This is a genomic window from Actinosynnema sp. NPDC049800 (genome assembly GCF_040656635.1).
Taxonomy (GTDB): Bacteria; Actinomycetota; Actinomycetes; order Mycobacteriales; family Pseudonocardiaceae; genus Actinosynnema.
Genome location: NZ_JBFAMT010000036.1, coordinates 1 through 95,131, shown reverse-complemented (window position 1 = coordinate 95,131; position 95,131 = coordinate 1). Strand labels below are relative to the sequence as shown.

The window sequence follows — 95,131 nt, the reverse complement described above, 5'->3', positions numbered from 1 at the left end:
CGCCGCCTGCACGAGCAGGCGGCGGGCGCCACGGACGGCCAGGTGGCGCTGATCGAGCGGGAACTGGGCCTGGCGGACGGCTCCCGCGTCCTCGACGTCCCGGGCGGCACGCCGTGTCCATCGCGGCACGCGGACACCACGTCACGTGCGTCGACCTGAGCGAGGACTACCTGGACGCCGCCCGACGGCGCGCGGCCGAGCACGGCGTGACGGTGGACGCGGTGCGGCCGGCCCGAGCGGCGCCGCGGCGGTTCCCGCGACCACCGGTGCGCTTGGACCTGCTCAGGCCGAGCAGCACCCAGAGCGCTTGGGGCGCCCGGCGGACACTGCCGAGCGCCGCCGTGCGGGAGGCGTGGGCAGCCGTCCGCGACCAGGTGCTCGACGCCGGTCTGGTGCTCGCCACCCACCTGCGGACGCCGCGGCGGCGTGCGTCCGGATGACGGTCCCGGTGGTCCGCGCCGCCGACGCGCCGGGGAACGGCTGTCCCGTCAGACGACCGCACGCCGTGCCGCACGCGCCGCCGCGGCGGCCCCGAACCCGGTGAACAGCGCCACCGACACGAGGTCCGTCGCCGCGTACCACTCCGGATGCCACTGCACGGCGAGGCAGAACGCCGACCCCTCGGCCGACGCCGCCTCGACCACGCCGTCCGGCGCCACCGCCTCGACCCGGAGGCCGGGCGCGAGCCGGTCGATCGCCTGGCGGTGCAAGGAGTTCACCTCGACGCCCGGCTCGCCGAGCAACCGGTGCAGCACACCGCCCTCGGTCAGGCGCACCGGGTGCGCGGGCAGGTACTGCTCGTCCCGGGGCAGCGAGAGGTCCTCGGTGTGCCCGGGCACGTCGCGCAGCGTGCCGCCCAGCGCCACGTTGAGCTCCTGCAAGCCCCGGCAGATGCCGAGCACCGGGACGTCCGCGCGCAGCGCGGCGGGGATGACGCTCAGCGCCAGCTCGTCCCGGTCGGGGTCGGCCCGCCCCGAGCCAGGCTCGCCGCCGTACCACCGCGCCAGCACGTTGCTCTCGTGCCCGCCGAACACCACGCCGTCGAACCGGTCCACCACCTGCGCCAGGCCCGGGGCCGGCCCGCCAATCACCACGACGTCGCAGCCGGAGACCTGCTCCAACGCGCGCACGTACACCTCGCGCACCGCCACGTGCGCCACGCCGTCCACCTGCTCGACGGCCGCCGCGAGGGCGACCAGCGGCTTGCCCGTCACCCGGCCACCGCCAGCGCGCCCGCCAGGTCGGCGATGAGGTCGTCCACGTGCTCCAGGCCGATCGCGAGCCGGATCGAGCCGGGCGAGACACCCGCCGCGAGCCGGTCCGCCTCGGGCAGCTGGGCGTGCGTGGTGGACGCGGGGTGGGTGGCCATCGAGCGCACGTCGCCGATGTTCGTCACGTGCGAGATCATCCTTAGCGCCTCGATGAACCGCGTGCCCGCGCCCAGCCCGCCCGCCAGCTCGAACTGCACCAGCGGACCGCCGTTGCCGCCGGTGTACCGCCGCAGCCGCTCGACCTCCTCGGCGTCGCCGAGGCCGGGGTGGCGGACCGAGACCACCGACGGCTGGTCGGCGAGGTACCGCGCCACCGCCTCCGCGTTCTCGCCGTGCGCCCGCATCCGCAGCGGGAGCGTCTCGATGCCCTGGAGCAGCAGGAACGCGTTGAACGGGCTGAGGCACGGCCCGAGGTCGCGCATCAGCGTCTCGCGGGCCTTGAGCAGGAACGGGCTGCGCCCGAGCGAGCTGTCCAGGTTCGCGCCCGCCTCGGTCCAGACCACGTTGCCGTGCGCCGGGTCCGGCTCGGTGAGCAGCGGGTGCCGTTCGGCGTGGCGCGTCCAGTCGAACCGGTTGGAGTCGACGATCAGGCCGCCCAGCGCGCTGCCGTGGCCGCCGATGTACTTCGTCGCCGAGTAGACCAGGATGTGCGCGCCGAACTCCAGCGGCCGGCACACCAGCGGCAGCATGGTGTTGTCCAGCACCAGCGGCACGCCGAGCTCCTCGCCGATCGCGGCGACCTCCTCGATCGGGAACAGCCGCAGCTTCGGGTTGGGCAGCGTCTCGCCGAAGTAGCACCGGGTCCGCGAGTCGGTGGCGTCGGCGAAGTTCTCCGGCTTCTCCGGGCTGACGAACCGGGTCTCGATGCCGAACCGGGCGAACGTGTTGGCCAGCAGGTTCCACGTGCCGCCGTACAGCTCGTTGGAGCTGACCACGTTGTCGCCCGCCTGGCACAGGTTGAGCAGCGCCAGCGTGATCGCCGCCTGGCCGGAGGAGACGGCCAGGGCCGCCGGGGCGTCGTCCACCGCGGCGATCCTGGCCTCCAGCACGTCGCACGTGGGGTTGTTCAACCGCGTGTAGGCGTGACCGTCCACGCGCAGGTCGAAGATGTCGGCGGCGGTGGCCGCGTCGGGCAGTTCGTACGCCGCGGTCTGGAAGATCGGCGTCACGACCGGATCGGTGATGCCCAACCGCAGCTCGGCGCCGCCGTGCACGACGCCCGACTCCACCCGCCGGTAGGTCTTGCCGGCCGACCTCGGCCGCTCAGGCGGCGACATGCGGCTGCTCCGGCTTGTAGGTCATCGACTCCACGATGGCGCTGATCGCGCTTTGCTGCCCCTCGGGCCCCTTGGTGAACAGACCGCCCAGCTGACGGTCCACCGCCGCGTAGTTCGGGTCGGCCAGCCGCACCCGCCGCGCCTTGCCGAGGTTCCAGAACGGCGTGCGCGGGTCCAGGTGGTGCTCCAGGTGGTAGTTGTCGTTGTGGATGCCGGTGAGGAACTTCTCCCACGTGCGGCTCTTGCGGTTGCGCGTCATGTAGAGGTCCACGTTGGAGTCCCGCACCAGGGGGGTGTGCTCGGACAGCTCGATGTACCAGCCCAGGATCTGGAAGCTGGTCAGGTAGGGCACCACCCAGAACAGCAGCAGCTCCAGCGTCCAGCCCTGCGACGCGCACACCGCGACGACGGTCGTCCAGAACGCCCAGAAGCCGACCCGGTCGAGCACCCGCTTGCGCTTGCCGATCGGGGTCTGCGGCGTGTCCGCCGACCGCACGCGGCCCTGCTTGAGCAACCGGTAGCGGTTGCGCACCAAGTACTTCAGGTACGCCCACGTCTGCGTGCCGAACAACGGCATGATGACCGTGCGGAGCACGTACGCGCGAGGCGAGGACATCTCGTAGGCCCGCTGTTCGATGAAGAACTTCAGGTCCGGGTCGCCCTCGGGGTTGCCCAGCTTCGGGTGGTGCGTGAAGACGTGCGAGATCTTGTACGCGTAGTGCTGCTGGAAGATCGGGTAGGCGGTGAGCACGGTGCCGACGAACATCTGCACCTTGCGGTTCGACGCGCCGATGCCGTGCGCGCAGTCGTGCAGGATGGTCGACAGCCCCCGCTGGCGGGCGCCGATCACGAGCACCGCCAACGGGTAGAACCAGTAGGAGACGCCCAGGCACAGCCAGGCGCAGAAGGCCATCCAGACGACGTCCTCCAGCCAGGCCAGCGCGGCGTGCCAGTTGTCGCTGCGGTTGAGCTCCTTGATGCCGTTCTCGACTTCCTTCGGGAAGCGGTACATCCGGTAGCGCTTCCCGTCGAACGCCCAGGTGTACTCGTCGGACATCAGCGGCTCCTCTCCCACGAAGGTTCCGTTGTGGCGCACCGGTCTCAGTGGTCGGTCGCGCCGAAGCAGTGGCTGGGCAACGGCGGGAAGCCGTTGAACCCGACGGACGCGTACGGCGTCGTGTAGGCGCCGGTCGCGAGGATGTCGACGTGATCGCCCGGTCGCAGGTCGACCGGCAGCGACACCGGTGTGCGCTCGTAGAGGACGTCGGTGCTGTCGCACGTCGGTCCCGCGAGCACGGCCGGGGCCGCTTCGTCGGCGAACCGGCCGTTTTCGCGCACGGCGACGACGGGGAACGAGATGGCCTCGTCCTCGGTCTCGACCAGGCCGTTGTACCGGCCGACGTCGAGGTAGACCCAGCGCAGGCCGTGCTCCCGCTCGGTCACCAGCACGACCTCGGACCGGAGCATCCCGGCGTCACCGGGCAGGTACCGGCCCGGCTCGACGATCAGCGTCGGCCGGGTCGGGAAGGACTCCGCGACGGCCCGGTCGATCGCCGTGAAGTAGGTTTCCAGCGCGGGCACGGTCGCCTCGTAGCGGACCGGCAGGCCGCCGCCGAGGTTGAGCAGGTCGAGCTCGATGCCCTCGGCGGCCAGCTTGGCCGCGACCCGCGCGGCGGTGGCGACACCGCTCGCCCAGCTGTCCGGCTCGCGCTGCTGGGACCCGACGTGGAACGTCGTGCCGCGCGGCGTGAGCCCGAGCGCCACCGCGTCGCGCAGCAACGCGACCGCGTCCTCCTCGGTGCAGCCGAACTTCCGGTTGATCGGCCACTGCGCGCCGGTCGTGTGGACGATGAAGCGGCAGCAGACCTCCGCGCCGGGCGCGGCCCGCGCGACCTTCGCCAGCTCCGCCGCCGAGTCGATCGAGTAGAGCCGGATGCCGCGCTCGTGCGCGTAGCGGATCGCCGACTCCTTCTTCACCGTGTTGCCGAACGAGATCGACGCCGGGTCCGCGCCCGCGGCCAGGCAGGCGTCGAGCTCCCCGACGCTGGCGACGTCGAAGCCGCAGCCCAGTTCCACCAAGTGCCGCAACAGGTCCGGGTCGGCGTTGGCCTTCACGGCGTAGTAGACGGCGGCATCGGGCAGGGCCGCGCGCAGTTCCCGGTGCCGGGCGGTGACGACGTCGAGGTCGAGCAGCAGGCACGGCGTCTCGGGCCGCGTGGCGTCGAAGAAGTCGCGGTGCGCCGCGTAGAGCGCAGGGTCCACCGGTCGGTCGTCGGTCAATGTGAAGCCTTCCACCCCAGGCGGCGGCGACGTGTGGTCCGGCCTCGGGAAGTGGGCTGCAAGACACCGCCGTCGTGACTGGCGGTCATCATGCCGACGGCCCGGACGCGGTGTCAACGAATGCCCGCGCCATGACTTCGGAATACCTGTCGGCGTGGAATTCTCCGGCCTGGCAACGATGTCCGGCCCCAAGGCCGTGGGCGTGCCGGAACTCCGGAAACCTCGACCCGAGGTCAGTCCTCGGGCAGCACACCGCGCACGAAGGCGGCCTGACCGACGTGCTGGAGGTCGTCCTCGATCACGCTGAGCAGCCGCACGGCCAGCGTCACGGGTGGGTCCCACGACTCGTCGACGACCCGCGTCAGGTCGTGACCGCTCAAGCCGCGCAGGTACGCCGCGGTGCGCTCGTGCACCGCCCGGTGGTAGTCGCGCAGCAGGGCGGCGGGCGCGTCCACGGCGGCGACCCGCTCGCCGCCGTGGCCGTAGCCGGTGTCGTCGGCGGGCAGCGGCAGGCCGAAGCGCTCGACCCAGCCGTCGGCGGTCCAGACCTGCTCGTCGCCCGCGACCTCCGCCACGTGGTCGTCCTGCACCCGGGTCAGGTGCCAGACCAGCCACGCGATCGAGTTGGCCGAGCCACCCACCCGGTACGTCAGCCGCGGTCCGGCGAGGCCGTCCAGCACGCGTTCCACGGACTCCCGAACCCGCCCGAACCCGTCCAGCAGCACGTCCACCGCGGTGACCTCGGCCATGAGCCGCCCTCCGTCCTTCGATGCCCGGCACCGGCACGCTACCGCCCGTCCGCGAACTCCGCGGGACGGGCGGCAGCGCGGTGAGGGGACCGGTGATCGTCGAACGGCTACTCGAAGAACTTGAGGCCCCACCCGGTGTCCGCCGTCGCGCCCGGCACGTTGGCGCGGCGGTAGGTCGTGTTGCCCCACCACACGAACGTGCCGGTGTACCAGTAGCGGTTGTCCCAGTGGTAGGGCGTGCCCTTCGGCACCGCGTGGTACACCATCGGGAACTTCGGGCCGGCCGGCGGACTGGTGGCGATGTCGCCGTCGAGCAGCACGAACGTGTGGTGGCCGGGCCCGTTGACGTGCAGGGTCGGGTCCCAGCCGGTCATCATGGTGGCCCGGTTGGAGCCGAACAGGCAGCCGTTGGACTTGTACCAGTCCCACACGTGGGTGGGGTCGCCGCCGGCGCGCAGTCGCAGGTCCGCCAGGCAGTACTGCTCGCTCCAACTGCCGTTGGCCGAGTACACCACGTGCAGTTGGCCGTTGGGGTCCTTGATGACCTCAGGCGCCTCGTTGATGAACGGGTTGCCGACCACGCGTTCCCACGGCTCGCGCGGCTGGGAGATGACGTAGCGGTTGCCGACCGCCGTGAGCGGGTCGGACATGCGGGCGATGTAGAGGTTCTGCTCGACGTTGGTGGTGCACTCCCACCCCGACCAGATGAAGTAGCGCTGGCCGTTGAACGTCACCGGCACCCCGTCGATCGCCCACCGGCCACCCGGCAGGGCGAGGGAGACCTCACCGGTGTAGCCGGAGTCCGGCGAGGCGGAGCTGATCGCGTACATGCGGTGCGCCGCGTCGTGGCCGGCCGTGAAGTAGATGTAGTACCGACCGCCGTCGCGGACGATCTCGGGCGCCCACACCGAGCCGAGGTTGCGCGCGTCGCGCCACACGAGGCGCGCGGTCGCGGCGGCCAGCCCGTCCGGGGACGACGCCTGGCGGACCTGGATGCCGCCACCGCCGACCTGCGCCGAGACGTAGGTGCCGCCGACGCGGATCACGCTCGGGTCGGCGGCGCGCAGACCGGTCTGGCCCAGTGCGGACACCTGGCAGTCGGCGGACGTGGTCGGTTCGGTCGCGGAAGCCGTCGGCGCGGCGAGGGCGAGGGCGAGGGTGGCGATGACGGCGGTCGCGGCCGCCGTGAGCCGCCTGGTCCTTGTCGTGGACGTTCCTGCGGGTGTTCCTTCGGCGCTGGAGGAGAAGCGCATGGGGTCTCCTTTGCGGTGCCTCGAAGGCGTGGTGGGAACTCACCGTGAGAGCGCTCTCACACCTCGAGGCTAGTACGGAGACCACCTGCCGGGAAGGGGCGCACCGCAGGATCGAACCCGGCGCCGGAACCGGGGTGACAGGCCAGGCGTGCATCGGCAACGCGACGGGGGGACGGCGCCGCAACGCCGTCCCCCCGTCGTCGAACCCGCTACGCCCGCCGGGACTCCAGGGCCTGGATGATCCGGGGCCGGAGCTCGACGGCCGGGATCACGGCGTCGACCGAGCCGACCTCGACCGCGCGGCCGATGCTGTGGATCCGGTCGAACTCGCGCGCGATCTCGCTCTGCTTCTCGGCGCGGACCGCGGAGCGCACCTCGTCCAGCTCGGCCGTCAGCGCGGCCCGGTCGGCGCCGGTCGCCGCCGCGCTCCTGGCCTCCAGGTCGCGGACCCGGGAGTCGGCCGCGGTGCGGGCCGCGACCTCCCGCGTGAAGACCACCGCGGCCGCGGGCGCGCCACCGAGCACGGAGGCGAACGAGCCCTCCACGGCGAGCACGGTCATGTTCGGGTTCAGCGCCTTGGAGAACACCACGAACGCGCCACCGTGGTACCGGGAGATCACGCAGAACACGATCGGACCCCGGAAGTTCACCACGGCCCGGCCGATCTCCGCCCCGTACTCCAGCTGGAGCGCGCGCATCGACTCGGGCGAGCCGTCGAACCCGGACAGGTTCGCCAGCACCACGACCGGCCGGTTGCCGCTGGCCGCGTTGATCGCCCGCGCCACCTTCTTCGACGACTTCGGGAACAACGTGCCCGCGGTGTAGGTGTCCGGCCCGTCGGTGGGCGGGAAGCCGCGCCGCTCCACCGGACGTGACTCGATGCCCACCAGGGAGACCGGGATGCCGCCCAGGTGCACGTCCTGCACGACCGCCGTCCCGGCGTCGGCCATGCCCGCCCAGCGCTCCAGCACCGGGCGGTCCTGGTCGGCCAGCGCGCGCATCACGACCCGGATGTCGAACGGCTTCTTGCGGTCCGGGTTGTCCTGCGCGGAGAAGATCTGCCCGACCGCGGTGAAGTCGCTGCCCGCCGCCTGGTGCGGGTAGCCGGTGACGTCGCGGTCGTGCGGGTCGGTCGTCGCCACCCGGCGCGGCCCGTCCTCACCGGGTGCGACGTAGGTGTGCTCGTAGTACGCCATCAGCAGGTCCCGGGCCGACGGCAGGTCCGGCGCCCAGTACTGCGCCTGCCCGTTGGGGCCCATGACCCGGTCGTAGCCGCCGATGCCGAAGTTGTCCTCGGCGGACACGCCGCCGGAGTAGTCCAGCGACTGCTTGCCGGTGAGCACCATGGCCGAGTCGGGCGTCATGATCAGGACGCCCTTGGTGTGCATGAGCATCGTGGCCTCGGCGTTCCAGTACGGCTGGGCGCCGACGTTGATGCCCGCGACCACCACGTTGATCTCGCCGCCGCCCTGGGTGAACTCGACGATCCGCTTGAGCGCGGCGGCCACCCAGTCCATGTTCTCGGTGCCGGACTCCATGGAGATCCGGGCGCCGGCGGACAGCGCGTACCACTCGACCGGCAGCTGGAGCCGTTCGGCCAGGTCGAGCGCGGCGATCACGCGGCGGCACTCCGGTTCGGACAGCGCGCCGAGGGAGTCGGTCGGGTCGCCGAGCAGCACGACGCGCTTGACGCCCTCCGGGTGCCGCGCGGTCGGCGTGCTGACCACGCCCGCGACCATGGCCGCGGTGTTGCGGCCCTTCGGGCGGTCCACGGGCACCAGCGCCTGGGTCTCGTCCAGGTCGTACTCGGTGAACTCGCCGATCATGCCGGTGATCTCGTACGGGTACGCCGTGTTGCGGCTGCTCGCCCGCAGCACCTTCTGCCGGTAGCCGTCCAGCGGCAGGATCGGCGCGTCGGACGGCTCGCCGAAGGAGAGCGTCGGGGTTCCGGTGGTGTCGAAGGAGATCCGCAGCGCGACCCGCACCAGCTCACCGGACTCGTGCCGCTGCCGGAGGATGAACTCGATCTCCTCCAGGCCCGCGCCCGCCGTGGTGGGCAGGATCCGCTTCGCCAGCATCTCCAGCTCCTCGCGGGTGATGTCGCTGGCGGGCCAGACGTAGACCACGATGCGGTTGGTGTTGAACCGCGCCGACGACGACCGCAGCGACTGGGCGCGCCGGATCGAGTCCAGGCAGGTGGCCAGCGTGTTCTCCGCGGTCGGCAGCGCCGCGAGGCGGCCGTCGTGGTCGCGCAGGGCCACCAGGTCCCGGATCTGGCTGAAGGCCACGATCCGCTCGTCGGCGCGGTTGTCCCGGGCGACGCAGTGGAACAGGTAGACGTCCTCGTCGGAGGACGGCTGCCGGGTGAGGTCGAACTCGCGCAGCCGCTCCAGCTGCATCCGCTGGGCGATGTAGGGGTGCAGCCCCCGGATCAGCCGGTCCTCCGCCATCCCGGGACCGGCCGGGCGGAACGTCACGTGCTGGTGCCCGACCGAGCCGCCGCGGCCCGCGACGGTGAGCGTGAGCCTGCGGACCTGCTCGGGCAGCGGGTGCGCGCCGACCACGGCCGCCAGCGCGGCGGCCAGTTCGGCGGCGTCCTCCGGCTGGTCGCGCCACGCGAGGTAGACGTCGGCCTCCAGCGTGCCCGTGCCGGCCGCCAGGGTGCCGAGGCTGCGCAGCGCCTCGCCGAGGTCGTCGTGGCTGGTCGCGGTGGACACCACGGTGAAGTCGGTGCGCTCGGCGGTCACGAAGGTGCGCTCGCCGATCGTGCTGGTGCGGATGTCGACCAGGCGGTTGTTGCCGTAGTACCGCCGGGTCAGCACTTCCAGCATCAGCGCGTTGTCGAGGGGGCTGCGCTCCAGGTACTGGCTGAACAGCCGCACGAGCGGTTCGGTGGTCCGCACCATGCGGGCGACCCGCTCGTCGCGGTCGGGCGCGTCCGGTTGCTCGGTCAGGTACCGCACGTGCTTGCGGACTTCGGCGTAGGTGCGGGCCCGGTTGCGGCGCAGCAGCGGCTGGCCGAGCCAGGCGAACACGACGCCGCGCGCGAGGTCGGAGACCGCGGGGAACCGCACCTGGGTGGCCGAGACCAGGTGCTCCAGGGCGAGCCCGACCGTGTCGCGCAGCGCGTCGTCCGGCGGCGCCTCGTTCAGCCAGGACCGCAGGATCGCCGCGACGACCCCCGCGTCGGCGGTGGCCCGTTGCAGGGCGAGGAAGATCCGGAAGACGGCGGCTTCCAGCTCCGGGGTGCGGTCCAGGCTGGTCACGCCGTAGTGGGCGAGCGCCGTGGCGAGCTTGCGCTGGAAGCGCTCCGGCAGGCCCGAGCGGTCCACGTCCAGGCTCTGCAGGTAGGTGTGGAAGAACTCGCGGGCGCTGTGCACGTGGCCACCGCCGCCGGTGTCCTCGCCCGCGGGGCGGTTGCGGCTCAGCTCGGCCAGGTCGGCGAACGCCGTGAGCAGGGCGACCTCCCCGGCCAGCGGACGCCGGCCCGCCGCGGTGGCCTCCTGCCGCGCGTCGAGGTAGTCCCGCAGCACCCTGGCGTCGTCGTGCGGGTCCACGTCGAAGCCGAGCAGCTGCCCGCGCAGCTCCTGCAGGCCGCGCTCGACGCGGTCGGCGGGGGAGGCGTCCGGAAGCGGGGCGAGGTCGAGCTCGACCGGCTGGTCGGCGGCGGTGTCGGCGACGTCGTTCTCGGCGAGGGGTTCCAGCCGCAGCAGCGGCGCGCCGCTGGCCACCTGGCTGTTGACCGCCACCGCGCACTCCTTGACGCGTGCGGCGAACGGCGCGCGCAGCACCGTCTCCATCTTCATGCTCTCCAGCACGAGCACCGGCGCCCCGGCCTCCACCTCGTCGCCGACCCCGACCGGGGTGGCCACGACGAGCGCGGGCGCGGGGGAGCGCAGCACGCCGCCCTCGTCCCGGCTGACCCGGTGGGCGACGCCGTCCACCTCGACCAGGACCACCGGGCCCGTGGTGCCGATGAGCAGGCGGTGGCGGGTCCCGTTGACCCGGATCTGCCCGGAGTGCGGGTCGAACCGGTCCAGCTCGACGTCGGCGGCGCCGACCTGGCCGCCGGCCTCGATGCCGACCCGGAACCGCTGCGCGCCGACCCGGGTCACCCGGACCCGGTAGGTGACACCGCGCAGCTTGAAGTCGAGGCTGCGGCCGTGCTCGTGCCGCACCTGCGGCCGGCCGCCGAACGCGGTGGACAGCAGTCGCTGCTGCTCGGCGCCTTCTTCTTCCTCGTAGGCCTGGATCGCGGCGGTGGCGACGGCCACGGCGGCGTGGCGGTGCGCGACGAGCCTGCCCTCGCCGCGGACCCGGTCGATCCAGCCGGTGTCCGCGCTGCCGTCCAGGACCTCGGGCTGATCCAGCAGGTCCAGGACGAAGCTCTTGTTGGTCGCGCCGCCGTCGATGACCACGGTGGTGTTGCCCATGGCGCGGCGCAGCCTGCCCAGCGCCTCGGTGCGGTCGCGCCCGTGGGCGATGATCTTGGCGATCATGGAGTCGAAGTCCGCCGGGATGGTGTCGCCCTCGCGGACCCCGGTGTCCACCCGGATGCCGGGGCCCGAGGGCAGGGAGAGCCGGGCGATGCGCCCCGGTGACGGCGCGAAGTCCCGGTCGGGGTCCTCGGCGTTGAGCCGGGCCTCGACGGCGTGTCCGCGCTCGACCGGCGCCGCGCCCTCCAGCCGGTTGCCCGCGGCCACCCACAGCTGGGCCTTGACCAGGTCGAACCCGGTGGTGGACTCGGTGATGGGGTGCTCGACCTGCAGGCGGGTGTTGACCTCCAGGAAGGCGAACGTCCGCTCGCCGGGGTGGTAGAGGAACTCCACGGTGGCCGCGCCCCGGTAGCCGACCGCGTTGGCCAGCCGCTCGGCGGAGGCCTTGAGGTCGGCGGCCTGGTCGGCGCCGAGCACCGGGGACGCCGACTCCTCGATGATCTTCTGGTTGCGCCGCTGGACGGAGCAGTCGCGCACGCCCAGCGCCCACGCCGTGCCCTGACCGTCCGCGATGACCTGAACCTCGACGTGGCGGGCGCCGGTGACCAGGCGTTCGAGGAACACGACGCCGCTGCCGAACGCCCGCGCGGCCTCCTGGCTGGTGCGCTCGTAGGCGTCAGTCAGGTCGGCCTCGTTGGTGACGACGCGGATGCCGCGACCGCCGCCGCCCGCGGTGGCCTTCAGCATCAGCGGGTAGCCGATCCGGGCCGCGGCGGCCAGGGCCGCGTCCAGCGACTCCACCGGACCCCGGCTCCACGGCGCGACCGGCACGCCGACTTCCTCGGCGAGCAGCTTGGCGCCGATCTTGTCGCCGAGCCTGCGCATGGCCTCGGCGCTCGGGCCGACGAACGCGACCCCGATCTCGTCGCACAGGGAGGCGAACGCCGGGTCCTCGGCGACGAAGCCCCAGCCCGGCCAGGCCGCGTCGGCGCCGGTCTCCACCAGCGCCTTCTTGAGCACCTTCAGGTCGAGGTAGGGACGGGTGGACGCCGGCCCGAGGTCGTAGGCGACGTCCGCCTCGTGGACGAACGCGGCGCCGCGGTCCACGTCGGTGTGCAGGGCGATCGTCTCGATCGCGGCACCTGTCTCCTCGGCCAACTCCCGGGCCGCGTGGATGAGCCGCATCGCGGCTTCTCCTCGGTTGACGATCGCGATACGGCGGAACATCCGACCGGTCATTCCCTTCTGTACGTGCCCTCGAGCCTGTGGTGCCGATCCGGGCCGCGTCCGTGCTCTTCCCCGGGCCGACCCGCGCTGTGCCGCGGCCAGCCTGGGAAGACTACGGCCACCAGGCCGCTCGTACCCCCACGGGAAGGGCACTCTCGTCGCCACGAACGCCCTCACCTGCACTTTTGTCACGACCGAGGTGCGGCTTCGCGCCCCGTGCCACCGCGAGAACCACACCCGACGAACATTCGCGTTTCGTGATCCCCGTTCGGTGAGCGGTGTTCACCTGATCGAGGACGGCGGGCTGTCCGGGGCCGAATCGGAGTTGGCCGCCTCGACGGACGATGTGTGCGATATCGCTCGGGCTCGTCGAATGGAATTCGGCGGGCCGGTGACGATCAGCGCTCGAAGTCGACCCGCATGACGACCCGGCGCAGCGTCGGGTGGCTGACCTGCGTGAACCCGGCCTCTTCGAATACCTGGCGCGCGCCGACGCGCATCTCGCCCCAGATCACGTCCCGGCCGGGCTCGGTGATCATCGCGTAGGCCTCCAGGGCACGGGCGCCGCGACCGCGGGCGAAGTCGACCGCCGCGCGGGCCAGCAGGTAGGTCAGACCGCGGCCCCGGAAGCCCTTGCGGACCACGAAGCAGGTCACCGCCCACGTCGTGCCGTCGTCCTTGTCCTCTTCACGTCCCTTCCACGGGATGCGGGACGTGCGCAGCTTCGGGTACGCCGTGCGCGGCTCCACCGCGACCCAACCCGCCGCCACCCCGTCGACGTAGGCCACCAGACCGCTCGTGACCTGCGCGTCCGGGGTGTCGCACGCGGTCTGCTCGCGCAACATCGCGGTGCGCTCCTCCTGGGTGGTGTCGCGCCAGAACCAGCCGACGACCTTCAACCGCTGGCACCGGCACTGCCCCGGCTCGGAGGTCCCGAACACGTCCCGCAGGTCGTCCCACGACGCCTCGTTGGCGGGCACGACGTGGACCTGCCCCTCGGTGATCGGGCCCGTCGTCCCGGCCCCCGGCACGCGCAGCGAGGTGTCGTCGGTCATGCGGGCAGGCTAACCACGGTTCCGGACGTTCTGCTTCCGCAACCGGCGAACCTGGGACCGGTAGGGCGCCTGGTCCGCCGCACGCTGTGATCACCACGTCAGCGGCTCGGAAGGCAGGACACCGTGTTCAAGAAGCTTCGGGACAAGATCGACAACGCCACGCGGCAGGCGACGGCGCGCGGCGAGCAGGACTTCCAGCGGCACGCGGCGCAGTTCCAGCGGGAGGCCGCCGCGGAGGGGCACGACATCCGCCCGCAGCTGCCGACGCTCGGCATGGTGTCGCACGCGTTCGGCACGATGACCGACGACCCGGCGATGGCCGCGTTCCTCGCGCTGCCCGGCGAGGAGCAGTTGCGCCAGCAGCGCGAGGTCAACGAGTACGGCCGCAACCTGCGCAGGCTCCACGAGTCCGGCGAACCGGCCACCGCCGTGGTCCGCACGCTCGAACCGACCGGGAGGGCGGTCGCCGGCCAGCTCCAGTACACCTCCGCGCTCGACGTGACCCGCGCGGACGGCACGACCTACCGGACCACGATCACGCACCTGGTGCCGACCATGGCGTTCTCGCAGTACACCCCGGGCACCAGGCACGAGGCGCGGATCGACCCCGCCGACCCGGCCAACGTCGGGGTGTTCGGGCTCGTCGACTGAACCGCCCGCGGGGACACGGACGAGGAGGTCTCATGTTCCCCTACGGGAGGTTCTGGTGGGCCGGTCTGGGCCTGCCGGAGGACCCGAGGCGGGACCGCGAGGCACGACGCAAGGTGTGGCTGCTCAGCGCGCCGACCTCGCTGAGCTGGGCGGTGGTCGGGTGGTCCGGCGCGCTCGGCCTCCTCGACGGCTTCCGGCTGATGGCCCTCGACCGGGTCGACGCCTGGGGGCGGGGCCCGTCGACGATCTCGCTGATCGTGGTCTTCGGCGTCTTCGTCACGATCGCGTCCACGCTCGGGTTCGCCATGAGCTGGGCCGACTGGGGCGCCTCCTGGTGGTCCGGCACGGGGTCCGGCGTCGGCCGGTTCGCCACGTTCCTCGGCCTGGCGATCGGCACGGCCCTCGCGGCGTCGTCCTGGACGGTCCCCGAGGCGGTCGGCGGCCGTCCGGCGGCCGACGGACGGCCGGGGGAAGCGTGGATGCTCGTGGACTGGGTCGTCTACTACGCGCCGTACCTCCTGCCCGGCGTGTTCGCCGAGCTCACGGTGGTGACCGGCGCACTGCTCGTGCACGCGGCGCGGAAGACGGCGAGGCAGGACGCCTCACCCGACCTAGAACACACGGGGTGGCGGGTCACGGGGCGGATCGACCACGTCGAGTTCACCCACGACTGGGGGATGGGGAGCCCGCGGTTCGCGGTCCGCGTCACCTACCAGGGCACGTCCGGCCCGCGCACCGCCGTGGCCACCATGATCACCTCGGTGTTCGCCGCGCCGGTGGTCGGCGCCGCGGTCGACGTGTTCTACGACCCGGCCGACGACGAGTCGATCGTCGTCCGAGCACGGCACGACCAGTCGGCGCGGTTCCCGTACTGAACGCGCCGTGATCACGGGCCCGCGAAGGCTCGATAGGGTCACCGGGTGCCCACGGTGAACCTGCGCCACTCGGTTCGCGCGGTCGTCCTGGACGAGGACGACCGCGTCCTGCTCTGCCGCCACGCCGTGCCCGGCCCGGCCGGCACGACGGTGGTGTGGGCCGCTCCCGGCGGTGGCGTCGAACCCGGCGAGACCCGGCTCGCTGCCCTGCGCCGCGAACTGCGCGAGGAGGTCGGGCTCACCGCCTTCGACGCCGAACCGCTGCCGGCGTGGCGTCAGGAAGCCGTCGGGCCGGACTACGCGCCGGGCCACGACGGCGTGGTGAACGACTACTTCCTCGTCCGCACCCGGTCGTTCACGCCGCGCGGCGCGCTGTCCGACGGCGAGCTGGCGGCCGAGCACCTCACCGGCCTGCGCTGGTGGTCGTTGCCGGAGGTCGTCGGCTACCGCGGTCCCGACCTGTTCTCCCCGCGCGACCTCGCCACACCGCTGGCGGCGCTGATCGCGGACACGCCCGCGGCGTCCGGGCCCTGAGCCCCGGCACTCCACGTGCGTGGCCGGAGGCATGCGCCAAGATGTCCGGATGAGCGCACTCACCTTCGGTCACGACGACGACACGTTGATCATCGTCGACGGTCAGGTCCTGGAGGTCTTCCAGCGTCGCACCGAAGGCTCCCTCCGGGTTCCGCTCGCGTGGCTCGGCGTCTGGCTCGAAGCCGACAAGCCCGGCCGGACGCGGATCGTGATCGGCGCCCGGACCACTCCCGGAGGGCCGGTCTACTCCGAGCAACCGCAGGAGCTGTACCCGTTCCGGAGGCTGCCGGTGAGCGCGGAGGACGTGACGCGGTACCGGGCGTTCTTCGTCGACGTCGCCGCTCTCGCGGGCCGGCCCTCCGCGTGACGCGCCGGACGACGGGCTGATCGGATCGGTTCGCCGCGGTCGGGCGCGGTCGGGGTGGCCGAGGGCAGGGTTGACGTCGAAGGGAGGCCATCGTGATCTCGGCACTCAACCGGCTCGTCGACCTGGTCGAGGAGCACCTCGGCGAGGAGCTCGACGTCGACGGGTTGGCCAGGCGGCTCGGCACGACCGGGTACCACCTGCGCCGGATGTTCTCGTCGTTGGCGGGCATGCCGCTCTCGGAGTACGTGCGGCGGCGGCGCATGACCGTCGCCGCCGCCGACGTCGTCCGCGGCGAGGGCGACCTGCTCGACATCGCCGTCCGGCACGGCTACGGGTCGAGCGAGGCGTTCGGCCGCGCGTTCCGGGCGGTCCACGGAGCCAACCCCGGCGACGTCCGCCGCGGCGGAGGCCCCCTTCGCGCACAACCGCAGCTCAGGTTCCGCCTGACCGTCGAAGGGAGCACCCCCATGGACACCCGCATCGTCGACCGCCCCGCGTTCCGGCTCGTCGGGCACGCGACCCGCGTCCCGCTCATCCACCACGGCGTCAACCCGCACATCCAGGAGCACATCACCGCGCTGCCGGCGGAGGAGCACGTGCGGCTCAAAGCCCTCGGCGACACCGAGCCCCAGGGCCTGCTCCAGGTCTGCGACGACGTCGACCCCGACGGCGCCGAGGGCAGCGAGCTGACCTACCTGCACGGGGTCGCCGTCACCCGGGACACCCCGGCGCCCGACGACCTCGACGGCATCGACGTGCCGGCGGGCAGGTGGGCGGTCTTCCGGACGGCCGGGGCCTACCCCCAGGCCTTGCAGACGACGTGGGCCGCGACCGCGACGGAGTGGTTCCCCTCCAACCCGTGGCGCCTGCGGCCTGGACCCTCGATCGTCACCGTCCTGGACCGCGCGGACGACTTCAGCACCGCCACCTGCGAGCTGTGGCTGCCCGTCGAACCGGGCTGAACGGCACCTACCGTCCACAGTGGAGGGCCGGTCGGCGAGCGGGCGTTCGCCGACCGGCCCTCCGGCGCGGGGTCGATTGCGACCGTCGTCACGATGGGTGGATCATGTGGGCGTGGGAGCAGGCGGGCGGGCGTCCAGGGGTGGCGGGCGGCGGATCAGCATCGTGGACGTGGCCGCGGCGGCGGGCGTGTCCCGGCAGACCGTGTCGAACGTCCTCAACGGGCACGACTCGTACTACTCGCAGGTCACGTTCGAGCGCGTGACCGAGGCGATGCGGTCGCTCGGCTACCAGCCCAACCGGGCCGCGCAGACGTTGCGGTCGCGGCGGACGATGCAGCTCGGCTACCACATCTTCGGCGAGCAGCTGGAGACCATGCAGGGCTTCACCCTGCACTTCCTGCAAGCGCTGGTGAAGGCCGCCGCCGACGTCGACCACCAGGTGCTGGTGTTCACCCACCGCCGGGACGACCCGCTCGGCGTGTTCAAGGACCTGGTCGCCCGGCGCGCGGTCGACGCGATGATCCTGTCGGAGTCCCGGGTCGACGACGAGCGGGCCAGGTTCCTGGCGGACAGCGGCATGCCGTTCGCCTGCTTCGGCCGCCTCGCGCCCGACCTGCCGCAGCGGTGGGTCGACGTGGACAACGTCGCCGGCGTGCGGCCGATCGTGGACCTCCTGGTGGCCGAGGGGCACGAGCGGCTGGCCTACCTGGGGCTCGCCGGCGACGAGTACTGGAAGGCCGAACGGCTGGAGGGCTTCACCGCCGGGGTGGCCGGGCACGGCCTGCGCGTGCCGAAGGCGTCGGTCTACCTGGGCACGGACGCGGGGATCCGCGCCCGGGCCCGCAGGTTGTTGACCGGGAAGAACCCGCCGAGCGCCATCGTGACCGGCAGCGACTCCGTCGGCGCGGTGGTGGTGAACGTGGCGCACTCGCTCGGGTTGCGGGTCGGCTCGGACGTCGCGGTCACCGGGTTCGACGGCGGCGCGGTCGGCTTGGCGACCGAACCGACCCTGACCAGCGCCCGCATCCCGGTCGAGCGGATCTCGCGCGAGCTGGTCGCCCGCTGCCTGCGCCAGGTCGAGGGAGGTCCGGACGACGACGCGGGCCTCCTCGTGCCGACCGAGGTCGTGCGCGGCGGCAGCGCCTGAGGAGCACGCCCGCGTCACGGCCTTGGCCCTCGGTCCGCAACGTCCACTCCGGACTGCGCCTCGACGGCCAACGTCGCCGTGCTGATCCTATGGACCTGCCACGGTGGCGCGAACCGGCGTAGGACGACGGCCTGACCACCAGCCTGGCCGCCCCGCTGCCGCAGCCGGGTCGTCGCTGCGGCAGCGGGTCCCGCGTCAGGCGCGGCGGCGGGCGAAGCGCTGGTTGGGACCCCCGCTGTAGGCGTATTGGGAGATGCGGGCGCCGTCGGCGGTGGAGTGTTCCCAGACGTCCATGGCCAGCCCGGACCGCCGGTTGACGAGGCTGATCACGTCACCGCCGTGGTCGACGACCCGCCAGTGCTGGTCGGTGGCGCCGGTGTCGGGCTGCTGGGTGACGTCGGAGCCGCTGCCGGCGGCCTGGAGGTACAGGCCGCTGTGGCGGGCCCTGATCCGGACGTGGCCGTCGGCGAGGTCGACGAACTCGAACTGCTGGTTGGGGCGGCCGTTGGTGGTCCACTGGACGAGCCGCGCGCCGGCGGCGGTGGAGGCCTCGTTGACGTCGGCGGCCTTGCCGCTGTGCTGGGCGGTGAGGGTGTAGGCGACCGGGCCGCCGGGCGTGTCGCCGAGTTGGGCTTCCCAGCGGGTGTCGGATCCGGAGGCATCGGCCGGGAGGCGGTCGCGGGCGGCGGTGTCGCCGTACATGGTCCAGCGGGCCCAGTCGACGACGGTCCTGGGGAAGCGCTGGTCGCTCCAGAAGCTGGTGTGGCTGCCGCCGACGAAGGTGAGGAACGCCTTGGGCCAGGTCAGCTCCGCGTACGCCTGCCGGGCCGAGGAGTACTGCGTGGTCGAGTCGCGGTCGCCGTGGACGAACAGGACCTTGGCGTTGACGGAGCCGGCGGGGTTGCCCATGTCCACGCAGGACTGCGGGTTGGCGGAGACGATGCGGCTGTCGGGCCAGGAGGTGAGCAGGCCGTGGGTGGTCATGCCGCCCAGCGAGTGGCCGGAGACCCCGACGCCGATGCCGGTGTCGATGTGCCCGGCGAGTGGTCCGCTGGTGTTGAGGGCGAGGGTGTTGGTGAGGATCTGCGAGACGTCCTTGGAGGTGTTGCCGTTGTTGACGTCGGCGAAGTTGTGGTTGAAGTGCGGGGCGGGGACGATGAACCCCGCCGAGGCCAGGGCCCGGATGATGAACAGGGAGTTCTGCGGGCTGCTGCTGTAGCCGTGGGTGAAGTTGTAGACCGGGAACACGCCGTTGGCGACGGGGGCGTCGGTGACCGGGGCGCCGCCGACGGTGCCGGTGGCGGCGGGGTAGTAGACGTAGGTGGTGCACGGGCGGCTGCCGCGGGTCCAGTTGTACCGGCGCACGCCCAGGGGATACGTGGTGGAGGGCGCGGGATCCGCGAACGCCTGCCCGACGCCGAGCAGGGACAGGCCGACGCCGACCGCTCCGGCCGCGCTCGCGCCGAGGAACGTCCGTCGTTGCATGGTCATGGCTGACTCCTTGGTGCAGATGGCACCTGACACGAGGACCGATGGGAGGTGCTGCGAGGGGAAGGCGGCAGGCGGCTGTGAACGTGCACAGTAGCGAGCCGTGTCACATATGTAAACACGTCAAGTGTGTTGGTATTGCTGGACATCAGCCTCCGAAAGTACTGTGCACGTTCCCAGTCGATCCGCCGTCCGGTGGAGCGCCACCGAGGCGAACGGCGGCTTCTCGTCGAACGTTCGACGAGAACTGCGACACGGGAGTGCCCGATCGGGCGTGGACCGATCAACGTCGGTCGGTCCGTCCTCCGTCCACAATGTCCCGGGTGGCGCAACCCGGGGCGGCGCAGGCGGTTCGTGACGTCTCGCGGTCGAGGTGGTCGCCGTTGCTGGACCGTTCGGGCGATGCCCGGACCGCGAGCGAAACTTTTTCGCCCGGGCTGTTGACACCGGGGTGGCGGCATTCGTAGCGTCGCGGTCGGACCGGTGTGCGACCACGACCTGGATAGCGCTTTCCACGGCGCGGCGTCCGGGTTGTCGGGCTATCTGTGCATACCGGTTCGTCGAGTGCTGACCTGTTTGTCCACTAGTGCGGATGGCGGACGTGCCGGAAAAGGCAATACGCCACTCCGTCGAATATTCGACGGTCCGCTCCCATACGAGATGCGGCCATTGACGGCGGTGGGAAATCGGCGCGACTATCGCACCGGAAATGTCCTCTCATCCCGGCGGCTCCGCCGCTGTGCCAACTCCAGGTGAAAGGCACGTACATGACATTGTCGTCATGCGGTGCGGTCGTGCGGTCCGTGCTGGTGGCCGCGGTCGCGGCGGTCGCGCTCGCACCGGTCGCGCCGTCGGCCCAGGCCGCCACCGTCGACACCGCGGCCACGTACGTGGTCGTCGCCCGCCACAGCGGCAAGGCGATGCAGGTCCAGTCCACGACGGACGGTGGCGCCGTGGTGCAGGCGACCAGGACCGACTCGTCCGCGCAGCAGTTCCAGTTCGTCGACTCCGGCGGCGGGTACTACCGGCTCAAGTCGCGCCACAGCGGCAAGGTGGTGGACATCGCCTCCGCGTCGACGGCCAACGGCGCCGAGGTGGTGCAGTGGACCGACCGCGACGCCGCCAACCAGCAGTTCGGCCTCGTGGACACCGACGGCGGCCACGTCCGGTTCGTCAACCGCAACAGCGGCAAGGCGCTGGACGTGTGGGAGCGCTCGACCGCCGACGGCGCGCGCGTCTCGCAGTACGACATCAACTCCGGCGCCAACCAGCAGTGGCAGCTCGTCCGCCTGGGCGGCGGCACGCCGGGTGGCACGGGCGCGCCGACCGACCCGAACGTCAAGTACTTCGGCCGGTGGAACACCGCCGACCCCACCGCGTACGTCTCGGAGTGGGCGGGCGCCTACGTGACCGTCGGGTTCACCGGGCGGACGGTGCAGCTCAAGCAGCGCAACGCGATCGACTTCTACGTCAGCATCGACGGCGGTCCGGACGTCTCCTACGTCAACCGCAGCGGCACGGTGAACCTCACGCCCACGCCGCTGGCGGCGGGCAACCACACGCTGCGGGTGTCCTACCGGCCGATCGCCGGCTCCTACCGGGGTGACGCGGTCTACCGGGGCATCCAGCTGGACGCGGGCGCGACGACGTTCGCCCCGCCCGTCCCCGCGAAGCTGATCGAGTTCGTCGGCGACTCCATCACCGTGGGCCAGCAGTCGTCCAAGCAGGCGCTGACCGCCTACGGCTGGCTGGTCGGCGAGCGCCTCGGCGCGGGCCACACCCAGATCGCGGTGGGCGGTGCGTGCCTGGTGTCGGCGGCCGACGGGTGCATCGGCATGAGCGACCGGTTCCTGCGCACCGGGCTGCAGGCCGACGCGTCGAACTGGGACTTCTCCCGGTACCGCGCCGACGCCGTGGTGATCAACCTGGGCACCAACGACGTCGGCCACAACGTCACCAAGGAGCAGTTCCAGAGCGCCTACGTGACCCTGATCCAGCGGGCGCGGCAGAAGTACCCGAACGCCACGGTCCTGGCGCTGCAGACCTTCCGGAAGCGCTTCATCCCCGAGACGCAGGCCGCCGTCGGCATCGTCAACGACCCGAAGGTGCGGTTCGTGGACACCACGGGCTGGATCGTGGAGGCCACCGACACCACGGACAACGTGCACCCGAACGACCAGGGCCACCGCAAGATCGCCGACCGGCTCGCGCCGATCCTGTCCTCCGCCCTCTCGACCGGCTGAGCCGCGCCCCGGTCACCCCTGCCCGCTCCACGTCCGGGACCGCCTCCTGTCCCGGACGTGGAGCGGCCTCCGGCGCGCCCGCGCCCCACCCGCTCACCCGCGGTCGAACCGCAGCAAGGAGCACACCCATGCCCACCTTCACGACCGTCCTCCGCGCGGCGCTGGCCGTGACGCTCGCGTCGGGCGCGCTCACCGCCCTCGGCGCCGCGCCCGCGGGCGCCGCGCCGGCCAACTGCACCGGCACCGGACCGATCACCTGCCGCTACGACGTCGCGCCAGGGCACTACGACGTGACCGTGCGGCTGGGCAGTTCCTCCCGTGCGGCGAACACCGGCATCACCGCCGAGGCCCGCCGGCGGGTGCTCGCCGCCGTCGACACCGGCGTGGGCCAGTTCACCGACCGGGTCCTCACCGTCAACGTGCGCAATCCCGAAGGGCAGCCGACCGGTCAGGGTGGCACCGGCACGCCGGGGTTGACCCTGGTGTTCGACGGTCGCGCCCCCGCGGTCGAGGCCATCGCGGTCAAGCAGGTGAGGCCGCCGGCGTTGTTCCTGGTCGGCGACTCGACCGTGTGCGACCAGCCCGTCGCCCCCTACGCCGGCTGGGGCCAGGCGCTGCCCGCGCGCCTGCGCGAAGGCCTGTCGGTGGCGAACTACGCCGACTCCGGTGAGAGTTCGGGTTCGGTGCTGTCCAACCCGGCGCTGTTCCCCGCGGTGCGGTCGCAGACCCGGGCGGGCGACACGGTCGTGATCCAGGTCGGCCACAACGACAAGCAGACCTCGGCCACCGCGTTCCGCGACAACCTCACCCGCATGGTCCGCGACGTGCGCGCGGCGGGCGGCGCGCCCGTGCTGGTGACGCCGCCGGTCCGCAGGCTGTTCGACTCGTCCGGTCGGCTCACCGGCACCGCGCGCCACGTCAACGGGGTCGGCGTGAACCTGCCCAATGAGATGAAGACGGTCGCCCGCGCGCAAGGAGCGCCGCTGATCGACCTCACCTCGCTCTCCGCCACCCTGGTCGAACAACTCGGCGTCACCGCGTCCCAGAACCTCTTCCTGACCCGGGAAAAGGGCGACAACACCCATTTCTCGGAATTCGGCGCGGCCACCATGTCGAACCTGGTGCTGAACGAGGCCGTCCGGCTCGGCGTGATCCGCTCGACGCAGGTCCGCTGACGTCCCGAATTCCGTCGCAACGACATGGAGGATCAATGAGGATCTCGATGAGGAACAGGTGTCTCGCGGTCACGGCGGCGGTGTGCGCGGCGATGGCGGTCGTGGTCGCGCCGGCCCAGGCCGCGCCCGCTCCCGCCCCCTGCGCCGCGCCACAAGCCGCCGGCCCCGGGACCGCCGCCGCGCCGTTCAAGGTGTGGCTGGCCGGCGACTCGACCATGGCCAACGGCAGCAGCACGTGCCCGGTCGGCTGGGGCCGCGAGTTCGACCGGCTGTTCAACGACGACGTCACCGTCGTCAACAACGCCGTCGGCGGCCGGAGCATCCAGACCTGGCTGTACGAGTCGAACGTCAAGAGCACCATGGACTCCGCCGGCGAGTGCGTGGTCAGCCCGCGCACCTACGCCTCGCGCTGGGCCAACATGCTCTCGACCACCGGCATGCAGGCCGGCGACTGGCTGATCATCCAGTTCGGCATCAACGACGGCGACCGCAACTGCCCGCGCCACGTGGGCACCACCCGTTACCGCGAGCTGATGGCCACCATGGGTCGCGAAGCCAAGGCGCGCGGCGTGAAACCGATCTACGTCACGCCCGTCTCGGCGATCCGCTGCTCCGGTTCGACCGCCGTGGCCACCCGCGGGTTCGTGAACGAGACCATCGCCCAGGGCCAGGCCGACCAGGTGCCGGTCATCGACCTGCACAAGCGCAGCATCGCGCTGTACAACACGCTGGGCCTGTGCCCCAACAACGGCGACTACAGCCAGGGCGCGGTCGGAGCCTTCTTCTGCAACGACCACACCCACTTCGAGGCCGCCGGAGCCGCCCGCATCGCGGAGACGGTCGCCAGGGCACTGCGCGAACAGGGCATCGGCCTCGCGTCCTCCCTGCGCTAGCCGGGAGCGCCTCCAGCTGCGACACCTGCCTGACCTCGTGAAAACGTTTACTCAACGTGACCCCGAGGTCAGGCAGGTCTGTATGGCGGCAACTTCGGTCACCAGCGGCACTTCCGTCCTGAGGCGTTGTTGACAGCGGCGGGCGATCCTCTAAGCTGAGGCCAAAGGTGTAAACGTTTTCACGCTCGGTCGGCATCGACTGTGCACGTTCACAGTCCCCTCTGGCTCGTGACAGGGATCCGAGAGCTTCCTCGGCGCGTGACGCCACAAGGCATCCACGGAGGCACCCAAGATGACCCGAACACCACGCACTTCCTTGAAGCGGCGGGCGATGCTCGTCGCGGCACTGCTGTCCGTCTCCGCAGTGCTGCCGCAGGCGGTGGCGGCGGCGCAGGCCGCGCCCGTCGTCGACACCGCGGCGGCCGACCCCCACGGTCTCAAGACGACGGTCACCGACTACCGGACCCGTGTCCCGGCCAAGTACACCACCGACTCCTGGAAGCCCTTCGCCAAGGCGCTGACCACGGCGGAGGAGGTCGCGAAGAACCCCTCGGCGAGCGGGACGGAAGCCGCCTCGGCGAAGACGGCCCTGGTCGCCGCCGCGGGCGGCCTGGAGGCCGCGGACGAGGGCACGTTCCAGACCATCACGAACAACACGTTCTGGAACGACACGAGCGGCAACCCCATCTACTCGCAGGGCGGCGGGGTCTTCAAGTTCGGCGACACCTACTACTGGTACGGCGTGCACTACCTCGGCGCCGAGAGCTACCGGGCCAACCCGACGCGCAAGTACGACAACGAGGTCTCGTTCGTGTCGATCCCGGTGTACTCGTCCAGGGACCTCGTGAACTGGAAGTTCGAGAACCGGGTCGCCACGCGCTCCACCCCGATCAACAACGGCGCCACGCTCGGCCAGGCCGGGTGGGTCGGAAGGCTCGGCGTCTCCTATAACGAGAACACCGGCAAATACGTGCTCGCCACCCAGGTGTACGTCGGCGGCGGGCACGGGGTGCTGCTCCTGCAAGGCGACACCCCTACCGGCAACTTCACCTACGGCTACTTCCAGACCCAGATCGTCAACTCGCCGACCACCGGCACCGGTGACCAGACCGTGTTCACCGACGACGACGGCAAGGACTACCTGATCTTCTCCAACCGCGAAGGACGTTCCCGCGGCTTCGTGGCCAAGTTCCGGGAGTCCGACTCGCTGCGGATCGAGCCGGCCGTGGAGATCCGCCGCGGCGACGGCCGCGAGGGCAACGCCATGTTCAAGCTCGACGGCAAGTACTACCACGCCGCCTCGGCCCTGCACGGCTGGAACACCTCGGTCAACTACGTCAACGAGTCGACCAGCGGCACTGTCCAGGGTTCCTACTCGAGTGAGTTCGTCCTCCCCGGTACCGAGCTGGACTACAGCCACGTGACCCAGACCGGGTTCTTCGTCACCGTGAAGGGCAGCAAGCAGAACACGGTGATCTACGCGGGCGACCGCTGGGCCGACTTCGCCTGGAACGGCATCGGCTACAACCAGTGGGTGCCGATCACCAAGCCCGGCGCACGGCCCCAGTTCCACTCGGTGAGCCAGTGGCAGTTCAACGTCACGACGGGGGAGTGGCGAGTGGGACCGGACAACAACTTCGTCCTCAACCCCGACTTCCAGGCCGACCGCGTCACCGTCTCCACGCTGACCGGCTGGACCAACTTCCGCGAATCCGGACCGACCTCGTTCGTGACCAACGTGGCGGGCGCGAACGGGTCCCGCTTCGCGCTGCAGATCGGCGCGGGGCAGTCGTACGCCGGTGGTGTGCGGCAGCGGATCACCGTGCCGGCCGGCAACTACGAGATGTCCTTGTACGCCAAGACCTCCGGCTCGCTCAGCGCAGCGCAGCTGACCGTCACCGACGCCGCCGGCGCCTCGCGCACGCTCAACATCCCGGCCTCCAGCGGCTTCACCCGCCGTGAACTCGCGAACATCCCGCTGTCCGCGGGCGCCGCCACCGTCACCATCCGGGCCGCCAGTGGCAACGGCTACCTCGCCGTCGACCAGCTGGCGCTCGTCAGGGCTGATGGGACGACACCGGTAGGCCGGCGCTACGAGGCGGAGACCGCGCCGGCCGTGTGCCAGGGCACGATCGACTCGAACCAGGCCGGCTTTTCGGGCACCGGGTTCTGCAACGGCTACGCCGCGGTGGGTGCCTACGTCCAGTTCACCGTCGACGCCGTGCAGGCAGGTCCGGCGGCGCTGGCGATCCGGTTCGCCAACGGTCACAGCACCGGCGCGCCCCGCCCGGCGAACCTGGTGGTGAACGGGTCCACGATCGGCACGGTGTCGTTCGAGTCCACCGGTTCCTGGACGACCTGGTCCACCAAGTCCCTCACCGCCTCGCTGAACGCGGGCAGCAACACCATCCGGCTGGAGCCGACCACCGCGGACGGCCTGGCCGACATCGACCGCCTCGACGTGGGAGTCCCGACCGCATGAGCAAGGATCCGAGAACCAAGCGCCCGGCCCGCGTCCTCGCCGGTCTGACGACCCTGTCCACCCTGGTGGCCGCGGGGCTGGTCGCGGGTGCCGCGCCGGCCGGTGCGATCTTCGGAACCGCGGACATCAAGCCGATCGAGAGCGACATCGCCGCCAAGCCGTGGTCCTCTGCGACGGCGGGCAGCGGCTCGTCGACCGCCGGACTGGCCATCGACGGCGACCCGACGACGGCCTGGCGCCCCGACCGCGGCGGCGCCCGGCAGTGGCTCACCGTCGACCTCGGTGGCGCCTACGACAACCTGCGCAAGGTCAAGGTGGTGTTCCCCGGGCGCGGCGCGGCCCACCGGTACGTCGTCGAGGCCTCATCGGACGGTCGCCGGTGGCAGGCGATCGCCGACCGGTCCCGAAACCGGGCCGTGTCGCGCGGCGAGGTGCACCTGTTCACCCGGCCGGGGACGCGGTTCGTCCGGCTCACGTTCACCGGTGCGCCCGGCCGCGCCGACGCCGGTGTCAGCGAGCTCCAGGTCCTCAACTACCTGCGTGACGACCTCGTCCTCGGCGCGGACCTGTCCTGGGTGGACGACCACCAGTCCCGGGAGTACTGGGTCGACCCCCTGGCCGCTGACCGGGGCGCCGGGCCGCACCAGTTGGACGTCGTCAAGGACCGCGGCATGCGGCACGCCCGGCTGCGGGTGTGGAACGAGCCGCGCAGCGAGAGCACCGGGCAGCCGACCGCGGTGCCGCGCCAGGGCCCGGAGCGCACGCTGACCTCGGCGCGGTGGATCAAGCAGCGCGGCCTGGGCCTCGGCATCGACTACCACTACGCGGACTCGTGGGCCGACCCGGCCAAGCAGCCGAAACCACGCGCCTGGGCCGGGTTGGAGTTCGCAGACCTCAACCGGGCGGTGTACGACTTCACCGCCGATCACCTGCGCCGGCTGATCCGGCAGGGCACCACACCGGACAAGGTCGCGGTCGGCAACGAGGTCATCAACGGGTTCATGTACGGCAGCGAGGCGGCGCTCATCGGCACGACGGATCCGAAGTACTTCGTCGACCAGGCCGACCTCTACCAGTCCCAGCCCGGCGGCGGCCTGCTCTGGCGGTACTGGGGCTCGACCGACCCGGCCGAGCAGAAGCTCTACGACGAGGCGTGGGACCGGTTCACGACCCTGGCGGCCTCCGGGATCAAGGCGGTCCGCGACGCGTCGCCGAAGTCCGAGGTCGAGATCCACGTGATCGTCGGCAAGGACCGCCTCGCCAAGACCATGGAGTTCTGGCACCAGTTCCTCACCCGGGTGAAGGCCAAGGGCCAAGACCCCGATGTGCTGGCCATCTCGTACTACTCGGAGTGGCACGGCACGCCCGAGGCGCTGGACGTCAACCTGCACACCATGGCCACGACGCACCCCGGCTACAAGATCGACATCGCCGAGACCGCGTACCCCGCCTCGGGCGGTGACGGCTCGCCGATGCCCAACTCGCCGTTCCCCCGCACGATCCAGGGGCAGGCTGACGCCATCCAACGGGTGTTCCAGGCTGCCAACGACGTGGTCGACAACAAGGGCGCCGGGGTGCTGGTGTGGGAGCCGGCCGGCTTCCAGGCGATGTTCCGGGCCGTGCCCGGACTGCCGAACACGTGGGAGCCGCACGCGTCCATCGACGTCTTCAACGCCAGTCGCGCCGAGCACGTCCTCCAGGACACCGTCCACACCGCCACGACCGTCGGCGCCGCACCGAAGCTGCCCGCCTCCGTCCGCGTGCTCACCACCGCCACCGACAAGATCACCAGCACCCCCGTCCGCTGGCAACCGTTGCCGCCGGGCGCCACCGACGAACCGGGGGAGGTGACCGTCACCGGCACGACCGCCCACGGACCGGTCACGGCGGTCGTCGACGTCCTGCCACGACGCGGCGACCACGTGCCGGGCTCCTAACCGGCGGCCCCGTGGAAGCTCCCGGCTCCCAGCACGTCCAGCAGGGCCAACGCCTCCGCGTCACGCGATCCCGCCGGCGCGCTGTAGAGCACGAGGTGCTGGTCGCGGTCGGCGAGGGTGAGCGAGTCGCAGTCGACGGTGATCTCACCGACGACCGGGTGGCGGAAGGTCTTGGTGAGCACCGGCGCCGCCTGCACGTCGTGCCGCTCCCAGAGCCGGGCGAACTCCGGGGCGGCGTCGCGGAGCTCGGCGACGAGACCGGTCACGGCGGGGTCGGCCGGGTACCGGGCGAGGGTGGCCCGCAGCTCCATGACGACGTGCTGCCGGAACTCCGCGACGTCGGAGATCCCGTACAGCGTCGACCCGCCGTGGGCCGGGGCCGGGAACGCCCGGCGCGCCAGGTTGCGGTCCTGCGGCGCGAGGCGGGCGAAGTCCTCCATGAGGGCGGCCGCGAGGTCGTTCCACGCGAGCACTTCGAACGTCGCGGACACCACGAAGGCGGCGGTCCGCGGCAGCCGTTCCAGGAGCGCGAGGATGCTCGGGCGGACGTCGCGCCGGTGCCGCCCGGTCCGGCTCGGCGCGGTGCCTGCGAGGACGTGGAGGTGGTCGGACTCGGCGTCGGTGAGCCGCAGCGCGCCCGCGATCCCGGCGAGGACCTCGCCCGACGGGCGCGGCGCACGGCCCTGCTCCAGCCGGACGTAGTACTCGGTGGAGATGTGCGCGAGGACGGCGACCTCCTCGCGGCGCAGCCCCGGTGTCCGGCGGCGCGGGCCCGAGGGGAGGCCGACGTCGTGCGGCTGGAGCCGCTCGCGACGGCTGCGGAGGAACGCCCCGAGTTCCTGCTTGTCCATACCCCGAGTCTGCCCGCGGCGCGGCGACGGATCCTGGTACAACCCGTCCCTGCCTCCGGTCGGGTAGCCGGCCGCACGCTGGTGTCATGACCAACGACAGCGCACCCGTCGGCCTGCTCACCGGCAAGGTCGTGCTCATCACCGGCGCCAGCCGCGGCATCGGGGAGGCCGCGGCCCGCCTCTTCGCCCACGAGGGCGCCTCCGTCGTGCTGGCCGCGCGCGGCGTCGACGCCCTCGAGCGAATCGCCACCGAGATCCGCGCGGACGGCGGCGTCGCCGAGGCCGTGGCGATGGACCTCGCCGATCGCGCGAGCATCCGCGCGGCCGTCGACCGCGTCGAGGAGCTGCACGGACGGCTCGACGGCGCGTTCAACAACGGCGCGACGATCCAGCGGCCCGGTCCGCTCGACACGACCAGCGACGAGGACGTCGAGGAGCAGTTCGCGGTGAACTTCCGGGCGCACTGGACCGCGATGACGGCCGAGGCCGCGCTGATGCGCCGCGGCGACGGCGGAGCGATCGTCAACACGTCGAGCATCGGCAGTCGACGCGCGAACCCGGAGCTGCCCGCGTACGGCGCCATGAAGCGCGCGCTGAACAGCATCACCGAGTCGGCGGCGGTGACCTGGGGCCGTCAGGGCATCCGGGTCAACGGCATCACACCGGGCGGCACCGCGACGGAGATGATCGCCCAGTGGGAGGCGGCGACACCCGGCCTGGTCGAGCGCATCACCCCGACGATCCCGCTCGGGCGGATGGCGCAGCCCCGCGAGGTCGCCGAGGTGGCGGCGTGGCTGCTCAGCGACCGGGCGTCCATGGTGACCGGCGCGATCGTGCCGGTCGACGGCGGCGCGGGCGCCTGACCGGGTCGTCAGGTCCGGTCGTAGACGGTGACCGGGATGTCGTGGCTGGTCAGTTCGCTGACGACGAGTGGTTCGACGCGGTCCCAGCGGCCGCCGGCCAGGCCGGTGCCGATGCGGGGCAGGTGGACGCCGGCGGTGAGGCGGGCGGCGTGCGCGGCGAGCCCGCGCAGGCACTGGCGGACCGCGTCGTACCGGATGGGAGGCCCGGAGCTGCGGCTGGTCTTGAGGCCGTGCTGGCCGACCATGTTGGCCACCCAGAGGTCGGGCGCGACCTGGACGAGCTGGGTCGCGCCGAGCGCGAAGTCGTTGTGCGCCCGCTCGCGGTGCCAGCGGCGGTAGGCGGCTTCCGGCTCCGGCCAGCGCTTGGAGATCGCCAGGACGAAGCCCTTGCCCCACCCGCCCCGGTTGTTGCAGAGGTGGGCGATGATCTTGGGACCCTTGGCCTGAGGGCTGGTCGCGTCGCCGGTCAGGTAGCGGATGCCCGTCATGGTCGGGACGATATCCGGGCGCACCGACAACGCCCCGACGGTTTTTCCCGCCGGCGTCGGGCGCATCCGCCGTCCAGGCGGCCCTCCGGCCGCTCTCAGGCGTGTCCGCCGGTCGCTCCCGGTGGCCGTGACATGCTGGGAACGGCAACGCATCCCGGGGTGGGGCATGGCGTCGAAGCGCAGGGGCGGTGTCGCGCCGTACGTGGCGCTGCTGGTGGCCGTGATCATCTTCGTGCCCGCGGTCCGCGAGGTCGTCGCCGACCTGCTGGGGCCGTTGGTCGACCTGCTCAGGGACGCCAACCCGTTCGGCGGGTGACCGTCGCGGCGTCGGTGGCGCTGGGCCGTGGTGCCGGGCACGCGTTCGCCATGATCCGTTCCCAGTTGACCGAAATAGTTGTGGCCAATGGAGACGAACTATTTCACGCGTGATGTGACGCCCGTTACTTGACCTGCCCGATGTGCAGCGGTTTAACTGCGGGTCGCGATTCGCCTACCGGCCGGTAGGCGATCTTCGCGCTACCGATACGAGGCGGGCGCGCCCCATTCCCCGTTGTGTCCGACATTGTTGTCGTGATCGACATCGGGGTGCCGCCTGCCGCAATCCGGGGAGTCCGGCATGTCCCTGCCCCATCGCCATGAACGCGTCCGACACCGGCTTGCGCGCCGCGGCCGAGCCCGCATACTGCTACCGATCGTGGCCTGCGTCGCGACGGCGGCGCTGGTCGTGCCGTCCGGTCCGACCAGCGCCGCCGAGCAGCCGGTCGCGGGCGGAGGTGGCACCGTGCAGTCCTTCTGGCTGCACATGAACTCCACGCCCGTCTCCGACGAGGTGCTGGCCACCGAGGCGCGCCGACGCGCCTACATCGTGCTGAACGCCTGGGAAGGCGCGCTGATCCCCAAGCTGAAGGCGGCGAACCCGGCCGTCCAGGTGTTCGTCTACAAGGACTTGTCGTCGACGCGCTCGTACGCGTGCCGTGACGGGGTGGACGACGCGCAGTTGCCGACGGGCGTCGGGTATTGCCAGGCGGAAAAGGACCACCCCGAGTGGTTCCTGCTCGACCCGGGCGGTCGCCGGTTCGAGTACAGCGGCTATTCCGGCCACTGGCAGATGGATGTCGGCAACACCGCCTATCAAGACGCGTGGGCGACGAATGTGATCAATAGCAGCACCGCGTCCGGATTCGACGGCGTGTTCATGGACAACGCGTTGTTCCCCTGCGACGCCTACCACGACGGCGTGTGCCCGGCGAAGTACCCGACCGACGCGGCGTTGCAGGACGCGTACAAGTCGATGTTGGCGAACACCCGTGACGACTTCGTCGCCGCCGGGTTGAAGACGGTCGCGAACCTGTCCAACGCCCGGCTGCACGCGGGCGCCTGGGACGCCTACACCGAGCACCTCGACGGCGGTTTCGACGAGTGGTGGCTGGCGTTCGGCGACACCAACCTGCTCTCGGAGTACCCCGAGGGGTGGAGCAGGCAGGTCGCCGAGATCGCCTCGAACGAGGCCCGCGGCAAGATCACCTGGGTGCAGCCGCACCACACCGAGGGCGCGGACCGGGCGTACCGGTTCGCCCTGGCCAGCTACCTCATGGCGGCCGGCGACCTGGCCGCGATCGCGAGCATCGACCAGACCGACGGCTACGGCGACGCCTCGCCGTGGCGCGTCGAGTACGACTGGGACCTCGGCACGCCGTCCGGGGCCTACCGGTCCGTCGGCACGAACGTCTTCGTCCGCGACTTCACGTGCGGCACGGTCGTGGTCAACGCCAACAGCACAGACAGCCGCTCCGTCACGGTGCCCCTGGACGGCGGGCACGTCACCGAACGCGGCACGTCGGTCACCGAGGTCTCGCTGGCCGGCACGTCCGGCGCCGTCCTGCGCAAGGCCTGCTGACCGGATCGGCGGGGTGATCCGTCAGCGGGCGGGTCGAGCGGCGGGCGCCACCCCGGCGCACCGGGTCACCCCGACCGTTCGGGTCACCGGGCGAGAAGGTCATGGCGGACCCGTGCGCGCGGGCGTGGCGATCGGCGCCGCACTTCGGCGCAACCGACGATCGCCACGCCCGCCAGCAGCGGGAGGACCATGGCCCCCTCGACCGCCAGCGCGCACGTGAGCGCGATCCACAGCAACAGTCTCATGAGGGAGAGGTTAGGGAGACGCCGGTCACACTCGCATCTGATTTGGGCAAGACTTGAGGTAAAGCCGCCCGTTCGTGCAGCCACCGCTCCCGGTCACGACGAGGCGACGAACCGACCGAACTGATCGTTTTGTCGGACCCCCTCGCTAACCTCCGCGCCACACCGTCGTGAACGACTCGCAGGAGGAACCGTGGGCTGGCTCGATGCCCAATCCGAAGAAGGGCACGCGTCCGGGTACCAGGTGCGGCTGGGGGAGAACGGACGCGTCCAGTGCCGCAACGGCAAGGGCAAGCTGCTGTCCTCGGTGCCCGCCTCGCTCAAGGACGACCCGAGGGTCGTCCAGCTGCGCCAGCTCGCCGAGTGGCTGTCCCGGCACCGCGCCGAGTGCCTGTCCACCGTGGACGGGTGGATGGTGCGCTCGCTGCCGGTGCCGGCGGCGCTGATCGCCGAGGTCTGGGCCGACGCCGCGTGGGCCGAGGCGTTGCGCGACCTCGTGGTCACGGCCGACGACGGCAGCGGCACGGAGACCGGGTTCCTGCGCGACGCCGACCCCGAGCGCGGGCTCGGCGTGGTCACCCTCGACGGCGACACGCGACGGCTGAAGCCCGAGGTGGTGGGCATACCGCACCCGGTGCTGCTGGAGGACTTGGAGGAGCTGCGCGAGTTCGGCGCGGAACTCGGCGTCGAGCAGCAGGTGCAGCAGCTGTTCCGGCAGACGCACGCCCGACCGGCCGGGTTGGCGGGCAAGACGTCGGTCGACGACTTCTCCGGCGGCCGGTTCGAGCAGCTCAACCACGCGCTGGGCCGGTGCCGCACGCTCGGCTACCCGGTGCGCGGCGGCGACGCGGTCTACTCCGCGTTCGAGGACGGCCGGGTCGTGGAGGCCCGCTACTGGCTCGGCTCGGACTACCCCGAGGGCGAGACGTGGACCGGCGAGCTGCACTGGGCGCTGGAGGACGGAACCACCCTGCCGCTCGCCGACGTCGGACCGGTCGCGTGGTCCGAGGGGATGCGCATGGCGGCGGCGATCCACGCCGGTCGCGTCGTGGAGGAAGCGGTGGTGGCCCAGTGAGCGCCCTGAGCCCGAAGGCCCTGATCTCGGCCGGCGCGGTGCTGCCCGGCACCGACGACGTCGGCGAGGACCGCGACACCATCACCGCCCGCCACTACGCCCACGAAGGCCTCGACGGCCGCGTCGTGGTGCGGCTGGTGCCCGCCGTCCTCGGCCGCGCCGAAGACCTGACCTGCGAGTACCTCGGGTTCGACGCGCCCGCCCGGGTCGCCGACGTCGGCACCGGCAAGCGCGTCGCGCTCGGCTTCCCCGCCTGGGCCCTGGTGCACGACCCGGCCAACGGCCACCACGCGCTCAACCTGGTCAAGGACGTCGAACGGCTGGCCCGCACGGCCAAGTCGCGCGCCGGCGCGGCGAAGGACGGGTTCACCGCGCTGGGCGCCATGCTCGGCCGGTCGGCGCCGCACTTCCTGCCCACGTTCTACGAGCAGGCCGGGCGGATCTTCCTCCAGCACGGCAACACCAGCTACGCGGCGAGCATGTTCGGCAAGGCCCGCGAGGCGGAGGAGGTGCACGACCTGGCGGTCGACCCCGAGCGCACGCGCGAGGTGTTCCTGGAGTTCGCGTTCGCCGGCGCGTTGACCGCCAAGGCGTTGTCCGCGCACGCCAAGGGCCTGGCCCGCAAGCACGACCCGGACGCGGCCTACGAGCTGTTCTTCACGCTGTGCGTGGAGCGCACGCGGGGCGGCCTGCCGCCGTACACGGGGATGCCGGAGGACCTGCGGCGGCTGGCCAAGGCCGCCAAGCGCGACCTCGTCGCCGAGGACCAGCGGCTGCTGCGCGCGATCCTGGACGGTTCCGCGATCAGCCGCGCGGGCGGCGCGTTCTGGAAGTCCTACCGGGCCTCGCTGGTGGCGTTGGCCACGGACGACGCGGAGGTGCGCGGCCGGCTGCTGTCGTTCGTGCCCGACTCCGCGACCGTGCTCGACCTGTGGCTGGACATCCTGACCTCCTGCGGCGCGACCCGCGCGCTGATCGGACCGGACGAGGTCGAGGCGAATCCGGCCGAGTGGCTGTCGTCGGTCCTGGCGGTCCGCTCGTCGGGGTGGCGCGCCACCGGGCGGTCGGTGAAGCTGCTGGAGCTCCTCGAGGCGATGGCGGGCCGGCTCGTGGCCGACGGCGTGCCGGTCCGCGCGCTGCGGTACTACCGCCAGGGCGACCTCGACGTGCTGGACCTGCTGGTGTCGCACGACGTCCCGATCGCACCCGGCAGCCAGACCGACGTGCAGTTGGACGTCACCGGGTGGCTGGCCGACGACGAGCCCGGCCGCCGCGACCTCGCCGCGCTGGCCGCGTCCGAGCGGTTCGGCGGCGCGCTCGGCCACGGGCTCGTCGCACACGCCCGATCGCACGTCCGCTCGGACGTCGTCGCCCTGGACGTGCTCACGGCCGCGATGGCGGTGCCTGGTCTGCGCAGCGCGCTGGCCGCGTGGATCAGCGGGCGGGTCGAGCGCGTCGCCGTCACCGGCCTGCCCGACCTCCGCGCCCACCTCGACACGCTGGCCGTCGTGCGGCTGCCCGAGGCGTACGTGGACGTGCCCGAGGCGGCCGAGTCGCTCGCCGGCACCGACGTGGCCGCCGCCCTGCACCGGACGTTGCGCGGGGGCGTGGTGGACGAGCTGGGGTGGCCCGCCCTGGAGGAGGCCGTCGCGCGCCTGGCCGCGGCCGGGATGCCCAAGGACAACGGCGTGGTGGTGTGCGGCGAGGGGTGGCCCGCGCTCGTGCTGCGCCGCGGCGAGACCTTCGTCGTGGTCGGCCCGGAGGGCGTGCTCGCCGAGCACGTCTCCCGCATCCCGGCCGACGCCCGGCACCGCTGGGGGTTCGCGCCGGCCGCGTCGTGGTTCGACGGCGTGCTGCTCGTGCGCTGGCAGGGCCCGGACGGCGAGCTGGCGTACTGGAGCGACGCGCCGGACCACGTCTTCGCGATGGGCGAGGGCCGGAGCTACCACCGCAACGACCCGGCCAGGGCGTCCATCGCGCTGCCCGGCGGCGGCCGGTTCGCCGGTGGGCGGGTCGCGCACCCCGGCGACACGGTCGTGTCGACGCTGTCGGAGGCGCACGGCGACGGCACCACCCTGTGGACCGGCTCCTACTACGACCGCGGGTGGCGCTGGTTCGAGGTCGACCCGGCCACCGGCCAGCGCGGTCGGGCGAGCATGCCCCGGTTCATCGAGGACTTCGCCGCCGACGGCACGTCGCTCGAACTCGCCGAGTGCGACTTGAGGCCCGCCGTCCCCGCGACGGAGGGCAGCCCGCTCGGCGCGGCCGACGGCCTGCACGGGTGGCGCGTGCGCCGCGAGGCGGACGGTTCGTACGTCGGCGAGGGCGTGGACGGCCGCCGCGTCCGGGTGGTCGGCGGCGCCCGCCCGAAGGGCGTGCTGCGGTTGCCCGGCGGCGCGGAGCTCACGTTGGCGACGGGCAACCAGGCCATGGCGGTGCTCGACGCCGAGGGCGTCAGGCTGGCGACGGTGTCGGAAGCCGCGCAGCACCCGGTGTACGCGACCGGCACGCCGTTCGTGCCGCCGTTGGACTGGTGGCACCTGCTGCGGCCGCGCGACGAGGCCGGTTCCGCCGCGCTGCGCGGCGTGAGCAGGGAAGCCGTGGACCGGATGCTCGCCGCCGCGCGCGAGGAAGGGCCGGACAGGCGCACGGTCCGCGAGCGGCTGACGGCACTGGTCGAGGGCGAACGCGGCGGGCTCGCCGGTGTCGTCGCCGCCGAGCTGCCCGGCCTCACGCACCCCGCGCTGATCTCCGGCGTGGTCGACCTGGTCCGCGGCGCGGCCGAGGTGGAGCGCTCCTACCGGCGCTACGGCGAGATCGCCGAGGCGGCCCGCGCGGTCGACCCGGTCCTCGCGCCCACCGGGCCCGTCGTGTCCGAGGACGAGGTCAACGCCGCGCTCCACTGGTTCGGCGGCTACCGCTCCTACAACTCGCGCGGCCTGGTGCGGACCGGGCTGCCCGCGTTGACCGCCGCGCTCGCCGAGGCGGTCGCGCGGCCCGAGGCACGCGCCCTGCCGGTGTCGAACGCGGCCCGCTGGTTCGACGCCCTGCCGCACCTGGCCGCGCTGGCGCACCGCGCCGCGTCACCGCTCACCCCGGACGACCAGCGGGCCGCGCTGGCGCTCGTGCTGCGGTGCGTCGCGGACGCCGGACTGGCCGACGGCGCCGGGCACTGGCGGACCCTCGGCGTGGTCGTGGACAAGGGCCAGGCCGCGGTGAAGGACCGGGTCGTGCCGGTGCGCGACGGGTTCATCGCCCTGTTCGAGACCCAGTGGCGCAACGGTCCGGGCAGCCGGTTCGACGGCCTGCAGTTCAGCCGCACGCCCGGTGCGTTCGACCTGCCGAAGGACTGGCACGTCGAGTCGGCCGCGGAGGTGCACACGTCGTTCGGGCCCGAGCGGGTGGCCCGGTTCCTCGACGTGCTCGCCGAGCGCGGTCCCGCGCCGTGGTTCCCCGAGGCGGTGCCCGCGCTGATGGAGCTCACCGGCCTGGGCACGGCGGAGGCGACGTACCTGCTGGCCGGGCTGCCCGGCGTCGGCCGGTGGGACGCGAACTTCCTGTCCACCGCCGAGCGACGCCTGCTCAACCTGTCCACGGGCGCCGCGAAGGTGGCCAAGGACCGGTTCCACCGGCTGCACGACGGCCTGCGGCTCGAACTGGTCGCCGCCGCCGTGCCCGCCGACCCGGCCGACCTGTGGACGAGCGGCCCGGACGTGGCCGCGGTCGCCGAGGTGTGGACCGCCGCGCACGGGCGGCGGACGCCGGTGCCCGACGACGTGCTCGTCGACGCGGCGAAGCTGCTGAACCTGCGGGACGTCGGCGAGTACGTGGCCGGCGTGGTCAACCCGGACCTCACGACGTGGCTCACCGTGGACGCCGAGCTGACGTTCACCGGTGACGGGCTGGAGGCCCGCCGGCCGGAGGGGTTCGACCGCGCGGCGCTGTGGTCGGTGCCGCAGGTGCTGGCGTGGCTGGCGCACCGGCTCCCGGCCGGCTCGGCGCTGCGCGCCCGGCTGCCGGAGGCGTTGGCGCTGGCCCGGCAGCGGGTCGCGCACCAGGGCTTCGCCATCGACCTCGGCCGGTGGGTCTCGCTGGACCGGCTGTGCGCGTTGCTCGGCGTCGACGTGCCCACCGAGGCGGGCCTCTACCAGTACCAGGGCTGGCTGGAGCTGGTACCCGCGGGCGAGGAGTACTGCCGGCTGGCGGCCAGGCCCGGTCTCGTCGGACCGGCCGAGCGGGACCTGTTCGTCGCGGTCGCGGAACTGGCCGGCGGGCAGGACGCGCTGCGGGTGCTGGACCGGCTGGCCGACGACCGGCTCACCGCCCTGTGCGCGGTCCCGACGCCCGAGGGCGTCGACCCGGCCGCCTACCACCAGGACCCGATGGGGTCCGTGCCCGCGCTGGTGGCGGAGGTCGCCACGCGGTTCGGGCTGACCGAGGACGCGGCGGCGCTGTACCTGCAACTGCTCGCCCTGCCCGACCCGACCGACGCGAACGTGGCCCGGTGGACCGGCTGGAAACCCGCCCGGCTGCGCAAGGCGCGCGCCGCGCTCGCCGAGACCGACCTGGTGCTCACCGCGAAGCGGGCCAGGGCCGGGCGTTCGCTGTTCCTGCCCGGCGGGTGGCTGGCCCTGGCCGCGCCGCACCTGCCGCTGGAGCGGTGGAAGACCCCGATGTTCGAGTACGCCCAGGGTCAACCCGGCGTCATCGTGCCGCTGGAACCCGTCGCCGACCTGTTCGCCCGCGCCTGGCAACGGGTGCTCGACGGCGACGCACCCGCCTACGAAGAGCTCAAGACCGGAGGACGCAGGTGACCGCACCCAGGCAGGTCGAACCCGCCGAGGACGCCTTCCGCGAGGAGTTGGCGTTCCTCGCGGCCTACGACAGCGGACCCCGTCCGCCGGGGTGGCGGCTCACCCCGCGCGCCGTCGTGACGTTCGTGATGGGCAGCGGCGACCCACTGGCGCTGCCCAAGGGCGTGTCGGTGGACGGCGTGCCGAACCGGCTGGTCATCGGCACCAAGTTCGTCGGCGAACGGGCGCTGGTCGAACGGGCCGTGGTGACGCTGGCGGGCGAGCGCGGCCTGCTGCTGGTCGGCGAACCCGGCACGGCCAAGTCGATGCTGTCCGAACTGCTGGCCGCCGCCGTGTCCGGCAGCAGCCAGCTCGTCGTGCAGGGCACCGCGGGCACCACCGAGGACCAGTTGCGCTACGGCTGGAACTACGCGCTGCTGCTCGCCGAAGGGCCGAGCCCTCGCGCGCTGGTGCCGTCACCGGTGCTCGCCGCGATGCGCGGTGGTGGCGTGGTGCGCGTCGAAGAAGTCACCCGGTGCCTGCCGGAGGTGCAGGACGCGCTGGTGTCGATCCTGTCCGACCGGCGCATCGCGGTGCCCGAGCTGTCCGGCACGGACGGCGCGACCGTGCACGCCGCGCCCGGCTTCACGGTGATCGCCACGGCGAACCTCCGCGACCGCGGCGTGTCGGAGATGTCGGCGGCGTTGAAGCGGCGGTTCAACTTCGAGAACGTCGGGCCCATCGGCGACCTCTCGGCCGAGACGGCGCTGGTGCGCCGTCAGGCCACGGCCGCGCTGGAACGGGTGAGCGCGCCGTTCGCCGTGGACGACGTGGTGCTGGAGGTGCTGGTCACCGCGTTCCGCGACCTGCGCAACGGCGTGTCGGAGGAGGGTTGGGCGGTCGAGCGGCCGTCCACGGTGATGAGCACGGCGGAGGCGGTGTCGGTCGCCACGTCGTTGGGGCTGGCCGGCGCGTACTTCCCCGGCGACCGCGATCCGCTGTCGTTGCTGCCCGGCCACCTGCTCGGTGTGGTCCGCAAGGACGACCCGAGCGACGCGGCCCGGCTGCTCGGCTACTGGGACGGCGCGGTGCGGCGGCGGGCCGAGTCCGGCGCGCGCACGTGGCGACGGCTGTGGGAGCTCCGTGACGTCCTCGATGCGTGAGCTGGCCGACCACCGGCACCCTTACCTGATCGGGGTGCGGCACCACTCGCCCGCGTTGGCGGCGGTGGTGCCCGCCCTGCTGGAGGCGTTCGCGCCCGAGGTGCTGCTGGTCGAACTGCCGGAGGAGCTGGGGGAGTGGCTGCCGCACCTGGCCGATCCCGACCTCGTCGCGCCGGTCGCGCTGTCCGGCGCCTCGCCGGACGGCGGCCTGGCGTTCTACCCGTTCGCGGACTTCTCCCCGGAGCTGGCCGCGATCCGCTGGGCGCACCGCAACGGCGTGGAGGTCCGGCCGTGCGACCTGCCGCTCGCCCTGCGCGGTGACGGGCACCGGCCGCAGGAGCGTGGCGCGTCACCGCTGACCGATGCGTTGCGCGGTGCGACGACCGGCCGTGACGGCGACGACCTGTGGGACCGGCTGGTGGAGGCCGCCGCGCCCGGCCAGACGCCGGAGGCGGTGCGGCGGGCGGCGTTGCTGGTCGGCTGGGCGTTGCGCGAGGACGCGGCGGCCACCGGCGTGGACCCGTACGACCTGCGCCGGGAGGCGTGGATGCGGCGGGCCGTGCAAGGCGTGGACGGACGGCGGTGCGCGGCGGTGATCGGGTCGTTCCACGCGGCGGCGTTGCTGGACGGGCCGGTGGACACCTCGGTCCCGGTCGCCGGCGACGTGGTCACGTCGTTGGTGCCGTACGGGTTCGCGTTGCTGGACGAGCGTTCGGGCTACCCTGCGGGCATTCGCGATCCCGAGTGGCAGCAGGCCGTGCTGGAGGCGGCGGGTGATCCGGAGGCGGTGGAGGCCGCCGCCGCGTCGCTGATCGTGCGGATCTGCGCGCGGGTGCGGGAGCTCGGCCACCCGGCCGGTCCCGCCGAGGCGCGCGAGGCGTTGCGGCTGGCGGTCGACCTGGCCCGGCTGCGCGGCCTGCCCGCGCCCGGTCGCGGTGAGCTGGTGGAGGCGGTGCAGACCGTGCTGACCCACGCCGAGCCGCTGGGGCGGGGACGGGTCGTGGCCCGGGCCGCCGGTGACGTGCTGGTGGGGCACCGGACCGGGGTGCTCGCGCCCGGCACGCCCCGGTCGGGTCTGGCGCCGGCCGTGGAGGCGCTGGTCGCGTCGCTGCGGCTGCCCGGTCCGGACTCGCGCGAGGCGGTGTCGTTGCGGCTGGACCCGTTGAGGTCGGACCTGGACGCGCGGCGCGAGGTGGCGTTGCGGCGGCTGGCCGTGCTCGGCGTGACCTACGGCGAGGAGACCGAGACCACCGGCGTCGGCGGCGGTGAAGCCCTGACCACCCGGTGGACGGTGGCGTGGACCCCGGCGACCGCGGCGACGTTGCCGGTGGCCGGGTTGTGGGGCGCGACGTTGGAGTTGGCCGCGTTCGGGCGGTTGCGGGCCCGTCGCGCCGAACGCGAACAACGCGGCGGGCACACACCTGCCGCCGTGTTGGGCGACCTCCTCGACGCGGCGCTGTGCGGGTTGCCCGGGATGGTCGACACCCTGCTGGCCGACGCGGCGACCGTGCTGCCGTCGTCGGCGACGTTGCGGGAGCTGTTGGCGGGGCTGGACCTGCTCGACCGGTTGCGCGCCGGTCACGTGCCCGGGACGCCCGGCGACGTCCTGGACGCGCACCCGTTGCTGGCGCTGGAACTGGAGACGGCGGCCGTGGCCCAGCTCGAAGGGCTCGCCGGGTCGGAGGACGTCGCCGACGCGCGGGCGTTGGTGGAGCTGGGTCAGCGGCCGGGGGTGCACGGGCTGCGGCTCGAAGCGTGCCTGCGGGCGTTGGCCGACTCGGCGACGCCGCTGATCGCCGGTGCGGCCGGTGCGGCCCGGGTCCTGCTCGGTCTGGTGCCCGCGTCGGTGTTGGGTGAGCGGGTCGCGTCCTGGGTGGACGGTGCGAGCACGCCGGAGCGCAGGGGTGTGCTGCGGCTGGGGCTCACCGGGGTGCTCGCGGCGGCCGGGCCGTTGTTGGAGACGCCGGACGCGCTGTCGCCGTTGCTGGACCGGGTGGAGGGGTTGGGGGACCGGGACTTCCTCGACCGGCTGCCCGCCCTGCGAGGGGCGTTCACGTCGGTCGGGCCGGCCGCGCGGGCCCGGGTGCTGGCGGTGGTGGAGGAGCGGACCGGTGAACGGGTCGACGCGGTCGGCGCGCCTGATCCGGAACTGCTGGCGGTGTGGTTGGACGCCGAGCACGCGGCCGTGGACGCCTTGCGGGCGCACGGTTTGCTGCCCGACCGGGGTCGACCGGCCCACGCCTCGGCGGGCGGAGCGGTCGACTCGGCAGCCGGGACTGGAACGCCGGCGGGTGGTGGCGGCCGTGCGGCCGGTGCGCCCGGGTCCCCGATCGGCGCGGCCGGCCTGGCTGAGTCGACCCCCGAGGTGTCCGGCGGTGCTTCGGCGAGCAAGGTGGCCGGCGGTGAATTGGCGACCGCAGTGACAAAAGGCGGGGTGTCGGCGACCGCAGTGACAAGCGGCGGGGCGTCGGCTGAGCTGTCCCACGCCGGCGAGTTGCCCGCCGGGGTCCGGTGGCGGTTGGTGCTCGGGTCGAACGGCGAACGGCCGGCGGGTGCGGGCAGGTACGCGGCCGCGTTGGACGAGCTGTACGGGCGTGACCGGGGCGAGGGGGCGGCGCGCGGCGAACTCGGCGCCGACCGCGCCAGCCCGTTCCCCGACGTGCGCGAGTGGTCGGAGGAGTTGCGCGACCTGTTCGGCGAGCACGTCCGCGAAGAAGTCCTGGCGGCGGCGGCGGAAGGTGGGCGGTTGGAAGCGGCGCTGGAGATCGACCCCGGCTCCGTGCGGCCGTCGGTCGACCTGCTGCGCAACGTGCTGTCGTTGGCGGGCGGGTTGTCGGAGTCGGCGCTGGCGCGGCTGCGGCCGTTGGTGGCAAGGCTCGTGCGCGAGCTGACCGAGCAACTCGCCAACCGCGTGCGGCCCGCGTTGACCGGGATCCAGCTGCCGACGCCGACCCGTCGGCCCGGAGGCCGGCTGGACCTGCCGCGCACCCTGCGCGCCAACCTCGCGACCGCGCGCCGCGGGGCCGACGGCCGCGTGGTGGTCGTGCCGGAACACCCGGTGTTCCGCACCCGCGGGCGCAAGGCGAACGACTGGCGGCTGGTGCTGGTGGTGGACGTGTCCGGCTCGATGGAGGCCTCCACGGTGTGGTCGGCGCTGACCGCCTCCGTCTTCGCCGGGGTGTCCGCGCTGTCGACGCACTTCCTGGCGTTCTCCACCGAGGTCGTCGACCTGACCGACCGGGTGGCCGACCCGTTGTCGTTGCTGCTGGAGGTGCGGGTGGGCGGCGGCACGCACATCGCGGGCGCGTTGCGCCACGCCCGTTCCCTCGTGACCGTGCCGGAGAGGACGATGGTGGTACTGGTCAGCGATTTCGAGGAGGGCGGTCCGGTCGGGCCGCTCGTCGCGCAGGTCCGGGAGCTGGTCACCTCGGGGGTGACGGTGCTCGGCTGCGCGAGCCTCGACGACCGCGGCGTCGCCCGCTACTCCACGTCGGTGGCGGGCGCGCTGGTCGCGGCGGGCATGCCGGTCGCCGCGCTCAGCCCGCGTGAGCTGGCCCGCTGGGTGGGGGAGAAGGTGCGCGGATGAGCGTGCCCCCGGTGTTCCCGGCGGTGGTGGCCGACGTGCTCGACGCCCTGCCGCCCCGCCTGCGCAAGCGGGTCGACGCGTCGCTCGGGCGCGTGGCCGAGTGGACGGTGACCGCGGACGCCGACACGGCCCGTGCCGAGCTGGACGCCGAGACCGCGCTCACCTGGACGTTGCGCCAAGGCGTCCTCACGACGGCCGACGACCTGGTGTGCAGCTGCCTGCTCGCGCCGAAGTGCCTGCACCGGGGCGTCGCCGTGGCCGCGGCCGAGGTCGCCGCGGGCGTCGACGAGCCGGCCGAGGTCGCGGAAGGCGTCCAGGTGCCGGCCGAGGTCCCCGACGAGCCCGTTCCCGACACGACGTCCGACGACGAACGTGCGGCGGCGAGCGCGCTCTGGGCGGCGTGCGGGACGGTGCTCCGCGCCGGGGCCACGGGCAGCGGTGCCGTGGTCCGCGCCGAACTGCTGCGCGCCGTCCACGTCGCCCGCGTCGCGGGCCTGCACCGCGCCGCCGCGAACGGCCTGCGCATCGCCTCCGCACTGGCCGCCGCACGCGCCGGCGACTCGTCGTTCGACCGCGAGGCGCTGACCGCCGAACTGGTCGAGCTGATGCTGCTCTGCCACGACCTGCGCACGGGCACCGGCCACGCGGCCGAGCTGCGCGGCACCGCCCGGCGCGAGTACCGCCCGATCGGCTCCCTGCGCCTGTACGGCCTGTGCACCGAGGTGGTCGTCGCCGCGTCCGGCTACGCCGGGGTGGTCACGCACCTGGTGGACGGCGGCGGCGTGCTGTGGACCGTGCCGGCGATCATGCCGGGCGGCGCGGAACGGGTCGCCGCCGCCGCGAGCGGACCGGTGGCGATCGGTGAGTCCGGCCTCAGCCAGCGCCAACTGGGCCGTGCGGGCCTGCTGCTCTCCGGCGGCACGGCGTCGGCCGACCACCGGCTCGGCGCGGGCAAGGCCGTCCGCGCGGTGGCCGCGTCCGCCGCGTCCTGGGACGAGCCGCCGTTGGCCGGCCTGTGGGCGCAACCGCTGCCGGACCAGGTGACCCGCGGGTTCCAGGCCCACGCCAGACCCGAGTCCCACCGACCGGCCAGCGCGGACCTGCTGTTCGTGGCCGGAACCGTGCTCGGCGCGGCCGGCGACGCGCTGCGGCTGGGCACCGACGAGGCCCACGTCGATCTCGTCGGCGACGGCGACCGGGCGCGCGAGAACCTGCGGGTCCTCGCGAACGCGCCCGGCCTCCGGCTCCGCGCCGTGGCACGCCTGCTGCCCGACCGCCCCGGCAGGGCCGTCGCGCTGGCCGTCACCGGGGACCTCGACCTGCCCCCGGACCTGCGCCACCACGTCGACCTCGGCCTGGACCGGCTCCAGCGCTCCCACGTCGCCGGCGACGGCACCCGCGAACTCCCGGCACGGCCGGAGCCCGCCGAACGCGTGCCGCGTCCCGCGCGCCCGCTGGAGAACGTGCTGCACCGCATCGCGCTCGGTGGACGTGCCGTGGCGGCCGTCGCCTCGGCCGGGCGCGAGGTGACCGCCCTGACCCGCAACGGCCTCACCACCACCGCCGATCTACTGGCCGGCCTGGCCGAGGCCTCGCGCGACCGCGGCCGGGACGCGTTCGGCCGGGTGGTCCGCGACGGGGGCGACGACTTCCCGATGGCCTGGTTGCGCGCCGGCCTGCACGTCCGCGAGTTCACCCGGGCCGCCGCCCGGCGCGCCTGGCTGACCGAGGTGGGGTCGAAATGAGGTGACCTGACCAGTCGATCATCCTTATCCTGCGGCGATGTCGAAGCCACCCACCGGCCCGCTGTGCACGCGGGAGTCGATCGGCACCCAGCTCCGGGCGGCCGGCCTGCGCCGGGGTGACACCGTCCTCGTGCACTCCTCGCTGAGTTCCCTCGGCTGGGTCTGCGGCGGTGCCACCACCGTGGTGTCGGCGCTGCTCGACGTGCTCGGCGAGGCCGGGACGCTGGTGACGCCCGCGCAGTCCGCCGACAACTCCGACCCGGCCGGCTGGCGGAACCCGCCCGTGCCCGAGTCGTGGTGGCCCGAGATCCGGGCGTCGACGCCGCCCTACGACCCGCGCACGACACCCTCGACGGGCGTCGGCGTGATCCCCGAGGCCGTGCGGAACCGGCCGGGAGCGGTCCGCAGCGCCCACCCGCAGACCTCGTTCGCCGCCATCGGCGCCCGGGCGGCCGAGGTCGTGGCCGAGCACGCCCTCGACAGCCGGCTCGGCGAACGCAGCCCGCTCGCGCGGTTGGAGGCGATGGACGCGCGGGTCCTGCTCCTGGGCGTCGGCTTCGACTCCTGCACGGCCTTCCACCTGGCCGAGTACCGGCTGCCGACACCGCCGGAGGCCGACAACTCGTTCGCGATCAGCACCCCGCACGGCCGCTCCTGGACGACCGTGCGCGACGTCGTCCTCGACGACGGCGACTTCGCGGAGCTGGGCGCGGCCTTCGCCGCCGCCCACCCGGTCGGGCTCGGCCGGGTGGGCGGCGCCGTCACCAGGCTGTTCCCGCTGGCGGACGCCGTCGCTCACGCCGAGGTCTGGCTGGCCGCGCGCCGTGGGCGAAATGACGTTGAGGACGCGGCGGCGCCGTGACTAGTGTGCTCGGGGTGACCAGCCCCGAGTCGGACAGAGCGGAGCCGCCGATCGCCGGCGGCGAGCCGTCCGACCGGTGAACGACCGGTCCTGATCGCGATCGCCCGTCGGCGGTCGGCACGCGCACGCACCTGACCGCGCACGCCGACCTCGGAGTCGATCCCCTTGCCTGTGTTCGTCTACGTCCTCGGCCTTGCCGTGTTCGCGCAAGGCACCTCGGAATTCATGCTGTCCGGCCTCGTCCCGGGCATCGCCGCCGACCTGTCCGTCCCGGTGGGCGCGGCGGCGAGCCTCACCTCCGCCTACGCCATCGGGATGATCATCGGCGCGCCGGTGATGGCCGCGCTGAGCGCGCGGTGGCCACGTCGTCGCGCGCTGGCGGGTTTCCTGGCCGCGTTCGTCGTCGTGCACGTGCTCGGCGCGGTCACGACGGACTTCGCCGTCCTCTTCGGAACCCGGATCGTCGCCGCGGTCGTGAACGCCGGGTTCCTCGCCGTCGCGATGTCCGTCGCGACCGCGCTCGTGCGCCCGACCGAGCACGGCCGGGCGACCGCCGTCCTGCTGTCGGGCATCACGTTGTCGTGCGTGGCGGGCGTGCCGGCGGGCGCCCTGCTGGGCGACTGGGCCGGGTGGCGCTCGGCGTTCTGGGCGGTCGCCGCGCTGTGCCTGCCCGCGTTGGCGTTCGTGTTCCGGTCCGCGCCCGCCGATGCGGCCGATCGTCGTGACGTGTCGGTGCGGGAGGAAGCCGGGGCGTTGAGGTCACGGCGGTTGCAGCGCGCACTGGTGCTCGCGGTGCTCGTCAACGGGGCCACGTTCGCGACCTTCGCGTACCTCGCCGTCATCGCCACCGACGTCGCCGGCCTGCCTGCCGGCGCGGTCCCCGTGCTGCTGGCGGCGTTCGGCGTCGGCGCGTTCACCGGGGTGACGGTGGCCGGCCGGCTCGGTGACGTGCGGCTCTGGCCGGCGTTGTGCGCCCTGCCGGTCGGGTGGGCGGCGCTGGCCGTGACCGGCGCCCACCCGGCGGCGCTGCACGCCTTGGCGGTGGTGCAGGGCGCGTTGTCGTTCGGCGTCGGATCGGCGCTGGTCGGGCGCGTGATGCGGGTCGCGTCCGACGCGCCCTCGCTCAGCGGAGCGTTCGCCACCGTCGCGTTGAACGTCGGCGCGTTCCTGGGTCCGCTGTCGGCCGCCGTCGCGACCCGGACCGCCGCCGACTACCGCGCGGCGCCGTGGGTCAGCGCGGTCCTGGCCGCCGGCGCGATCGTCGTCAGCGGTGTCCGTAGGCGAGGTTCGTCCCGCCCGCCGCGCGTTCCGCGGTGATCACGGTGTCGCCGACGAGCAACGCGCGGTCGTCCACCAACGGGGTGCCGTCCTCGCCCCGGCTGAGCCGGCTGCTCAACAGGGCCGGCGAACCGGGCTCGCGCCGGAGCACCCGGGCCTGCTCGGCCGTCAGCGCCACCGCCTGGATCGTCTCGCTGGCCTGCCGCACCGGCCGCCCCGACTCCTCGAGGAGCCGGTACAGCGACTGGTGGCGCAGGGTCTCCACGTCGACGGACCCGGCCGGCAGGTAGGACGTCTGGAGCAACAGCGGGACGGACACGCCGGGGGAGGGTCGGGTGCTGCGCAGCCTCTCGACCGCCAGCACCCGACCCTCCTCGACGCCCAACCGCGCGCCCACGTCACCGGGTGGCACGACGAGCCGGGCGTCCAGCACCTCGGTCTCCAGCTCGATGCCCTGGTCGACGAGGTCCTGCGCCAGGCTCCGCAACCCGGTGAGGCCGTAGGCGAACGCGGGCCGCCGCACGAACGTGCCGACACCGTGCCGCGTCTCCAGCAGCCCGTCCGCCTCCAACGCCTGGATGGCCTGCCGCACCGTCATCAACGAGACGTCGAACTCCTCGCCCAACTCCCGTTGCGCGGGCAGCGGCGCGTCCGCCGGGTACCGCCCGTCCGCGATCCGGTCGGCCAGCACCCGGTAGATCGCCAGGTACTTGGGCACGCGCGTGCCGTACTCGCGGCCCGTGCGCCGCCCGTCGTCCACCGGTGGGAACCCCCGACTCTCAACCTCCGACGGAGGATAGCGCCCGGCGGAACGCGGCCACCTCGTCCACGACCTCGGCGACGGGCGCGCCGTCGACGAGCATCCGCATCAGCACCGAGCCGATCACGACACCGTCGGCGTCCGCGCAGGCCTCCACCGCGTGCTCGACCGTCGAGATGCCGAACCCGGTCACCACGGGCAGGTCGGTCATCCCCTTCAACCGCCGTGCGGTCTCCCGTGCCGTGGTGGCGAGGTCGGTGCGCTCACCGGTGATCCGCATCGAGCTCATGCAGTACACGAACCCGGACGACGCCCGCGCGATCTCACGGCACCGGTCGTCGTCGCACGAGGGCGCGGCCAGCAGCACCGCCGCCACCCCGGCCTCCGCCGCACGTGCCCGGTACTCCGCCGACTCCTCCAGCGGCAGGTCCGGCACGATCACGCCCCGGACGCCCGCCGACGCCAGGTGGTCGAGGAACCCTCCCACGCCGCGGTCTGGCGTCATGGTCATCGCCACGTTCGCGTAGGTCATGACGACCAGCGGCACGTCGAGGTCGAGCCCGGCCAGCTCCTCCACCAACGGCCTGGGCCGTCCACCGCGGCCCGCGGCGAGCGCTGCGGCCCGCTGCACCGTCGGCCCGTCGAGCATCGGGTCGGAGAACGGCAGGCCGATCTCGATCGCGTCCGCGCCCGCCTCCGCCGCGCCCCGCACCAGGTCGAGCCAGTCCGGCACGACGCCCGCCATCACGTACGGGATCAGCAGCGGCTCACGGGCGTCCCGCAGACGCCGTTCCAACACGCTCATCGCAGGTGCTCCCTGATCTGCTGGAGGTCCTTGTCGCCACGGCCGGACAACGTGACCAGCACCGTCGACCCGGCCGCCAGCTCACCGGTCGCGGCCGCGTCCACCACCCACGCCAGGGCGTGCGCCGATTCCAGCGCCGGGAGGATCCCCTCGGTCCTGGTCACCAGCTTCAACGCCCGCAGGGCCTGCTCGTCGGTCACGCTCGTGTAGTGCGCCCGCCCGGCCTCCGCGAGGTGCACGTGCTCCGGCCCGACGCCCGGGTAGTCCAGGCCGGCCGAGATCGACTCCGCTTCGAGCACCTGGCTGTCGTCGTCCTGCAGGAAGTGCGACATGAACCCGTGCAGCACGCCGAGCTTGCCCTTCTCGACCGCGCTGCCGCCCGCCGCCTCCACGCCCACCAACCGGACCGGGGTGTCCACGAACCCGGCGAACGTCCCCGCCGCGTTCGACCCGCCACCCACGCACGCCACCACCACGTCGGGCAAAGCCTTCGGCAGCCGCTCGGCGCACTGGGCGCGTGCCTCGTCGCCGATGACGCGCTGGAACTCCCGCACCATCCACGGGTACGGGTGCGGCCCCATCGTGGAGCCGACGCAGTAGTGCGCGTCCTCGGTCTCGTTCACCCAGGCGCGCAACGCGCCGTTGGTCGCCTCCTTCAACGTCCCGACACCGTTCGCCGACGTCACCGGCACGACCTCCGCGCCGAGCAGCTCCATCCGGAAGACGTTCACCGCCTGCCGCCGGACGTCGGTGTGTCCCATGTAGACGGTGCAACCCAGTCCCAGCAACGCGGCGGCGGTGGCCGTGGCCACGCCGTGCTGCCCGGCCCCGGTCTCCGCGATCAGCTTCCGCTTGCCCATCCGGCGGGCCAGCAACGCCTGGCCGAGCACGTTGTTGATCTTGTGTGACCCGGTGTGCGCCAGGTCCTCCCGCTTCAGCAGGACCCGCACGCCCAACGCGTCGGACAACCGCGCGCACTCCGTCAACGGCGTCGGTCGACCCACGTACGTCGCGAGCAGCCGCCGGTACTCCGCCGTGAACGCGGCATCCGACCACGCCTCCCGGAACGCCGCCTCCACCGCCTTCGCGGCGGGTATGAGCGCCTCCGGCAGGTAGCGCCCGCCGAACCTCCCGAACCGACCGGCCGCGTCGGGTGCACCCATCCCGCCGGCCCTGACCACCTCGTGAACTGACACTTCTAGAACTCTAGAACTCTCCTCGCGCCCTGGCAAGTGACTGCGGTTCGTCGTCGGAAGGTCGCTCTCCGTGGTGGTCCGCAGTTCGCTCAGGAGAGTTTCCGCTGCTCTCGAAAAAGCGCTGGACTTGACCTTCGCTATTCGCGCCTTCGTTGACATATTCACGCGTTCGGTGAAGTCGAAGATCGCTCGCGACGGTCGGAATTCTCGATCGCCAGGAATGTTCCGCGATTCCCCCGGTCTCGTGAATCGCGCAGCTCGGACGGTTGCGCGGCCACCACGTCGGCGCTAACCTCCGAACCAGGGGAGAATGACGACCGGGTGGGTCGAGTCGTCGCCCGGAGCGTTTCCGGGTCGCGCTCGCGTCTATTCGCGTTACGTCCGCGATTGTTTTCAGGGGTGGGTCCATGCGCATTGTCGCGTTCGCGTTCGTGTTCATTGTGGTCGCCGCCGTGCCCGCCGCGGCCGAGCCCCGGGACGACCGGTTGGCGCGTGCGCTGTCCGGCTCGGTGAGCACCTCGGCCGCGCTGGCCACGCTCGCCGAGTTCGACGCCGCCGCCAAGCGCCACGGCGGCAACCGGGCCGCGGGCACCCCGGGGTTCGAGCGATCGCGGGAGCACGTCGAGCGCGTGCTGCGGCGCGCCGGGTACCGCGTGACGAGCCAGCCGGTGCCCTACACCGGGTTCACGGCCGACGTCGAGGTCTTCACCGCGCCCGACGGCACTCGGGTCCGTGCGCTGATGGGCCAGTTCACCCCGTCCGGCCAGGTCACGGGCTCGCTCGCGGCGGCGACGGGTGACGGCTGCCAGGCCGCGCACTACCCCGCCGGCACCGCGATCGCGGTCGCGCCCACCGGTGGCTGCCCGACGGTCGACAAGGCGGTGGCCGCGCGGGCCGCGGGCGTGCGGGCGGTGCTGTTCTACGACGTGTCGCCCGCCGTGGACGCCGTGCTGCGCCGCCGCGTGCCGGGCGCCCCGCTGCCGGTGGCGTTCATCAGCGAGCGCTCGGCCCGGTCGTTGACGCCCGGCACGGCGTCGCTCGACCTGCGCGGCCACTCCTACGACGACGTCACGGTGAACGTGTTCGCCGAGACCTCCGGCGGCCGGGCGGACAGCGTCGTCATGGCAGGCGCGCACCTCGACAGCGCGGTCGACGGGCCGGGCGTCAACGACAACGGCACGAGCGTCGCGGCGCTGCTGGAGACCGCGGTCCGCCTCGCGCCGCACCAGGCCCGGGTGGTCAACAAGGTGCGCTTCGCGTTCTGGGGCGCCGAGGAGTGGCTCAACGTCGGCTCGATCCACTACGTGAACACCCTCGCGCCGCAGGAGCTGGCCGCGATCAGCCTGTACCTGAACTGGGAGCTGATCGCGTCGCCCAACTACGTGCACTTCGTCGTCGACGGCGACGACAGCGACCACCCGGACACCGGTTCGCCGCCGGGGCCGCCCGGGTCCGGCGTGGTCGAAGCCGTGCTGTCGCAGGGGTACCGCGTGCGGGACGTGCCGTTCCGCACCGCCGACCTCAACGACATCCGATCCGACCAGGAGCCGTTCGCCGCGGTGGGCGTGCCGGTCGGCGGCGCGTTCGGCGGGGTGCGCGGCATCAAGACCCCGGAGGAGGCCGCGGTGTTCGGCGGCACGGCGGGGATGACGTACGACCCGTGCTACCACCAGCCCTGCGACGACCTGTCGAGCGTCCACGTCGGAGCGCTGGGCGAGTCGATGCGGGCGATGGCGTGGGCCGTGGGGCGCTTCGCCGTGGTGGACGACGACGTGCGGCCCTGACAGGGAAGGGAGGTGCGCGCCATGTTCTACGTCCACTAGTAGTCGATGACCATCCGGTGGGGTGCGCCCGGGCGCACCCCACCACGGCCCGGGGGAGTTCCGTGCCCAGCACCTTCGACCCGCTGTCGGCCACGATGCTCGCCGACCCGCACACCGTCTACGCGCGGCTGCGCGACGAGGACCCCGTGCACCGGCACGACGGGCTCGGCGCCTGGGTGCTCACCCGGCACGACGACTGCACGCGCGTGCTCAAGGACACCGACTCGTTCGGTTCGGACCCCGCCGCGCTCGGCAGGCCGGTGCCCGAGTCGGTGCGCAACCTCCACGTGCTCGACCCGCCCGAGTCCACGCCCGTGCGCCACCTGTTCCTGGGCCTGCTGCGGTCGCGGGAGGCGTTGGCCGGGGAGTCCGTGCGGCGGTTGGCCGACGACCTCGTCGAGGACCTCGACGGCGTGGTGGACTTCGTGCACGACGTCGCCGAACCCCTTGCGCTGCAAGCGGTCGCGGACCTCTACGGCATCGGGTTCCCGGCCGACCACCAGCGCTACCGGGAGACCTCGCGCACGATGGTGCTCGGCATGGACTCCGGTCTCGACCCGACCCGGCTGGAGCCCGCCCTCGCCGCGCGCGGCGCCCTCAACGAGCTCATCGCGGGCTGGCGCGGGGGCGCGGCGCCCGGTGGCGTGCTCGACGCCGTGCGGCCGGGCGACGACCGGGTGCTCGTCAACTCGTTGCGCGCGGTGTTCGACGCGGGCTACTCCACCACCGGCGACCTGATCGCCAACGCCCTGCACTGGTTGACCTCGCGGCGGTCGTGGACCGGCGCCGAACTGGCCTCCCTGGACGGTCGGGCGGTGGACGAGCTGATCCGCCTGGCCGGTCCCGTGCAGGCGGTGAGCAGGCACTGCAAGTCCGATGTGGACCTGCGCGGCCGGCGGTTGCGCCGGGGTGACGTCGTGGTCGTCGTGCTGGCGAGCGCGAACCGCGACCCCCTGGTGTTCCCCTCGCCCGACGAGGCGGACTTCACCCGCTCGCCCAACCCGCACCTGGGCCTCGGCCGCGGTGTGCACGCGTGCTTCGGCGGGCCGTTGGGCAGGCAGGTGCTGCTCACCCTGTTTCGCGCCCTGGCCCGGGTCGGTCGGCTCGACGCGGCCGGCGAGCCCGTGCGGCGGCCGACGGCGACCCAGCGCGGCCTCGACCACCTGCCGCTCCGGGTGGCCTGACCCGGCGCGGGCCGGCGGCCGCGGGCGATCCCGTCCGGGCTACCGTGCACCCGTGGAGATCCGACGTGGCGACTTGGACGACCTGCCCGCCGTGATGGCGATGCTGGACGGCGCGGTGGCGTGGCTGGACGCCTCCGGTCGCACGGGGCAGTGGGGCAGCGAGCCCTTCTCCGGGCAACCCGGCCGGGTCGAGGGCATCGCCGAGAAGATCCGCGAGGGCACGACGTGGATCGCCGAGGTCGACGGCACTCCCGCGGGCGCGATGACGCTCGCGCCCGGACCACCCCGGTACGTCGAGCCGGCCACCGAGCCCGAGGTGTACGTGACCCTGCTGGTCGCGTCACGGTCGCACGCCGGCCTCGGCGTCGGCAGCGCGCTGCTGGCCCACGCCCGCGACGAGACCCGACGCGCCGGCGTCGAGCTGCTCCGCGTCGACTGCTACGCCGGTTCCGCCGGCGAGCTGGTCGCCTACTACCGCCGCAACGGGTTCGAGCCGACCGAGTCGTTCACCGTCGGTACCTGGCCCGGACAGGTGTTGGCCCAGCGGGTCGAGGCCCGGGACCGCACTTCGTCGGAGTAGCGACCCGACCGGGTGGGCGGACCACCCGTTCGGCCGCGAAGCGACACCTCGCGACTCCGCACTTCCGCGCCTCCACCCGGGAATTCAGCGCATCCGGCGACGTCCCGCCTCACCCCATCAGGGCGTTGGCCACGGGTTTGGGGCCGAGTACGGTCGGATTACCGAGGATGGCCACCTCTTCTGCCAAACAGTCCGCGGCACGACCGCGGGTACGACCGGGTGTAGGTGGTCTCGATGCCGTTGGATGCTCTCGACCTGCTCAAACAAGGGTTGCCGGACAGTTCCGCGCCACGGCGGCGGATCGTCGTCGTCGGCGCCGGGATGGCCGGCCTCACCGCGGCCATGCTGTTGAAGGACGCCGGCCACGAGGTGACGATCCTCGAAGGCCAGAACCGGTTGGGCGGGCGCATCCTCACCCACCGCGACTTCGCGGGCGACATGTACGGCGAGTTCGGCGCGATGCGGTTCCCGCACCAGCACCCGCTCGTCTCGTACCTGATCGAGGAGAAGTTCAAGCTCGCCACCAAACCGTTCCCCATGTACGACGAGGACACGTTCGTCTACCTCCAGGGGAAGGGCGTCCGGCGGCGCGACTTCAGCGCCGACCAGTTCTCGTTCGACCTGCAGCCCGGCGAGGCGGACCAGGCGCCGCACGACCTCCTGCGGCACACCGTGCAGCCGTTGATCGACATCATGGAGCAGGAGGACGAAGCCAAGGCGTGGCACCGCCTGCTCACCGACTACGACCGGTACACGCTGCTGGGCTACCTCAAGGAACGCGGCCTCAGCGACGGCGCGCTCGCCATGCTCGGGCCGCTGTTCAACCTGGAGGGTCGTTACCACTTCTCCCTCGTCGAGTGGTTCTCGCACTTCTACGAGGACGTCTTCGGCCACCTCGTGTACATCGTGGACGGCGCCGACTCGCTGCCGCGCGCGTTCGAGCCCGAGCTGATGGACGACATCCGGCTCGGCGCCCTCGTGCACGGCATCGACCAGGACGACACCGGGGTGCGCGTGCACTACCGCGCCGGCCGCCGCACGCAGACGGTCGCCGCGGACGAGTGCATCGTGACGGTGCCGTTCGCGAGCCTGCGCCACATGGAGATCCAGGGGCTCGACCCGGACAAGTGGTACGCCATCCGCAACACCTACTACGGCCGGGCGCACAAGCTCTTCATGCAGTTCAGCGAACGGTGGTGGGAGACCGCGTACGGCATCACGCACGGCCTCACGGTGACCGACCTGGCGATCCGCAACATCGTCTACCCGCCCGCGGGCCAGGACACCCGGTTCCGCAAGGGCGTGATGATCGCGTCGTACTGCTGGGAGCAGGACAGCATGCCGTACACGCCGCTCGCCGGCGAGGAGAGCGTGATGCAGGCGCTGGAGGACCTGGTCAAGATCCACCCGGAGGCGCGGGACACGTTCGAGTTCGGCGTCTACAAGGACTGGGCGCTGGACTGGTTCGCGTGCGGCATCGGCCCGCTGTTCCGGGCGTTCGAGATGAGCGAGACGTTCTACGAGGACGTGATCCGGCCGGTGAACCGGGTGTGGTTCGCCAACGACGCGTGCGACCGGCGGCACCGGCGGTGGGTCGAGGGCGCGCTCAAGGCCGCGGTGAAGAACGCCTACGCGATCCACGAAGGACTGCGCGACGAGATGCCCTGGAAGGACTGAGCCAGGCTCAGCGCAGCGTGGCGGAGGCCAGCGGCACCGGCGTCCCCTGACCGTCCCACGTGCCGGTCAGGACGGCGCCGGTGAGCTCGCCGCCGCTGTCGAGACGGCGGCGGACGGTCAGCTCGACGGTCTCCGTCACGACCAGCGTCGGATCGCCCTCGGTCACGCGCTCGACCGCACCCGCGGCGGGCGCGCCGCCCGACCCGTGCCCGGTCACGACGATGCCCATGTTGGGGTCGCGGCGCTCGAGCCGGTCCTCGTGCTGCACGAACTCCTCGACCTGGCCCGCTCCGGTGAGGATCGCCTCCGCGAGCGCCGCCACGTACACCGGGTCGCCGAACCCGTCGTAGACCCAGCGCTTGCCCAGCACCGAGTGCTCCGTGGTGCCGATCAGCCACTCGTCGCCACCGTCCAGCGGCGCGCCGCGGTAGGTGAGGGGCATCTGGAGCACCGGCCCGTCGCCGACCCGCACCAGCATGGTCTCGATCCCGACCTCGCCCGCCGGGTCGTCGAAGCGGTAGGCCGCCACCCGCAGCACCTCGCCGGTCGGCCCGGTGTACCAGTCGCGGCCGGGCAGCCAGCCGGCCAGCAGTTCGAGCTTGGTGGGGGTGACGGTCGCTTGGTGGATCAGGGCCATGCGGACATCGTAACGACCGTGATCGCCGCGTCAGCGCGCCAGGTGCGCGGCGTCGCGCAGAGCTTCCGCGACGCGGTCCGGCGTCCAGCCCAGCTCGGCGGCGAGCCTGTCCGCGCCCTCCGGGGTCACGGTGCGGACGAGCGCGCCCAGCACGGTCACCACGTCGGTGCTCGGACCGCCGGACATGTCGTCGGCGAGCTGCGCGAAGAACCGGCGCATCCGGTCCATCCGGACGCCCGCGGGCGTGGCGGGGTCGAGGACCTCCACCCCGCGTTCGGCCGTGTCGGCGAGCACCGCGTTGGTGCGCGCGCTCGTCAGCCACGTCCGCAACCACATGTCGTCGTCGATGAAGTACCGCTCCCGACGGCGGGCGTCGCGTTCGCGGCGCAGGAGTTCCAGGCCTTCGAGGTAACCGACCGCCTTGGACACCGACGCCGGGCTGACCCGCAGCCTGCCGACCAGTTCGGCGGCGGTCAGCGCGCCGGCGTCGGTCGTGACCAGGCTCGCCAGCACGCGGGCCGCCATGCGCGGCAGCCCCATCCGCACCATCTGCCCGGCGAACTCCTCCGCGAACGCCAGCACCGCCGCCGGGTCGCGGCCTTCCGCTCCGACGGCGGCGGGCGGCTCGTCGTGCGTGGCGGACCTGCGCCGGCGGGCACGTCGGAGCGTGGCCCGGTGGGCGCGCTCGGCCCGGTAGTCACGGGGACCGCCGTTGCGGCTCACCTCACGGGTGACGGTGGACGTCGGCCTGCCCAGCCGTCGCGCGATCTCGGCGTACCCCAGACCGCGGGTGAGCCCCGCCGCGATGTCACGGCGGTCCTCGTCGGTCAGCCTGCCACCCGGCATCGCCCGTCCCCCTTGTCCACGGTGGGCCCAGTGTGCGTTCACGGGCAGCACAGTGCAACGAGCCCGGTCGAATCATTGCGTTCACCAGCACAACGGTTGCAATGATTGGAAGCTTCACACCAGCTAGAACGTGTCTGAAGCACTTTTCGGCCGTTGCCGGTCCACAAAACGCAACGTAGCTTTCGCTCCCTCTTGAAGATCGACCTGAACAGACAGGGGGAGGAATGGCGAGCGAGCAAGTCGCGCTCGACGTCGACGGCCTGCGCATGCGCTACGGCACCACCGACGTCCTGCACGACGTCACGTTCCAGGCCCGCCACGGCGAGGTGCTGGCCCTGCTCGGCCCGAACGGCGCGGGCAAGACCACCACGATCGAGATCCTGGAGGGGTTCCGGATGCGCTCGGCGGGCCGGGTGTCGGTGCTCGGCGTCGACCCGGCCCACGCCGACGAGCGGTGGCGCGCCCGCGTCGGCGTGGTCCTGCAGTCCTGGCGCGACCACGGCAAGTGGCGCGTCCGCGAGCTGCTGCACCACCTCGGCGTCTACTACTCGTGCTACGCCACCGACCGGGTCGCCCGGCCGTGGAACCCGGACGACCTCGTCGCGGCCGTCGGCCTGACCGCGCAGGCGGGCGCGAAGGTCCGCACGCTGTCCGGCGGCCAGCGGCGCAGGCTGGACGTCGCCGTCGGCATCGTCGGCCGCCCCGAGCTGCTGTTCCTGGACGAGCCGACCACCGGGTTCGACCCGGTCGCCCGGCGCGAGTTCCACGAGCTCGTGCACCGGCTCGCGGCCCGGGAGTCGACCACGATCCTGCTCACCACGCACGACCTGGACGAGGCCGAGAAGCTCGCCGACCGCATCGTCATCCTCGACGGCGGCCGGATCGTCGCCGACGGCACGGCCGACGAGCTGGCGCAGCGCATCGCGGGCGAGGACGAGGTCCGCTGGACCCACGCCGGGCAGCGGCACGTCCGGCACGTCCGCGAGTCCACGAGGTTCGTGCACGACCTGTTCCGCCGCCACGGCGACGGGATCACCGACCTGGAGGTCCGCCAGGCCTCGCTCGAAGACACCTACCTGTCGCTCGTGCGGCGGGTCGAGGCGGAAGGGGCGGGCCGGTGAACCCGACCACCACCGCGTTGCGCGCGGGCAGGCAGCGCGGCCTGATCGAGCTGCGGCAGTCGCTGACCAACGGCGCGGACCTGTGGAACCACGCGTTCTGGCCCGTGCTGATGCTCGTCGTCACGTTCTTCCTGCGTGACGTGTCGTTCGGGCAGACCGGGTTCTCCGTCGGCGCCCTGGCGCTGCCCAGCATCCTGGGCATGAACGCCGCGATGGCCATGGTCACCATGAGCCAGCTGCTCACCGCCGACCGCGAGGACGGCACGCTGCTGCGGGCCAAGGCCACGCCGAACGGGATGCTGGGCTACCTGGTCGGCAAGCTCGTGTCGGTGTCCGGCGGCCTCGTCGTGGACCTGGCGATCTTCCTGGTCCCCGGCATGTTCCTGGTCTCCGGCCTGGTCACGGGCAGCCTCGACGCGTGGCTCACCCTGGCGTGGGTGCTGGCGCTCGGCATGCTCGCCGCCCTGCCCATCGGCGCGGTGCTCGGCTCGGTGTTCTCCAGCGCACGCGCGCAGGGCCTGCTCGTCCTGCCGATCCTCGCCCTGATCGCGATCTCCGGCATCTTCTACCCGGTCACGGTCCTGCCGGGCTGGGTGCAGTGGGTCGCCCAGGTGTTCCCGGTCTACTGGCTCGGCCTCGGCATGCGCTCGGCGTTGCTGCCCGACGCCGCCGTGGCGGTGGAGATCGGCGAGTCCTGGCGGCACCTGGAAACCGTCGGCGTGCTCACCGCGTGGGCGGTACTGGGCCTGCTCGTGGCCCCGGCCGTGCTGCGCCGGATGGCCCGCCGGGAGTCCGGGTCGAGCCTGGCCGAGCGCCGGGAGAGGTCACTCCAACGGGTCAGATAGGGGAACGGCCCCCACCGAGCGCAACGAAAGGGCGGTTCCGTGCGACCAACCAGATGAGTGCAGGAGTGACGTGCCCCGGACCGGAGGGCGTGACCATGACCATCTTCGTCAGCTACACCCGTGCCGACGAGACCCTGGTGCGCGCCCTTCGGGACGACCTCGGCCGGATGGGGCAGCAGGTCTGGCTCGACCACGAGATCCACGGCGGCGAGCTGTGGTGGCGCGAGATCATCCGCACCATCCAGGCCGCCCGGGTGTTCGTGTTCGCGCTGTCGGAGGCGTCCTGGAAGTCGGTGCCCTGCCACGCCGAGTTCGACTACGCGCAGCAGCTCGGCGTGCCGGTGCTCCCGGTGCAGGTCGGGCCGCTGGACAACCTCCGCATCCCGATCATGGAACGGCAGCTGGTCGACTACCGGGAGCGCAGCGCGGACGCGATCGTGTCGCTGGCGGGCGCGCTCACCGAGCTGGCGGCCCAGAAGCGCGTGCCGCCGAACCCGATGCCCCCGCCGCCCAAGGTGCCGTTCGAGTACCTCTACCGCATCGCCGAACTCCTCGGGCCGCAGCCGATCGCGCCGGAGCGGCAGGAGATCATCATCGGCCAGTTGCGCCGGCACCTGCGGACGGAGCGGGACGAGATCGCCCGGGCCGACATCCTGAAGCTGCTGCGCGAGTTCCGCGAGCGCGGCGAGATCACCAACCTGAACTCGCGGGAGATCGACGAGATCCTGGCGGGCGTCGAGCCGGGGGAGGGCGAAGGGCTGCCCGAGGGCGTCACCTGGCTCTCGGCCGCCGACTACTGGCAGAAGAACCCGGTGGTGATCGGCCCACCGCCGGAGCCGGAGGGCACGGCCGGCACGTCGGCCGCGGCGGAGGCCGGGAACGCCGGGAACGCCGGGAACGCCGGTGCCGGTGCGACGCCGGCCTGGCTGCGGAACGTGATGGAGACCGAGGCGCGGCCGAAGCGCGCCGAGCCGAAGCCCGCCGAGCCGGACACCGCCGAGCCGGACACCGCCGAGCCGAATCCCGTCGGGCCGTCGACTCCGCAGTGGTGGCAGGGGGAGAAGCCGACTCCGTCCACAACGGAACCACCGCCGTCAGGCTCTCCCGAACCGCAGCCGCACGCGTCACACGCACCCGGCGCGGCCGAGCCGTATCAGTCCTGGCCGCGACCGCACGCGCCTCGGCAACCCGTGCCGCCGCAACCGGTCTCGCAACCGGGCACGCCGGAGCAGTCCACGCCGGAGCCGCCCACGCCGGAACCGCCCACCTCCCCGCCGTCGAACGACCGCTCGTTCCTGAGCGCGGCCCTGGGCGCGACCGGCATCCCGTTCCTGCTCCAGGCGGCGGCCGGCGGCTCGCCGGTCGCGTCGCTGGTCGGGGTGGCGGTCCTCATCGGCCTGGTCCTGGGCGTCGTGGCGATGAGGAAGCACGAGCCACGAGCCCGCCAGGCCCTGGTCATCGCGTCCGTCGGGCTGCTCGGCGTGGTCGTCTGCCTGGTGGCGGCCTAACCCGACCGGTTACGCCGGATCAACCCGACCGTGACCGCGAACAGCGCCGCCACCAGCCCCAAGAACACGCCCAGCCCCGCACCCGCGTCCGCCGTGGCGACCAGCCCCAGCAGGACGCCGACAGCGACAGCCACCACGGAGATGCTCGCCAGGGTCGGCCGCTTGTCCACCGGTTGCGGCGGCACGGGCGTGTTCCGCGGCGCCTGGTCCACGGCGGCCCACCAGTCGCCACCCGGCGGCTGCGGCCGGGTGGCCGGCGCGGCGTAGGGCTCGGCGATCGGCGGGCGCGGAGCCGGCACGGCGACCCGCTCGGGCCGCGCCACGACCACCGTGGGCGTGCGCTCCCACCACGGCTTGACCCGGGGGGCGAGCAGGTCGTCCAACGCCGAGTCGGCGACCCACCCGGGCGTGCAGCACTCCTGGAGCCGCTGAGCCACCTCGTCCACCCGCGGGTCGCCGATCGCGGCCAAGTGTGCCCACGCGGGCGTGGTGAACGGCGGCTGGAAGTCTTCGCGCCGCAACAGCAGGTTCTCGCCGGTGTAGCACGTCCGCCAGCCGGTCGGGTCCTTCGCCAGCGCCAGCAGCGACAGGTAGATGACCAGCCCGGAGAACGTGTCCATCCACCGGCCCCACGGCCGGTGCTCCGGCTGGTAGTTGCGGTGCCCGGTCTCGCTCGGCGCGAGCGCGCCGGACAACCGGTCGATCCACGAGCAGTCGAAGTCCACCAGCCGCAGGCCGCCGTCCCGGTCGACCAGGACGTTGCCGTGCTGCAGGTCGCCGTGCGCGAACCCGGCCCGCTGGATCCGCGTCACCAGGGCGCGCCACGAGCCCGCCAACGCGGCCAACGACGAGGTGTCCGCCCGCTCGACCAGCTCGTCCACGTGCCGGTTGAGCGTGTGGCCCTCCACCCACTGCATCCGCACCGCGGGCCACGTGCGGCCGTTGACCCGGATGCCGTCGTCCACCCACCGGGGGAGGGCGACCACGCTCTCCAGCCCGCTCGACGTGAAGTGCGCGTGCAGCGCCCCGTAGCGCTCGCTGCTGGACACGTCGTCCCTGGTGAAGAACCGCAACGCCTGTGCCTGCCCGCCCGCCACGGCCTTGAACACGACGGCGCTGGTGCCCGCCGCCGGCATCGGTATCCCGTACAGGGGGTGCACGACGAGCTCCAGCCCGCGCAGCTCGTCGGCGACGAAGCAGTCCGGGTGCTGCACCGCCTTCGCGTACTCCTCGGGCGTCGGGTAGCGGATCACAGGCACACCACCAGGTGTTCGGCCGGCCTCCGGTCGAGCCGCACGCGCAGGAGGGTGACGTCGTCGTTGACCATCTCGCGCGCCGCCCGGCGGCCCGCCACGAGCGCGCGGAACGCCTCGGGGTGGTCCAGCGCCGCCAACGTCGTCCACAACGCCCGCGGGTCGCGCCGGTCGGCCGCGGCGACCCACTGGGCGAGCGCGTCCGTGGCGAGGTACAGCAGGTCTCCGTCGGCGAGGTCGCCCTCGGCGAACGACGCCCGGCCGACCATGTCGGCCAGCCCGGCGGCGTGGGTCGGCAGACCGTCCGGGTTGGACCCGAACTCCTCCGGCGGGATCGGCGGGAACTGGGACACCACGCGGTGCCCGCGGACGTGGAACAGCACCGCGTCGCCCACCGCGACCGCCGTCCACCGCGGCCGCGGGCCGGCGAGGTCGCGGAGCTCGCAGCCGAGGAAGGTGGCGAACGAGCCGACCGTCGCCTGCTTGAGCCGTTGCAGGTCCGTCGCGCCGGCCAGGCGTGGGTCGTCGTGCCACCGGCCCTGCATGTCCGACGCCCAGCGGTGCAGGGCGGCGGCGGTCAGGTCCGGCGCCGCGCCCTGGTCGCCGACGAACCCGGCGACCAGTTGCTGCGCCCAGCGGGCGGAGCCGAAACCCTGCGTGGCGCCGTCCGCGACGGCGAACCTGGGGCCACGCCCGTCGCCGGCCGCGGGCGCCGCCGCCGCGCCGTCCTCCCACTCGGCCTCGGTGTTGCCGTGCTTCGGCGCGTAGAAGACGACCTGCCGGGTGTGGTTCACGGCGTGCCCCTACCTCGCGCGATCCGGCACTCTGGTGCCGATCTGCAGCACCCGCAGCAGGGTCGAGCGGCCCACGTTGAACGCCAACCCGCGCGCGCCCGGCCGGACGTCGTAGCCGTCGACCCTGGCGTTGTCGGCCATCGGCCGCGGCAGGGGGCTGCTCAGCGCGAACAGGTCCGGGCCGGGCGGTGGCAGGCCGCCCGGGTCGGAGGGGAACACGATCTCGGTGACCTCGAAGGGGGAGAGGAACACGTTGAAGAACAACGTCGCGCCGTCGTTGGTCTCGATCGACGTCAGCCGCCGCGCCCAGTCCTGGAGGGTCGCGCCGTCGTACGGGCTGTCGGTCACCATGCCGTCGGTGATGTTGACGACGATCGGCGGGAACGAGTCCGGGTGCGCGGCGGCCCAGTCGAACACGTGCGCGCCGGCGACCGCGATCGCCTGGCACATCGGCGTGCGGTGGCCGTGCAGCGGGTCGACCCAGACCGGCATCCGCGCGGCCACCGGCATCAGGTCGATGGACGGCTCCTCCCGCACCGCCATGGGGTGCTCGGCCAACTCCGGCAGCGGCACGAGACCGCGACCGGCCAGTGCGCCGCCGAACGCCGACTCCACGCCCTCGCCGGGTTCGGTCACGCGGGCGCCGTAGCTGAAGATGCCGACGTCGAAGTAGTGCCGCACCGGTGCGTTGACCTCGGTGGTCGCCTTGATGCACATGTCCAGCAGGATGTTGTTGACGGCCAGCGCGGCGCCGTCCGCGAGGGACGCCCCGGTGCGGCCCCAGGCGAGCTTCATCGAGTCCGAGCGGTCCAGCAGGATCACCACGCACCCCGGCGCGGACCGTGACACGGACTGCCGGTACTTCTCCACAGCGAACCCCCCTCTTCGTCGGTCGTCACGTCAGCCGGTCAGGTTGCGGCGGACCACCGTGGTCGGCCACGGCGCGCCCGCGCGCCACTCCCACCGGTGGCCGCAGCGCGGGTTGCGGCAGTGGAAGGCGCACGAGTCGCCGTCCTGCTTCAGGTCCAGCCGGAAGTCGCCGCAGCGCGGGCACTGCGCCACCACCGCCCGGTCCACGTCGTACCCGTGCGCCACCACCGCTTGGTCCACGTGGTGGCCCTGCGGCGGCGACTCGTGTCGCGGGGGCGGCGCGGTCGTGGGCGTCTCGGTCCACCACGTCCTCGGCTTCGTTCCGGGCTCGGTGCTCGGGGCGGGCACCGGCTCGCGTTCCGCCACGGGGTGGCCGAGCCTGACCACACGGCGGTCGGTGGTCAGCAGCCCGAACGCGAGCACGACGCCGAGGAACGCGCCGACCAGCACCACCATCACCGACCGCCAGAGGTTCAGGTCCCACACCTGGAGTCCGGCCAGCGCGCCCGCCGTGGCGCACACCGCCGTCAGGACCAGGACGATCGCGTTCCGCGTGGTCATCAGGAGCCCTTCGGCGGGGTCACGACCAGCTCGACGCGGCGGTCGGCGTTGACCTCGGCGGTGTCGACCGACGACCAGCACCGGTACCCGTCGAGCTGGGCGGCGGGCGCGGGCGCCGACCACCTGTCCGGTAGCCGCACGCAGATGGTGAGCGGCTCACCCGACGCGGCGATGTCCACCTGGCCGCGGTCGTTCACCCTGAGGTCCGACGGGTTCCGGGTGAGCACCTTGACCTCGGCGTCCGTCAACCCGGACACCGCGCGGGCCGACTGGTCCGAGACGAACTGGATGCCGACGGCCGCCGGGGGCGGCGCGGTGGGCTCGCGCGCCACGGCGCCGAGCAGCACGACCGCGAGGAACGAGGTCACCAGCGCGTAGACCGGCGCCAGCCGGCGGTCGCGCAGACGGCTCGGCGACGTGGACCGCGTGGCGGCGGCGCCTCCCGACGTGTGCACCTGGACCTCCGCCCGGAGTGGTGGCGTGTACTCCAGGTATCGCGGAGGATCATGCGCTCGTGTCGTCGTGTCCCCCGGACGGGCGAACGGTCAGGGCGCGGTCACGGCAGGTTGCCGGTGGTGGCCAGGAGCAGGGCGATGGCCGGCAGGAGGTTGTTGACCTGGTGGGCGACGACGCTCGCGAGCAGGTTGCCGGTGAGCAACCGGGCCAGGCCGATCGGGATCGACAGCACCAGCAGCAGCGGGGTGCGCAGCAGTTCCAGGTGCGCGATCGAGAACACCAGGCTGGTCACCAGGAACACGACCCACCGGTTCCAGCCCAGGTGCTCCAACGCGCGCCACAGCACGCCCCGGAACAGCACTTCCTCGGCCAGCGGCGCGACCAGCCAGACCGCCAGGAACACGACCACGGCCGCCGGCAGTCCCAGCTCCCGTCCGGCGAACGCGTCACCGACCGCCGAGCCGGCCTGGTCCTCACCGACCCACGCGGCCCACACCGCGGCCGCGGGCAGGGTCAGGGCCAACCCGCCCAGGCCGAGCCCCAAGCCGATGGCGATCTCCTTGGCGTTCCAGCGGAGCGCCAACTCGCGCGCCACCCGGCCGAGCCGCTGGCCGCCGCCCAACCAAGCCGTGCCGACCACCGCCACCACCGCGCCCAACGACGTGGGCAGGACCAGCAACGCGAGCAGGCGGCTGTCCTCGAGCAGCGCCACGTCCCCCGAGCCGTACGACAACAGCACGACCACGGACACCAGCAGCATCGTCAACTGCCCGACCACGAACACCGCGATCAACGACAACCCGGACCGCAGTTCCCGTGGTGGGGCGGGAGGGGCAGGGGCCGGGTGTGCCGCGAAAGGTCGGCCCTCGGCGGGTTGTGGCGCGGCGGGTTGTGGAGTGGCCGGGGGTGGTGCCGCCGGGGAGGGCGCGGTTGGTGGCGGCCCGGCCGGTGGTGGCGCGGTCACGTGGTCGTCGTGGGGCACCGGCCCGGGCTGGTCATCGCTCACAACCGTGGATAACCCGCGCGGACGGCGAGGTCAACTCGACCACCACCGTCGTGCGGCGATCGAGACCGACGACCGGTCACGTCGCGGTCCGGGCGGCAGGCGCCGGCCGCCACCGCCAACGCTGCTCGCCGTCGTCGCGGAACTCGCCGGTGGCGCGCATCCCGATGCGCCGAGCGACCGCCTCGCTGGCCGGGTGGTCGGGCGCGATGTGCGCGTGCACGTCCCGCACACCGCCGTCGACCAGCCACCCCACCACGCCCGCGGCGGCCTCGGTGGCGTAACCGCGGCCCTGGAACGGCACCCCGATCACCCACGCCACCTCGGCGGTCAGCCCGTTCGCGCCGGCCGCGGTCGTCGCCTGCACGGTGCCGACGGCGGTCCCGTCCTCAGCCCGCAGCACGACCCAGTTCAGCCGGCCCTCACGGCCGTCGTCCGACGTCGGCCGCTCCCAACGCAGGTACCGCGACGCGAGCTCGGCGGCACTGGGCGGCGCACCGCCGATGATCGCGTACAGCTCGGGGTCGCCCAACACCGCCGCCATCTCCTCGGCGTGCGCGACCCGCACGGGCTCCACCCGCAACCGCGCCGTCCGCACCACGGCCCCCTGCGGCCACGGCGCCGGCACCACCGGCGGCCGGTCCACGCCTACCACCGGCGCGGCCGGGCGGTCCGGCGTGCGGTGACGGATTCGCCCATGAGTCCCCCTCGCGTCACGTGCACAGTAGCCACTCGGGGGCCGGTACCGACCGGGATTTTCCGTGCGCCGGGACGCCGGCCGGCCGTTGCGGGATGATCGGGACGTGATCACCTCCCGCCGCGCCGACCACGAGCGGCTGTCGGCCGTCCTCGCCTCGTACCGCGACCGGGAGCTCGAAGCGGTCGTCGGCACGGACGACCACAGCGGCGTGGGCGGCGGCTCCTCGGTGCTCGACGTCGACGGCACGCCGGTGTTCGTCAAGCGCGTCCCGCTGACCGACCGGGAGTTCGCCCGGCCGCACTCCACCGCGAACCTCTTCGACCTGCCGGTGTCCTGCCAGTACGGCATCGGCGGACCGTCGTTCACCGCGTGGCGCGAACTGGCCGCGAACCGGATCGTGACCGACGCGGTGCTCGCGGGCGAGACGGCGGCGTTCCCGCTGCTGCACCACTGGCGCGTGCTGCCCGGCCGCGCGCCCGTCGCCGCCGAGCACGCCGACGTGGACGAGGTCGTGGCCCTGATGGGCGGCAGCACGGCCGTTCGGGCACGCCTCGAAGCGCTGGCCGCCGCGACGCGCAGCCTCGTGCTGTTCTTCGAGCACGTCCCGCACCCCGTGGAGGGGTGGCTGGCCGAGGATCCCGCGAGCAAGGCCGAGGCGGTCGAACGGCAGTTCTCCGAGACTGCGGCGTTCCTGCGCGACCGCGACCTGCTGCACATGGACGCGCACCTCGGCAACATGCGCACCGACGGCGAGCGGATCTACCTGACCGACTTCGGGCTGGTCACGTCGCCGCGTTTCGAGCTGACGGCCGCCGAACGGGAGTTCGTCCGGCGCAACGCCTCGCACGACGCCGGTTACGCCGCCATGCGCCTGGTGAACTGGCTGGTCACCGACGTGTGCGGGGTGCGCGTGCCGCCCGGTGACGTCCCCACGGCCCGCAACGCCTACGTCCGCCGGTGCGCCGCCGGCGACATCCCGGACGACGTGCCGCCCGCCGTCGCCGCGATCCTGTCCCGGCACGCGCCCGCCGCCGCCCGGCTGAACGCCTTCTACTGGCGCCTGTTCGACGGCGAGGTCGACGCCGAGTACCCCGAAGCCGACGACGTCCCGCGCGGGTAGGCCGCTACTCCAGCGACGCGCAGTGATCGAGCACGCGGCGCAGGACGACCTCGGGCGGTTCGGTCGCGGAGTCCACCACGAGGTGCGGCTCGTCCCAGCTCTCCCACCGCTGCTTCATCCGCAGCACGTGGTCCCACGACACCGTCGCCGGCCAGCCGGGGATCCCGCGCGCCCGGCCCTCGACCCGGCCGCGCTGCACCGCCTCGTCCGAGCACACGCACTCCACGCCGACGAACACCCCGCCCAACCGCTCGGTGACCGACCGCCACCGCCGCCGCGCCTCCCGGCGGTGCCCGGTCGCGTCCACGATCACGTCGAGACCCAGCTGGAGCTGCCGCGCCACCGACGCGGTCAGGTTCAGCTCCGCCAGGTGCGTCGTGTTGTCGGTCCGCAGCCCGCCGAACGGCAGGAGCGCGCCCAGTTGCCAGTCCATCGAGAACACCGGCGCGGTGAGCCGCCAGGCCAGGGCCTCCGCCAGCGTGCTCTTGCCCGTGCCCGGCACGCCTGCCAGCAGGACCGTCCGGGGCCGCCGCACGGCGTCCGGGCGCGGGATCGGCCGCAGCGCCTCGTACTCGGCCTGCGCGCGTTCGGCCATCAACGCCTGCAACCGTTCACGCGCGACCTCCAGCGACGGCACGCCCGGCGGCCGTGCGCCACGCTCCTCGACCGCGCGCACCCAGCCCAGCACCACGTGCTCCGGCCGCACGACCACGTCACCGAGCCGTTCGGCCTCCGCCGACGCCGCCGCCGGCAGCACTCCTCGCTCCAGCACGTCGATTGCCGTGAGCCCCACCCGTGCGGCCAACTCGGCCGCGATCCCGTCCTTGGGGCCGCCCGGGTCCGCGAGCAGGTCGACGGCTGACGGGTGCACCGGGAGGTCGGCCACGGGACTCCGATCGGTGGTGGGACCACCATGATCGCGCGCCCGTCGGACACCGGGGGAAGCGGGCTCAGCCGGACGGAAGTTGACCCGTCCGGGTGAGCCGCTCGGCCAGGACGCGCAACTTCAGGTTGCTCTGCTGGCTGGCCCGCACGAGCACGGAGAAGGCCTGGTCGGCGGTGAGCCGGTGCCGTTCCATCAGGATGCCCTTGGCCTGCCCGATCAGGTCCCGCGTCTGCACCGCGTCGGCCAGGTGCTCGCGCTCCTGGGCGGTGGCCAGCGCCACGGCGGCGTGCCCGGCGAAGAGCAGGCCCACGTGCTCGGACTCCTCGTCGAATGCACGCGTGTCCGGCGAGTACAGGTTCAAGGCGCCGAGGTCGTCACCCTCCACGTACAGGCGGAACGACAGCATGCTGGCCACGTCCAGCGCCCGCGCGCGCTTGGCGAACAGCGGCCACCGCGTCTCCGCGGCCAGGTCGGGCGCGGAGACGATCTTCTGCTGGTAGAGCGCGGACAGGCACGGTCCCTGGCCCGTGTCGAACTGCACCTGGTCCACGTCACGCGGCACGTCGCTGGTCGTCGCGACGGTCCGGACGTCGCGCTTGCCCACGATCGTCATGATCCCGGCGTGCCAGGCGCCGGGGATGGTCTCCACGGCCGCGCGCACGATCTCGTCCAACGTGTCCTGGGCGCTGTCCTGCCGGTGCAGGGTGCGGGCGACCTCGTTCAGCCTGGCGGCCAGGTCGTCGCCGGTCGTGTCGTCCGTCACCAGCCACCTCCGCTGAACTCGTCGTCCGAACCGTGCGACAGCACTTGGGGTGTGCCCCGTCACGCCCACGCCCACACCGCCATCTCGGCTGGAATACGAGCCGGAACCGTTCCGTTGGAACGTGCGTCGGCCCTGCCCGAGGTGCGCGGGGCGAAAGTCGTCCGAAGCCGTCAGACCGGCGGACGGCCCTCGAAATCCCCAGGAACCCCGCACGTCACCCGTGCGCGGGTGCGATCCGGCAAGGAGACGACCATGTCGTTGACGGTGGAGATGCCCCGCCAGACCCGCCCGACCCGCGAGCCGCGCGAGCCCCGCCCGACCGCGACCGTGCGCGAGGGTGCGCGCGAGGCCGACCTCGTCGGCCGCTACCTGCGCGAGCTCACGGCCACGCCCCTGCTCACCGCCGACGAAGAGGTCGTGCTGGCCAAGCGCATCGAGGCCGGCGTGTACGCGGCCGAACTGCTGCGCAGGTCCGACGAGGGCGACGGCCCGCCGCCGGACGCGGAGCGTCACCGAGCGCTGCGCACCGTCGCCGAACAGGGCAGGCGTGCCAAGGACCACATGATCCGGGCGAACCTGCGCCTGGTGGTGTCGGTGGCCAAGAAGCACTCGTTCCGCGGCCTGCCGATGCTGGACGTGGTCCAGGAGGGCAACCTGGGCCTGATCCGCGCGGTGGAGAAGTGGGACTACGCCAAGGGCTTCAAGTTCTCCACGTACGCGGTCTGGTGGGTCCGCCAGGCCATCGAACGTGGCCTGGCCGAGCAGACCAGGACGATCCGGCTGCCGATGCACGTCCACGAGGAAGTGGGCAAGCTGCGCAAGGCCGAGCAGCGGCTGCGCCTGGAGACCGACCGCGAGCCCACCCCGGACGAGATCGCCGAGGCGGCGAAGATGCCGGTGACCAGGGTCGTCGAGCTGATGGCCGCCAGCCGCACCGCCCTGAGCCTGGAAACGCCGATCGGCGACGACGGCGGCGCGTCCGTGGCCGACCTGATCGAGGACGTCGAGGCCGTGGACGCACAGGAGGCGGTCGAGCAGCAGGAGCTCTCCGAGGAGCTGCGCGCCCTGGTGCGCACGCTGCCCGAGCGGCAGGCACGGATCCTCACCGAGCGTTACGGGCTGGCCGACGGGCGGCCCCGCAGCCTCCAGGAGCTGGCCGAGGAGCTCGGCCTCACCCGGGAGCGCGTGCGGCAGCTGGAGAAGGAGTCCATCCGCCTGCTGCGCGACCCCGAGCGCAATCGGAGCCTCCTCGCCCTGGCTGGGTGAGCAGGGGACGAGCGGGCCCCCGGGCCAGGTTTTGCGGCCCGCGCCCGGGGGTAGCAGGCTCGGTGGTCTCCGACCGCGAGGAGCGTTCGCCATGACCGAGCCCGCCCACCACCTGACCACCACCGAACTGGACCGCGGCATCCTGCTGGTGAACCTGTCCGGCGCGCTCGACGCCGCCACGCACCAGCCGGTCGTGGCCGAGCTCGACGCCGTGTTCGAGTCGCGCCCGCCGGGGGTGGTGCTCGACCTGGGCGAGCTCGAGTTCATGGGCTCGGTCGGCATCGCGATGCTGGTCAACTCCCACCACCGGGCGAACCGGCTGCGCATCCCGTTCGCCGTGGTGGCGAACACCCGGGCCGTGCTGCGGCCGTTGCAGATCAGCCAAGTGGACGGGGCACTGCCGCTGCACGCGTCCGTGGACGAGGCGGTCGCGGCCGTGCGGCTGGTGTCGACCTGACCGCTCGCCGGGCCCGCGACCACCGGAGCAGGCCGAGCGCCGCGAGGACGCCGAGGAAGGCCAGCCCGAACGGCCGCAGCGTCTCGGTCCACGGCCAGGCCGACCCGCTGAGCGCGAGGTGGTCGGTCGGGTACTCCAGCACCCTCGCCGTCCACGTCGCCGTGGCCACGTCGGTGGTGCGCGCGAGGTCGCGCAGCACGCCGTCGAACGGGAAACCGCCCTCTTGGTGCAGGTAGACCGGCTCCAGCCCGGCGTACCGGTCCGCTGCCTGCCGTCGCGCGGCACCCTCGCCCGGCACGACCAGGCGGTCCAGGCCGCCGGCTGCGGTCGGGTCCGCCCTCGGCGCGAACGTCAACCCGTGCCGCGACCGCACCGGCTCGCCACCGGGCGCGACGGCCACCGTGCGCACGGCCAACGACTGGCCGTAGGTGTCGAAGACCGACGCCAGCTCGATCTCGCCGACGCCGTCGGTGAGCAGCACGCCGGTCCGGTCGCGGTCCCAGCCGAACGCCGTGTTGAACGCCACGACGGCGTCGGCCGGCCGCACGTCAGCCTGCGCCATCGAGGCCGGGACGCCCCGGTGGTAGTGCGGCCAGCCGGTCGCCTCCGCCGCCTCGGCCGCGGCGTCCGGCCCGACCAGCCGTTCGACCACGCGCAGCGTGCCGTCGACACCGGACAGGATCCCGGCTGTCGTGATCACGTCGCCGTCGTCCACGTACCGCGTGCCGCGGGCCCAGTCGACGGCCGGGTAGTCGTCCTCGAACGCGTCCAGGCGCAGCCAGTGCGCGGTGGCGTCACGGCCGTCGAGCAGGCCCGCCGAGGCGAGGATCCCGGACCCGTTGCACACGCCGAGCAGCAGCGCGCCGCCGGCCGCCTGCCCCTTCACCCAGTCCGTGACCGGCTTCGTCGTGCTCTCGCCGAGGTCCGGCATCGCCGGCACGACCACCACGTCGGCGGCCTCGTCCCCGAGCAGGTCGGCCAACCCGGCGAACGTCAGGTCCGGCACCAGGTCGAGGCCGCCGGTCAGCGGCGCCGGGCGGCCGGACGGCGCGACCGCGTAGACGTTGAACGCCCCGGTCGTGGCCAGGATCTCGTAGGGGGCCAGCGTGTCGGACACGACGGCGCCGCGGTCGCCGACCACGACGACGGCGGTCGGCTTGGCCGGGTCGTGCGCCACCGGTGCGGGCGGCGGCGCGGCGCCGTCGGCACGCGGCGCGTTCAGGTCGTCGAACGCGGCGCGGACGGTCGGTGCGCCGAACGCGGTCGGCAGGGCGAGGGCGGCGAGCAGGAGCACCAGCGCGGCGCCCGTGATCCGTGGGAGGGTGGGCATGGCCGGTCAGCACCCGTAGTCGTGGCGGCGGCGCAGCATCGCGACCAGCATCGCCGGGACCATCAGCACGTGACCGGCGGTCATCAGCGCCGAACCGGACAGGGCGTCGGCCCAGTGGAACGGCAGCAGCACCACGTACGGCACGTACATCGCGGCCGACATCTCGGCGATGCCCGCCCACCCGTGCCGGCGGATCCGCATCCACAGCGCCATGCCCAGCGACATGTCGGTCGCCATCACCAGCACGTGCGCGGTGACGTTGTCGGCCAGGCCCGGCCAGGCGAACGACCAGACCGGTTCCAGGGCCACCATGCCCACCACCATGGCGACGGCCATCTCCAGCGCGTGCCGGGCGAAGCGCAGCACGGCACCGGTCCGCTTGGCCCTCCGACCGGTGGTGATCGTCTGTTCCGAACTCATCACGGCTCCTCCGTTGCGATTGCCTGTGCGCAACAGAGATCCTGGGCCGCCGGTGCGGCGCGGTCAGGTGCCGAAGGTCATGCGTGAGGTCACATGACCTCAGCAGAGCCCGAGCTCGCGCGCCCGCAGGGCGGCCTGCGTGCGGTCGCGCACCTGGAGCTTGGCCAGCACGCCGGTGACGAGGTTCTTCACCGTGCCCTCGGCCAGGAAGAGGCGGCCGGCGATCTCGCGGTTGCTGCGGCCCTCGGCGAGCAGCCGGACGACGTCGAGCTCGCGCTCGGACAGCGGCACGGGCGGCTGACGGGGCGGCACGTCCTCGTGCGGCAGTTGCGCCACCCGCGCCACGAGCTTCGCCGCCACCGACGGTTGCAGCACCGATTCGCCGCGCCGCGCGGCGACCAGGGCTTCGACCAGCCGGGCCGACGAGACGTCCTTGAGCAGGTAGCCCAGCGCACCGGCGCGCAACGCCGCGAACACGTCGGCGTCGTCGTCGAACGTGGTCAGCGCCAGCACCCGCACCCCGGGCTGCTCCACCCGCAGCCGGTTCGTGGCCGCGATGCCGTCCAGCACCGGCATCCTCAGGTCCATCAGCACCACGTCGGGCCGCAGCTCGGCGCACCGCCGCACGGCCTGCTCGCCGTCGCCCGCCTCGCCGACCACCTCGATCTCCGGCTGGACCTCGAGCAACGTCGCCAGCGCCTCCCGGAACAGGGCCTGGTCGTCCACGATCAGGACGCGGACGGGCGGGTCGGGCGTCGTCATGCCGGCACCTCGACGGTCAGCGTCACGCCGTGCCCGGCGGTCGAGTCGACCGACACCCGGCCGCCGAGCCCGGCCACCCGTTCCTCGAGCCCGACCAGCCCGAACCCCTCACCGGACCGGTCGACCACCCCGCGGCCGTCGTCGCGCACCTCCAACCGGACCAGGTCCTCGCGCTCGTAGTCGAGCACGACGGTCGCGGCGGTCGCGTCGGCGTGCTTGCGGACGTTGGTCAACCCCTCCTGGGCGGCCCGGAACAACGACTCGTCGACCTCCGCGCGGCCGGCCCGGGCCGCGCCGCGCACCTCGAACCCGGTCGGCACCCCCGCCTCGGTGGTCTCGGACGCCAACGCGCGCAACGCGTCCACCAGCGGCTCGGACCGGGGTTCGCGCAGCGCGGCGACCGAGCGGCGCACCTCGGCCAGCGCCTGCTTCGACTGGTCCTGCGCCTTGGCCAGCATCGCGTCGAGCCGCTCGGGCTCGGCGGTGCCGATCACCGCGCGTGCCGCCTGCAGGAGCATCTGCACGACGGTCAGGTGGTGGCCGAGGCCGTCGTGGATGTCGCGGGCGACCCGGTTGCGCTCCTGCGTGGTCGCGAGCTGCTCGGCCTGGGCGGCGTACCCGCGCAGCCGCTCGTTGGCCACCGCGAGTGCCGCGCGGGCGCGTTGCTCGCGCACCAGCAACTCCGTGATGACGACCGTGAACGCGGTGACGGCCAACGTGCCCAGCCCTTCGCGCAGCCCGGCGGGCCACTCCATCTCCACGTGGATCAACGGGATGACCGCGGCCACCGCGGCGGCGACCGGCAGCGGCAGCAGCAGCACGCTCTGCGCGACCAGCACCACCAGCAGCAGCACCGACCCGACCGCCGCGCCGGACAGCGCGAACAGCACGAACCCCAACGGCAGCTGCACCAGGACGTACGCCGCCGCGAACACCCGGCCCCGCCGTTGCGCGAACGGGAAGCCGAAGACCGCCAGCGCGCCGTAGACCGAGCCGACGAGCAGCGTCGGCACGAGCAGCTGCTCGAAGCTCTCCGACCCGAGCGGCAGCGTCACGTACGCGAGCACGGTCAGGATGCTCAACGCCCTTTGCACGCGACCACTGTGCTCGACCCCGAACGCCATGGTCAACCCGGTGGTCTGGATCGAAACAGTACCTCCAGCGGGTTCGGCTCTCACCCGGACGGGGTAATTGCCCAGTGCGTCAAACAGTCGGCGCGTCGACACCCCGAGTGGTCGGGAGAAGGCGGCGATGCGCGATGGAACTGGACTTCGACGACGCGTTGATGTGGGGCCTGCGCGGCTACGTCCGGCTGGTCACCGAGGAACTGGGGCTCAGCGGCGAGTGCTCGTACGTGCAGGCGGAACGGCCCGCCGGCGCGTACCTGGCGCTGGACGGCAGGCTGCCCGGGTTCCCCGACCGGGACGTGGCGCTGCTCTGGGACGAGGAGCGCGGGTGGTCGGCCGCGGTGGAGACGCACAGCGGCGAGGACGTCATCGTCCAGGCGCGGTTCGGCCCGGACGTCGTGCCGCCGCCGAAAGCGGTCGCCCGCTGGGTCCGCGGCCTGTTCCGCGGCGACCGGATGCCCGTGCCCCGAGCGGAGAGAGCTCCCGACGACCTGCTCCGCACCCTGACGCCCTACACCGCCGCCGCGCTCGTGCCGGTTCCACGCCGAACCTGACCGTCCACTGAGGACCGCGGTGTCGGCCGCACGGCGACCGGGTACACCGTCGCCATGACTGCTCAGCCGTACGTGGCGGCATCGAGCCAGTGGGTCGACGAAGAGGGCGTCCGGCAGCCGTCCGGCGACGTGCACGCGTGGGTGCCCGGAGCCAACCAGACACTGTGCGGCCAAGCCCTGAGCCGCAGCCGCCTCGGCCGGTTCCGGCACGTGCCGTGGCCGGACGCGGTCTGGCTCTCCCGGACCGCCGAGCCGAGCCTGTGGCTGTGCCCCCGCTGTGTCGCCGCGACCACCCCGCGCGCCGAGCGGTCGGGGCGCAAGTGGACCCGCCACCGCCCGCGCCCGTAGCCGATCGTCCACTCCGGTGGCCTGACCGCCGTTGCCGCTGTCGGTGGTAGCCAGTCGTGGTCGGCGGTGCCACGCTGGGTGCGGACGACGGGAGGCTGACGATGGCTGACGGGAAGCCCGCGAACCGGACCGACGTCGACAAGGCCCTGCTCGGTCACTCGACCTACCGCGGTCTCGCGGAGCAGCGGCTGTCACCCGCCGAGGAGAGGTTCGAGCGCGGTCGCCGGACGGTCGGGTTGTGGCTCGCCCCGCTCGTCGCGGTCGTGTTCCTGGCCCTGCCGCTGGACATCCCGGGCAACCAGCAGACGCTCGGCGGGATCCTGCTCGGCGTCATCGTGCTGTGGATCACCGAGGCGGTGCCGATCCCGGTCGGCGGCCTGATCGGGGTCGCGTTCATCGTCATCCTGAACGTGGTGCCGCCCGACACCGCGCTGCGCCCGTTCGGCTCGTCGACGATCTTCACGTTCATCGGCGCGTTCATCCTGGCGCAGGCGATGCTCAAGCACGGCCTCGCGCGCCGGTTCGCGTTCCGGATCCTGTCCCTGCCCCGGGTCGGCGGGTCGACCACCGGGGTGATCGTCGCGTTCGGCGGCATCACCTGCGTGCTGTCCGCGTTCGTGTCCAACACGGCCACGGTGGCGATGCTGCTGCCGACGGCGCTGGGCATCCTCGGCGTCATCGCGAAGCTGTTGCAGGACCGGGGCCTGGTGGCGGCCGACTTCGACCCGCTGCGGCTGCGGGTCGGCGCGGCGATCATGCTCATGCTGGCCTACGGCGCGAGCGTGGGCGGCCTGCTCACCCCGGTCGGCACGCCGCCGAACCTGATCGGGCGCGGCCTGATCGAGGAGGCCACCGGCGAGCGGATCTCGTTCGCCCAGTGGACGGCCACCGCGCTGCCGATCTGCGCGCTCATGTTCGTCGCGCTGGCGGTCGTCCTGCTGCTGCTCAACCGGCCGGAGATCCGGCGCATCGAGGGCGTAGCCGAGTACGTGGCGGGGGAGCGGGCCGCCATGGGCCCGCTGTCGCGCGCGGAGAAGAACACCCTGATCGCGTTCGGCGTCACGGTGACCCTGTGGATCGTGCCCGGCGTCGTCGCGCTGGTGGCGGGCAACGACTCGGACGTCTACGCCGCGATCAGAGACCGGCTCGACGAGGGCATCGTGGCCGTGCTCGGCGCGTCCCTGCTGTACCTGCTGCCGACCGACTGGCGGCAGCGCGAGTTCACGCTGCGCTGGCGCGACGCCGCGCAGATCGACTGGGGCACGATCCTGCTGTTCGGCACCGGCATCGTGTTCGGCTCGCTGCTGGCGAGCACCGGCCTGGCCGAGACCCTCGGCGAGGCCGCGTCCGGCGCGCTCGGACTGACCAGCGTGGTGCCCATCACGATCTTCGCCGTCGTGCTCGCGATCGTGGTGTCGGAGACGACCAGCAACACCGCGTCGGCGGCCGTGGTCGTCCCGATCGTCATCCCGATCGCGGTGGCGGCCGGCGCGGACCCGTTCGTGCCCGCGCTGGCCGCGACGTTCGCCGCGTCGTTCGGGTTCATGCTGCCGGTGTCGACACCGCAGAACGCGGTCGTCTACGGCTCCGGCGTGGTGCCGATCACCAAGATGATCAGGTCCGGCGTCTCGTTCGACGTGCTCGGCGCCGTGCTGATCCTCCTCGGCCTGCCGGTCATGGTGGCGTTGCTCGGGATCGGTGGCTGATGCCCGCGACCACGCACCGGATCGCGGTCATCCCCGGCGACGGCATCGGCCCGGAGGTGATCGGGGCGGCCCGGGAGGTGCTCGACGCGGTGTCGGCGCGGCACGGCGTCGGACTGTCCTGGGTGGAGTTCGACTGGTCGTGCCGGCGCTACCTCGCCGAGGGGGCGATGATGCCGGCCGACGGGCTCGACGCCCTGCGCGGCTTCGACGCCGTGCTGCTCGGTGCGGTGGGGTGGCCCGACGTGCCCGACCACGTGTCGCTGTGGGGACTGCTCATCCCGATCCGGCGCGCCTTCCGGCAGTACGTCAACCTGCGGCCGATCCGGGTGTTCGACGGGCTCGACAGCCCGCTGCGGCACGTCCGGGCCGGCGACGTGGACCTCGTGGTCGTGCGGGAGAACGTGGAGGGGGAGTACAGCGAGGTCGGCGGCCGGCTCAACCGCGGCTTCCCGGACGAGCTGGCGATCCAGGAGTCGATCTTCACCCGGGCCGGGGTGACCCGGGTCGTCGACTACGCGTTCCGGCTCGCCGCCGGTCGCCGCGGCCTGCTCACCTCCGCCACCAAGTCCAACGGCATCGTGCACACCCTGCCGTTCTGGGACGAGATCGTCGCCGAACGGGCCGCCGAGCACCCGGACGTGCGGTGGGACCAGGAGCACGTCGACGCGCTGGCGGCGAAGTTCGTGCTCCAGCCGGAGCGGTTCGACGTCGTGGTCGGCTCGAACCTGTTCGGCGACATCCTCAGCGACCTCGCCGCCGCCGTGGCCGGCAGCATCGGCATCGCGCCGTCGGCCAACCTCGACCCCACGCGCACCCACCCGTCGATGTTCGAGCCGGTGCACGGGTCCGCGCCCGACATCGCGGGCCGTGGCGTCGCCAACCCCGTCGGCGCGGTCTGGTCGGCCGCGCTCATGCTCGAGCACCTGGGCCACCCCGACGCCGCGGCGGACGTGATGGCGGCGATCGAGGCCGTGCTCGCCCGCCCCGCCACCAGGACGGCCGACGTCGGCGGCACGGCGTCCACCCGGGAGGCGACCGACGCGCTGCTCGCGCACCTGGCCTGACCCTCCGGCCGTCGATGGGTGGGATGATCGTCGCCGACGGTGGGAGGGGACGCGTGGGGGATTCGCCCGTGCAGCGCGTGGCGGTGCGGTCGGACGTGCCGGGGATCGCCGCGCTCATGCGCCGATCGGTGCTGGAGCTGTTCCCGCGCTTCCACGACGAGCGCGAGACCGCCAGTGCGGCCCGCTACCTCACCGAACCCGACGTGGTGCTGATCGAGGACGGCACCTACTTCGTGCACGAGGTGGCGGGGGAGGTCGTGGCCTGCGGCGGGTGGAGCAAGCGGGACAAGCTCTACACCGGCTCGGGCGACCGGCCCGCCGACGGCCGCCTGCTCGACCCGGCCGTCGAGCCCGCCCGCGTGCGGGCGATGTTCGTCCGCGCCGACTGGACCCGCCGGGGGCTGGGCCGCGCGACGCTCGCCGCGTGCGCGCGGGACGCCCGTGCCGCCGGCTTCCGGTCGCTGGTGCTGATGGCCACGCTGCCCGGCGTGCCGCTGTACCGGTCGTTCGGGTTCCGGGAGGTGAACCGCACTCGGGTTCCGCTCCCCGATGGGGTGACGTTGGCCGGGGTCGAGATGGACTACCCGCTCGACTGAGCGAAGCGCCTCTCCCACTGCAGGGTGACGCTCCGCCACGTTCCGGTGACGGAGCCGTCGCCCCACTCCGCCGCTTCCTACGCTCGGCAGATCCCCCGCGCGTAGAGAGCTGATGATCGTCATGACCGGGTCAACCATCCTCATCGCCACCGAACGGGCGGCGGAGGACAACACCGTGCCGGCGGCGAAGGTGGAGCAGGTCTGCGCCCACCTGCGCGAGTGCGGGCACGACGTGATGGTCGTGCACTCCGCGACCGACGCCGCCGCCGCGATCACCGCGCAGGCCGACCTCGCCGCCGCCGTCGTGAGCTGGGAGCTGGCCGGCGCCACCCTCCGGCCACCCGACACGGGCCCGGCCGTCGAGGGCGGCGTGCTGCGGATGCTGCTGGACCGGTTCTCCTCGCGGCTGCCCGTGTTCCTGCTGACCACCGGCGACTACAGCGACGAGACGCCGCTGTGGGTCTCCGAGGTGATCAACGGCTGGATCTGGCTGCTGGAGGACACGCCGGACTTCATCGCGGGCCGGATCGACTTCGCCGCGCGCACGTACCTCGACCACATCCTGCCGCCGTTCTTCCGCGAGCTGTGCCGGTTCGACGACACGCACCCGTACTCGTGGCACACGCCGGCGCACGCGGGCGGCATCGCGTTCCTCAAGTCGCCGGTCGGGCGGGCGTTCTTCGACTACTTCGGCGAACGGCTGTTCCGCACCGACATCTCGGTGTCGGTCGGCGAGCTCGGCTCGCTGTTCGAGCACACCGGCCCGGTCGGCGAGGCCGAGCGCAACGCCGCCCGCATCTTCGGCGCCGACGAGACCTACTTCGTGCTGCACGGCACGTCCACGTCGAACCGGATGATCATCCACAGCGCGGTGGCCAACGACGAGATCACCCTGCTGGACCGCAACTGCCACAAGGCGATCAACCACGGCGTCACGCTCACCGGCGCGCGCCCGGTCTACCTCGTGCCCACGCGCAACGGCTACGGGATCACCGGGCCCATCCCGCCGGAGCGGTTGACCGCCGAGGCGGTGCGCGCGCAGGTCGAACGCACGCCGATCGCCCAGGGCGCGGTGAGCCGGGACGCGGCGTACGCGGTCGTCACGAACTCCACCTACGACGGGCTCTGCTACGACACCGTGCGGGTGAACGAGCTGCTCGGCGCGTCGACCAGGACCCTGCACTTCGACGAGGCGTGGTTCGCCTACGGCCGGTTCAACCCGCTCTACGCGCGCCGCTACGGGATGGCGGTCGACGGCGACGGGCTGCCGGACGCGCAGCGGCCCACCGTGTTCGCCACGCACTCCTCGCACAAGCTGCTGGCCGCGCTGTCCCAGTCGGCGATGGTGCACGTGAAGTCCGGCGGCAAGGCGCCGTTCGACCGGTCCCGGTTCAACGAGACGTACATGATGCACGGCACCACGTCGCCGCTGTACCCGATGATCGCGTCCTGCGACGTCGCGGCGGGCATGATGGACGGCCCGGCCGGGAACTGGCTGACCACCGAGGCGATCACCGAGGCGATCCGGTTCCGGCAGGCCATGATCCGGCTCGGCAGGCGGCTGGCCGACGCGGGCGACCGGCCGCCGTGGTTCTTCGGCGTCTGGCAGCCGACCGACGTCGCCGACCCGGCCACCGGCGAGCGGGTGCCGTTCGACCGGGCGCCGCTCGACCTGCTGCGCACCGAACCGGGCTGCTGGACGTTGGAGCCCGACGCCGCTTGGCACGGCTTCCGCGACCTCGAACCCGGCTTCTGCCTGCTCGACCCGGTCAAGGTGACGATCACCTGCCCAGGTGTGGACGCGTTGGGCGACGTGTCGGCGTTCGGCATCCCGGCCCGGGTCGTCACGGCGTACCTGGAGACCCGCCGGATCGTGGTGGAGAAGACCGACGTCTACACGTTCCTCGTGCTGTTCTCCATGGGCATCACGAAGGGCAAGTGGGGCACGCTGCTCGACGCGCTCACCGACTTCAAGCAGCTGCACGACGAGCAGGCGCCGCTGGGCGAGGTGCTGCCGGACCTGGTGAAGGCGCACCCCGAGCGGTACGGGCGGCTGACGTTGCCGCAGCTGTGCGACGAGATGCACCACAGCCTCGCCGACACCAAGGTCGTGCAGCTGCTGAACGAGGCGTTCACCAGCCCCACGCCGCCCACGGCGGTGATGACGCCGGCCGAGGCCTACCAGCGCTTCATCCGCGGCGAGACCGAGCTGGTCGGCCTGGACGACCTGGCCGACCGGGTGGTGGCCACCCAGGTCACCACCACGCCGCCCGGGATCCCGGTGCTGGTGCCCGGCGAGCGCGTCGGCTCACCCGACGGCCCGCTGCCCCGGTACCTGCGCGTGCTGGAGGCGTTCGACCGGCGGTTCCCGGGTTTCGCGAGCGAGACGCACGGCGTGCACCACGAGGGCGGCAAGTACTGGATCTCGTGCGTCACCGAGTGATGGGCCCCGTCACTCGCCGGATCGGGTGACCGCGGGAAGCACGCGATCGCCGTACGCCTGGGCGGTGAGCCGGGCCGACCGGCTCGACCGACGGGAGGGTGGCCATGCGCTTCGGCAACACCAGGGTGGAGTTCCTGGGCGGTCGTGCCGGTTGCCTGACGATGCTCGTGGTGTCGATCCTGGTGTCGGTGCTGCTGACCGTGCTGCTCAACGCCCTGCTGTGAACGGCGGCGCGGCCGTGTAGTGGTGGGCCCGGGAAGCGGTGGCCGCCGAGTCGCCCAGGTGGATCACGACCCGGCAGCCGGGGTCGCCCACCGCGATGCGCTCTTCGAGCGTGACGGCGGCGCGGCCGGCGTTGCGGGCGGCGATCCCGCCGAACACGGCGGTGGTCATGCGGCACAGCGACGGCGACTGCCGCACCTCGGGGCCGAACGGGCACTGACCGTTGACCAGCACGATCCGCTCGTCGGTCACGTCGACCACGCGGAAGGTCCCACCGATCGCGGCCTTGAGCCGGATCACGCAGTCGGCGATCCGCTGCGCCGACAGCGAGGCGTCGGTGGTGCCGGTGGCCTGCCGGAACTCCAGCTCCACCTGGCCGCCGATGTCCACGGCGACCTGGGCGATGGCGCGTTGCGCGGCCTCCGGTCCCTGCTGCGCCTCGACGGCGTTGGCGAGCTGGACGACCAACGCGCGCAGGAAGCTCTCCCGGCCGAAGCCACCGCTCGGACCGGCTTCGGACAGGTGCGGCAGCGGGTTGACGGTGTGCCGGGGCGGGTCGAGCGGTTCGACCGGGCGGGTGACCGGCAGGACGGATTCGACGGCCTTGCCGACCCGGCGTGCGGCGACGGTGAACTCCGGCGCGAGCTGGGAGATCAGCCAGAGCCCGCGGCCGCGGGGCTGCGCGGTGTCCGGGACGTGGTCGGGCAGGGCGAAGGTGGCGCCCATGTCCCGCACGGTCAGCACCGGGTGGGCCTGGGACCACTCCAACGACACCCAGATCGGGCCGTCGCTGTGGTCGATGGCGTTGGCCAGCATCTCCTGCGCGATCAGCTCGGCGTCGGCGAGCTGATCGGGTCCGGCCTCCGCGTGCCGGGCCAGGTAGTCCCGGATGTCGCGGCGCAGTGCGGATGGCACCCGCCGGTCGTGTCTGTCCAGGAACCAGTCCACAGGCCGCACGTCTTCCGTTGTCGGCGTCCCGCGGGACGCGGGGCGCACGGCACCAGACGATAATCCGTCGCCGGCCGGGTGTCAGCCGACAAGCGGCTGACCACTACCGCAGGCGCAGCAGCACGCGCACGGTGGTGCCGTCCGCGCTGGTGTGGACGCGCACGAGGTCGGCGAGGTCGTTGACGAGCAGCAGGCCGAGCCCGGACGCCCGACCGGCCTCCGGTGGCCGACGGCCGGCGAGCGGGTCGGTCAGCCGGCCGCCGTCGCGGACCTCGCACACCAGGTGGCCGTCCTCGGCCCAGACGCCGAGACGGCACGGGCCGGAGGTGTGCTGGAGGCTGTTGGTGACGAGTTCGCCCGCGATGAGTTCGAGGTCGGCCAGCCGTTCCTCGGGCAGGCCGGCCCGGCGGGCGCGATCCGCGGCGAACCGGCGGGCCGGGGACACGTCGGCGGGTCGGCTGACCGGGAATGCGCGGTCGGCGGCGTCGGGCAGCGGCGCGTTGTAGCGGGCGACCACGCGGTCCGGGGCGTACTGGTCGCTGGCGTACCGCCGGTCGGCCTCCCAGACCACCGGGTGGGTCTGCCTCGCGTCCGCGATCGCCGTGGCGTCCAGCGCGGAGGTGTCGTAAGGGCAGAGGATCGTGACGTCACGGCCGGTGAACGCGGCGTTGATCAGCGCTTCGTGCTGCGCGCACGCGGGGTACTCCGCATCCGACCGGCTCGCCCAGATCGGCTCGCCGACGATGCGCACGTGGCCGCCGACCCGGGCGTCGGCGAACCCGCGCAGCACCCTGGCGATGATCCGGCCGGGGTTGCGGCCCTCCTCGGCCATGTCGAGCATCGTCACGTGGCGGGCGGTGTCGCCCAAGGCGTCGCGCAGCAGGTCCAGCCGCTCGCCGGGGACGGCCACCGCGACCGGTTGCTCGCGGGCCAGGCCCTCGGTGACGAACGGGACGAGGGCCGCCAGGTACTCCGCGTCGGAGCGGTAGAACAGGGCGGGGTGGACGAACCGGGGATCCGGCCGGGTGCCGGTGGCGTTCACGGGACCGGCTCCACGCGGACGCCGGGCAGGTCGAGCAGGCCCGCGATCCGCGCCGCACCGGGGAACTCGGTGCGCAGGACCAGCGTGGTGCCCCGGCTGCGGGCGTACTCGTCCAGGCCGATCAGGCCGCGGTGGTCGATGAACGTCAGATCGGAGCCGTCGAGCACGAGCCGCCCGTCACGCGTGGGCGGGCGGGCCCGGTCGAGCACCTGCTCCAGCACCTCCCGGTTGAACATGTCGATCTCCCCGCTGAGTTCGGCGCTGTGGCCCGGTCTGGCCGAGGCGTGCAGCCGGAACCCGACACCCGGCAGGTTGGCGCTCGGGTGCACGCTGGCCAACTGCTCCAGCGCCTGCTCGCTGAGCCGCGTCCGGTCGTAGGCGCACAGGGCGGAGAACGGGTGCCCGGCCATGTACTGGTCGACCAGGTGCTCGTAGTGCAGGAACGCGGTCAGCTGGGCTCGGCCGCGCACCAGCGGCGTGGCCTCGGCGGCGACCCGGAGCCCCCGGTACCCGGCCGCCACGGCCTGTTCGGTGGCCGCCGAGTAGGCCCGGAGCTGGACTTCCGGGTCGACGAGCCCGCCACCGGGGTAGAGCGCGTCCAGCGAGGTGACCCGCGCCGCGCCGGTGGCCAACGCCGCCTCGATCCCGTCGACCCGGTGCACCGCGTCGACCAGTCCCTCGGCGTCCCCGTGGCCGACGTACAGGACCTGCTGCCCCCGCGTGAGGCCGTCGAGGAGGAACTCGGCCACGCGCAGGCCGACGTCCGCACGGTCGTCGTACGACCAGCACACGTGGTCGTGACGCCCCAGGTCCCGGGTGTGCAGCACAAGGCCCGAACTGCGCATGCGACCAACTTAGCGGTGCGGCCGGAGCACGACATCTGCCCGGTGGCACTGGTGCGTGCGGAGGAACGCCGGCGTCCACCCGGAACGGCGTCGAGGAGGAACGGCGTCGAGCAGGGTGACGCCGATGGTGCTGCCGTCGGGCACGCGGTAGGTGCGCCGTTCGCCGGGTGAGCGCCGTGCCCGTGCATGCCCTGGTTCGGCGGTGCCGTCGTCGGCCGCGCTGCGGCTCGGCCAGTTCGGTCCGGAGGCGTTAGCGGGCGTGCGGTGTCAGCCGGATCGGCCGGTGTCGGTCATGGTGGCCTTCGTGGGTGGGTGCCGTCAGGGCGGCCGGCGGGAGGGTGGGCCGCCCTGACGGCGGGGTGTCCGCGGTGCCGGGTGGTGCAGCGGCGCCGGCTCCCCGGACGGGGTGGTTGGCTCGTGGCGATCAGCCGTGCGCGCGCAGGCGGAGGATCGCGTCGACGTCGTGGGCGTAGCCGGTGGCGACGTGCGTCAGGATGTCGAGCTGCACGCGCAGCAACGCGTTCTCGGCGCGCAGCCAGTGCAGCTCGGCCCGCTCGTCGGGGGAGAGCGGGTCGCGGTTGCCGTCCACGCGGGCGCTCAGCGCAGCGGGTCGAACGGGCGCAACGCGTCCGGCTGCTTGCCGGTGGTGATCTGGTCGGCGAGCAGCCTGCCGGTGACCGGGCCGTGGGCCAGGCCCCACATGCCGTGCCCGCCGGCGACGTACACACCGCGGGCGAGCACCTCGCCGATCAGCGGACGACCGTCGGGGGTGATCGGACGCGGGCCGACCCACACGTCACGGCGCTCCGCCCAGCGCACGCCGTCGAGCAGCGGGCGGACCGAGGCGATGATCGCCTCCAGCCGTGCCACCACACCGGGCGCGTCCGGGTCCCGGAACTCCATCGTGCCCGCGACCCGGAGCGCTCCCTGGTAGGGCGTGCACGCCACCCGTGCGGCGGGCAGGTAGACGGGGCCGGGCACCGGGCGGTCGACGGGCACGGTGAACGAGTAGCCGCGGCCCGCGCGCACCGGGACGCGCACACCCCACCTGGCCGCGAGCCGGGACAGCCACGCGCCGGTGGCGACGACCGCGACGTCGGCCGACAGCGACTCGCCGCCACGGGTGCGCACCGTGACGCCCTTGCCGGTGGAGTGGACGTCGACGGTCTCCAGCACGCGGAACGCCGCACCGCGCGCCTGCACCGACCGGGCCAGCGCGTGCACGAAACCACCGGGGTCGAGGTGTCGCTGGCCGTCGATCCGCACGCCCGTCGTCAGGGCTCCCGACGCCAGCGGCACCAGTTCGCGCAGCTCGTCGCGATCGAGGTCGGCGTGCTCGACCGGCTGGCCCGCGTCGGCCATCCGCCGCAGCTCGTGCCGCAGGCCCTCGGCCTGCCGGTCGTCCTCGAACCCGGCGGTGATCGGCGCGGCGATCGTCGGCGCCTCGACGCCGTTGGCGGTCAGCACGTCGAACGCCTCGACGCACTCCGCGTTGAGCGCCCGGTTCGCGCGCACCGCCCGCGTCCAGGACGACCACCGGCAGTTCGCCGCGAACCGCGCCAGGAACGACCACAGGCCCGGGTCGACGGACAGCGGGATGTGCAGCGGCGCGGTCGGGTTCAGCACCGACCGCAGGCCGTAGCGGAGCACGGACGGCTCGTTGAGCGGGATCGTCAGGCCCGGCGAGAGCCACCCGGCGTTGCCCCACGACGCGCCCGCGGCCACCCCGGTGCGGTCCACCACGGTCACCTCGACGCCGCGCTCCTGCAGGAACCACGCGGTCGACAGGCCGACGATGCCCGCGCCGACCACGACCGCGGACCTCGGCCCGCCGGCACTGCGCCCGACGTCGACCATGACCACCTCCACACCCGAGCGGAACTGCTGTCGAACCCAGCATCGCCCGGACGCCCCACCAGGCCGTTGTCGGTTGCCGACAATTCGAGCACGTGATCTTGTCGGGAGCCGACAGCTACTCCGTCGCGGCCAGGTCGATGATCATCGCCAGCCGCTTGCGCGGGTCGTCCAGGTCCAGCGGCGTCACCTCGACCATCTTGCGCAGCCGGTAGCGGATGGTGTTGGGGTGCACGCCGAGCCGTTCGCCCGCTCGCGCGAGGTCGCCCTGCGCCTCCAGCCACGCGCGCAGGGTCGGCACGTAGTGGGTGGCGTGGTCGTCGTCGTGGCGGCGCAGCTCGGCGACCGGTCCCCGCGCCGGGGTCCGGCCCGCCCGTGCGGCGGCGCGCAGGCGTTGCAGCAGGATGTCGTCCCACGACTCGTCGTACGCGGGCGGCACGGCCTCCGGCGTGCGCGCCTCGTGCAGCGCCAGGCACTCGTCGGCCTCCTGCCTGCTGGCGGGCAGGTCGGCCGCCGCGGCGGTCGCGCCGATACCGGCGGTCACCGTCACCCGGTCCGGCAGCGCGGCCCGCAGCAGGGCCACCCACTCGCGGGCCGCGGTCACCTGCTCGCCCGGCAGCACGGTGTAGAGCGTGTTGCCCGACAGCGTGCTGCGGCCGGGCCGCGACCAGCCGAAACCGGTCGTGGCGCGTTCGAAGGCCAGCAACAGCGCGGCGTGCCGCTCGTCGGCGATGTGCGCGCGGACCGCGATGACCCGCAACGGCCCCTGCGGCAACCCGAGCCTGCTGACCACCGTCGCCGCGTCCGCCGTGCCCTCCAGCAGCCGGATCACCAGGTCGGACTCCACCTGGCGCTCCAGGTCGGCGCTGGCCCGGGAGCGCAGCAGGTGCAACGCCACCGTGCGGGCGCCGTCGGCCAGCGCCGTGCAGCGGACCCCGGTCAACGGCACACCGCACGTCACCCACACCGAACCCAGCACCTCGCGGCCCGCCCGCACGGCCACGACCATCCGCCCGGTCAGGCCGTGCTCCGGGTCCGCCTCGACGAACAGCGGCTCGTCGTAAGCGGCGAGGTAGGAGAACACGCCGCGCCGCTCGAACGCCTCCCGCAGCCGCGGCGGCGCCTGGCGGCCCAGGATCGTCTCCAGCCGGGCCGGGTCGGCGCCCTGCTGCGAGCTGGAGTACGCCAGCACGTGGGAGAGCCGGTCCTCGATGGTCACCGAGCCGCCGACCGCGCCCGCGAGGCTGTCGGCCAGCGCGAACAGGTCCGTCGGCCCGCGGCCCGACTCCGTCTCCCGGCCCTCCAGCACCAGCCCGTAGACCACACCGGCCAGCTGGCTCCACGACACGGCCGGGTCGACCAGCATCACCGCGACGCCCTCCGCCGCGCCGATCGTGGCCGCCTCGCGCTCGGCGTCACCGTGCAGCAGCACCACGGCCGCCTTCGCCGCCACCGCCCACCCCACGGCCTGGGCCACCGACTCGGCGCCGACGGCCAGGAACACGTCGCCGCCGACCGCCCGCGCGTCACTGGCCTCGCGCATCACCACGCTGCGCAACTGCGTCGACCGGGGCACGGGGCAGCACGCCAACCGCACGCCGTAGCCACCCAGCACGTTCACCAGGCGGTCCAACCTGATCATGGGCAAACCTCTGTTCGGAGCCGACAGCACACCGTAACCGCCGGTCGCGTCAGCGCTCCTCGACCTCGTCCCGCCGCCGGATGGTGACCAGCTCGCTCGCGTCCTCGCGGCGCAGCCTGCGGATCATGGACCACGCGATCCGCTCCGCCTGCGACTTCGCCAGGTCCGCCTTCTCGCCCGCGAACAGCTCGTCGACGGTGTCGGCCCACAACGCCAGCCACCGGGTGAAGTGCGCCGTCGTCAAGGGGGAGCGCTCGTGCAGGTCGAGGTGCACGCGCAGCAGGTTCCGGCGGTACGTTCCGGCGCGGAACAGCACCGTGTCCCAGAAGTCGGCGATCACGGGCAGGTGGGTGGCGAGGTCGAGCCGGGCCACGTCGCGGAAGACCGGGCCGAGCAGCCCGTCGTCGAACGCCCGCCGGTAGAACTCGGTCACCACGGCCAGCGCGTCCTCCCGGCCGGTCAGGTCCCTGGCCGCCGTCACGGTGTCGAGCCCGGACGCCGCGGCACCAGGTCGAGCAGCACGGGGCCGGCCGGTTCGCTCACCAGCGCCCGCACGGTCACGTCGTCCAGCACGGCGAGGAACGCGAGTTGGGCCGCGCGCAGCGCGCCGCGCAGGTGGCAGCCGCCGCGCAACGGGCACGGGGGTCCGTCGCAGTCCACCACCTCGCGGTCGCCCTCCAACGCGCGCACGACGGCGCCGACCGAGGCGTCCAGCGTCGCGGCCGGCACCCCGACCCCTCCGGTCCGGCCACGCGCGGTGGTCGCGAAACCGTGCCGCTGCAAGCGCTGCACGACCTTGGCCATGTGGTGGCGCGGCACGTCCAGCGCGTCGGCGAGCTGGTCGACGGTGAGCCGACCGCCGTCGGTCGCCAGGAGCATCACCACGCGCAGCGCGATGTCCGTGGACCGGATGAGGTGCATGGTCGGCAACGGTAGCAAAAGCGGTATTCTCGGTTCCTGTTTAGGGTCGGACCAGGTCGGGAGCGACGGTGGAGTCGGACGAGAACGGCGTGCCGGAGCCGGCGGGGGACCCCGTGTGCTGGTTGTCGCTCGTGTGCCCGGAGTGCGGCTCGATGGCCGAGGGGCCGGTGTCTTCCGCGTGCGACCGGTGCGGCGCGGAACTGCCCGAGCGCGAAGGCGAGCGCTGATTTCCTTATTGGTTCATTGCCTGTCCTTTTGTTCACGAGTGTGACCCGGGCCGGGCGATTCTGTTCACGAATATGACCGCCCGTATTTGACGGACCGGTGGGGTTGAGCGCCGGAACCGTCCATCACCTCGGCGTTCGACGGTATTCGACACCTGCGCGCCCAATCCTCGGGAAAACCGTCGTTGACCTGCCGACGGGTGGCCTCTAACATCCCGCTGGAAAGCGGTTTCCCTCATTGCCGCCACGCTTGTCCAAGTGCGGGAAACGGTGCTTTCGAATGGCCGGCCGCCGACCTCGGCGTCCCGTGAAGTGAGAAGTGGAGTAGTTCATGAGCACAGCGGATCACCGTCGATCCACGCGGCCCGCGCCACCGCGTGGCGCACGATGGCGGACGGGTCTGGCCGCCGCGGCGGCGGCCACGGCACTGGCCGCCACCTTCACGATGTGGTCGACCGCCACGACGGCGCAGGCGGCCGTCGGGGCGGGCACCTACACCATCAAGAACGCGGGCAGCGGGCAGTGCCTCGACGTGCCCAACGCCAGCGCGGCCAGTGGCGTCCAGCTCCAGCAGGCGTCGTGCGGCAGCGCCGGCAGCCAGCAGTGGACGTTGGCGGCGGTCAGCGGCGGCTTCCGGATCACGTCGGTCTCCAGCGGCCTGTGCGTCGGCGTCCAGGACGCGTCGACCAGCGCGGGCAAGGCGATCCAGCAGCAGAGCTGCACGGGCGCCGCGAGCCAGACCTGGTCGTTGACCGCGAGCGGCAGCAACTACCGCGTGGTCAACACCAACGGCGGCAAGTGCATGAACACCAAGGACAACTCCACCGCCGCCGGCGCGCCGGTGCAGCAGAACTCCTGCGACAGCGTGGCCACCAAGCAGTGGACGTTCACGCCGACGAGCGGCGGCCCGACGTCCACGTCGACCTCCACGACCACCAGGACCACGACGACCACCACCACGGGCAACCCCGGCGGTGGCGACGGCAGCGGCCCGTGGCCGAGCGACACCGGCAGCGTGCACCAGACCACGACGCGCAACGTGGGCACGTACTTCAACGGTGGGATGAAGAAGTACTACGGCATCGGCGACGGTGGTCAGGGCGAGAGCCAGGACCCGATGTTCGTGGTGGCCAACGGCGGCACGATCGAGAACCTGTTCATCGACGCCCCGGCCGGCGACGGCATCCACTGCGAGGGCTCCTGCACCATCCGCAACGTCTGGTGGAACGACGTGGGCGAGGACGCGGCGACGTTCAAGGCCTCCAGCTCCTCGGCGACCTACCTGATCGACGGCGGCGGCGCGCGCAAGGCGTCGGACAAGGTGTTCCAGCACAACGGGGCGGGCACGTTGACCATCCGCAACTTCCAGGTCGACGGCGCGGGCAAGCTGTACCGGGCGTGCGGCAACTGCGCCACGTCCTACCAGCGGCACGTGGTGATGGACGGCGTGACGGCGCGCAACACCAGCGTGCTGGCCGGCATCAACACCAACTGGGGCGACACGGCCCGCTTCACCCGGATCACCGTGTACGGCGACACCACGATCTGCGAGAAGTACCAGGGCGTGCCGAAGGGCTCCGAGCCGAAGAAGATCGGTGAGGGCGCGGACGGCAAGAACTGCTTCTACTCCGCGTCGGACATCACCCAGCGTTAACGACGTCCGCACGGCACGGATCGAGGTCGCGGCCCACCGGGTCGCGGCCTCGATCCCGTTCGGCCCGCGGCGGTATCGCCCGGTTCCCCGGCGTCGCGGTCGAGTTCGGCTACGGTGTGGGACGACCGGGCGGCTTGGCGTGAGCGGGGCGAGGGGCAACTACGGTGACCAGCTGGATCGACGTGATCAACTACGTCCGGACGCGCTACGAGGTGTTGGAGGAGACCGACAGCTGGCTGCGCTTCCGGCTCGACCTCGGCGAGAGCCGGACCCAGCAGGTCTCCGTGCACCACGTGCCGGAGTCGGACGGCGTGGCGTGGGTGGAGATCTCCTCGCCCGTCGGCCGCGCCGACGCGATCGACCTGAAGCGGCTGCTCGTGCTCGCGGGCACGTCGGCCGTCGGCGGCGCCGCCGTGGTGGACGACGTCGCGCTGCTCAAGCACACCGTGCCGCTGGAGGACCTCAGCGTGCGGGAGGAGTTCGAACGCCCGCTGATGCTGCTGGTCACCGCCGCCGACGCGTTCGAGCACGAGCTGACCGCGACCGACGACTTCTGACGGCGACCGTCACGCCGGCAGGCCGATGACGGTCCGGTCGCCGTGCTCCCAGACGGGGACCATGGTCACCGCGCCGATCCGCCGGCCGCGACCGGTGCGCACGAGCCGGTAGTCGTACCGGCCGCCCAGCGTGTAGAGCCGGCCACCCGCCAGCGGACCGTCCCGGTGCGCGGCCTGGAAGTCCGCGGTGACGGTGGCCCGCGCGCCCTCGACGTGCGCGGTCTGGTTGCCGAGCAGGTGCTGGGTCGCCGACAGGTGGCCGAGGTTCGCGCGCCGGCCCGCCACCAAGTCGGTCGCGGCCACCGCGCCGGGTTCGCCGCCGACCAGGCCGGTGTAGTCGACCCACACCCGTGCGGCGAACACCTCCTGCAGCAGGTCCCACTGCTTCAGGTCGAACCGGACGGCCATCTGGACGGTGACCGCGATCGGGTCCTGGTCGGCCGCCGGCGTCGCGGCCGCCTGCCCGCTCGCCAACGCCGAGCCGATCGAGGCGCTCGCGCCGACGAGCACCGTCCGACGGGTCAGTCGGTCAGCTGTTCTCTCGCTCATGGTCGGCGATCGTGGCGCGGCGGGCGCGGCGGCGTCCAAGACCCGCTGCCATGACCAGAACGCATGACTCCCGACGCCGACGCGGGTTTCGCGACCGGGCCCCTCGCCGATTCGGAGTTGTAGGGTGAACACCACCGTGCCGCGACGGAGGAACGCCATGACGGCTGAACGGCTCGAAGGCCACCTGGTCCGTGACCCCCGCACCCTGCGCGCCGACGTCGAAGCGCAGCTGGACCACGCCGCGGAGGAGGTCAGCAGGCGGCTCGGCGGCAAGGTCGACTACCACGTCGTGCGCGCGGCCGTGTCCGACGCCTACCAGCGGCTCGCCGACAAGGCCAAGTTCCCCAACTTCCTGCCGATCCTGGCCGCCCGGTCCGCTCAGCGGAACCTCCGGGTGACCTGACGTCACGACAGGGGCAGCTCGGCCCACACCGTCTTGACGTCGGCGCCGAGGTACGTGCCCCAGCGGCGCCTCGACAGGTGGTCGACCATGATCAGACCCCGGCCGCGGAACGCGCCGAGGCGCGACGTGCCGACCACCGGGACGTGCTCGGGGCTGCCGTCGTCCACCTCGATCCGCAGGGCGTCCCGATCACGCGCTCGGTGCACGCGCAGCCTGCGTGGCGCGCACGCGTGGTCGTAGGCGTTGGACACCAGCTCCGTGCAGACCAACATCAAGTCCTGCAACAAGTCCTCGGTCAGCTCGGACAGGACGGTGGCCAGCCACTGCCGGATCTGCGCCAGCGGCGGGACCGGCGTGGTCAGGTCGACGCTGATTCTGGCGGCGAGCGCGTTCTCCGATGACGTCACGTGAGCGTCCCCCCAGGCCACTCGGCCGCTCTGCCTGGTCACAGCGGCCTCGGCCCGGTGGGGTACCCCGCCGCCCCGGCGTGCACACATCGTGTCCGGCCGGTGCGCTGAGCACATGCCGCGCTACGGATCGTGATCTACCCTTGCTTTCCGTGACAGAGGAAAAGGTTCCGGTGGACGATCCGGTGGCGGTGCTGCGCGTGGCGGTGGACGCGGCCGTGCAGGCCGTGCTGCGCCTGGATCCTCACCACGCCGACGCCCGGCAGGAGATCGTCCGCGTGCTCGCCGGGTTCGCCGCCGCCACCGCCCCGGTGCGGGATCGCCTGCAGGAACTGGCGACGCGGACGCCGAACGGCCCGGTGTCGGCCACGCTGGGCTTCCTGCGCGACGCCGGCGACCAGGCCGCCGGTGGCGACGTCCAGGCCGCTCGCGTCTTCCTGCTCGCCGGCCGCACCGCGTTGTTCCGCCTCGCCCGGGCGGGGCCGACCGACGGCTGATCACGCGGTCGGCTCACGTGCTCAGCTCATGCGGTCAGCTCACGCGGTCAGCCGGAACGGCCCGCCGGGCCACGTCTCCGAGCCGGACAGGGTGTCGCGCGCCAGCTGCTCCAGCACGTCGGACATCCGTCCCGCACGGGCGAAGGCGCGCCGCTGCCGGTCCGCGCCGCCGCCGTCCCGGTCCAGGGTGGACAGCAGTTCGCGCACGAGACCGGCGTCGTCGAGCTGGTCGCCGACGCGGTGCAGGAGCCGGTCGAGCAGCAGGCGTGCGGGCACGAGGCGGCCGGACAGCACGTCCAGCGACAGTCCGGTGATGCCGTCGCGCGCGGCCCGCCAGGTGGCGGCGCGCAACACCTCCGTCGGCACGGGCGAAGCCCGCAGCCCCCGCCGGAGGTCGGCCAGCGCCGTGCGGACGAGGGCGTGCACCAGGGCCGCCAGCAGCACGGCCTCGTCCACGGTGGCCGCGACGTCGGCGACCCGGACTTCCACGGTCGGCAGGTGGGCGGAGGGCCGGACGTCCCAGTAGATCATCCGCCGGTCCCGGGCCGTGCCGGCGGCGAGCAGCATGTCGCAGGTGGACTCGTAGTGCGCCGCCGACTCGAAGTACGGCGGCGGACCGGCGCTCGGCCAGCGTGACCAGACCATCGCGCGCCAGCTCGCGTAGCCGGTGTCGACGCCGTGGGCGAAGGGCGAGTTCGCGGTCACCGCCCCGAGCACCGGCAACCACGGCCGCAGGTGGTTGCACACCTGCACGGCCGTTTCCGGGTCCGGCACGGCGACGTGCACGTGGCAGCCGCAGATGGACTGCTCGGCGGCGAGCTGCCGGTAGTCCTCGGTGAGCCCGCGGTAGCGGTCGCGGTCGGTGGTCGAGCCGACCGGTCCGCCCACCGGCGGCACGCCGACCGCCAGCAGCCGGTGGCCCAGGGCCTGGGCGGTCTCGACGGCGACCAGCCGCAGGCCGTGCAGCTGCCGGCGCACGTCGGCGACGTCGTGGCACACCGGGGTGCGGGTCTCCACCTGGGCTTCGGTGAGTTCGACGTCGAGTTCGACGCCGAACCGCCGCCTGGCCGCGTCCACCACCTCGGCGCCGTGCGGCGCGGGCTGACCCGTCCGTGCGTCGACCAGCAGGAACTCCTCCTCGACGCCGAGCGTGGGGGCCGCGCCGTCCGCCAGACTGCCCATCGCGCCTCCGATGGCTGTTCGGCCAGGGCTGTCGGGATACCCCCGGTCGGACGCGTCAACCCGTCCGGGCGGACGGGCCACGAGGCCTGGCTCGATGGTCCGATCGGGTGAACTGCTGCTGGACCGCTCAAGTCAACGGGCTGTGGTGCCGAAGAGAGTGGTGAGCGCCGGAGTCCAGTACGCGGACCCGGCGCTTCGTCGTGTCGCCGGCCGTGTCGTGCCAGTGCCGGGCCGGGTGTCAGCCGCAGTCGGAGTCGATGGACCCGTCGCCCTGGGCGGGATTGGCCCCGCGTGGAGCATTGAAACTTTCTGCTCCACGCCCCTGGGTGATGACTTTCTCGGTCAAGTAAGGCGCAGGTCTGTGCGGTTTGCGGCAATCGCCAACTGAGACTGACCAGGGGTATCCGGGCATCCGGAGCATTGACATGTTTCGTGGAGCAGATCGAAACTTTAGGTCACTGTTTCGGTCATCGGTCCGTGTTGCCCACCACCCTGTCTCAAAGGAGAGCCCTGGTGATCATCAGTTCAGGCCGCTTGAGAGTCCGCGCGGCGGTGCTCATGTTGGCGATAGCGACGTTGGCGCTGGCCGGGACGTTGACGGCGGTGGCGCGGTCGACGACCGCGACCGCGGCGGCGTCGGGTGATGTGGTGGCGTTGGCAGGTGTCGAGGACGAGGGCGCCGACTGTCCCGTGAGCCTGCCGGGCTCGTACCCGTCGACGTCGCGGTTGCCGGATCCGTTCACGAAGGTCGACGGTCGGCGGATCTCGTCGCGGTCGGACTGGCGGTGCCGGCGGGCGGAGATCCGGGAGATGGCCGAGCGGCACGTGTTCGGCGACAAACCGGCCAAGCCCGCCACCGTCACCGGGACCGTGTCCGGCAGCAGCGTCACGGTGAACGTCTCGCACAACGGCCGCAGCTCCAGCTTCTCGGCGAGCGTGCAACTGCCCGCCGGCACCGGCCCCTTCCCGGCGGTGATCGTCTACGGCGGGTTCGGCGGCGACACCGCCACCATCCGCGCCGCCGGCGCCGCGACCATCAGCTTCGACCCCTACTCCGTCGGCCGCGAGGGCACCCCCCGCACCAACAAACAAGGCGCCTTCTACACCCTCTACGGCAACACCAGCCCCACCGGCCTGCTCATGGCCTGGGCCTGGGGCGTGTCCCGCATCATCGACGTCATCGAACAGTCCGGCGGCACCGTCCTGCGCGCCGACATCGGCGTCACCGGCTGCTCCCGCTTCGGCAAGGGCGCCTTCGCCGCCGGCGTCTTCGACCAACGCGTCGCCCTGACCATGCCCATCGAATCCGGCACCGCCGGCGTCCCCATCTACCGCGGCGTCAACGCCGAAGGCGGCCAGACCCTCGCCAGCGCCTACGGCGAACAACCCTGGTTCGGCGACCCCTTCAGCCCCTACACCAACAACCCCAACACCGCCCCCATCGACACCCACTCCCTCGTCGCCATGGTCGCCCCCCGCGGCCTGTTCATCATGGACAACCCCCACATCGCCAACCTCGGCCCCCGCTCCGCCAGCGTCGCCGCACTCGGCGGAGCCGAGGTCTACAAAGCCCTCGGC

85 protein-coding genes are annotated in these 95,131 nt (G+C 72.9%); 44 read left to right on the top strand and 41 right to left on the bottom strand.

The annotated features are described in order from the left end of the window. Positions 1 to 440: methyltransferase domain-containing protein (locus tag AB0I91_RS31050; protein WP_499640144.1), on the top strand; the 440-nt coding region annotated here is incomplete at its 5' end. A gap of 48 nt (positions 441 to 488) precedes the next feature. On the opposite strand, the gene AB0I91_RS31045 is transcribed toward AB0I91_RS31050, so the two are convergent. From AB0I91_RS31045 to AB0I91_RS31010, 8 genes are all read right to left on the bottom strand, one after another. Beyond that, complete coding sequence (locus tag AB0I91_RS31045) at positions 489 to 1,214, bottom strand: gamma-glutamyl-gamma-aminobutyrate hydrolase family protein (protein WP_499640142.1); 726 nt, start codon at positions 1,212 to 1,214, stop codon at positions 489 to 491. Next, positions 1,211 to 2,548 (bottom strand): O-acetylhomoserine aminocarboxypropyltransferase/cysteine synthase family protein, encoded by a 1,338-nt coding sequence (locus AB0I91_RS31040; protein WP_498786166.1) that lies wholly within the window; start codon positions 2,546 to 2,548, stop codon positions 1,211 to 1,213. The genes AB0I91_RS31045 and AB0I91_RS31040 overlap by 4 nt, the downstream gene beginning before the upstream one ends. Then, positions 2,535 to 3,605, bottom strand: a complete 1,071-nt coding sequence (locus AB0I91_RS31035; RefSeq protein ID WP_498786168.1) for a fatty acid desaturase — start codon at positions 3,603 to 3,605, stop codon at positions 2,535 to 2,537. Before AB0I91_RS31035 ends, AB0I91_RS31040 begins: the two co-directional genes overlap by 14 nt. A 44-nt stretch (positions 3,606 to 3,649) precedes the next feature. After that, positions 3,650 to 4,810: a type III PLP-dependent enzyme gene (locus AB0I91_RS31030; protein WP_499640140.1), complete on the bottom strand. Its 1,161-nt coding sequence runs from the start codon at positions 4,808 to 4,810 to the stop codon at positions 3,650 to 3,652. A gap of 251 nt (positions 4,811 to 5,061) precedes the next feature. After that, positions 5,062 to 5,577, bottom strand: coding sequence for a mycothiol transferase (locus tag AB0I91_RS31025; protein ID WP_499618019.1), 516 nt, complete (start codon positions 5,575 to 5,577; stop codon positions 5,062 to 5,064). A gap of 107 nt (positions 5,578 to 5,684) precedes the next feature. Continuing rightward, on the bottom strand, positions 5,685 to 6,830 hold the full coding sequence (locus AB0I91_RS31020) for a glycoside hydrolase family 43 protein (RefSeq protein WP_499640138.1): 1,146 nt from the start codon (positions 6,828 to 6,830) through the stop codon (positions 5,685 to 5,687). Between the two features lie 209 nt (positions 6,831 to 7,039). After that, entirely contained in the window at positions 7,040 to 12,493 is a 5,454-nt protein-coding gene (locus AB0I91_RS31015; RefSeq protein ID WP_499640136.1) for an ATP-binding protein, read from the bottom strand. Positions 12,494 to 12,891: 398 nt separating this feature from the next. Next, the gene (locus AB0I91_RS31010; protein ID WP_499618016.1) at positions 12,892 to 13,548 is read right to left on the bottom strand and encodes a GNAT family N-acetyltransferase; all 657 of its coding nucleotides are present in this window, start codon (positions 13,546 to 13,548) and stop codon (positions 12,892 to 12,894) included. A 123-nt stretch (positions 13,549 to 13,671) separates the two neighbouring features. On the opposite strand from AB0I91_RS31010, the gene AB0I91_RS31005 reads away from it, so the two are divergent. The 6 genes from AB0I91_RS31005 (at position 13,672) to AB0I91_RS30980 (ending at position 18,084) form a co-directional block, all read left to right on the top strand. Continuing rightward, the gene (locus AB0I91_RS31005) at positions 13,672 to 14,199 is read left to right on the top strand and encodes a hypothetical protein (protein ID WP_498786203.1); all 528 of its coding nucleotides are present in this window, start codon (positions 13,672 to 13,674) and stop codon (positions 14,197 to 14,199) included. 32 nt (positions 14,200 to 14,231) lie between these two features. Further along, positions 14,232 to 15,074 carry a DUF3592 domain-containing protein gene (locus tag AB0I91_RS31000; protein WP_499640134.1) on the top strand — a complete coding sequence of 281 codons (843 nt, stop codon included), beginning with the start codon at positions 14,232 to 14,234 and terminating at the stop codon, positions 15,072 to 15,074. Between the two features lie 45 nt (positions 15,075 to 15,119). Beyond that, the gene (locus AB0I91_RS30995) at positions 15,120 to 15,608 is read left to right on the top strand and encodes an NUDIX domain-containing protein (protein ID WP_499618013.1); all 489 of its coding nucleotides are present in this window, start codon (positions 15,120 to 15,122) and stop codon (positions 15,606 to 15,608) included. Between the two features lie 49 nt (positions 15,609 to 15,657). Next, positions 15,658 to 15,975, top strand: a complete 318-nt coding sequence (locus tag AB0I91_RS30990; RefSeq protein ID WP_499618012.1) for a hypothetical protein — start codon at positions 15,658 to 15,660, stop codon at positions 15,973 to 15,975. A gap of 92 nt (positions 15,976 to 16,067) precedes the next feature. Then, positions 16,068 to 16,937, top strand: coding sequence for an AraC family transcriptional regulator (locus AB0I91_RS30985; RefSeq protein ID WP_499618011.1), 870 nt, complete (start codon positions 16,068 to 16,070; stop codon positions 16,935 to 16,937). A gap of 112 nt (positions 16,938 to 17,049) precedes the next feature. Beyond that, positions 17,050 to 18,084: a LacI family DNA-binding transcriptional regulator gene (locus tag AB0I91_RS30980; RefSeq protein ID WP_499640132.1), complete on the top strand. Its 1,035-nt coding sequence runs from the start codon at positions 17,050 to 17,052 to the stop codon at positions 18,082 to 18,084. A gap of 195 nt (positions 18,085 to 18,279) precedes the next feature. Here AB0I91_RS30980 and AB0I91_RS30975 read toward each other — a convergent pair whose 3' ends face one another. Continuing rightward, the gene (locus AB0I91_RS30975; protein WP_499640130.1) at positions 18,280 to 19,575 is read right to left on the bottom strand and encodes an RICIN domain-containing protein; all 1,296 of its coding nucleotides are present in this window, start codon (positions 19,573 to 19,575) and stop codon (positions 18,280 to 18,282) included. 791 nt (positions 19,576 to 20,366) lie between these two features. Here AB0I91_RS30975 and AB0I91_RS30970 point away from each other — a divergent pair. From AB0I91_RS30970 to AB0I91_RS30950, 5 genes are all read left to right on the top strand, one after another. Then, complete coding sequence (locus AB0I91_RS30970) at positions 20,367 to 21,815, top strand: RICIN domain-containing protein (protein WP_499640129.1); 1,449 nt, start codon at positions 20,367 to 20,369, stop codon at positions 21,813 to 21,815. Positions 21,816 to 21,943: 128 nt separating this feature from the next. Beyond that, positions 21,944 to 22,990, top strand: a complete 1,047-nt coding sequence (locus AB0I91_RS30965) for a rhamnogalacturonan acetylesterase (protein WP_499640127.1) — start codon at positions 21,944 to 21,946, stop codon at positions 22,988 to 22,990. Positions 22,991 to 23,037: 47 nt separating this feature from the next. Next, a complete protein-coding gene (locus AB0I91_RS30960; RefSeq protein ID WP_499640125.1) occupies positions 23,038 to 23,883 on the top strand; it encodes an SGNH/GDSL hydrolase family protein in 846 nt (281 codons plus the stop codon). A 292-nt stretch (positions 23,884 to 24,175) separates the two neighbouring features. Further along, on the top strand, positions 24,176 to 26,365 hold the full coding sequence (locus AB0I91_RS30955) for a CBM35 domain-containing protein (protein ID WP_499640123.1): 2,190 nt from the start codon (positions 24,176 to 24,178) through the stop codon (positions 26,363 to 26,365). Continuing rightward, positions 26,362 to 28,302, top strand: a complete 1,941-nt coding sequence (locus tag AB0I91_RS30950) for a glycosyl hydrolase 53 family protein (RefSeq protein ID WP_498786181.1) — start codon at positions 26,362 to 26,364, stop codon at positions 28,300 to 28,302. The genes AB0I91_RS30955 and AB0I91_RS30950 overlap by 4 nt, the downstream gene beginning before the upstream one ends. Here AB0I91_RS30950 and AB0I91_RS30945 read toward each other — a convergent pair. Further along, positions 28,299 to 29,153: a helix-turn-helix transcriptional regulator gene (locus tag AB0I91_RS30945; RefSeq protein WP_499640121.1), complete on the bottom strand. Its 855-nt coding sequence runs from the start codon at positions 29,151 to 29,153 to the stop codon at positions 28,299 to 28,301. The two genes, AB0I91_RS30950 and AB0I91_RS30945, sit on opposite strands and share 4 nt — an antisense overlap. An 86-nt stretch (positions 29,154 to 29,239) precedes the next feature. On the opposite strand from AB0I91_RS30945, the gene AB0I91_RS30940 reads away from it, so the two are divergent. Then, entirely contained in the window at positions 29,240 to 30,016 is a 777-nt protein-coding gene (locus AB0I91_RS30940) for an SDR family NAD(P)-dependent oxidoreductase (protein WP_499640119.1), read from the top strand. A gap of 8 nt (positions 30,017 to 30,024) precedes the next feature. On the opposite strand, the gene AB0I91_RS30935 is transcribed toward AB0I91_RS30940, so the two are convergent. Next, positions 30,025 to 30,504, bottom strand: coding sequence for a macro domain-containing protein (locus tag AB0I91_RS30935; RefSeq protein ID WP_498786175.1), 480 nt, complete (start codon positions 30,502 to 30,504; stop codon positions 30,025 to 30,027). A gap of 166 nt (positions 30,505 to 30,670) precedes the next feature. On the opposite strand from AB0I91_RS30935, the gene AB0I91_RS30930 reads away from it, so the two are divergent. Both AB0I91_RS30930 and AB0I91_RS30925 read left to right on the top strand, forming a co-directional pair. Further along, a complete protein-coding gene (locus AB0I91_RS30930; RefSeq protein WP_498786172.1) occupies positions 30,671 to 30,820 on the top strand; it encodes a hypothetical protein in 150 nt (49 codons plus the stop codon). Positions 30,821 to 31,198: 378 nt separating this feature from the next. Then, positions 31,199 to 32,401, top strand: a complete 1,203-nt coding sequence (locus tag AB0I91_RS30925; RefSeq protein WP_499614513.1) for a putative glycoside hydrolase family 15 protein — start codon at positions 31,199 to 31,201, stop codon at positions 32,399 to 32,401. An 83-nt stretch (positions 32,402 to 32,484) separates the two neighbouring features. Here the strand turns inward: AB0I91_RS30925 and AB0I91_RS30920 are convergent, their stop codons facing one another. Beyond that, positions 32,485 to 32,646, bottom strand: coding sequence for a hypothetical protein (locus tag AB0I91_RS30920; protein WP_498786430.1), 162 nt, complete (start codon positions 32,644 to 32,646; stop codon positions 32,485 to 32,487). A gap of 190 nt (positions 32,647 to 32,836) precedes the next feature. Here AB0I91_RS30920 and AB0I91_RS30915 point away from each other — a divergent pair, with 190 nt between their 5' ends. The 7 genes from AB0I91_RS30915 (at position 32,837) to AB0I91_RS30885 (ending at position 47,184) form a co-directional block, all read left to right on the top strand. Further along, a complete protein-coding gene (locus AB0I91_RS30915) occupies positions 32,837 to 33,718 on the top strand; it encodes a DUF4132 domain-containing protein (protein ID WP_499614511.1) in 882 nt (293 codons plus the stop codon). Next, complete coding sequence (locus AB0I91_RS30910; RefSeq protein ID WP_499640117.1) at positions 33,715 to 38,532, top strand: hypothetical protein; 4,818 nt, start codon at positions 33,715 to 33,717, stop codon at positions 38,530 to 38,532. The genes AB0I91_RS30915 and AB0I91_RS30910 overlap by 4 nt, the downstream gene beginning before the upstream one ends. After that, on the top strand, positions 38,529 to 39,674 hold the full coding sequence (locus AB0I91_RS30905) for an ATP-binding protein (RefSeq protein WP_498786424.1): 1,146 nt from the start codon (positions 38,529 to 38,531) through the stop codon (positions 39,672 to 39,674). The genes AB0I91_RS30910 and AB0I91_RS30905 overlap by 4 nt, the downstream gene beginning before the upstream one ends. Further along, entirely contained in the window at positions 39,655 to 43,260 is a 3,606-nt protein-coding gene (locus AB0I91_RS30900) for a DUF5682 family protein (RefSeq protein WP_499640115.1), read from the top strand. Before AB0I91_RS30905 ends, AB0I91_RS30900 begins: the two co-directional genes overlap by 20 nt. Then, a complete protein-coding gene (locus AB0I91_RS30895; RefSeq protein ID WP_499640113.1) occupies positions 43,257 to 45,005 on the top strand; it encodes a hypothetical protein in 1,749 nt (582 codons plus the stop codon). Before AB0I91_RS30900 ends, AB0I91_RS30895 begins: the two co-directional genes overlap by 4 nt. Positions 45,006 to 45,042: 37 nt before the next feature. After that, positions 45,043 to 45,867 (top strand): AAC(3) family N-acetyltransferase, encoded by an 825-nt coding sequence (locus AB0I91_RS30890; RefSeq protein WP_499640111.1) that lies wholly within the window; start codon positions 45,043 to 45,045, stop codon positions 45,865 to 45,867. 165 nt (positions 45,868 to 46,032) lie between these two features. Next, entirely contained in the window at positions 46,033 to 47,184 is a 1,152-nt protein-coding gene (locus AB0I91_RS30885) for a Cmx/CmrA family chloramphenicol efflux MFS transporter (RefSeq protein WP_499640109.1), read from the top strand. On the opposite strand, the gene AB0I91_RS30880 is transcribed toward AB0I91_RS30885, so the two are convergent. The 3 genes from AB0I91_RS30880 to trpB are packed head-to-tail and all read right to left on the bottom strand — an operon-like array spanning position 47,132 to position 49,873. Continuing rightward, the gene (locus tag AB0I91_RS30880) at positions 47,132 to 47,905 is read right to left on the bottom strand and encodes a GntR family transcriptional regulator (RefSeq protein WP_498786415.1); all 774 of its coding nucleotides are present in this window, start codon (positions 47,903 to 47,905) and stop codon (positions 47,132 to 47,134) included. The two genes, AB0I91_RS30885 and AB0I91_RS30880, sit on opposite strands and share 53 nt — an antisense overlap. A gap of 19 nt (positions 47,906 to 47,924) precedes the next feature. Then, positions 47,925 to 48,710 carry a tryptophan synthase subunit alpha gene (gene trpA, locus AB0I91_RS30875; protein WP_498786413.1) on the bottom strand — a complete coding sequence of 262 codons (786 nt, stop codon included), beginning with the start codon at positions 48,708 to 48,710 and terminating at the stop codon, positions 47,925 to 47,927. Then, positions 48,707 to 49,873, bottom strand: coding sequence for a tryptophan synthase subunit beta (gene trpB / locus AB0I91_RS30870; RefSeq protein ID WP_499614539.1), 1,167 nt, complete (start codon positions 49,871 to 49,873; stop codon positions 48,707 to 48,709). Before trpB ends, trpA begins: the two co-directional genes overlap by 4 nt. Before the next feature lie 440 nt (positions 49,874 to 50,313). Here trpB and AB0I91_RS30865 point away from each other — a divergent pair, with 440 nt between their 5' ends. From AB0I91_RS30865 to AB0I91_RS30850, 4 genes are all read left to right on the top strand, one after another. Further along, the gene (locus AB0I91_RS30865; protein WP_499640107.1) at positions 50,314 to 51,690 is read left to right on the top strand and encodes a M28 family peptidase; all 1,377 of its coding nucleotides are present in this window, start codon (positions 50,314 to 50,316) and stop codon (positions 51,688 to 51,690) included. Between the two features lie 101 nt (positions 51,691 to 51,791). After that, the gene (locus AB0I91_RS30860; RefSeq protein WP_499640105.1) at positions 51,792 to 52,913 is read left to right on the top strand and encodes a cytochrome P450; all 1,122 of its coding nucleotides are present in this window, start codon (positions 51,792 to 51,794) and stop codon (positions 52,911 to 52,913) included. A 52-nt stretch (positions 52,914 to 52,965) separates the two neighbouring features. After that, positions 52,966 to 53,493 (top strand): GNAT family N-acetyltransferase, encoded by a 528-nt coding sequence (locus AB0I91_RS30855; RefSeq protein WP_499614488.1) that lies wholly within the window; start codon positions 52,966 to 52,968, stop codon positions 53,491 to 53,493. 234 nt (positions 53,494 to 53,727) lie between these two features. Further along, positions 53,728 to 55,170, top strand: a complete 1,443-nt coding sequence (locus tag AB0I91_RS30850) for a flavin monoamine oxidase family protein (protein WP_498784583.1) — start codon at positions 53,728 to 53,730, stop codon at positions 55,168 to 55,170. Between the two features lie 7 nt (positions 55,171 to 55,177). Here the strand turns inward: AB0I91_RS30850 and AB0I91_RS30845 are convergent, their stop codons facing one another. Next, the gene (locus AB0I91_RS30845; RefSeq protein ID WP_499640103.1) at positions 55,178 to 55,807 is read right to left on the bottom strand and encodes a CG0192-related protein; all 630 of its coding nucleotides are present in this window, start codon (positions 55,805 to 55,807) and stop codon (positions 55,178 to 55,180) included. 30 nt (positions 55,808 to 55,837) lie between these two features. Continuing rightward, positions 55,838 to 56,653 carry a GbsR/MarR family transcriptional regulator gene (locus AB0I91_RS30840; protein WP_499640101.1) on the bottom strand — a complete coding sequence of 272 codons (816 nt, stop codon included), beginning with the start codon at positions 56,651 to 56,653 and terminating at the stop codon, positions 55,838 to 55,840. A gap of 224 nt (positions 56,654 to 56,877) precedes the next feature. Between AB0I91_RS30840 and AB0I91_RS30835 the strand changes: the two genes are divergently transcribed. From AB0I91_RS30835 to AB0I91_RS30825, 3 genes are all read left to right on the top strand, one after another. Continuing rightward, complete coding sequence (locus tag AB0I91_RS30835) at positions 56,878 to 57,774, top strand: ABC transporter ATP-binding protein (protein WP_498784577.1); 897 nt, start codon at positions 56,878 to 56,880, stop codon at positions 57,772 to 57,774. Continuing rightward, complete coding sequence (locus AB0I91_RS30830) at positions 57,771 to 58,619, top strand: ABC transporter permease (RefSeq protein ID WP_498784574.1); 849 nt, start codon at positions 57,771 to 57,773, stop codon at positions 58,617 to 58,619. The genes AB0I91_RS30835 and AB0I91_RS30830 overlap by 4 nt, the downstream gene beginning before the upstream one ends. Before the next feature lie 95 nt (positions 58,620 to 58,714). Further along, entirely contained in the window at positions 58,715 to 60,127 is a 1,413-nt protein-coding gene (locus tag AB0I91_RS30825; RefSeq protein ID WP_499640099.1) for a toll/interleukin-1 receptor domain-containing protein, read from the top strand. Here AB0I91_RS30825 and AB0I91_RS30820 read toward each other — a convergent pair. The 7 genes from AB0I91_RS30820 to AB0I91_RS30790 form a co-directional block, all read right to left on the bottom strand. After that, complete coding sequence (locus AB0I91_RS30820; protein WP_499640097.1) at positions 60,124 to 61,380, bottom strand: hypothetical protein; 1,257 nt, start codon at positions 61,378 to 61,380, stop codon at positions 60,124 to 60,126. The genes AB0I91_RS30825 and AB0I91_RS30820 overlap by 4 nt on opposite strands. Beyond that, positions 61,377 to 62,174, bottom strand: coding sequence for a hypothetical protein (locus AB0I91_RS30815; RefSeq protein ID WP_499640095.1), 798 nt, complete (start codon positions 62,172 to 62,174; stop codon positions 61,377 to 61,379). Before AB0I91_RS30815 ends, AB0I91_RS30820 begins: the two co-directional genes overlap by 4 nt. Positions 62,175 to 62,183: 9 nt before the next feature. Beyond that, positions 62,184 to 63,023, bottom strand: a complete 840-nt coding sequence (locus AB0I91_RS30810) for a hypothetical protein (RefSeq protein ID WP_498784566.1) — start codon at positions 63,021 to 63,023, stop codon at positions 62,184 to 62,186. A 51-nt stretch (positions 63,024 to 63,074) separates the two neighbouring features. Next, a complete protein-coding gene (locus tag AB0I91_RS30805; RefSeq protein WP_498784564.1) occupies positions 63,075 to 63,605 on the bottom strand; it encodes a hypothetical protein in 531 nt (176 codons plus the stop codon). Next, positions 63,605 to 64,060, bottom strand: a complete 456-nt coding sequence (locus AB0I91_RS30800) for a hypothetical protein (RefSeq protein WP_499614471.1) — start codon at positions 64,058 to 64,060, stop codon at positions 63,605 to 63,607. The genes AB0I91_RS30805 and AB0I91_RS30800 overlap by 1 nt, the downstream gene beginning before the upstream one ends. A gap of 101 nt (positions 64,061 to 64,161) precedes the next feature. Further along, positions 64,162 to 64,860: a CPBP family intramembrane glutamic endopeptidase gene (locus AB0I91_RS30795; RefSeq protein WP_498784559.1), complete on the bottom strand. Its 699-nt coding sequence runs from the start codon at positions 64,858 to 64,860 to the stop codon at positions 64,162 to 64,164. A gap of 283 nt (positions 64,861 to 65,143) precedes the next feature. After that, positions 65,144 to 65,710, bottom strand: a complete 567-nt coding sequence (locus tag AB0I91_RS30790; protein ID WP_499640093.1) for a GNAT family N-acetyltransferase — start codon at positions 65,708 to 65,710, stop codon at positions 65,144 to 65,146. A 157-nt stretch (positions 65,711 to 65,867) separates the two neighbouring features. On the opposite strand from AB0I91_RS30790, the gene AB0I91_RS30785 reads away from it, so the two are divergent. Beyond that, positions 65,868 to 66,884, top strand: coding sequence for a serine/threonine protein phosphatase (locus AB0I91_RS30785; protein WP_499640091.1), 1,017 nt, complete (start codon positions 65,868 to 65,870; stop codon positions 66,882 to 66,884). 4 nt (positions 66,885 to 66,888) lie between these two features. Here the strand turns inward: AB0I91_RS30785 and AB0I91_RS30780 are convergent, their stop codons facing one another. Together AB0I91_RS30780 and AB0I91_RS30775 are read right to left on the bottom strand one after the other, a co-directional pair. Next, the gene (locus AB0I91_RS30780; protein ID WP_498784553.1) at positions 66,889 to 67,770 is read right to left on the bottom strand and encodes an AAA family ATPase; all 882 of its coding nucleotides are present in this window, start codon (positions 67,768 to 67,770) and stop codon (positions 66,889 to 66,891) included. Between the two features lie 64 nt (positions 67,771 to 67,834). Further along, positions 67,835 to 68,533, bottom strand: a complete 699-nt coding sequence (locus AB0I91_RS30775) for a GAF and ANTAR domain-containing protein (RefSeq protein ID WP_498784551.1) — start codon at positions 68,531 to 68,533, stop codon at positions 67,835 to 67,837. 252 nt (positions 68,534 to 68,785) lie between these two features. Here AB0I91_RS30775 and AB0I91_RS30770 point away from each other — a divergent pair, with 252 nt between their 5' ends. Together AB0I91_RS30770 and AB0I91_RS30765 are read left to right on the top strand one after the other, a co-directional pair. Continuing rightward, entirely contained in the window at positions 68,786 to 69,799 is a 1,014-nt protein-coding gene (locus AB0I91_RS30770; protein WP_498784549.1) for a sigma-70 family RNA polymerase sigma factor, read from the top strand. A gap of 91 nt (positions 69,800 to 69,890) precedes the next feature. Further along, positions 69,891 to 70,256 (top strand): STAS domain-containing protein, encoded by a 366-nt coding sequence (locus AB0I91_RS30765; protein ID WP_498784547.1) that lies wholly within the window; start codon positions 69,891 to 69,893, stop codon positions 70,254 to 70,256. Here AB0I91_RS30765 and AB0I91_RS30760 read toward each other — a convergent pair. The 4 genes from AB0I91_RS30760 to AB0I91_RS30745 all read right to left on the bottom strand — a co-directional run bounded on the left by AB0I91_RS30760 (position 70,177) and on the right by AB0I91_RS30745 (position 73,862). After that, positions 70,177 to 71,586: a DJ-1/PfpI family protein gene (locus AB0I91_RS30760; RefSeq protein ID WP_499640088.1), complete on the bottom strand. Its 1,410-nt coding sequence runs from the start codon at positions 71,584 to 71,586 to the stop codon at positions 70,177 to 70,179. The two genes, AB0I91_RS30765 and AB0I91_RS30760, sit on opposite strands and share 80 nt — an antisense overlap. Positions 71,587 to 71,592: 6 nt before the next feature. Continuing rightward, entirely contained in the window at positions 71,593 to 72,006 is a 414-nt protein-coding gene (locus tag AB0I91_RS30755) for a hypothetical protein (protein ID WP_498784543.1), read from the bottom strand. A 99-nt stretch (positions 72,007 to 72,105) separates the two neighbouring features. Beyond that, positions 72,106 to 72,768, bottom strand: a complete 663-nt coding sequence (locus tag AB0I91_RS30750) for a response regulator (protein WP_498784541.1) — start codon at positions 72,766 to 72,768, stop codon at positions 72,106 to 72,108. Then, complete coding sequence (locus AB0I91_RS30745; RefSeq protein ID WP_498784539.1) at positions 72,765 to 73,862, bottom strand: sensor histidine kinase; 1,098 nt, start codon at positions 73,860 to 73,862, stop codon at positions 72,765 to 72,767. Before AB0I91_RS30745 ends, AB0I91_RS30750 begins: the two co-directional genes overlap by 4 nt. Positions 73,863 to 74,026: 164 nt before the next feature. Between AB0I91_RS30745 and AB0I91_RS30740 the strand changes: the two genes are divergently transcribed. The 6 genes from AB0I91_RS30740 (at position 74,027) to AB0I91_RS30715 (ending at position 80,606) form a co-directional block, all read left to right on the top strand. Then, entirely contained in the window at positions 74,027 to 74,449 is a 423-nt protein-coding gene (locus AB0I91_RS30740) for a DUF6292 family protein (protein WP_498784537.1), read from the top strand. Positions 74,450 to 74,503: 54 nt separating this feature from the next. Then, the gene (locus tag AB0I91_RS30735) at positions 74,504 to 74,797 is read left to right on the top strand and encodes a hypothetical protein (protein ID WP_499640085.1); all 294 of its coding nucleotides are present in this window, start codon (positions 74,504 to 74,506) and stop codon (positions 74,795 to 74,797) included. Positions 74,798 to 74,898: 101 nt separating this feature from the next. Continuing rightward, positions 74,899 to 76,503 (top strand): SLC13 family permease, encoded by a 1,605-nt coding sequence (locus AB0I91_RS30730; protein WP_499640083.1) that lies wholly within the window; start codon positions 74,899 to 74,901, stop codon positions 76,501 to 76,503. Next, positions 76,503 to 77,567, top strand: a complete 1,065-nt coding sequence (locus AB0I91_RS30725; RefSeq protein WP_499640081.1) for a tartrate dehydrogenase — start codon at positions 76,503 to 76,505, stop codon at positions 77,565 to 77,567. The genes AB0I91_RS30730 and AB0I91_RS30725 overlap by 1 nt, the downstream gene beginning before the upstream one ends. Before the next feature lie 53 nt (positions 77,568 to 77,620). Further along, positions 77,621 to 78,163, top strand: a complete 543-nt coding sequence (locus AB0I91_RS30720; RefSeq protein WP_498784529.1) for a GNAT family N-acetyltransferase — start codon at positions 77,621 to 77,623, stop codon at positions 78,161 to 78,163. A gap of 121 nt (positions 78,164 to 78,284) precedes the next feature. Next, entirely contained in the window at positions 78,285 to 80,606 is a 2,322-nt protein-coding gene (locus tag AB0I91_RS30715; RefSeq protein WP_498784527.1) for an Orn/Lys/Arg family decarboxylase, read from the top strand. Positions 80,607 to 80,813: 207 nt separating this feature from the next. On the opposite strand, the gene AB0I91_RS30710 is transcribed toward AB0I91_RS30715, so the two are convergent. From AB0I91_RS30710 to AB0I91_RS30675, 8 genes are all read right to left on the bottom strand, one after another. Continuing rightward, positions 80,814 to 81,743 carry a methanogen output domain 1-containing protein gene (locus tag AB0I91_RS30710; RefSeq protein WP_499640078.1) on the bottom strand — a complete coding sequence of 310 codons (930 nt, stop codon included), beginning with the start codon at positions 81,741 to 81,743 and terminating at the stop codon, positions 80,814 to 80,816. A gap of 136 nt (positions 81,744 to 81,879) precedes the next feature. Continuing rightward, positions 81,880 to 82,818 (bottom strand): anti-sigma factor RsbA family regulatory protein, encoded by a 939-nt coding sequence (locus AB0I91_RS30705; protein WP_499640076.1) that lies wholly within the window; start codon positions 82,816 to 82,818, stop codon positions 81,880 to 81,882. After that, on the bottom strand, positions 82,815 to 83,663 hold the full coding sequence (locus tag AB0I91_RS30700; protein ID WP_498784521.1) for an MEDS domain-containing protein: 849 nt from the start codon (positions 83,661 to 83,663) through the stop codon (positions 82,815 to 82,817). The genes AB0I91_RS30705 and AB0I91_RS30700 overlap by 4 nt, the downstream gene beginning before the upstream one ends. 424 nt (positions 83,664 to 84,087) lie before the next feature. Continuing rightward, positions 84,088 to 84,252 (bottom strand): hypothetical protein, encoded by a 165-nt coding sequence (locus AB0I91_RS30695; RefSeq protein WP_498784518.1) that lies wholly within the window; start codon positions 84,250 to 84,252, stop codon positions 84,088 to 84,090. Positions 84,253 to 84,260: 8 nt separating this feature from the next. Further along, positions 84,261 to 85,520, bottom strand: coding sequence for an NAD(P)/FAD-dependent oxidoreductase (locus AB0I91_RS30690; protein ID WP_499614436.1), 1,260 nt, complete (start codon positions 85,518 to 85,520; stop codon positions 84,261 to 84,263). Between the two features lie 115 nt (positions 85,521 to 85,635). Continuing rightward, complete coding sequence (locus AB0I91_RS30685; protein ID WP_498784513.1) at positions 85,636 to 87,159, bottom strand: PucR family transcriptional regulator; 1,524 nt, start codon at positions 87,157 to 87,159, stop codon at positions 85,636 to 85,638. A 49-nt stretch (positions 87,160 to 87,208) separates the two neighbouring features. Then, a complete protein-coding gene (locus tag AB0I91_RS30680; RefSeq protein ID WP_498784511.1) occupies positions 87,209 to 87,640 on the bottom strand; it encodes a group III truncated hemoglobin in 432 nt (143 codons plus the stop codon). Beyond that, positions 87,637 to 88,080: an RrF2 family transcriptional regulator gene (locus tag AB0I91_RS30675; protein WP_498784509.1), complete on the bottom strand. Its 444-nt coding sequence runs from the start codon at positions 88,078 to 88,080 to the stop codon at positions 87,637 to 87,639. Before AB0I91_RS30675 ends, AB0I91_RS30680 begins: the two co-directional genes overlap by 4 nt. Before the next feature lie 68 nt (positions 88,081 to 88,148). Here AB0I91_RS30675 and AB0I91_RS30670 point away from each other — a divergent pair, with 68 nt between their 5' ends. From AB0I91_RS30670 to AB0I91_RS30660, 3 genes are all read left to right on the top strand, one after another. Continuing rightward, entirely contained in the window at positions 88,149 to 88,307 is a 159-nt protein-coding gene (locus tag AB0I91_RS30670; RefSeq protein ID WP_498784507.1) for a hypothetical protein, read from the top strand. A 328-nt stretch (positions 88,308 to 88,635) separates the two neighbouring features. Continuing rightward, on the top strand, positions 88,636 to 89,958 hold the full coding sequence (locus AB0I91_RS30665) for a pectate lyase (protein ID WP_499640074.1): 1,323 nt from the start codon (positions 88,636 to 88,638) through the stop codon (positions 89,956 to 89,958). A 164-nt stretch (positions 89,959 to 90,122) separates the two neighbouring features. Then, positions 90,123 to 90,515 (top strand): hypothetical protein, encoded by a 393-nt coding sequence (locus AB0I91_RS30660; RefSeq protein WP_498784503.1) that lies wholly within the window; start codon positions 90,123 to 90,125, stop codon positions 90,513 to 90,515. Positions 90,516 to 90,524: 9 nt separating this feature from the next. Here AB0I91_RS30660 and AB0I91_RS30655 read toward each other — a convergent pair whose 3' ends face one another. Beyond that, the gene (locus tag AB0I91_RS30655; protein WP_499640072.1) at positions 90,525 to 91,064 is read right to left on the bottom strand and encodes a nuclear transport factor 2 family protein; all 540 of its coding nucleotides are present in this window, start codon (positions 91,062 to 91,064) and stop codon (positions 90,525 to 90,527) included. 157 nt (positions 91,065 to 91,221) lie between these two features. On the opposite strand from AB0I91_RS30655, the gene AB0I91_RS30650 reads away from it, so the two are divergent. Beyond that, positions 91,222 to 91,467: a three-helix bundle dimerization domain-containing protein gene (locus AB0I91_RS30650; RefSeq protein ID WP_499614427.1), complete on the top strand. Its 246-nt coding sequence runs from the start codon at positions 91,222 to 91,224 to the stop codon at positions 91,465 to 91,467. 2 nt (positions 91,468 to 91,469) lie between these two features. Here the strand turns inward: AB0I91_RS30650 and AB0I91_RS30645 are convergent, their stop codons facing one another. Further along, entirely contained in the window at positions 91,470 to 91,874 is a 405-nt protein-coding gene (locus AB0I91_RS30645; RefSeq protein ID WP_499640070.1) for an ATP-binding protein, read from the bottom strand. A gap of 152 nt (positions 91,875 to 92,026) precedes the next feature. On the opposite strand from AB0I91_RS30645, the gene AB0I91_RS30640 reads away from it, so the two are divergent. Beyond that, a complete protein-coding gene (locus tag AB0I91_RS30640; protein ID WP_498784495.1) occupies positions 92,027 to 92,371 on the top strand; it encodes a hypothetical protein in 345 nt (114 codons plus the stop codon). Between the two features lie 39 nt (positions 92,372 to 92,410). Here the strand turns inward: AB0I91_RS30640 and AB0I91_RS30635 are convergent, their stop codons facing one another. Continuing rightward, a complete protein-coding gene (locus AB0I91_RS30635; RefSeq protein WP_499614421.1) occupies positions 92,411 to 93,553 on the bottom strand; it encodes a carboxylate-amine ligase in 1,143 nt (380 codons plus the stop codon). 513 nt (positions 93,554 to 94,066) lie between these two features. On the opposite strand from AB0I91_RS30635, the gene AB0I91_RS30630 reads away from it, so the two are divergent. Next, a partial coding sequence (locus AB0I91_RS30630) for a glucuronyl esterase domain-containing protein (protein WP_499640068.1) occupies positions 94,067 to 95,131 on the top strand: 1,065 nt, incomplete at its 3' end.

What these genes read in the sequence shown, in the direction of transcription:
- AB0I91_RS31040 (WP_498786166.1), bottom strand. Translation starts at nt 2,548, where the DNA reads ATGTCGCCGCCTGAGCGGCCGAGGTCGGCCGGCAAGACCTACCGGCGG.
- AB0I91_RS31035 (WP_498786168.1), bottom strand. Translation starts at nt 3,605, where the DNA reads ATGTCCGACGAGTACACCTGGGCGTTCGACGGGAAGCGCTACCGGATG.
- AB0I91_RS31025 (WP_499618019.1), bottom strand. Translation starts at nt 5,577, where the DNA reads ATGGCCGAGGTCACCGCGGTGGACGTGCTGCTGGACGGGTTCGGGCGG.
- AB0I91_RS31020 (WP_499640138.1), bottom strand. Translation starts at nt 6,830, where the DNA reads ATGCGCTTCTCCTCCAGCGCCGAAGGAACACCCGCAGGAACGTCCACG.
- AB0I91_RS31015 (WP_499640136.1), bottom strand. Translation starts at nt 12,493, where the DNA reads ATGTTCCGCCGTATCGCGATCGTCAACCGAGGAGAAGCCGCGATGCGG.
- AB0I91_RS31010 (WP_499618016.1), bottom strand. Translation starts at nt 13,548, where the DNA reads ATGACCGACGACACCTCGCTGCGCGTGCCGGGGGCCGGGACGACGGGC.
- AB0I91_RS31000 (WP_499640134.1), top strand. Translation starts at nt 14,232, where the DNA reads ATGTTCCCCTACGGGAGGTTCTGGTGGGCCGGTCTGGGCCTGCCGGAG.
- AB0I91_RS30990 (WP_499618012.1), top strand. Translation starts at nt 15,658, where the DNA reads ATGAGCGCACTCACCTTCGGTCACGACGACGACACGTTGATCATCGTC.
- AB0I91_RS30975 (WP_499640130.1), bottom strand. Translation starts at nt 19,575, where the DNA reads ATGACCATGCAACGACGGACGTTCCTCGGCGCGAGCGCGGCCGGAGCG.
- AB0I91_RS30965 (WP_499640127.1), top strand. Translation starts at nt 21,944, where the DNA reads ATGCCCACCTTCACGACCGTCCTCCGCGCGGCGCTGGCCGTGACGCTC.
- AB0I91_RS30960 (WP_499640125.1), top strand. Translation starts at nt 23,038, where the DNA reads ATGAGGAACAGGTGTCTCGCGGTCACGGCGGCGGTGTGCGCGGCGATG.
- AB0I91_RS30955 (WP_499640123.1), top strand. Translation starts at nt 24,176, where the DNA reads ATGACCCGAACACCACGCACTTCCTTGAAGCGGCGGGCGATGCTCGTC.
- AB0I91_RS30950 (WP_498786181.1), top strand. Translation starts at nt 26,362, where the DNA reads ATGAGCAAGGATCCGAGAACCAAGCGCCCGGCCCGCGTCCTCGCCGGT.
- AB0I91_RS30945 (WP_499640121.1), bottom strand. Translation starts at nt 29,153, where the DNA reads ATGGACAAGCAGGAACTCGGGGCGTTCCTCCGCAGCCGTCGCGAGCGG.
- AB0I91_RS30940 (WP_499640119.1), top strand. Translation starts at nt 29,240, where the DNA reads ATGACCAACGACAGCGCACCCGTCGGCCTGCTCACCGGCAAGGTCGTG.
- AB0I91_RS30935 (WP_498786175.1), bottom strand. Translation starts at nt 30,504, where the DNA reads ATGACGGGCATCCGCTACCTGACCGGCGACGCGACCAGCCCTCAGGCC.
- AB0I91_RS30930 (WP_498786172.1), top strand. Translation starts at nt 30,671, where the DNA reads ATGGCGTCGAAGCGCAGGGGCGGTGTCGCGCCGTACGTGGCGCTGCTG.
- AB0I91_RS30920 (WP_498786430.1), bottom strand. Translation starts at nt 32,646, where the DNA reads ATGAGACTGTTGCTGTGGATCGCGCTCACGTGCGCGCTGGCGGTCGAG.
- AB0I91_RS30895 (WP_499640113.1), top strand. Translation starts at nt 43,257, where the DNA reads ATGAGCGTGCCCCCGGTGTTCCCGGCGGTGGTGGCCGACGTGCTCGAC.
- AB0I91_RS30890 (WP_499640111.1), top strand. Translation starts at nt 45,043, where the DNA reads ATGTCGAAGCCACCCACCGGCCCGCTGTGCACGCGGGAGTCGATCGGC.
- trpA (WP_498786413.1), bottom strand. Translation starts at nt 48,710, where the DNA reads ATGAGCGTGTTGGAACGGCGTCTGCGGGACGCCCGTGAGCCGCTGCTG.
- trpB (WP_499614539.1), bottom strand. Translation starts at nt 49,873, where the DNA reads ATGGGTGCACCCGACGCGGCCGGTCGGTTCGGGAGGTTCGGCGGGCGC.
- AB0I91_RS30865 (WP_499640107.1), top strand. Translation starts at nt 50,314, where the DNA reads ATGCGCATTGTCGCGTTCGCGTTCGTGTTCATTGTGGTCGCCGCCGTG.
- AB0I91_RS30850 (WP_498784583.1), top strand. Translation starts at nt 53,728, where the DNA reads ATGCCGTTGGATGCTCTCGACCTGCTCAAACAAGGGTTGCCGGACAGT.
- AB0I91_RS30845 (WP_499640103.1), bottom strand. Translation starts at nt 55,807, where the DNA reads ATGGCCCTGATCCACCAAGCGACCGTCACCCCCACCAAGCTCGAACTG.
- AB0I91_RS30840 (WP_499640101.1), bottom strand. Translation starts at nt 56,653, where the DNA reads ATGCCGGGTGGCAGGCTGACCGACGAGGACCGCCGTGACATCGCGGCG.
- AB0I91_RS30835 (WP_498784577.1), top strand. Translation starts at nt 56,878, where the DNA reads ATGGCGAGCGAGCAAGTCGCGCTCGACGTCGACGGCCTGCGCATGCGC.
- AB0I91_RS30825 (WP_499640099.1), top strand. Translation starts at nt 58,715, where the DNA reads ATGACCATCTTCGTCAGCTACACCCGTGCCGACGAGACCCTGGTGCGC.
- AB0I91_RS30805 (WP_498784564.1), bottom strand. Translation starts at nt 63,605, where the DNA reads ATGACCACGCGGAACGCGATCGTCCTGGTCCTGACGGCGGTGTGCGCC.
- AB0I91_RS30770 (WP_498784549.1), top strand. Translation starts at nt 68,786, where the DNA reads ATGTCGTTGACGGTGGAGATGCCCCGCCAGACCCGCCCGACCCGCGAG.
- AB0I91_RS30765 (WP_498784547.1), top strand. Translation starts at nt 69,891, where the DNA reads ATGACCGAGCCCGCCCACCACCTGACCACCACCGAACTGGACCGCGGC.
- AB0I91_RS30760 (WP_499640088.1), bottom strand. Translation starts at nt 71,586, where the DNA reads ATGCCCACCCTCCCACGGATCACGGGCGCCGCGCTGGTGCTCCTGCTC.
- AB0I91_RS30755 (WP_498784543.1), bottom strand. Translation starts at nt 72,006, where the DNA reads ATGAGTTCGGAACAGACGATCACCACCGGTCGGAGGGCCAAGCGGACC.
- AB0I91_RS30750 (WP_498784541.1), bottom strand. Translation starts at nt 72,768, where the DNA reads ATGACGACGCCCGACCCGCCCGTCCGCGTCCTGATCGTGGACGACCAG.
- AB0I91_RS30740 (WP_498784537.1), top strand. Translation starts at nt 74,027, where the DNA reads ATGGAACTGGACTTCGACGACGCGTTGATGTGGGGCCTGCGCGGCTAC.
- AB0I91_RS30735 (WP_499640085.1), top strand. Translation starts at nt 74,504, where the DNA reads ATGACTGCTCAGCCGTACGTGGCGGCATCGAGCCAGTGGGTCGACGAA.
- AB0I91_RS30730 (WP_499640083.1), top strand. Translation starts at nt 74,899, where the DNA reads ATGGCTGACGGGAAGCCCGCGAACCGGACCGACGTCGACAAGGCCCTG.
- AB0I91_RS30725 (WP_499640081.1), top strand. Translation starts at nt 76,503, where the DNA reads ATGCCCGCGACCACGCACCGGATCGCGGTCATCCCCGGCGACGGCATC.
- AB0I91_RS30715 (WP_498784527.1), top strand. Translation starts at nt 78,285, where the DNA reads ATGACCGGGTCAACCATCCTCATCGCCACCGAACGGGCGGCGGAGGAC.
- AB0I91_RS30700 (WP_498784521.1), bottom strand. Translation starts at nt 83,663, where the DNA reads ATGCGCAGTTCGGGCCTTGTGCTGCACACCCGGGACCTGGGGCGTCAC.
- AB0I91_RS30690 (WP_499614436.1), bottom strand. Translation starts at nt 85,520, where the DNA reads ATGGTCGACGTCGGGCGCAGTGCCGGCGGGCCGAGGTCCGCGGTCGTG.
- AB0I91_RS30685 (WP_498784513.1), bottom strand. Translation starts at nt 87,159, where the DNA reads ATGATCAGGTTGGACCGCCTGGTGAACGTGCTGGGTGGCTACGGCGTG.
- AB0I91_RS30675 (WP_498784509.1), bottom strand. Translation starts at nt 88,080, where the DNA reads ATGCACCTCATCCGGTCCACGGACATCGCGCTGCGCGTGGTGATGCTC.
- AB0I91_RS30665 (WP_499640074.1), top strand. Translation starts at nt 88,636, where the DNA reads ATGAGCACAGCGGATCACCGTCGATCCACGCGGCCCGCGCCACCGCGT.
- AB0I91_RS30655 (WP_499640072.1), bottom strand. Translation starts at nt 91,064, where the DNA reads ATGAGCGAGAGAACAGCTGACCGACTGACCCGTCGGACGGTGCTCGTC.
- AB0I91_RS30650 (WP_499614427.1), top strand. Translation starts at nt 91,222, where the DNA reads ATGACGGCTGAACGGCTCGAAGGCCACCTGGTCCGTGACCCCCGCACC.
- AB0I91_RS30635 (WP_499614421.1), bottom strand. Translation starts at nt 93,553, where the DNA reads ATGGGCAGTCTGGCGGACGGCGCGGCCCCCACGCTCGGCGTCGAGGAG.